General features: G+C 61.6%; 111 protein-coding genes (1 of these 111 cut by a window edge). 30 read left to right on the top strand and 81 right to left on the bottom strand.

The window, feature by feature from the left end; genetic code table 11:
• The 13 genes from ACTJKM_RS11145 to ACTJKM_RS11205 form a co-directional block, all read right to left on the bottom strand.
• Positions 1–884: the 5' portion of an LpxI family protein gene (locus ACTJKM_RS11145; protein WP_058326630.1), read on the bottom strand. Its footprint begins 4 nt before the window's first position; 884 of the gene's 888 nt are visible here — the first part of the coding sequence; its start codon is at positions 882–884; its stop codon lies off the left edge, out of view.
• Positions 885–889: 5 nt separating this feature from the next.
• Entirely contained in the window at positions 890–1699 is an 810-nt protein-coding gene (lpxA, locus tag ACTJKM_RS11150; RefSeq protein WP_093232411.1) for an acyl-ACP--UDP-N-acetylglucosamine O-acyltransferase, read from the bottom strand.
• 2 nt (positions 1700–1701) lie between these two features.
• Positions 1702–2166, bottom strand: coding sequence for a 3-hydroxyacyl-ACP dehydratase FabZ (fabZ, locus tag ACTJKM_RS11155; protein WP_057255771.1), 465 nt, complete (start codon positions 2164–2166; stop codon positions 1702–1704).
• Positions 2159–3226, bottom strand: coding sequence for a UDP-3-O-(3-hydroxymyristoyl)glucosamine N-acyltransferase (lpxD, locus tag ACTJKM_RS11160; RefSeq protein ID WP_058326631.1), 1068 nt, complete (start codon positions 3224–3226; stop codon positions 2159–2161). Before lpxD ends, fabZ begins: the two co-directional genes overlap by 8 nt.
• A gap of 47 nt (positions 3227–3273) precedes the next feature.
• On the bottom strand, positions 3274–5607 hold the full coding sequence (bamA, locus tag ACTJKM_RS11165; protein ID WP_058326632.1) for an outer membrane protein assembly factor BamA: 2334 nt from the start codon (positions 5605–5607) through the stop codon (positions 3274–3276).
• A gap of 249 nt (positions 5608–5856) precedes the next feature.
• Positions 5857–6990 carry an RIP metalloprotease RseP gene (gene rseP / locus ACTJKM_RS11170; protein WP_057255765.1) on the bottom strand — a complete coding sequence of 378 codons (1134 nt, stop codon included), beginning with the start codon at positions 6988–6990 and terminating at the stop codon, positions 5857–5859.
• A 29-nt stretch (positions 6991–7019) separates the two neighbouring features.
• On the bottom strand, positions 7020–7853 hold the full coding sequence (locus ACTJKM_RS11175) for a phosphatidate cytidylyltransferase (protein ID WP_058326633.1): 834 nt from the start codon (positions 7851–7853) through the stop codon (positions 7020–7022).
• Positions 7853–8596, bottom strand: a complete 744-nt coding sequence (locus tag ACTJKM_RS11180) for an isoprenyl transferase (RefSeq protein WP_057255761.1) — start codon at positions 8594–8596, stop codon at positions 7853–7855. The genes ACTJKM_RS11175 and ACTJKM_RS11180 overlap by 1 nt, the downstream gene beginning before the upstream one ends.
• A 37-nt stretch (positions 8597–8633) precedes the next feature.
• Positions 8634–9194 carry a ribosome recycling factor gene (frr, locus tag ACTJKM_RS11185; RefSeq protein WP_057255760.1) on the bottom strand — a complete coding sequence of 187 codons (561 nt, stop codon included), beginning with the start codon at positions 9192–9194 and terminating at the stop codon, positions 8634–8636.
• Positions 9195–9249: 55 nt separating this feature from the next.
• Positions 9250–9972: a UMP kinase gene (gene pyrH, locus ACTJKM_RS11190; protein ID WP_057256069.1), complete on the bottom strand. Its 723-nt coding sequence runs from the start codon at positions 9970–9972 to the stop codon at positions 9250–9252.
• Between the two features lie 192 nt (positions 9973–10164).
• Entirely contained in the window at positions 10165–11088 is a 924-nt protein-coding gene (tsf, locus tag ACTJKM_RS11195; protein ID WP_057255757.1) for a translation elongation factor Ts, read from the bottom strand.
• A 252-nt stretch (positions 11089–11340) separates the two neighbouring features.
• A complete protein-coding gene (gene rpsB, locus ACTJKM_RS11200; RefSeq protein ID WP_057255755.1) occupies positions 11341–12108 on the bottom strand; it encodes a 30S ribosomal protein S2 in 768 nt (255 codons plus the stop codon).
• A 183-nt stretch (positions 12109–12291) separates the two neighbouring features.
• Positions 12292–13119: a cell envelope integrity EipB family protein gene (locus ACTJKM_RS11205; RefSeq protein WP_057255753.1), complete on the bottom strand. Its 828-nt coding sequence runs from the start codon at positions 13117–13119 to the stop codon at positions 12292–12294.
• Between the two features lie 145 nt (positions 13120–13264).
• Here ACTJKM_RS11205 and ACTJKM_RS11210 point away from each other — a divergent pair, with 145 nt between their 5' ends.
• Genes ACTJKM_RS11210 through ACTJKM_RS11225 form a run of 4 tightly spaced genes read left to right on the top strand, consistent with a single transcriptional unit; the run spans position 13265 to position 16128 of the window.
• Positions 13265–13732, top strand: a complete 468-nt coding sequence (locus tag ACTJKM_RS11210; RefSeq protein WP_057256068.1) for a RidA family protein — start codon at positions 13265–13267, stop codon at positions 13730–13732.
• Between the two features lie 14 nt (positions 13733–13746).
• Positions 13747–14472, top strand: coding sequence for a glycerophosphodiester phosphodiesterase (locus ACTJKM_RS11215; RefSeq protein ID WP_057255752.1), 726 nt, complete (start codon positions 13747–13749; stop codon positions 14470–14472).
• A gap of 4 nt (positions 14473–14476) precedes the next feature.
• Positions 14477–15664 carry a GNAT family N-acetyltransferase gene (locus ACTJKM_RS11220; protein ID WP_058320603.1) on the top strand — a complete coding sequence of 396 codons (1188 nt, stop codon included), beginning with the start codon at positions 14477–14479 and terminating at the stop codon, positions 15662–15664.
• 47 nt (positions 15665–15711) lie between these two features.
• Positions 15712–16128 carry an HIT family protein gene (locus tag ACTJKM_RS11225; RefSeq protein WP_058320602.1) on the top strand — a complete coding sequence of 139 codons (417 nt, stop codon included), beginning with the start codon at positions 15712–15714 and terminating at the stop codon, positions 16126–16128.
• 97 nt (positions 16129–16225) lie between these two features.
• Here ACTJKM_RS11225 and ACTJKM_RS11230 read toward each other — a convergent pair whose 3' ends face one another.
• The 8 genes from ACTJKM_RS11230 to ACTJKM_RS11265 form a co-directional block, all read right to left on the bottom strand.
• On the bottom strand, positions 16226–16570 hold the full coding sequence (locus ACTJKM_RS11230; RefSeq protein ID WP_058326634.1) for an AzlD domain-containing protein: 345 nt from the start codon (positions 16568–16570) through the stop codon (positions 16226–16228).
• Positions 16567–17304, bottom strand: coding sequence for an AzlC family ABC transporter permease (locus tag ACTJKM_RS11235; RefSeq protein ID WP_058326635.1), 738 nt, complete (start codon positions 17302–17304; stop codon positions 16567–16569). The genes ACTJKM_RS11230 and ACTJKM_RS11235 overlap by 4 nt, the downstream gene beginning before the upstream one ends.
• Before the next feature lie 195 nt (positions 17305–17499).
• Positions 17500–20016 carry an ATP-dependent Clp protease ATP-binding subunit ClpA gene (gene clpA / locus ACTJKM_RS11240; protein ID WP_058326636.1) on the bottom strand — a complete coding sequence of 839 codons (2517 nt, stop codon included), beginning with the start codon at positions 20014–20016 and terminating at the stop codon, positions 17500–17502.
• A 9-nt stretch (positions 20017–20025) separates the two neighbouring features.
• Complete coding sequence (gene clpS / locus ACTJKM_RS11245; protein WP_043622145.1) at positions 20026–20379, bottom strand: ATP-dependent Clp protease adapter ClpS; 354 nt, start codon at positions 20377–20379, stop codon at positions 20026–20028.
• A gap of 242 nt (positions 20380–20621) precedes the next feature.
• A complete protein-coding gene (locus ACTJKM_RS11250; protein WP_057255742.1) occupies positions 20622–20978 on the bottom strand; it encodes a phasin family protein in 357 nt (118 codons plus the stop codon).
• A gap of 278 nt (positions 20979–21256) precedes the next feature.
• Positions 21257–21460, bottom strand: coding sequence for a DUF3126 family protein (locus ACTJKM_RS11255; RefSeq protein ID WP_034796738.1), 204 nt, complete (start codon positions 21458–21460; stop codon positions 21257–21259).
• Between the two features lie 100 nt (positions 21461–21560).
• Entirely contained in the window at positions 21561–22388 is an 828-nt protein-coding gene (gene cysE, locus ACTJKM_RS11260; RefSeq protein ID WP_058320598.1) for a serine O-acetyltransferase, read from the bottom strand.
• Positions 22389–22535: 147 nt separating this feature from the next.
• A complete protein-coding gene (locus ACTJKM_RS11265; protein WP_058326637.1) occupies positions 22536–23321 on the bottom strand; it encodes an alpha/beta fold hydrolase in 786 nt (261 codons plus the stop codon).
• A 170-nt stretch (positions 23322–23491) separates the two neighbouring features.
• On the opposite strand from ACTJKM_RS11265, the gene ACTJKM_RS11270 reads away from it, so the two are divergent.
• Both ACTJKM_RS11270 and ACTJKM_RS11275 read left to right on the top strand, forming a co-directional pair.
• A complete protein-coding gene (locus ACTJKM_RS11270; protein WP_057255736.1) occupies positions 23492–23737 on the top strand; it encodes a zinc-finger domain-containing protein in 246 nt (81 codons plus the stop codon).
• A 9-nt stretch (positions 23738–23746) separates the two neighbouring features.
• Positions 23747–24910, top strand: coding sequence for an FAD-dependent monooxygenase (locus ACTJKM_RS11275; RefSeq protein WP_058326638.1), 1164 nt, complete (start codon positions 23747–23749; stop codon positions 24908–24910).
• An 83-nt stretch (positions 24911–24993) separates the two neighbouring features.
• Here ACTJKM_RS11275 and ACTJKM_RS11280 read toward each other — a convergent pair whose 3' ends face one another.
• A complete protein-coding gene (locus tag ACTJKM_RS11280; RefSeq protein WP_058326639.1) occupies positions 24994–26184 on the bottom strand; it encodes a cystathionine beta-lyase in 1191 nt (396 codons plus the stop codon).
• A 339-nt stretch (positions 26185–26523) separates the two neighbouring features.
• On the opposite strand from ACTJKM_RS11280, the gene ACTJKM_RS11285 reads away from it, so the two are divergent.
• The 4 genes from ACTJKM_RS11285 to ACTJKM_RS11300 all read left to right on the top strand — a co-directional run bounded on the left by ACTJKM_RS11285 (position 26524) and on the right by ACTJKM_RS11300 (position 30789).
• Positions 26524–27549: an amino acid ABC transporter substrate-binding protein gene (locus ACTJKM_RS11285; protein ID WP_057255724.1), complete on the top strand. Its 1026-nt coding sequence runs from the start codon at positions 26524–26526 to the stop codon at positions 27547–27549.
• Between the two features lie 90 nt (positions 27550–27639).
• The gene (locus tag ACTJKM_RS11290) at positions 27640–28833 is read left to right on the top strand and encodes an amino acid ABC transporter permease (protein WP_057255722.1); all 1194 of its coding nucleotides are present in this window, start codon (positions 27640–27642) and stop codon (positions 28831–28833) included.
• A 4-nt stretch (positions 28834–28837) separates the two neighbouring features.
• Complete coding sequence (locus ACTJKM_RS11295; RefSeq protein ID WP_058326640.1) at positions 28838–29995, top strand: amino acid ABC transporter permease; 1158 nt, start codon at positions 28838–28840, stop codon at positions 29993–29995.
• 17 nt (positions 29996–30012) lie between these two features.
• Complete coding sequence (locus ACTJKM_RS11300; protein ID WP_057255718.1) at positions 30013–30789, top strand: amino acid ABC transporter ATP-binding protein; 777 nt, start codon at positions 30013–30015, stop codon at positions 30787–30789.
• 70 nt (positions 30790–30859) lie between these two features.
• Here the strand turns inward: ACTJKM_RS11300 and ACTJKM_RS11305 are convergent, their stop codons facing one another.
• From ACTJKM_RS11305 to ACTJKM_RS11325, 5 genes are read right to left on the bottom strand one after another with little or no spacing between them, the layout of a single operon-like run.
• Positions 30860–32392 (bottom strand): caspase family protein, encoded by a 1533-nt coding sequence (locus tag ACTJKM_RS11305; protein ID WP_058326641.1) that lies wholly within the window; start codon positions 32390–32392, stop codon positions 30860–30862.
• A complete protein-coding gene (locus ACTJKM_RS11310; RefSeq protein WP_112995905.1) occupies positions 32389–33933 on the bottom strand; it encodes a caspase family protein in 1545 nt (514 codons plus the stop codon). The genes ACTJKM_RS11305 and ACTJKM_RS11310 overlap by 4 nt, the downstream gene beginning before the upstream one ends.
• 2 nt (positions 33934–33935) lie before the next feature.
• The gene (locus ACTJKM_RS11315) at positions 33936–34838 is read right to left on the bottom strand and encodes an OmpA family protein (RefSeq protein ID WP_058326643.1); all 903 of its coding nucleotides are present in this window, start codon (positions 34836–34838) and stop codon (positions 33936–33938) included.
• A gap of 10 nt (positions 34839–34848) precedes the next feature.
• Positions 34849–38079, bottom strand: a complete 3231-nt coding sequence (locus ACTJKM_RS11320) for a c-type cytochrome (protein ID WP_058326644.1) — start codon at positions 38077–38079, stop codon at positions 34849–34851.
• A gap of 46 nt (positions 38080–38125) precedes the next feature.
• Entirely contained in the window at positions 38126–39385 is a 1260-nt protein-coding gene (locus ACTJKM_RS11325) for a ferric reductase-like transmembrane domain-containing protein (RefSeq protein ID WP_113131799.1), read from the bottom strand.
• A gap of 272 nt (positions 39386–39657) precedes the next feature.
• Here ACTJKM_RS11325 and ACTJKM_RS11330 point away from each other — a divergent pair, with 272 nt between their 5' ends.
• The gene (locus ACTJKM_RS11330) at positions 39658–40275 is read left to right on the top strand and encodes a GntR family transcriptional regulator (protein ID WP_058326669.1); all 618 of its coding nucleotides are present in this window, start codon (positions 39658–39660) and stop codon (positions 40273–40275) included.
• A gap of 44 nt (positions 40276–40319) precedes the next feature.
• Here ACTJKM_RS11330 and ACTJKM_RS11335 read toward each other — a convergent pair whose 3' ends face one another.
• The 6 genes from ACTJKM_RS11335 to cysG form a co-directional block, all read right to left on the bottom strand.
• Positions 40320–41873 (bottom strand): acetyl-CoA hydrolase/transferase family protein, encoded by a 1554-nt coding sequence (locus tag ACTJKM_RS11335; protein ID WP_058326647.1) that lies wholly within the window; start codon positions 41871–41873, stop codon positions 40320–40322.
• Positions 41874–42129: 256 nt separating this feature from the next.
• A complete protein-coding gene (locus ACTJKM_RS11340) occupies positions 42130–42942 on the bottom strand; it encodes a ferredoxin--NADP reductase (protein WP_057255702.1) in 813 nt (270 codons plus the stop codon).
• A 144-nt stretch (positions 42943–43086) separates the two neighbouring features.
• Positions 43087–43587: a DUF934 domain-containing protein gene (locus ACTJKM_RS11345; RefSeq protein WP_057255700.1), complete on the bottom strand. Its 501-nt coding sequence runs from the start codon at positions 43585–43587 to the stop codon at positions 43087–43089.
• A gap of 16 nt (positions 43588–43603) precedes the next feature.
• Positions 43604–45274, bottom strand: a complete 1671-nt coding sequence (locus ACTJKM_RS11350; RefSeq protein ID WP_058326648.1) for a nitrite/sulfite reductase — start codon at positions 45272–45274, stop codon at positions 43604–43606.
• Positions 45275–45288: 14 nt separating this feature from the next.
• On the bottom strand, positions 45289–45603 hold the full coding sequence (locus ACTJKM_RS11355; RefSeq protein ID WP_058326649.1) for a DUF2849 domain-containing protein: 315 nt from the start codon (positions 45601–45603) through the stop codon (positions 45289–45291).
• Between the two features lie 10 nt (positions 45604–45613).
• Positions 45614–47074 (bottom strand): siroheme synthase CysG, encoded by a 1461-nt coding sequence (gene cysG / locus ACTJKM_RS11360; RefSeq protein ID WP_058326650.1) that lies wholly within the window; start codon positions 47072–47074, stop codon positions 45614–45616.
• Positions 47075–47305: 231 nt separating this feature from the next.
• On the opposite strand from cysG, the gene ACTJKM_RS11365 reads away from it, so the two are divergent.
• Together ACTJKM_RS11365 and mazG are read left to right on the top strand one after the other, a co-directional pair.
• Positions 47306–47893 (top strand): deaminase, encoded by a 588-nt coding sequence (locus ACTJKM_RS11365; protein ID WP_058326651.1) that lies wholly within the window; start codon positions 47306–47308, stop codon positions 47891–47893.
• A gap of 5 nt (positions 47894–47898) precedes the next feature.
• Positions 47899–48732 (top strand): nucleoside triphosphate pyrophosphohydrolase, encoded by an 834-nt coding sequence (mazG, locus tag ACTJKM_RS11370; protein WP_058326652.1) that lies wholly within the window; start codon positions 47899–47901, stop codon positions 48730–48732.
• Between the two features lie 84 nt (positions 48733–48816).
• Here mazG and hflX read toward each other — a convergent pair whose 3' ends face one another.
• The 9 genes from hflX to dusB form a co-directional block, all read right to left on the bottom strand.
• The gene (gene hflX / locus ACTJKM_RS11375; RefSeq protein WP_058326653.1) at positions 48817–50142 is read right to left on the bottom strand and encodes a GTPase HflX; all 1326 of its coding nucleotides are present in this window, start codon (positions 50140–50142) and stop codon (positions 48817–48819) included.
• Between the two features lie 78 nt (positions 50143–50220).
• Positions 50221–50463: an RNA chaperone Hfq gene (hfq, locus tag ACTJKM_RS11380; RefSeq protein WP_003535434.1), complete on the bottom strand. Its 243-nt coding sequence runs from the start codon at positions 50461–50463 to the stop codon at positions 50221–50223.
• Between the two features lie 109 nt (positions 50464–50572).
• A complete protein-coding gene (locus ACTJKM_RS11385; protein WP_058326654.1) occupies positions 50573–51436 on the bottom strand; it encodes a D-amino-acid transaminase in 864 nt (287 codons plus the stop codon).
• Between the two features lie 11 nt (positions 51437–51447).
• Complete coding sequence (gene trkA / locus ACTJKM_RS11390) at positions 51448–52824, bottom strand: Trk system potassium transporter TrkA (RefSeq protein ID WP_058326655.1); 1377 nt, start codon at positions 52822–52824, stop codon at positions 51448–51450.
• A 46-nt stretch (positions 52825–52870) separates the two neighbouring features.
• Positions 52871–54235: a two-component system response regulator NtrX gene (ntrX, locus tag ACTJKM_RS11395; protein WP_057255682.1), complete on the bottom strand. Its 1365-nt coding sequence runs from the start codon at positions 54233–54235 to the stop codon at positions 52871–52873.
• A complete protein-coding gene (locus tag ACTJKM_RS11400) occupies positions 54225–56495 on the bottom strand; it encodes a sensor histidine kinase NtrY-like (protein WP_058326656.1) in 2271 nt (756 codons plus the stop codon). The genes ntrX and ACTJKM_RS11400 overlap by 11 nt, the downstream gene beginning before the upstream one ends.
• A 221-nt stretch (positions 56496–56716) precedes the next feature.
• On the bottom strand, positions 56717–58171 hold the full coding sequence (gene ntrC, locus ACTJKM_RS11405) for a nitrogen regulation protein NR(I) (RefSeq protein ID WP_057255678.1): 1455 nt from the start codon (positions 58169–58171) through the stop codon (positions 56717–56719).
• Positions 58168–59319 carry a two-component system sensor histidine kinase NtrB gene (locus ACTJKM_RS11410; RefSeq protein WP_058326657.1) on the bottom strand — a complete coding sequence of 384 codons (1152 nt, stop codon included), beginning with the start codon at positions 59317–59319 and terminating at the stop codon, positions 58168–58170. The genes ntrC and ACTJKM_RS11410 overlap by 4 nt, the downstream gene beginning before the upstream one ends.
• Complete coding sequence (dusB, locus tag ACTJKM_RS11415) at positions 59316–60359, bottom strand: tRNA dihydrouridine synthase DusB (RefSeq protein WP_058326658.1); 1044 nt, start codon at positions 60357–60359, stop codon at positions 59316–59318. The genes ACTJKM_RS11410 and dusB overlap by 4 nt, the downstream gene beginning before the upstream one ends.
• 251 nt (positions 60360–60610) lie before the next feature.
• On the opposite strand from dusB, the gene ACTJKM_RS11420 reads away from it, so the two are divergent.
• A complete protein-coding gene (locus tag ACTJKM_RS11420; RefSeq protein ID WP_348627339.1) occupies positions 60611–61816 on the top strand; it encodes a bifunctional 2-C-methyl-D-erythritol 4-phosphate cytidylyltransferase/2-C-methyl-D-erythritol 2,4-cyclodiphosphate synthase in 1206 nt (401 codons plus the stop codon).
• On the top strand, positions 61816–62313 hold the full coding sequence (locus tag ACTJKM_RS11425) for a CinA family protein (protein WP_057255671.1): 498 nt from the start codon (positions 61816–61818) through the stop codon (positions 62311–62313). The genes ACTJKM_RS11420 and ACTJKM_RS11425 overlap by 1 nt, the downstream gene beginning before the upstream one ends.
• Here the strand turns inward: ACTJKM_RS11425 and ACTJKM_RS11430 are convergent.
• The 16 genes from ACTJKM_RS11430 to ACTJKM_RS11505 form a co-directional block, all read right to left on the bottom strand.
• Positions 62301–62750, bottom strand: a complete 450-nt coding sequence (locus tag ACTJKM_RS11430; protein WP_057255670.1) for a type II toxin-antitoxin system RatA family toxin — start codon at positions 62748–62750, stop codon at positions 62301–62303. The two genes, ACTJKM_RS11425 and ACTJKM_RS11430, sit on opposite strands and share 13 nt — an antisense overlap.
• Before the next feature lie 9 nt (positions 62751–62759).
• On the bottom strand, positions 62760–63293 hold the full coding sequence (locus tag ACTJKM_RS11435; RefSeq protein ID WP_245296052.1) for an AAA family ATPase: 534 nt from the start codon (positions 63291–63293) through the stop codon (positions 62760–62762).
• Positions 63294–63468: 175 nt separating this feature from the next.
• Positions 63469–64437: a lipoyl synthase gene (gene lipA / locus ACTJKM_RS11440; RefSeq protein ID WP_112995918.1), complete on the bottom strand. Its 969-nt coding sequence runs from the start codon at positions 64435–64437 to the stop codon at positions 63469–63471.
• Positions 64438–64559: 122 nt separating this feature from the next.
• Positions 64560–64811 carry a GlsB/YeaQ/YmgE family stress response membrane protein gene (locus ACTJKM_RS11445; protein WP_057255666.1) on the bottom strand — a complete coding sequence of 84 codons (252 nt, stop codon included), beginning with the start codon at positions 64809–64811 and terminating at the stop codon, positions 64560–64562.
• Positions 64812–64985: 174 nt separating this feature from the next.
• Entirely contained in the window at positions 64986–66431 is a 1446-nt protein-coding gene (lpdA, locus tag ACTJKM_RS11450) for a dihydrolipoyl dehydrogenase (protein WP_058326661.1), read from the bottom strand.
• 18 nt (positions 66432–66449) lie between these two features.
• Positions 66450–67031: a GNAT family N-acetyltransferase gene (locus ACTJKM_RS11455; protein ID WP_058326662.1), complete on the bottom strand. Its 582-nt coding sequence runs from the start codon at positions 67029–67031 to the stop codon at positions 66450–66452.
• Between the two features lie 2 nt (positions 67032–67033).
• A complete protein-coding gene (locus tag ACTJKM_RS11460) occupies positions 67034–67675 on the bottom strand; it encodes an SGNH/GDSL hydrolase family protein (protein ID WP_057255660.1) in 642 nt (213 codons plus the stop codon).
• A gap of 65 nt (positions 67676–67740) precedes the next feature.
• Positions 67741–69081, bottom strand: a complete 1341-nt coding sequence (locus ACTJKM_RS11465; RefSeq protein ID WP_058320576.1) for a pyruvate dehydrogenase complex dihydrolipoamide acetyltransferase — start codon at positions 69079–69081, stop codon at positions 67741–67743.
• 15 nt (positions 69082–69096) lie between these two features.
• Positions 69097–70467 (bottom strand): pyruvate dehydrogenase complex E1 component subunit beta, encoded by a 1371-nt coding sequence (locus tag ACTJKM_RS11470; RefSeq protein ID WP_057255658.1) that lies wholly within the window; start codon positions 70465–70467, stop codon positions 69097–69099.
• 17 nt (positions 70468–70484) lie between these two features.
• On the bottom strand, positions 70485–71531 hold the full coding sequence (gene pdhA / locus ACTJKM_RS11475) for a pyruvate dehydrogenase (acetyl-transferring) E1 component subunit alpha (protein WP_058326663.1): 1047 nt from the start codon (positions 71529–71531) through the stop codon (positions 70485–70487).
• Between the two features lie 136 nt (positions 71532–71667).
• Entirely contained in the window at positions 71668–71988 is a 321-nt protein-coding gene (locus ACTJKM_RS11480) for an FtsB family cell division protein (protein WP_057255656.1), read from the bottom strand.
• A gap of 173 nt (positions 71989–72161) precedes the next feature.
• Entirely contained in the window at positions 72162–73436 is a 1275-nt protein-coding gene (eno, locus tag ACTJKM_RS11485) for a phosphopyruvate hydratase (RefSeq protein WP_057255655.1), read from the bottom strand.
• Positions 73437–73575: 139 nt separating this feature from the next.
• The gene (gene kdsA, locus ACTJKM_RS11490) at positions 73576–74418 is read right to left on the bottom strand and encodes a 3-deoxy-8-phosphooctulonate synthase (RefSeq protein ID WP_440660346.1); all 843 of its coding nucleotides are present in this window, start codon (positions 74416–74418) and stop codon (positions 73576–73578) included.
• Entirely contained in the window at positions 74418–75308 is an 891-nt protein-coding gene (locus ACTJKM_RS11495) for a VOC family protein (RefSeq protein WP_058328569.1), read from the bottom strand. Before ACTJKM_RS11495 ends, kdsA begins: the two co-directional genes overlap by 1 nt.
• 547 nt (positions 75309–75855) lie before the next feature.
• Complete coding sequence (locus ACTJKM_RS11500) at positions 75856–76056, bottom strand: hypothetical protein (protein WP_197423498.1); 201 nt, start codon at positions 76054–76056, stop codon at positions 75856–75858.
• On the bottom strand, positions 76050–76661 hold the full coding sequence (locus tag ACTJKM_RS11505) for a class I SAM-dependent methyltransferase (protein ID WP_440660349.1): 612 nt from the start codon (positions 76659–76661) through the stop codon (positions 76050–76052). The genes ACTJKM_RS11500 and ACTJKM_RS11505 overlap by 7 nt, the downstream gene beginning before the upstream one ends.
• A 541-nt stretch (positions 76662–77202) precedes the next feature.
• On the opposite strand from ACTJKM_RS11505, the gene ACTJKM_RS11510 reads away from it, so the two are divergent.
• From ACTJKM_RS11510 to ACTJKM_RS11530, 5 genes are all read left to right on the top strand, one after another.
• Positions 77203–77850 carry a lysophospholipid acyltransferase family protein gene (locus ACTJKM_RS11510; protein ID WP_373419809.1) on the top strand — a complete coding sequence of 216 codons (648 nt, stop codon included), beginning with the start codon at positions 77203–77205 and terminating at the stop codon, positions 77848–77850.
• Entirely contained in the window at positions 77847–78797 is a 951-nt protein-coding gene (locus tag ACTJKM_RS11515) for a phosphatidate cytidylyltransferase (RefSeq protein ID WP_058320572.1), read from the top strand. Before ACTJKM_RS11510 ends, ACTJKM_RS11515 begins: the two co-directional genes overlap by 4 nt.
• Positions 78794–79192 (top strand): hypothetical protein, encoded by a 399-nt coding sequence (locus tag ACTJKM_RS11520; protein ID WP_057255650.1) that lies wholly within the window; start codon positions 78794–78796, stop codon positions 79190–79192. Before ACTJKM_RS11515 ends, ACTJKM_RS11520 begins: the two co-directional genes overlap by 4 nt.
• Positions 79182–79832, top strand: a complete 651-nt coding sequence (locus ACTJKM_RS11525) for a CDP-alcohol phosphatidyltransferase family protein (protein WP_058328568.1) — start codon at positions 79182–79184, stop codon at positions 79830–79832. Before ACTJKM_RS11520 ends, ACTJKM_RS11525 begins: the two co-directional genes overlap by 11 nt.
• A gap of 236 nt (positions 79833–80068) precedes the next feature.
• A complete protein-coding gene (locus ACTJKM_RS11530; protein ID WP_058328567.1) occupies positions 80069–81256 on the top strand; it encodes a DUF418 domain-containing protein in 1188 nt (395 codons plus the stop codon).
• A gap of 98 nt (positions 81257–81354) precedes the next feature.
• Here ACTJKM_RS11530 and ACTJKM_RS11535 read toward each other — a convergent pair whose 3' ends face one another.
• The 6 genes from ACTJKM_RS11535 to ACTJKM_RS11560 form a co-directional block, all read right to left on the bottom strand.
• The gene (locus ACTJKM_RS11535; RefSeq protein ID WP_082663638.1) at positions 81355–82992 is read right to left on the bottom strand and encodes a CTP synthase; all 1638 of its coding nucleotides are present in this window, start codon (positions 82990–82992) and stop codon (positions 81355–81357) included.
• 138 nt (positions 82993–83130) lie between these two features.
• On the bottom strand, positions 83131–83625 hold the full coding sequence (secG, locus tag ACTJKM_RS11540) for a preprotein translocase subunit SecG (protein WP_057255646.1): 495 nt from the start codon (positions 83623–83625) through the stop codon (positions 83131–83133).
• A 130-nt stretch (positions 83626–83755) separates the two neighbouring features.
• Positions 83756–84526 (bottom strand): triose-phosphate isomerase, encoded by a 771-nt coding sequence (tpiA, locus tag ACTJKM_RS11545; RefSeq protein ID WP_057255645.1) that lies wholly within the window; start codon positions 84524–84526, stop codon positions 83756–83758.
• A 121-nt stretch (positions 84527–84647) separates the two neighbouring features.
• Positions 84648–85982 carry a bifunctional class I SAM-dependent methyltransferase/GNAT family N-acetyltransferase gene (locus ACTJKM_RS11550; RefSeq protein WP_063893394.1) on the bottom strand — a complete coding sequence of 445 codons (1335 nt, stop codon included), beginning with the start codon at positions 85980–85982 and terminating at the stop codon, positions 84648–84650.
• Positions 85983–86041: 59 nt separating this feature from the next.
• A complete protein-coding gene (locus tag ACTJKM_RS11555) occupies positions 86042–86512 on the bottom strand; it encodes a GNAT family N-acetyltransferase (RefSeq protein WP_058328565.1) in 471 nt (156 codons plus the stop codon).
• 207 nt (positions 86513–86719) lie between these two features.
• Positions 86720–87175, bottom strand: coding sequence for a hypothetical protein (locus ACTJKM_RS11560; protein ID WP_058328564.1), 456 nt, complete (start codon positions 87173–87175; stop codon positions 86720–86722).
• Positions 87176–87409: 234 nt separating this feature from the next.
• Between ACTJKM_RS11560 and ACTJKM_RS11565 the strand changes: the two genes are divergently transcribed.
• Both ACTJKM_RS11565 and ACTJKM_RS11570 read left to right on the top strand, forming a co-directional pair.
• Positions 87410–88030, top strand: a complete 621-nt coding sequence (locus ACTJKM_RS11565; RefSeq protein ID WP_058328563.1) for a cytochrome b — start codon at positions 87410–87412, stop codon at positions 88028–88030.
• A complete protein-coding gene (locus ACTJKM_RS11570; protein WP_058328562.1) occupies positions 88027–88626 on the top strand; it encodes a YceI family protein in 600 nt (199 codons plus the stop codon). Before ACTJKM_RS11565 ends, ACTJKM_RS11570 begins: the two co-directional genes overlap by 4 nt.
• 35 nt (positions 88627–88661) lie before the next feature.
• On the opposite strand, the gene ACTJKM_RS11575 is transcribed toward ACTJKM_RS11570, so the two are convergent.
• The 6 genes from ACTJKM_RS11575 to ACTJKM_RS11600 all read right to left on the bottom strand — a co-directional run bounded on the left by ACTJKM_RS11575 (position 88662) and on the right by ACTJKM_RS11600 (position 95439).
• The gene (locus ACTJKM_RS11575; protein WP_058328561.1) at positions 88662–90113 is read right to left on the bottom strand and encodes an aspartate aminotransferase family protein; all 1452 of its coding nucleotides are present in this window, start codon (positions 90111–90113) and stop codon (positions 88662–88664) included.
• A gap of 11 nt (positions 90114–90124) precedes the next feature.
• Entirely contained in the window at positions 90125–91135 is a 1011-nt protein-coding gene (locus ACTJKM_RS11580) for an NAD-dependent epimerase/dehydratase family protein (RefSeq protein ID WP_058320564.1), read from the bottom strand.
• Positions 91132–91572 carry an EamA family transporter gene (locus tag ACTJKM_RS11585; protein WP_058320563.1) on the bottom strand — a complete coding sequence of 147 codons (441 nt, stop codon included), beginning with the start codon at positions 91570–91572 and terminating at the stop codon, positions 91132–91134. Before ACTJKM_RS11585 ends, ACTJKM_RS11580 begins: the two co-directional genes overlap by 4 nt.
• A 93-nt stretch (positions 91573–91665) precedes the next feature.
• Complete coding sequence (locus ACTJKM_RS11590; protein WP_058328560.1) at positions 91666–92988, bottom strand: FAD-binding oxidoreductase; 1323 nt, start codon at positions 92986–92988, stop codon at positions 91666–91668.
• On the bottom strand, positions 92985–94427 hold the full coding sequence (locus ACTJKM_RS11595; RefSeq protein WP_058328571.1) for a UbiA family prenyltransferase: 1443 nt from the start codon (positions 94425–94427) through the stop codon (positions 92985–92987). The genes ACTJKM_RS11590 and ACTJKM_RS11595 overlap by 4 nt, the downstream gene beginning before the upstream one ends.
• 127 nt (positions 94428–94554) lie before the next feature.
• Positions 94555–95439 carry an alpha/beta hydrolase gene (locus tag ACTJKM_RS11600; protein WP_112995923.1) on the bottom strand — a complete coding sequence of 295 codons (885 nt, stop codon included), beginning with the start codon at positions 95437–95439 and terminating at the stop codon, positions 94555–94557.
• A gap of 241 nt (positions 95440–95680) precedes the next feature.
• Between ACTJKM_RS11600 and parE the strand changes: the two genes are divergently transcribed.
• Positions 95681–97741, top strand: coding sequence for a DNA topoisomerase IV subunit B (gene parE / locus ACTJKM_RS11605; RefSeq protein WP_058328558.1), 2061 nt, complete (start codon positions 95681–95683; stop codon positions 97739–97741).
• Positions 97742–97870: 129 nt separating this feature from the next.
• On the opposite strand, the gene ACTJKM_RS11610 is transcribed toward parE, so the two are convergent.
• Complete coding sequence (locus ACTJKM_RS11610; RefSeq protein WP_058328557.1) at positions 97871–98341, bottom strand: GNAT family N-acetyltransferase; 471 nt, start codon at positions 98339–98341, stop codon at positions 97871–97873.
• A gap of 227 nt (positions 98342–98568) precedes the next feature.
• On the opposite strand from ACTJKM_RS11610, the gene ACTJKM_RS11615 reads away from it, so the two are divergent.
• Positions 98569–98982, top strand: coding sequence for a hypothetical protein (locus ACTJKM_RS11615; RefSeq protein ID WP_057255632.1), 414 nt, complete (start codon positions 98569–98571; stop codon positions 98980–98982).
• A gap of 9 nt (positions 98983–98991) precedes the next feature.
• Here ACTJKM_RS11615 and ACTJKM_RS11620 read toward each other — a convergent pair whose 3' ends face one another.
• Positions 98992–99933: an NAD-dependent epimerase/dehydratase family protein gene (locus tag ACTJKM_RS11620; protein ID WP_245296193.1), complete on the bottom strand. Its 942-nt coding sequence runs from the start codon at positions 99931–99933 to the stop codon at positions 98992–98994.
• 15 nt (positions 99934–99948) lie between these two features.
• Between ACTJKM_RS11620 and ACTJKM_RS11625 the strand changes: the two genes are divergently transcribed.
• Positions 99949–100095: a hypothetical protein gene (locus ACTJKM_RS11625; protein WP_156436953.1), complete on the top strand. Its 147-nt coding sequence runs from the start codon at positions 99949–99951 to the stop codon at positions 100093–100095.
• A gap of 2 nt (positions 100096–100097) precedes the next feature.
• Here the strand turns inward: ACTJKM_RS11625 and ACTJKM_RS11630 are convergent, their stop codons facing one another.
• Positions 100098–101231 (bottom strand): DUF2336 domain-containing protein, encoded by a 1134-nt coding sequence (locus ACTJKM_RS11630; protein WP_440660353.1) that lies wholly within the window; start codon positions 101229–101231, stop codon positions 100098–100100.
• A 137-nt stretch (positions 101232–101368) separates the two neighbouring features.
• Here ACTJKM_RS11630 and ACTJKM_RS11635 point away from each other — a divergent pair, with 137 nt between their 5' ends.
• Positions 101369–102007 (top strand): hypothetical protein, encoded by a 639-nt coding sequence (locus ACTJKM_RS11635; protein ID WP_058328555.1) that lies wholly within the window; start codon positions 101369–101371, stop codon positions 102005–102007.
• A gap of 27 nt (positions 102008–102034) precedes the next feature.
• Here the strand turns inward: ACTJKM_RS11635 and ACTJKM_RS11640 are convergent, their stop codons facing one another.
• A complete protein-coding gene (locus tag ACTJKM_RS11640) occupies positions 102035–102637 on the bottom strand; it encodes a flavin reductase family protein (protein ID WP_057255629.1) in 603 nt (200 codons plus the stop codon).
• Positions 102637–103221 carry a nitroreductase family protein gene (locus ACTJKM_RS11645; RefSeq protein ID WP_057255628.1) on the bottom strand — a complete coding sequence of 195 codons (585 nt, stop codon included), beginning with the start codon at positions 103219–103221 and terminating at the stop codon, positions 102637–102639. The genes ACTJKM_RS11640 and ACTJKM_RS11645 overlap by 1 nt, the downstream gene beginning before the upstream one ends.
• A gap of 100 nt (positions 103222–103321) precedes the next feature.
• Between ACTJKM_RS11645 and ACTJKM_RS11650 the strand changes: the two genes are divergently transcribed.
• Positions 103322–104332, top strand: a complete 1011-nt coding sequence (locus ACTJKM_RS11650) for a hypothetical protein (protein WP_058328554.1) — start codon at positions 103322–103324, stop codon at positions 104330–104332.
• Between the two features lie 34 nt (positions 104333–104366).
• Here ACTJKM_RS11650 and ACTJKM_RS11655 read toward each other — a convergent pair whose 3' ends face one another.
• From ACTJKM_RS11655 to ACTJKM_RS11680, 6 genes are all read right to left on the bottom strand, one after another.
• A complete protein-coding gene (locus ACTJKM_RS11655) occupies positions 104367–105206 on the bottom strand; it encodes a lysophospholipid acyltransferase family protein (RefSeq protein WP_058328570.1) in 840 nt (279 codons plus the stop codon).
• Between the two features lie 79 nt (positions 105207–105285).
• Entirely contained in the window at positions 105286–107268 is a 1983-nt protein-coding gene (thrS, locus tag ACTJKM_RS11660; protein WP_057255626.1) for a threonine--tRNA ligase, read from the bottom strand.
• Positions 107269–107491: 223 nt separating this feature from the next.
• Positions 107492–108031 (bottom strand): DUF1697 domain-containing protein, encoded by a 540-nt coding sequence (locus tag ACTJKM_RS11665; protein ID WP_057255625.1) that lies wholly within the window; start codon positions 108029–108031, stop codon positions 107492–107494.
• A gap of 11 nt (positions 108032–108042) precedes the next feature.
• On the bottom strand, positions 108043–108471 hold the full coding sequence (locus tag ACTJKM_RS11670; RefSeq protein WP_058328553.1) for a DUF2267 domain-containing protein: 429 nt from the start codon (positions 108469–108471) through the stop codon (positions 108043–108045).
• Positions 108468–108842 carry a membrane protein insertion efficiency factor YidD gene (gene yidD, locus ACTJKM_RS11675; RefSeq protein WP_440660356.1) on the bottom strand — a complete coding sequence of 125 codons (375 nt, stop codon included), beginning with the start codon at positions 108840–108842 and terminating at the stop codon, positions 108468–108470. Before yidD ends, ACTJKM_RS11670 begins: the two co-directional genes overlap by 4 nt.
• A gap of 1 nt (position 108843) precedes the next feature.
• Positions 108844–109290 (bottom strand): iron-sulfur cluster assembly scaffold protein, encoded by a 447-nt coding sequence (locus tag ACTJKM_RS11680; protein WP_057255622.1) that lies wholly within the window; start codon positions 109288–109290, stop codon positions 108844–108846.
• A gap of 340 nt (positions 109291–109630) precedes the next feature.
• Here ACTJKM_RS11680 and folE point away from each other — a divergent pair, with 340 nt between their 5' ends.
• From folE to ACTJKM_RS11695, 3 genes are all read left to right on the top strand, one after another.
• A complete protein-coding gene (gene folE / locus ACTJKM_RS11685; RefSeq protein WP_057255621.1) occupies positions 109631–110248 on the top strand; it encodes a GTP cyclohydrolase I FolE in 618 nt (205 codons plus the stop codon).
• Positions 110249–110272: 24 nt separating this feature from the next.
• Positions 110273–110725, top strand: a complete 453-nt coding sequence (hisI, locus tag ACTJKM_RS11690) for a phosphoribosyl-AMP cyclohydrolase (RefSeq protein ID WP_058320553.1) — start codon at positions 110273–110275, stop codon at positions 110723–110725.
• Positions 110726–111123: 398 nt separating this feature from the next.
• On the top strand, positions 111124–112089 hold the full coding sequence (locus ACTJKM_RS11695) for a patatin-like phospholipase family protein (protein ID WP_057255619.1): 966 nt from the start codon (positions 111124–111126) through the stop codon (positions 112087–112089).
• The last annotated feature ends 226 nt before the right edge of the window (positions 112090–112315 follow it).

Raw genomic sequence — 112315 nt, forward strand, 5'->3', positions numbered from 1 at the left:
CGCTCGGCTCCCTTGGCCGATCGTTCGACACCGGCGACAAACAGACCAGCGCGATTGGCGACATCAATCACGTTGCCGCGCTCCAGGACCAGAGCCCTGCCTGCTTCGACCGCAATGCCGGCGAGACCGGCCTTTTCTGCAAGTGCAACGGTCGACGGTCCGATCGACGGGAGGTCGGCGCGCAAATCTTGCCCGGGCTTGCAAAGCTTGACGAGGACCCCTCGCCGGCGCGAAGAGACACGGCCCTCGGCCTTCAAGGCGACGACACGCTCCAGCATAGAATCGGTACCCTCAGCGCCCTCCAGCGCCACGACGCGCCCACCGACGGCCACAGCACCCTGCCCCACATCGAGCGTGCCGAGCGCGTTGGCGGCAGCGATGCCCGCCTCGATGTCGCGGCGATCGTCGGCATCAGGTGTAACCGCCCCGATCGGCCCCGGTTCTGCCAGGAGATTGGGCACCACTTCATGAACGCCGATGACATGGGCGCCGCTTGCTTCGATCAGTGCCATCGCCATGCGCAGGACGGCGTCGTCTCCACCGGACACCAGCGTCTTCAAGACGGCCGGGATCTTTGCCAGCGTTCTCAGCGTCGGGCGAATGTCACGCCATTCCGGCCGGCGGCGAACCCAACCCGACAGGACGACCCGATCGATCCCCTCTTCCTTGAAGGTTCGGCTGATATTGGCGAAGTCGCCGATCCCCAGCACGGAATGATCGAAGCCGACCCAATCGGCTTCTTCCGCCTCTCGCGACAATGCGATGATGAATGGATCTTCGCCGCGCGCGCGCACAGCTTCGGCTACGTGGTGCGGTAGCGCGCCACCGCCGGCGATGATTGCGAGCCGACCGCCGGTCGCTGCGTGGCTCGCAGCAGCCGACATCACGCTCACGCCTTGCCGCGAGACGGCGACGATAGTGCCCGGTCGCTCTCGGCCGCGATGAAATCGAGGATTTCGACGACCGGTGCGCAGTCGGCATATTCTTCGCGAATGGCCGCAGCATTGGCGCGGATCGACTCCGGGCCTTCAAAGATCTGCTTGTAGGCGCGGCGAACGACGTGGATCGTCGCGCGGTCGATCCCGGCCCTCGTCATACCTACGACGTTCAGCCCGCTCAGTATGCCCGGATTGCCGTTGAGCATACCGTAGGGAATGACGTCGTAGCTGACGGCGGAGAGGCCCCCGACAAATGCCTGACGGCCGACACGGGTAAACTGATGCACGGCGCAGCCGCCGCCAAGAATGGCGCGGTCTTCGACCGTGACATGGCCCGCCAGCATCACGTTGTTCGACAGGATGATATGGTTGCCGAGCCGGCAATCATGCGCCACGTGCGAATAGGCCAGGAAGAGATTGTTGTCGCCAATGACCGTCTGTCCGCCATGTTCGACGGTGCCCGTATTCATCGTCACGCCTTCGCGGATCGTGCAATTCGCGCCGATCAACAGTTCCGTATCGACGGCGCTATGATGAACGCTCTGCGAATCGGCGCCGATCACGGCCTGCGGAAAGATTTTGGTTCCCGTGCCGATCGTCGTACGGCCGGTGACCACGACATGACTGTGAAGCTCGACATCGTCGCCAAGAACGACTTTCGGCCCCACGTGGCAAAAAGGGCCGATCTTGACGTTCTCGCCGATCGCAGCGCCGTCTTCGATAATCGAGGACGGGTGGATCTTCGCTGTTGCTGCAATCATGTTCAGGCGTCTTCCTTGCTGACGATCATCGCGCCGATATCAGCTTCTGCGACCAGTTGCCCGTCAACTTTTGCGTCACAGTGAAATTTCCAGATATTGCCGCGTTGCTTCTGCTTCACGACATGGAATTCGACACGATCGCCGGGAACGACCGGCTTGCGGAAGCGCGCATTGTCGATGGTCATGAAATAGACGAGGTTCGTTCCGCTACCCACCTTGCGGGCACAGATCGCACCGGCCGTCTGGGCCATGCCCTCGACAAGCAAAACGCCAGGCATGATCGGCTGTTCGGGGAAGTGACCGGTGAAATGCGGTTCGTTCGCCGAGACGTTCTTGATGCCGATCGCCGAATTGTCGCCGTCGATCTCGATGATCCGATCGACGAGCAGAAATGGGTAGCGATGCGGGAGCAGTTTCAGAATTTCCTGAATGTCCGCCGTACCGAGAACCGTTGCTGCCTCACTCATTCGCGCCGCCCTTCTTCTTTTTCTGTCTGTCGCTTGCCCGCATCGCCATCTCCGCGACATCGCGCAGGAAATCGCGCATCGGGCGCGCCGGAATACCGCCATAACGTTCGCCGGCGGGAACATCGCTTGCCACGCCGCTCATCGCAGCGATCTGTACGCCATCACCGATCGTGATATGGCCATTGACGCCACTGCCGCCACCAATCATCACGCCGTCGCCGATCTTCGTGCTGCCTGCAATGCCCACTTGGGCGACGATGCCACAATAGCGGCCAATGCGCACGTTGTGGCCAACCTGGACGAGATTGTCGATCTTCGTCCCCTCGCCGATCACCGTGTCATCCATCGTGCCGCGGTCGATCGTCGTGTTGGCGCCGATCTCGACATGATCCTGAATGATCACGCGACCGACCTGAACGATCTTGATCATTCCGCCTTTCGGCCCGGGCGCATAACCGAAGCCGTCCTGACCGATACGAGCACCGGGATGAATGATCACGCTGTTGCCGACGAGAGCACAGAGCACGCTTGCGCCAGAGGCAATCGTACAGTCACGGCCGATACGCACGCCCGGCCCGATGACGGCGCCGGCAGCGATGCGGGTGCCGCGGCCGATTTCGGCGCCAGCCCCAACGACCGCCATCGGCTCGACCTCGACATCGTCTTCCAGACGCGCGGTCGGATCCACGAAAGCACCGGGTGCCACGCCCTTGAGGCTGGTGTTGCGCGCAGGACGCATCGCGGCCTCGTGCAGCAACGTGCCGGCAAGAGCGAAGGCCGTATGCGGGCGAGCCGTCAAGAGGACTGGGATATGGGCAGGCACAAGGCTGAAGATCGTCTTGTCGCAGATGATCGCGGATGCCTGACAGGTATCAAGCTCGGCTCGGCTCTTGCGAGACAACATGTAGCAGACGTCGCCGGGCTTGGCCCGATAGACTGGCGCTACAGAATGAATGGTGCAGTCGGCGACCGCACCATTGCTCAACTCCGCCCCAATTTGATTCGCCAGGTCACCCAGACGAATCCCTTTATGGGGCGGAAAAAACCAGTTCTGTTCCATGGACACTCCAGAACGATCTTTTTCCGGCAGTTCTGGACTGCTTTTTATCAGAACGACGAGGAAATACCGAACTTCAGGTTCTGTACCCGGTCGAAGTCTTCCTTGGCAACCGGCCAAGCATAGTCAACACGCAGCGGACCGAACGGCGAAGCCCAGATCAGGCCGATACCGACCGATGCACGCAGCGACGCGTCGTTGCCCTGCACCGTTTCAGAGGGAAGGGTCGCGACCTTGTTGCTGTAGAGCGTACCGGCATCGGCGAAGACCGCACCGCGGAAGCCGCTGTCACGCGGGATGCCCGGAAGCGGGAACGACGCTTCGGCCGAAGCCGTAAAGTAGGTCGTGCCGCCGAGCGCATCGCCCGTCGCCTGATCGCGCGGACCGATACCGTTGCGCTCGAAGCCACGAATATCGTTGGAGCCGAGCTGGAATTGGTCGAAGACCTGCAGATCGCTGCCGGTTTCGAAGACATGACCGGCGCTACCAGCAAGCGACGCGATGATATCCGCCTCGTCGTTGACCGTGTAGTACCACTTGGCCTTACCAGTCATCTTGTAGAAGTCGGAGTCGCCACCAAGACCTGCAAACTCGTGCGTGAAGGTCGCCAGGATGCCGTCATGCGGCAGCTGGGGATCGTCGAGCGTGTTGTAGGTGATCGACTGCGATACCGACGAACGGACCCAGTTTCCACCCTCAACTGCACGAACGTAGGGCGACGACAGCTTCGCGACGTTACCGCTATAGTCGAACTGCGTGAAGTTGTAGCGCAGCGTGGTCGACAGATTTTCGGTGATCGGCGCCGTTACGCGCAGGCTGAAGCCCTGATCTTCGTAGCTGTAGTCCTCGTCGTCGAAGTCGTTCTCGTTCTTGAAGACGTCAAAGCCGGCAGCCAGACGATAGCCAAGGAAGTACGGCTCGGTGAACGAAACGTTGTAGGTCCGGCTCTCGTCACCGCGACCGGCGGCGACGCGGATGTACTGACCACGACCAAGGAAGTTCTTTTCTTCGATCGACGCTTCGACGAGGAAGCCGCCGCCGCTACCCGCAGAGTAACCAGCACCGATACCGAACGAACCGGTCGACTGATCCTGCACGTCGACGATCACGACGACGCGGTCGGCAGCGCTGCCCGGCGCGGTCGAGATGTTGACGGTCGAGAAGTAGCCGAGTGCCTCCAGCCGACGCTTGGCGCGGGCAACCATTTCCTGATTGAAGGCGTCGCCTTCACCCATGTCGAATTCGCGACGGATAACGTAGTCACGTGTACGGGTGTTGCCGCGGATCTCGATGCGCTCGACGTAAGCACGCTCGCCCTGATCGACGAGGTAGTCGACGGCGATCGTGTGATTGGCGAGGTCGCGGTTGCCGCGCGGCGTGACGCGCGCAAAAGGATATCCGGCCGAAGCGACACGCTGCGAAATCTCGCTCATCGTCGCCTGAACGTCCTTGGCCTTGTAGACCGAGCCCTCGCGGCTGAGGATAAGCCCCTTCAGCTCTTCGGCATTGACGCCCTCGACGGTCGATTCGACATTGACGGCGCCGAAATCATAACGCGGACCTTCTTCGACGGTGATCGTCACCGTGTACTCGTTCGTCGCTTCATTGAGCGCCGCGTCCGAGGAAACGACCTGGAAGTCCGCGTAGCCGCGGTTGAAATAAAACTGGCGCAGCAGCTCTTCGTCGGCGCGAAGCTTGTCCGGATTGTAGACATCCTTGCGTGTGATGAACGAGAAGATGCCCGATTCCTTCGTCGCGATGATCGATTGAAGACGACCGTCGCTATAGGCTTCGTTGCCGACGAAATTGATCTGGGAGATCTTGGTGCGCTCACCTTCATTGATCACGAAGGCAAGGTTGACGCGCCCTTCGGCAACCGGAACGACCTGCGTCGTTACCGTGATGTCGCTGCGGCCGATGGCAGCATAGGCGTCCTTGATGGACTGGATATCCGTTTCGACTGTCGCTTCGCTGTACGGGCCGAGCGGCTGCGTGCGCACGACGCCCTGCAGCTTGTCGTCCTTGATCTTGCGGTTGCCGTTGAAGACGACCTGATTGACCAGCTGATTCTCGCTCACGCTGACGACCAGCGTACCGCCGGCGACGTTGATGCTGACGTCGGAGAAGTAGCCCGTGGAGTACAGGCGCTTCACGGAAGCGTCGATATCCGCGTTGCTGAAGGCCTTGCCGGGAACGATCGTGATGTTCGCTCGGACCGTCTCAGCGCTGACGCGCGTTGCCCCGCGTACTTCGACACGATTGATGACCGCAGCTTCTGCGACGGACGTGCCTGCGAGCAACCCAACACCAGCGCCAGAAACAACAATGCTTGTTGACAGCGCAGCCGCCGACACCGCGTTCAAAAACCTTGAACCAGCTTTCATGTTCAAATCTTACCTTTTCCAAACGTCGCGCGGCAGTTTCGTGCCGACTCCGGTCACGGTTGCCGTTTTAACCGCTTTTCCCATACAAGCAAGCCAGCTCGTTAATTTCTGTTTACTTCAATTCGAACCGTGGCTTAACGGCCACTACAGCCTCGAGTTATCGTAAACAAAACCTTTCTTCGCAAGCCGTTGAAAACCAATCGTTCACAGTATCCGCCGAATTCCCCTCGCCGTTTCCCCGACCGAACGCTAGCCGAAGAACATCGATATGTCGTTCCAGGTGGCAAAGACCATGAGCATCAGCACCATGGCAAAGCCGATCCGATAGGCGACATCCTGCGCGGCGGGACCGACAGGCTTCCCGCGCAACGCCTCAACCGCATAGAACATCAGATGGCCGCCATCAAGCACCGGTACGGGCATGAGGTTAAGCAATCCTATGGAAACTGACAGGATCGCGGCGATATTCAGCAAGAATGGAATGCCGAGCGTCGCCATCTGCCCGGAAACCTTGGCGACGCGGATCGGGCCACCGATCTGGTCCGCCTTCATCCGCCCGGTCAGCACATTGCCGAGGTAGTCGAAGGTGCCCGTAATGACGTGCCAGCTTTGCAGGACGCCCTGCCCTACGGCCTCGATCGGGCCATAGGTGACGGTGCGGAAGTTGCCGGCTTCCTGATCGGTCAGGATACCGATGACGCCGATCTCCATCTTGTTGCCGAACTGGTCGGTGAGCTCCGTCCGCTGGGGCACCATCGGCAAATCGAGTGTCGCGCCGTTGCGTTCGATTCGGATGGTGATCTTCAGCTCGGGGCGCACGCTGACGTAGCGACGAACGTCGTCGAAGGTCGTCACCGGCGAGCCATCGATCGAGATCAGGCGGTCGCCCGGAACAACGCCTGCCTGTGCGGCTGCGCTATTTTCGTTCACACGCGCAACCACGGGATCTGCGACCTGGCGTCCGTAGACGGAGAACAGAACGGCGAAGATGGCAATCGCGAGGATGAAGTTGGCGATCGGCCCTGCGGCAACCGTCGCTGCCCGCTTCCAGAGCCTGGCGCCGAGGAAGGTCTTGCCGCGCTCTTCCGGCGCGATTGCCTCCAGACGCTTGTAGTCCGGCACGCTCGCCGCGTCCTCGTCACCGTAGAACTTGACGTAGCCACCAAGCGGGATCGCCGACAGTTTCCAACGTGTTCCGTGCCGATCGGTCCAACCGAAAAGTTCGGGACCGAAACCGATCGAGAAGGCGAGGATACGGATTCCCGACCAGCGGCCTACGAGATAGTGCCCCATCTCGTGCACGAAGACCAAAAGGGTCAGCACGAGGAGGAAGGGAATGATGTAGCCGGTCAGAAGCTGAAAGGCATCAAGCAGATATGTCATGAACGTTCCTCAAGTCCCTGCGGTCGGCATCAAGGGCCAAGCAGGACCGAACCGAAGGCGATCTGGCGCCCATCGCTGACGAAATACTGAACCATGACCAGAATCAACGCCGCCACGCAGGCGAATATCAAACCGTCGACCCGATCCATGACCCCGCCGTGCCCCGGAATGAGACGGCTCGAATCCTTCACGCCAAAGCGCCGCTTGATGAAGGACTCGAACAAGTCCCCAACCTGGCTGGCAACCGAGAGCACCAGGGCGATGATCGGGATCCGAAGATCTTGCAGCGAAAAATAAGCCATAAAGACGGCGACGCCAGCAAGAATGCCACAAATCGTGCCACCGATGGCGCCGGACCAGGTCTTGCCGGGCGATATGCGCGGCGCAAGCTTGGGGCCCCCGATCGCACGGCCGGTGAAATAGGCGAAAATGTCGGTTGCCCAGACCACTGCGAAGACGAACAGCGTTGCGATCAGGCCGAGATCGTCGGCGCCACGAAGTGCTGCGAGCGATATGCCGGTGAGGCCTGCATAGGCGATGCCGCCCGGCAGCCACCAGCTTGTCTTTTGAGTAAGGACCCAAAGCAAGGCCGCTCCGAGGCCGAACGCCAGGAAAGGAAGGCTGTAGCCAATGTAACCGGTGACAACGAGGCCTGCGATCACGACTATCGAGAGCCAACCGAAGGCGTTGCCCTGGAAATCTCGCTCGACAAGGCCGGTGATCGTCGACCATTCGTAGTAGACGAGAAGCGCGATCAGGACCGAAAGTAGCTGGAAAGCGAGACCGCCAAACCAGGTCGCAGCGAGAGCGACCGCCGCGAGCACCACTCCCGAAGCGATGCGAAGCTTGAGTTCAGTTTGCATCAGGAACCAACCGCCCGCGTCGGCTCGACCAGTCCGCCGAAACGGCGCTCCCGGCATGCATACTTCTCCAGCGCCGACAGGAAAATCTCACGCGTGAAATCCGGCCACAGTTCGGGAACGAAGATCAGTTCGGAATAGGCGCCCTGCCAGAGCAGGAAATTCGACAGTCGCTCTTCGCCGCTCGTGCGGATGATCAGGTCCGGATCGGGTATGTCGGCGGTGTCCAGCGAGGCTGCAATGCGTTCCTGATTGATGTCCTCAGGGCGCAAACGCCCTTCGGCGACGTCCACCGCGAGGCGACGCATCGCCCGGGTCAACTCGTCACGCGCGCCGTAGTTGAAGGCAATGACCAGGGTAACTCCCGTGTTCGCCCGCGTCGTTTCCTCGGCCTCTATCAATAGCGGCAGGATGTCGCCACGCAGGTTCGAGCGGTCGCCAATGACACGGATGCGGACATTCTCGCGGTGCAGATCGGCGAGATCCCGGCGGATGAAGGTCTTGAGCAACCCCATGAGGTCGCTTACCTCCGACTCCGGCCGGCTCCAATTTTCCGAAGAGAATGCAAAAAGCGTGAGATAGCGGATACCCACCTGGGCCGCCGTCTTGACGGCATCGCGAACGGTCTCGACGCCTTTGCGATGCCCCATGGTACGCGGTAGCCCACGTGCATTCGCCCAACGCCCGTTGCCATCCATGATGATGGCAACATGTTCCGGAACGGTCGTGGAGATGAGGTTTTGCATAAGGCGTCCGCGAAAGGAGACTCAGATCACGAGCAGATCAGACCTGCATGATTTCCTTTTCCTTCTCGGCGAGCAAGCGGTCGATCTCGGAAATCGTTTCATCGGTCATCTTTTGCACGCGCTCGGACTGAGAACGGCTGATATCCTGACCGATGTCGCCATCCTTTTCGGCTTTTTTCAGGTCATCCATGCCGTCGCGGCGCACGTGGCGCACGGCGACCTTGGCTTTTTCAGCGTAATCGTGGGCCACCTTGACCAACGACTTGCGGCGCTCTTCGTTGAGCTCGGGCAGCGGAATGCGCAGGTTCTGGCCGTCGATGATCGGGTTCAGGCCGAGGTTCGATTCGCGAATGCCACGATCGACGGCGCCAACCATCTGCTTGTCCCAGACCGAAACGGACAGCATGCGCGGCTCCGGAACGGTGATGTTGGCGACCTGGTTGAGGGGCACGCGCGAGCCGTAGGCTTCAACGGTCACCGGATCGAGAACGTTCGCCGACGCCCGGCCGGTACGAAGCGATGCGATATCGCTCTTGAATGCGGAAATGGCGCCATCCATGCGACGCTTCAGTTCCTTCAGTTCAACACCTTCACTCATGGTCAAAACTCCCGTTCTAACATTCGCCGGCCGCAGGGGGCCGCTTTGCAGCTCTTTAGTTGTCTGTGACGATGGTCGCGCGACCGCCGCCGGTCAAGATTTCCGCGAAGCCACCCTTTTCGTGGATCGAAAAGACAACGATCGGAATGGTATTTTCGCGTGCAAGCGCAACGGCGGCAACATCCATGACGGCCAGGCCCCTTTCAAGCACCTCGCTGTGGGTCAGGCGGTCGAAACGGGTCGCGGTCGGATCCTTCTTCGGATCGGCAGAATAGATACCATCGACCTGCGTGCCCTTGAAAATGGCCTGCGCACCCATTTCCGCCGCGCGGAGCGCTGCGGCCGAGTCCGTCGTAAAGAAGGGGTTGCCGGTGCCACCGGCGAAGATCACGACGCGGCCAAGCGAGAGATGATGAAGCGTTGCGCGCTGCGAGAAGCTTTCGCAGATTTCCGGCATCGCAATTGCCGAAAGCACGACCGTGTCGATGTCGAGCTTGCGCAGCGAGGTTGCGAGCGCCAGCGCGTTGATGACCGTTGCCAGCATGCCCATGTGGTCGCCGGTCACCCGGTCTCCGCCCTTGGAGGCCACCGCGACACCGCGGAAGATGTTGCCGCCGCCGACGACGACACCGACTTCGACGCCCATCGCGCGTGCTTCGGCGATGTCGGCGGCGATGCGGTCGGCGACCGCCACGTCGATACCGAAGCCCTGGCTACCCATCAGGGCTTCACCGGAGGCTTTAAGGAGAACACGTTTGTAGATTGGTTCGGCCGGCATCATCGCTCCTGATCAGATCGGTGCGCGTGCGCACGACGACGGCGCACAGCGCATAAGGACATATTGCGCTACCCGGTTTCAACCGCTGCGGAGTGATTTCCGGCGGGTCCGGCGCATTGACGAAGCCCGATACACGAAGGGCACCGCGTTGTCACGCGATGCCCCGAGGTTTTCCCAAGATGGGTGAAGAAATCAACCCTTGGCGACGGCTGCAACTTCTGCGGCGAAGTCGGACTCTTCCTTCTCGACGCCTTCGCCGAGCAGCAGGCGAGCCATGCCGGTCACTTCGATCGGTGCGCCAGCGAGCTTTTCAGCGTCCTTGACGGCCTGACCGACAGTGATTTCCGGGTTCATGACGAAGGCCTGCGACAGCAGTGCGACTTCTTCAAAGAACTTGCGCATACGGCCTTCAACCATCTTCTCGATGATGTTGTCCGGCTTGCCCGAGGCGCGCGACTGTTCGATGAAGACGTTGCGTTCGCGCTCAGCAACAGCGGCGTCGACTTCTTCAGCGCGGATCGCCAGCGGGTTGGTCGCAGCGATGTGCATGGCAACCTGACGGCCGACCGAGAACAGCACTTCCTTGTCGCCGATCGACTTCAGCGCGACGAGAACGCCGAGCTTGCCGATGCCGTCGCCAGCAGCGTTGTGGATGTAGGTGGCGACAACGCCATCTTCGACCTGCAGCAGAGCTGCGCGACGCAGCGTCATGTTTTCGCCGATCGTGGCAATCGCGTCCTTGATCGTCTCGTCGACCGACTTGCCGGTCGCCGGGTAGGTTGCAGCCGCGATCGCATCGACGGAGCCGTCGGTGGTGAGCGCTACGTTGGCAACGCCGCGGACGAGTTCCTGGAAGGCTTCGTTGCGGGCAACGAAGTCGGTTTCGGAGTTGATTTCGACGACGACGGCCTTGACGCCGCCGCTGACGATGCCGACGAGGCCTTCGGCAGCCGTACGACCCGACTTCTTGTCGGCCTTCGCGATACCCTTGGCGCGCAGCCAGTCAATCGCTGCTTCCATGTCGCCGTTGGTTTCAGCAAGTGCCTTCTTGCAATCCATCATGCCTGCGCCGCTCTTTTCGCGCAGTTCCTTCACCATTGCTGCAGTCACAGTCATCTTTTTTGCCTCTTTGTCTGTTTGGCGGGCGTTGCCCGCGCGTGGCGCGATGCCAGGAGGTTTGGCAGGGAATGGCTTTTCAATGTGACACCATGATGAACGCGTCATCGTGGCCGCTGCTCGGATCCAACGACCCGAACGGATCGCGCCATCCCCGGCTGAAAAGAACAAGGCCGTTTAGACTTTCATCACAAACGGCCTTGTCCCGACATTTCATTGGGGGCGGCAGGGTTGGCTGCCGCCTGGGGCCGATCAGGCGTCGGAGGCCTCGTCGAGCGCCGGCTCGACCGGAACTTCGGCAGAGGCGCCGAGGTCACGGCCAGATGCGCCCTGCTGGCGCGCAATGCCGTCGATGGCTGCGCGGGCGATCAGGTCGCAGTAGAGAGCGATGGCGCGCGAAGCGTCGTCGTTGCCCGGGATCGGATAGTCGATCTGGTCCGGATCGCAGTTCGAGTCGATCACGGCAACAACCGGGATGCCGAGGCGCTTGGCTTCGTCGATCGCGATCGATTCCTTGTTGGTGTCGATGATGAACATCAGGTCCGGGGTGCCGCCCATATCGCGGATACCGCCGAGTGCACGGTTCAGCTTTTCGCGTTCGCGCTCGAGGTTCAGGCGTTCCTTCTTGGTGAAGCCAGAAGCTTCCGAAGAAAGGATTTCGTCGAGCTTGCGCAGGCGCTGGATCGAGTTCGAAATCGTCTTCCAGTTCGTCATCATGCCGCCGAGCCAGCGAGCGTTGACGTAGTACTGGGCCGAACGCTTGGCTGCGTCAGCGATGATTTCCGAAGCCTGGCGCTTGGTGCCGACGAACAGAACGCGGCCGCCGTTGGCAACGGTGTCGCTGACGATCTGCAGGGCGCGCGACAGCATCGGTACGGTCTGAGCGAGGTCGATGATGTGGACGTTGTTACGATCGCCGAAAATGTACGGCTTCATCTTCGGGTTCCAGCGGTGCGTCTGGTGACCGAAGTGAACGCCAGCTTCCAGAAGCTGACGCATGCTAAAATCAGGCAATGCCATGCCTTTTTCTCCTTTTCCGGTTGAACCTCCGCGAAGCGTCGAGCATGGTCTTTCGAACAGCCCACCGGCGGAACGATCCGGATTTCTCCCGGAACATCCCTTGCTTCACGTGTGGAATGGCAGCCCCTTAACCGCAACTGCCCGAGAAATCAAGACGCGAGTGCCGATTTTCGTCGCGATCGGCTATTTGCAGTCCTCGGATTTGAAGACTTCGAGATCGGCAAGCTTACCGCTGAGGACAAAATCGCCGTAGTCCATCGTCAGGTCCCGGGTGATTCCGTTTTCGTAGAGCTTGAACGACATGCGGTAGATTGGCAGCGCATCGCCGCTCTTGTCGTCGTTGAAATAGGAAATCGTCACCGGCCAATAGGCTTCGCTGCCGAACTTGCCAGCCTTGCCGGCATCCGGCTCATCAGCGGTGGGCTTGCGCGATTTACCGACAAAGGTCGAGGTGATCAGCGTCTTGTCGCCCGAATCGGAGCCGTCGAAGATGCGCGCCTCGAACAAGCCTTCCCCCTTCTTCGCCCGCGAGATCACTTCCATCATATGGGCGGTCGGGAAACGGCTGGCCGCAAGTTCCACTTCGCGCTTGTCGGGCGCGGTCAGCTCCACCTTGACACCGCTCTTTTCCTCATGCGCCGTTCCGCGCACTTCCTTGTCCAGCTTCTCGTCGGTGAAAGAGCGCGTCAAGAAGCGGAAATTGCCCGTCTTCAGATCCTCATAGGTGGTCGTCTGCTGATCCGTGAGGCGAACTTCCTCGCCGGTGTCGACCTGGGTGACGAAGCGGAAGCTGACCGTGTAGCCCTCGCAAGACGAACCATTGAATTCATAGACCATGCGACCATACATTCCGGCAATGCCCGAACGATCCGACGCATCCTTGAGCTCAAGATCATAGACGGCGCGATGCGGCACGAGGACATTCGCACTCGCCGCCGTAGCACCTGACGCCGTCACGACGGCGAAACAAACGCTGCCCAGAGTGACGAGACCGAAGCCTTTATGAAACATCCGTTTCCTCCTATTGGACTCGCCGGCAATGCTATAAACAAGCGTTCGGCAGAAGCGAGGCGGTGTTTGCAGGAAAATGCCGGCGCCCGCCGCGATCCGGCCTGAATGCAGGATTTTAACACAAAAGACAACAATGGAGCTTTCCATGTCCGCAGAGATCGAAACGCGCCTCAAGGACCTCGGCGTCACCCTTCCCCAGGCTGCGACCCCGGTCGCGAACTATGTGCCGTACGTGATCAGCGGCTCGATGCTCTACATCTCCGGACAGCTTCCGATGGAAGACGGCAAGGTCGCCGTGACAGGCATTGTCGGCAAGGATGTCGACGTCGCCCGCGCGCAACGCGCCGCCGAACTCTGCTCGATCAACATCCTCGCACAGGCAAAATCCGCGCTCGGCGGCGACCTCGGACGCATCCGTCGTCTGGTGAAGATCAACGGCTTCGTCGCCTCGACGCCGGAATTTGTCGAGCAGCACCTCGTCATCAACGGCGCCTCCAATCTGCTCGCCACCGTGCTCGGTGAAGCGGGCAAACACGCCCGCGCCGCCGTCGGCATGGCTTCCCTGCCCTTCAATGCCGCCGTCGAGATCGACGCCGTCATCGAGATCGCCTGATTAGGATGCCCACCATGGCTGATATTTCCTGGCTGAAGGCCCAACCGATCGCCCATCGCGGCTATCACGACATGAACAGAGACGTGTGGGAGAACACGCTTTCGGCTTTCTCCCGTGCCGTCGATGCGGGTTTCGCCATCGAGTGCGACCTGCAATACACCGCCGACAGCATCCCGGTCGTCTTCCATGATGACGACACCCAGCGTCTCTGCGGCATCAAGGGCGACGTGCGCGCGCGCACCGCCGGCGAGCTCGGCCTGATGGCGATTGGCGGGACGAAGGACAAGGTGCCGACGCTGACGCAGATGCTGCGCCTGGTCGCAGGCAAAGTACCGCTGGTCATCGAACTCAAGGGCCGCAAGGGCGACGACGAGGGCTTTGCCGCCGCCGTGCTGGAGACGCTCGAAGGCTACAAGGGACACGTCGCCCTGATGAGCTTCGATCACTGGCTGCTCAAGGACCTGAAGGCGCTCGACGCGCCCTACCCGCTCGGCCTCACTGCGGAAGGCGCCAATCCCGAGACGTTTTTCGTGCACGAGGAAGCCATGCAGCTCGGCCTCGACTTCATCTCCTACCATTACGGCCACCTGCCGAACTCGTTCATCACCAAGGAGCGGACGCTCGGCAAGACGATCATCACCTGGACCGTGCGCGACCGCCAGGCCGAGACCTACACGTTCGCTCACGCGGATCAGATGACCTTCGAGGGCTTCGACCCGCGGGAGGCCCTGGTTTCCTGATCTGATGTCAGACGCCGTCACCATCCGCATAGCCCAATCCTTCGCCGATGTGCCGGCAGCACGCTGGAACGTGCTTTCCGGTGCATCGAAGGTGCATCCCGGCGGCGTCTACAATCCCTTCCTCTCGCATGCCTATCTTTCGGCTCTTGAGGAATCCGGGTCCGCAACTGCGAAAACAGGCTGGCTCGGCCAACACCTGCTTCTCGAAGGATCGGACGGCCATCTGCGCGGCGGTCTAGTCTGCTACTTGAAGAACCACAGCCAGGGCGAATATGTCTTCGACCATGGCTGGGCCGACGCTTTCGAGCGGGCCGGCGGGCGCTATTATCCGAAACTGCAAAGCTCCATTCCCTTCACGCCGGCCACCGGACCGAGACTGCTTACGGTGCCGGGTGAAAACCAGGGCGCAGTTCAGGATGCGCTTGCCGCAGGCATGAAGGAGCTCGCACGCAGACACGATGTCTCGTCGGCGCATGTCACCTTCGTGCCGGAAGCCGAGATGCCTGCCCTAGAGCGCGCCGGCTTCCTTCACCGCACCGATCAGCAGTTCCACTTCACCAATGAAGGCTACGGATCGCACGCCGATTTCCTGGAGACCTTGGCCTCCCGCAAGCGCAAGGCACTCAAGAAGGAACGCAGGGCCGCGGTCGAAAACGGCATCTCGATCGACTGGCTGACCGGCAGCGATCTGACGGAAGCGATCTGGGACCAGTTCTTTGCCTTCTACATGGACACCGGCGGTCGCAAGTGGGGTCGTCCCTATCTGACGCGCGCCTTCTATTCGCTGATCGGCGAGCGCATGGCCGACGATATCCTGCTGGTGATGGCGCGCCGCAACGGCCGCTACATCGCCGGCGCGATCAACTTCATCGGCGGCGACGCGCTCTACGGCCGTCACTGGGGCTGCATCGAGGACCATCCGTTCCTGCATTTCGAGGTCTGCTATCACCAGGCGATCGATTTCGCGATCGCCAAGGGACTGAAGAGGGTCGAGGCCGGCGCCCAGGGTGAACACAAGCTCGCGCGCGGCTACATGCCCGTCACCACCCACTCCGCGCATTTCTTCATGCATTCAGGGCTCGCCCGCGCTGTCGCCGATTATCTCCAGCGCGAGCGTAGGGATGTGGAGGAAACGGGCGAGATTCTTGCAGAACACGGGCCGTTCCGCAAAGGCGAGCGGCAAGACGACTGAACGGCTTTCGGCCAAGGTCGGCCCGCGACAATTCACGAGGAAGAACAATGACCTACGACGACAACAACATCTTCGCCAAGATCCTGCGCGGCGAAATTCCCTCGCACCGCGTCTACGAGGATGACGCGACGATCGCGTTCATGGATGTGATGCCGCAGGCCGAAGGCCACTTGCTCGTCGTACCGAAGGCACCCTCGCGCAACTTGCTCGATGCCGATGCAGCGACGCTGCCGGCGCTCATCGCTACCGTGCAGAAACTGGCGGTCGCGGCGAAAGAGGCCTTCGAGGCCGATGGCGTGACGGTGATGCAGTTCAACGAGACACCGGCCGGCCAATCGGTCTTCCACCTGCACTTCCATGTCATTCCGCGACGGGCCGGCGTGCCGCTGAAGCCGCATTCCGGTACGATGGAAGACGGCGCCGTGCTCGCGGCGAATGCCGAAAAGGTTCGGCAGGCGCTCTGATCGCGTCTTCAAACCACCTCTGAAATGTTGCTCCGCCGAGCCGGCTTCACGGCTCGCCGGATGGCTTTCTCGCGGGACCAGCTTGCAGAGTGCGCGATTAAAAGCCGAGGAGCCACAGCCCCAGGGCGAGCGCTGCGATGGCTGTCGCTATTCCGATCGCCGGCTTTCGTCCGAACAGAAAGAAAGCGACCGCCCCAAGTCCGACGGACCCCACCCGCAGCCAGAGCGGGGATTGTTCGAGCACGCCTGTCGGATAAAGGATGAGCTTCGCGATGACCGCCGCGACAAGAGCGGTCGCGACCGCCCTCACCCAGTTCAGCGCCTCGGAATCGTCCCGCAACTTGTTGCCGGCAACGACGCCGAGCCAGCGCCAGATGTCGGTCGCGAGCCAGCCGGCAATCGCGATGAAGGCATAGGCCCACCAACCATCCTGCCACGTCATACGCCCACCTCCTTGCGTTGGCGCCAGAGGCGCTCGACCAGCCAGGCGAGCGTGCCGCCGACTAGACCGGCGAGCAGGATGTCGAATTCCGGAAACAGCCAATAGAACAGCGGCCCGCCGACAAGTCCGAAGAGCAGCGCAACGTAGACGACGGGGTGGCGCGCCGAATGCCAGATCGATGCGAGGAAATAGACAGGCGTCAGAAAGAACAGGCAGCCCGCAACGATCGGCGGGAAGTCCGCGACGAAATGATAGACGACGGCAACCAGCAGCATGTTCGCCGCAACGAGCGTGATGCCGAAGCCGGCAAAGAAGGCGACGCGCCGTTCACGCGGCACCTGCGGCACCTTCTCCATTGCGAACACCCAGGCGGTGATCGCCACGAAATGCGAAAGGAAGAGGAGCAGCCAGGTCGGCGTTCGCGATGCGCGCAGTTCCGGGACGAGCGCCGCAACCATCGGCATCAGCCGGACGGAAGACAGCGAAACCGCCAGGAAAGCGGCCGCCAAGTTCGCGCCGCTCATCATCGAACTGACAAGAATGACTTTCGCCGGAAGCGCCCAGACCATGCCGACCATGAAGACGACCTGCTGCACTGGGATCCCAGCTTGCGCCGTCAGCGAACAGAAGCCGACGAAGGACAGCATCAGGATGAAGGCCGGCAGGCTGAAGATGCCCCGCATACCTCTCCCGAACCAGGCGAGCGATGATTGCTCGTCTTCTTCCCTATCCATTGGCAATTCCGGATTGTCTTTGATTTTCGATCACGATGATCTTGGGTCGAATCGACCCAAGATCATCGTGATCGAATATAAGTTATTGGAGCGGGATGCGGGCGAAAAACCGCGCACACTTTTCCTCATCCCGCTCTCAAGAAAACGGTGCCGGATGGTTTGCATCCGGCACCGTCGAACATTTCTTGCGAGGGTCTATTTCTTGCGCGGCACCTTCGGCACCGTGCGGCCCTTTCTCGGAGCCGCGTCGCCGGCCCCGGCTTCGCCATCGGAGGATGCCTTGGCGGCTGCCTTCTTCGGCTTGGACTTCGGCGCGGGCTCGGCGCCCACTTCTTCCTTGTCGTCGGCCTTCTTCGGCTTTGTCGCCTTCATCGCCGGGCGGGAAACCTCCGCCTTCGGCTTGATCGGCGTCGTTTCCGGAACCGCATCGAGCAGCAAGCCCTTGGTGCCATCGGCCTTGGTACCGATCGTCACCTTGACGACGCCGCCCTTCTTCAGCTTGCCGAAGAGGATTTCATCGGCGAGCGGCTTCTTGATGTTTTCCTGGATGACGCGGGCGAGCGGCCGCGCGCCCATCTTCTCGTCATAGCCCTTCTCGGCGAGCCAGGCGATTGCCTCCGGCGCGAGGTCGAAGGTGACGTTGCGCTCGGCGAGCTGCGTTTCCAGCTGCATGACGAACTTCTGTACGACCTGGTGGATGACCGGGGTCGGCAGCGAAGCGAAGGGAATGACCGCGTCCAGACGGTTGCGGAATTCCGGCGTGAACAGGCGGTTCAGCGCCTCTTCGTCTTCACCCGTACGCTTGGAAGAACCGAAGCCGATGGCGGCCCGGGCCATTTCCGATGCGCCGGCATTGGTGGTCATGATCAGGATGACGTTGCGGAAGTCGATCTTCTTGCCGTTGTGATCCGTCAGCGAGCCATGATCCATGACCTGCAACAGGATGTTGAACAGGTCCGGATGCGCCTTCTCGATCTCGTCGAGCAGCAGCACGCAATGCGGATGCTGGTCGACGCCATCGGTCAACAGGCCGCCCTGGTCGAAGCCGACATAGCCGGGAGGTGCACCGAGCAGACGCGAAACCGTGTGCCGCTCCATGTATTCCGACATGTCGAAGCGCAGAAGCTCGACGCCGAGCGACGTCGCAAGCTGCTTGGCGACTTCCGTCTTGCCGACGCCGGTCGGGCCGGAGAAGACATAGCAGCCGATCGGCTTGTTCGGTTCCCGCAGGCCGGCACGCGCCAGCTTGATCGAAGACGCGAGCGCTTCGATCGCCAGGTCCTGGCCATAGACGACCGAGCGCAGTTCCTTTTCGAGGTTGGCGAGAACGGCCTCATCATCCTTCGAAACGGTCTTGGGCGGGATGCGCGCCATCGTCGCGATCGTCGCCTCGATCTCCTTTTCGGTGATCAGCTTGCGGCGCTTGCTTGCCGGCAGCAGCATCTGCGCAGCACCGGATTCGTCGATCACGTCGATCGCCTTGTCAGGCAGCTTGCGGTCGTTGATGTAACGGGCGGAAAGTTCAACCGCGGCCTTGATCGCCTCGTTCGAGTATTTCAGGTGGTGATATTCCTCGAAGTAAGGCTTCAGACCCTTCATGATCTCGATCGCGTCGGCGATCGTCGGCTCGTTCACGTCGATCTTCTGGAAGCGGCGAACCAGCGCCCGGTCCTTCTCGAAGAACTGGCGGTATTCCTTGTAGGTGGTCGAACCGATGCAGCGGATCGCGCCGGAGGAGAGCGCCGGCTTCAGGAGATTGGACGCATCCATGGCGCCACCGGAGGTGGCCCCAGCGCCGATGACGGTGTGGATCTCGTCAATGAAGAGCACGGCACCCGGATAGTCCTCAAGCTCCTTGACGACCTGCTTCAGGCGCTCTTCGAAATCGCCGCGATAGCGCGTGCCGGCGAGCAAGGTGCCCATATCCAGCGAGAAGATCGTCGCATCCTGTAGCGCTTCCGGTACCTTCTTTTCAATGATGCGCTTGGCAAGGCCTTCGGCGATCGCCGTCTTGCCGACGCCGGGGTCGCCGACATAGAGCGGATTGTTCTTCGAGCGGCGGCACAGCACCTGGATGGTGCGGTTCACCTCGGCGTGACGCCCGATCAACGGGTCGATCTTGCCTGACTTCGCCTTTTCATTGAGGTTGACGCAATAGGCCGTAAGCGCGTCCTGCTGCTTCTTGGCGCCAGTTTCCTCGGTGTCGCGCGAAGGCTTCTGCTCGGATTCGTGATCGTCGGCGCCGCGCACCGGCCGGGATTCGGAGGTGCCAGGCCGCTTGCCGATGCCGTGTGAAATGAAGTTGACGGCGTCGTAACGCGTCATCTCCTGCTCCTGCAGGAAATAGGCGGCATGGCTTTCGCGCTCGGCGAAGATGGCAACCAGCACGTTGGCGCCGGTGACTTCTTCACGGCCGGACGATTGGACATGGATGACCGCGCGCTGGATGACACGCTGGAAACCCGCCGTCGGCTTGGAATCTTCGTCGTAGCCGGTCACGAGATTGGAAAGCTCGTTGTCGACATAATCCGTCACGGTCTTGCGCAGCGTCTCGAGATTGACGTTGCAGGCGCCCATCACGGCCGCCGCGTCGGCATCATCGATCAATGCCAGAAGCAGATGCTCGAGCGTGGCGTATTCATGGTGGCGCTCGTTGGCAAAAGTCAGTGCCTGGTGTAGCGCCTTTTCGAGACTGGGCGAAAATGTTGGCACGTTAGTTCCTCATTTCTTTTCCATGACGCATTGCAACGGATGCTGATGCTGCCGGGCAAAATCCATCACCTGCGTCACCTTGGTTTCGGCGACCTCATAGGTGAAGACGCCGCACTCTCCCACGCCATGATTGTGGACATGAAGCATGATGCGGGTCGCCTCTTCCGGGTTCTTCTGAAAGAAGCGCTCCAGGATATGGATGACAAATTCCATCGGCGTGTAATCGTCATTCAAAAGCAGAACACGATACAAACTCGGCTTTTTGGTCTTCGGCTTGGTACGCGTGATGACGGACGTGCTGCGGTTGTTGCCGTTTCCCTCGTCATCGCTACCTTGCTGCATCCGGACCGGCATGGCGATCATTCTTGTCAGTTCCTTGTACAGCAGCGACCCCACTGAACTTGGCCGCAGCGTGCTTGCCCTTTATCTAATGGTTCGTTTTCAGATTTTAAGACCGAACCAACGCACTGCAATCATAATCGCACGACCGCGCGTAAGATTGATCAACTTTCTTCGGGCTGCGCACAGCTAATGCGAGAAACAAAAAGGCCGGTCGCAAGCGCTGCGACCGGCCTTTTTTTGGAATGTGGTTCTTTGCCTGGCGATCAGGCGGCGGCAGCGGCGGCCTTGACTGCTGCCGTTGCCTTGGCAACCGGCGCTTCGTAGGGCTTGTAAGCGTCCTTGGCGAGATCAGCGTACATTTCGCCGATCTTCGTTGCCTCGGCGACGAAGCCTTCGTAGCTCGCCTTGATGAAATTGGTCTGCAGTTCGAAAACAGCTTCCACACTCTTGGTGCTCGACAGCTTCTCGACGTGCGCAACGCCATCTTCAAAGGACTTCTTGGAGTAGTCCGCAGCTTCAGTCGCGATAGCCTGGAGACCCTTGGTCCAAGCGGAATAGCTCTTTACAGCCACGTCAATGGCTTCTTTGCTCTTCTTGTTTGCATCGTCGAAGTTGAACATCGGGTGTCTCCTTAGTGACGGCCTGATCTGGAGGCTTCAGTTTATGTGCACTGCACAAAAAGTCAAGACGAGTGTGCGACGCAATAAAATACAACGGATGCAACAACTTGATGAAAAAATGCGCTCCCGCGAAAAAAAATCTTACGGCGCGATGAAGAACCAAGATGAGCGACGCGAGCAATTGCTCAGCGTGATGCATAAATCCCCATCAAAACAATAAACCCCGAAAATCTCAGGGGATTTTCGGGGTTTATTGTTTTCGGACGTCCTCGTCAGACTTAGAGGTCGATGTCGAGGATTGCCATGGAGAAATTGTAGGAAAGCTCGCCATCTTCCTCATCGCGGAAAACGACACCGAGGAACTCGTCACCGAGATAGACTTCAGCGGACTCGTCCTTCTTCGGGCGCGCCTTGACGACCATCTGCTGATTGAAGGTGCGCTTGAAATAGGCTTCAAGCTTGCGGATTTCTTCGGGCTTCAAAACACGTCTCCGTAGCCGTTTATCTGTGCGGCGCTTCTCGCACGCTGCATCGCCGGGTGTAAACCCCTCGAAAGAGGCTTACGCACCGGTTCCCGTATGTTCAGATATCGAAGCTGCTCAGGATCTGGTCCATCTGACGCGATGGCTCGGAGCAACCGGCCTCGCCCACCACCTTCGCCGGCACGCCTGCGACCGTCGTTTTCGGCGGCACCGGCTTCAACACGACCGAGCCGGCGGCGATGCGCGAGCAATGGCCGATATGGATATTGCCAAGGATCTTGGCGCCGGCGCCGATCAGGACGCCATCAGCGATCTTCGGATGACGGTCGCTGCCCTCCTTGCCCGTGCCACCGAGCGTCACGCCGTGCAGGATGGAGACATTGTCTCCGATCACCGCCGTCTCGCCGACGACAAGACCGGTGGCGTGATCAAGGAAGATGCCGCGCCCGATGCGGGCAGCGGGATTGATGTCCGTCTGGAAGACGCTCGACGCGCGGCTCTGCAGATAGAACGCGAAATCCTTGCGGCCGCGCTTCAGCAGCCAATGGGCCAGGCGGTGCGTCTGGATAGCATGGAAGCCCTTGAAATAGAGTACCGGCTCGATGAAACGGGTGCAGGCGGGATCGCGGTCATAGACGGCCTGGATGTCGACACGCAGAATGGTGCCCCATTCCGGCCAATCCTCCATCATCTCCGAGAAGGTCTGTCGCAAGAGGTTTGCCTGAAGATCGGGATGATCGAGCCTTTCGCAGATGCGATAGATCACGCTTTCTTCGAGCGAGTGCTGATTGACCACCGTCGAATAGAGGAAGGCCGCAAGCATCGGGTCCTGCTCGGCTGCCACGCGGGCTTCCTCACGCAGGCTGTTCCAGATCGGGTCCATCACCTTCAAAGCTTCCGTCTGGCGAAGTTCGGTCTTGGCGACCATCGTCGCTCTCCTTCCTGTCCGTCCTACAGTCACTATAGGGGAAATCCGGTATGACTTAAATGGCTCGGCCTCAGTTCCACCCTCGGTCGAGCAGCTCAGAAGCGGGCAAGCGTGCGGTGCTTCCCGCGTTCCGTCTTGTTCGGCAGTCTAGGCGCGTCCCACTTCCTCGAGGAATTCGAGCACGGCCTTCTTGAAAACCCGGTCACCCACGGCGAGCATATGATCCCTGCCCGGAATATCAAGCGCACGCGCGTTGGGCATCAACTCCGCCAGCTCCTGCGGTGAGCCGGCAATGTCGTCCTTGGTCCCGACACCGATCAGGGTCGGCACGTCGATGCGCCCCATGTCCTCAGCCGTCAGCAGATCGCGAGACGTCGAGATGCAGGCCGCAAGCGCCTGCCTGTCGCTTTTCGTCTGGTCGGCAAAGGCGCGGAACATGCGGCCGCGTGCATGGGTCACGACATCCAGAGACGGCGCCGACAAGGCATCGGCAATCGGGTCCCAATCCCCTACCCCCGTCACCATGCCGATGCCGAGCCCGCCAAAGACCAGCGAACGGACGCGGTGGGGATGGGCGAGTGCCAGGAAGGCCGAGATGCGTGCGCCCATCGAGTAGCCCATCACATGTGCTTCGGCGATGCCGAGATGAGCCAAAAGCGCTACGGCGTCGCCCGCCATCTGCTGCGGATGATAAAGCGCTGGATCGTAGGGTTTACTGCTCTTGCCATGCCCGCGGTTGTCGAGCGCGATCACACGGTAGCCGGCATCGCCCAGCGTCTTCAGCCAGCCCGGAAAAACCCAGTTGACGTTGGCGCTCGAGGCAAACCCATGAATGAGAAGAATGGGTGTGCCGGCTGGATCACCTTCGTCGAAGAAGGCAATCTCCAGGCCTTCATGGGCAAAGTGGGAAAACGGCGGCGGATTGAGATCCATCTTTATCATCCTGGGAGGTATCGATCCGGCGCAACCTAGTTCGTCGCTCTGGCGAGTGAAACCCCGCCCCGGCAAAAACCACAGCTGCGGCGTGTTTGCCGCTACACTTTTGCAGCAAAGCTCACTATGGTGCCGCCAACTTTAGAGACTTGCATTCATCGGAGCATGACATGGCCGGCCACAGCATCCCGCACTTCCAGAACGACGGCGGACATCAGGCAATCGAAATCGGCGTCAAGGAATTCATGTGCACCGGCGCGTCCATTCCGTACGATCACCCGCACATCTTCATCGATATGGGCGACGACAACGAAAAGGTCTGCTCCTACTGCTCCACGCTCTATCGCTACAATCCGAAGCTGAAGGCGACGGAAACCAACCCGCCCGGCTGCCTCTTCGCCCACAAAGCCGCCTGATAAGCCACGATGTCGCGCCCTGTCGCGATCATCGGCGCCGGTATCGGCGGACTCACGGCCGCCTTGTGCCTCGCCCGCCGAGGCTTCGAAGTCGACATCATCGAACGGGCAACGGCGCTGACCGAGGTCGGCGCCGGCCTGCAATTGTCGCCGAACGCCTCACGCATCCTCATAGAACTCGGCCTGCTTGCGGAACTCGAAGCCTACTGGAGCGAGCCCGAGCGCATCGGCCTGGTTGACGGCGTATCCTTGAGCCCTCTTGCCAGCGTATCGGCCGGCGCTTTCGCGCGTCGCCGCTGGCACGCGCCCTATGCCGTCATGCACCGCGCGAGCCTGCAGAAAGTCCTGCTTGCCGCCGTGGAGGCAGAACCGCGCTGCCGCCTGCAACTCGGCTGCCTTATCGACAACCCTGATGAGCAGACCATCATAACACTGACGGGGCGCCGCCCGGACATCATCGTCGGCGCCGACGGGATCTGGTCGCGGTTGCGCAACGGCGTCCCCGGTGCCGGTCGCGTACGGTTTTCAGGCAACGTCGCCTGGCGCATGACGCTTGCGCGCGACACGGCCGCCGGCCTTCTCAAGCCGAACCAGGTCACAGCGTTCCTCGGCCCTCGCGCCCATCTCGTCGCCTACCCGTTGCGGGAAGTTGACGGTTTCAATCTCGTCGCGATCATCGAGGGCAAGGAAACCGATGCCGTCTGGGTCGGCAAGGATTCGGACAAGCGGCGCCAGGATTGCCTGAATGCTTTCTCCGGCTGGAACGCGGGCATCCGCTCGCTACTCGAAAAGGCTGCCGCCCCCACCTACTGGCCATTGTGCACAGTCGACGACGGGGCCTGGCAAGACGGGCGAAAGACCGTACTGATCGGCGATGCGGCCCATGCGATGACGCCCTTTGCGGCGCAGGGCGCGGCCATGGCGATCGAGGACGCCTTCGAGCTTTCCGACTGCCTGGCCACCGGCATCGATATCCCGAAGGCGCTGGCTGTATTCGAAGCGAGGCGCCGACCACGCATCGCGCGGGTCCGGCGCCGTGCGGCGCTCAATCACTTCGCCTACCACGCCCGTGGGCCGCTACGCCTCGGCCGCGACATCGTCCTGAAACTCAAGGGACCGGATGCGCTCGCTGCCGACCTTGATTGGCTCTACGGCTACGGCGCCCAGCGCTGACTGCGGACAGGCGAGTGGGCAACACGCAGATTCCATAGTCGGTGGTGACGAGGCACCGCGAATGAATGCGGCGCCTCAAGCCGTCAAACGGCGTTGGCCGCGGCCAATCCCGCTTCGATGTCGCGGCGGATATCCGGCACATCCTCAAGCCCGATCTGCAGGCGGATGACCGGACCTTCTGTCGGCGCCAGCGCCACCTTGCGGTCCGACAGGCTGACATGGAGTGCCAAGCTCTCGAAGCCGCCCCAGGAATAGCCGAGCCCGAACAGTTTCAGCGCGTCGAGGAAGGCGTGCGCCTTGGCCTTGAACCGATCGGCGCTTTCCGCTTTTAGGACGAAGGAGAAGATGCCGCTTGCGCCGGCGAAATCGCGTTTCCAGAGTTCGTGTCCCGGGAAGCTCGGCAGTGCCGGATGCAGGACACGGGCGACCTCATCCCGCCCTTCCAGCCACTGGGCCAGGGCAAGTGCGCTCTCCTGGTGCCGCTCGAGGCGAATGCCCATCGTCCTCAGGCCACGCAGGATCTGGTAGCTGTCGTCGGGCGAAACGCAGACACCGAGGGTCACCATCGCCTCGGTCAAGGCCGGCCAGTGGGCGGCGTTCGCCGACACCGTACCCAGGAGAACATCCGAATGACCGGACGGATACTTGGTGGACGCATGGATCGACACATCGACGCCGTGATCGAGCGGCCTGAAGTAAACCGGCGTCGCCCAGGTGTTGTCCATGGTGACGACGCAGCCGTGGCGACGGGCAACGTCGGCGATGGCGCGAATGTCCTGCATTTCGAACGTATTCGAACCCGGCGCTTCGGTATGCACCAGGCGCGTGTTCGGTCGGATCAGGTTTTCGATTCCGGCACCGATCATCGGATCGTAGTATTCGACGGTGACGCCAAGACGCTTCAGCATGGTGTCGCAGAAGTGGCGCGTCGGGAAATAAACCGAATCGACGATCAGCGCGTGATCGCCCGCCGAGAGATAGGTAAGGAACGGCACCGTTACGGCAGCCAGGCCCGAGGGTACAAGAATCGTCCCGGCGGAACCTTCAAGTTCGTTGATCGCGTCGCAAAGCGCATCCGTGGTCGGCGTTCCGCGCGTCCCGTAGGTGTACTTCTGCGCGCGCGTTTCCATCGCCTTCGCATTCGGAAACAACACGGTGGACGCATGTACCACGGGCGGGTTGACGAAGCCGAAATAGTCGGAGGGATTGTTGCCGCTATGAGCGAGACGGGTGTTGATGCCCGCCTTGCCATTCACATTGCCGCTGTCTGCCATTGCATGTTCCGCTTCTGATTTCGAAAGAGAAACTCTTCGAATGAGCCACAACCGCGGTCAAGTGGCAAAAATCATGGAGCGTCGTTTTGGCCGTCATCGGCCGGTATTTGGCGATTTTTCGCCCAGGGCCCGCCCATTGCCCCCAAAAACTGCCTAACTTTCTGGCTTGTTTCGGGTTTTTCACATGCAAAACCAGAAAATCGGCGGCCTCTCTTGACCCTCATGGAATTTGAGCATGAGATAGCCTGTACTCGCGCCAGGAGGGTGGCGGAGGCTGCACGCGCCAGGAGAGGCGCTGGTGCAGACGGGAACTAACGACAACAGAAAAAGGTTCTAAAAATGGCAAAAAGAATTCTGACAGCTCTCGTTGGCGCCGCTGTCATGGGGATTGGCACACAGGCGGCTTCGGGCGCTACCCTTGATGACGTGAAGGCCAAGGGCTTTGTCCAGTGCGGCGTGAACACCGGTCTCGCCGGCTTCGCGGCACCGGATGCCTCGGGCAACTGGAGCGGTTTCGACGTCGACTACTGCAAGGCAATCGCCGCCGCGATCTTCGCGGATGCCAGCAAGGTGAAGTTCACGCCCACTTCGGCCAAGGAACGCTTCCCGGCGCTGCAGTCCGGCGAGGTCGATGTCCTCGCGCGTAACACCACCTGGACGATCAACCGCGACACCGCGCTCGGCTTCAACTTCCGCCCGGTCAACTACTATGACGGCCAGGGCTTCATGGTTCGCAAGAGCCTGAACGTCAAGTCGGCTCTCGAGCTTTCGGGCGCAGCCGTCTGCGTGCAGACCGGTACCACCACCGAACTCAACCTTGCCGACTACTTCAAGTCCAACAACCTGCAGTACAATCCGGTCGTCTTCGAAAAGCTCGAAGAAGTGAACGCCGCCTATGACGCCGGTCGTTGCGACGTCTACACCACCGACCAGTCGGGCCTCTATTCGCTGCGTCTGACGCTGTCGAAGCCCGACGATCACATGATCCTGCCGGAAATCATCTCGAAGGAACCCCTCGGCCCGGCCGTGCGCCAGGGTGACGACCAGTGGTTCGATATCGTCAGCTGGGTTCATTATGCGCTGATCCAGGCCGAAGATTTCGGCATCACCCAGGCCAACGTCGAAGAAATGAAGAAGTCCGCCAACCCGGACGTTCAGCGCTTCCTCGGCGTCGAAGCTGACAGCAAGATCGGCACCGACCTTGGCCTGACCAACGAATGGGCCGTGAACATCATCAAGGCCGTCGGCAACTACGGCGAAGTCTTTGACCGTAACATCGGCGCTGGCAGCCCGCTCAAGATCGAGCGCGGCCTCAACGCCCTGTGGAACAAGGGCGGCATCCAGTACGCCCCGCCGGTCCGCTAAGCGATTAGCCAAGACTGGGGAAGCGGGTCACCGCTTCCCCATCCAACGATAAAAACACCCAAAGGGTGACAAAGGGGAAAGAGGCATTGCATGGCGATTGGCGTCACAACTACGCCTGAAAAAAGCAAACCGTCGGGGTCGATCATCTACGACCCGCAAGTGCGCGGGATCTTCTATCAGGTACTCACCCTCGTCGTTCTCGCGGCCTTCGTCTATTGGATCGCCGACAATACGATCGAGAACCTCAAACGAGCGAATATTGCTTCCGGTTACGGCTTCCTGAATGGGCGCGCCGGTTTCGACGTTGGACAGTCGCTGATCGCCTTTACCAGCGATTCGACCTATCAGCGCGCGCTTGTCGTTGGTCTGCTCAACACGCTGCTGGTCGCTGTCTGCGGTATTTTCACCGCCACCATCATCGGCTTTGCGGTCGGCATCGGACGGCTGTCGCACAACTGGCTAATTGCCAAGCTGTCGCTCGCCTATGTCGAGATCTTCCGCAACATCCCGCCGCTGCTCGTCATCTTCTTCTGGTACAGCGGCGTTCTGGCGATCCTGCCGCAGCCACGTGAATCTGCGGCACTGCCGCTCAACATGTTCCTCAACAACCGCGGTCTCGCCTTTCCCAAACCGATCTTTGAAGACGGCTCGATGTACACGGTTCTTGCCTTCTTCATCGCGATCGTCGCCAGCTTCTTCGTGGCGCGGTATGCGCGCAAGAAGCAGGAAGCCACCGGACAGCGCTTCCCGGTTCTTTGGACGGCTCTCGGCCTGATCATCGGCTTGCCACTCTTGACGTTCCTCGCCACGGGATCGCCGATCACCTTCGACGTTCCCGTTGCCGGCAAGTTCAACCTCACCGGCGGCTCGGTCATCGGGCCGGAATTCTTGTCGCTGTTCCTGGCGCTCTCGTTCTATACCGCGGCCTTCATCGCCGAGATCGTGCGCGCCGGTATTCGCGGTGTTTCCAAGGGGCAGACGGAGGCCGCGCACGCGCTCGGCATTCGCCCGGGTCTGACGACGCGCCTCGTGGTTGTTCCGCAGGCGCTGAGGATCATCATTCCGCCGCTCACCAGCCAGTATCTGAACCTGACCAAGAACTCCTCGCTCGCCGTCGCCATCGGCTACGCCGATCTCGTGGCCGTCGGCGGCACGATCCTCAACCAGACGGGGCAGTCGATCGAGATCGTTACGATCTGGATCGTCGTATACCTGTCGCTGAGCCTCGCGACGTCGCTGTTCATGAACTGGTTCAATGCCCGAATGGCCCTGGTGGAGAGATAAGACCATGACCACACCCCAGGCAACTTTCGTCCGCGCCTCGATGATCGAGGCTTCCGCACCGCCGATCGCAGAAGGCGGCGTCGTCCACTGGCTGCGCGAGAACCTTTTCGCCACGCCGAAGGATACGGTGCTTACCATCATCGGCGCACTTGCGCTCGCGTGGTTCCTGCCGCCGGCAATCCAATGGCTGTTCCTTGACGCCGCCTGGACCGGTGGAGGCCGTGGCGTCTGCGCCACGGTTGCACAGGGCGGTAGCCAGCCGGAAGGCTGGAGCGGCGCGTGCTGGGCCTTCGTCAACGCGAAGCTCGACCAGTTCGTCTACGGCCGCTATCCGCTCGATGAACGCTGGAGACCGACGCTGGTCGGCATCCTCTTCATTCTTTTCCTCGTGCCGATGGCGATACCGAAGGTCCCTTACAAGGGCATCAACGCCATCCTGCTTTTCGCCGTTCTGCCGCTCATCTCCTTGATCCTGCTTCCGGGCGGTTGGTTTGGGCTGACTTTCGTCGAGACGCCGCTTTGGGGCGGCCTGATGGTGACGCTCATTCTCTCTTTCGTCGGCATCGCCGTGTCATTGCCGCTCGGCATCCTGCTAGCACTTGGCCGGCGATCACACATGCCCGTGATCAAGATGCTCTGCACCGCTTTCATCGAGCTGGTGCGCGGCATTCCGCTGATCACCGTGCTGTTCATGGCGAGCGTCATGCTGCCCCTGTTCCTGCCGCAGGGCGTCACCTTCGACAAATTCCTGCGCGCACTGATCGGCGTGTCGTTCTTTGCCTCGGCCTACATGGCCGAAGTGGTGCGCGGCGGTCTGCAGGCCATTCCGAAGGGGCAGTATGAAGGCGCAGATTCGCTCGGCCTCAGCTTCTGGCAGAAGATGAACCTCATCGTGCTGCCGCAGGCGCTGAAGCTTGTGATTCCCGGCATCGTCAACACCTTCATCGGTCTCTTCAAGGATACGTCGCTGGTGTCGATTATCGGCATGTTCGACCTGCTCGGCATCGTTCGCTTCAACTTCACCGACGCCAACTGGGCCTCTTCGGTCACGCCGATCTCGGGCCTTATTTTCGCTGGCTTCATATTCTGGCTTTTCTGCTTCAGTATGTCGCGCTATTCAGGCTTCATGGAACGCGTTCTCGACACGGCCCATAAACGATAAAATGAGGGGAGGATCGCATGGCAAACGCAGCCACTGCTTCCAAAATGACTGTTTCCGCAACGGATGTCGCGGTTGAAATCACTGGAATGAACAAGTGGTACGGGGACTTCCACGTCCTTCGTGACATCAACCTGAAGGTTATGAAAGGCGAGCGCATCGTCATTGCCGGCCCGTCGGGCTCCGGCAAGTCGACGATGATCCGCTGCATCAATCGCCTCGAAGAGCACCAGAAGGGCAAGATCGTCGTTGACGGCATCGAGCTGACCAACGACCTCAAGAAGATCGACGAAGTGCGCCGCGAAGTCGGCATGGTGTTCCAGCACTTCAACCTCTTCCCGCACCTGACGATCCTCGAAAACTGCACGCTTGCGCCGATCTGGGTGCGCAAGATGCCGAAGAAGCAGGCGGAAGAAATCGCGATGCACTTCCTGAAGCGCGTCAAGATTCCCGAACAGGCGAACAAATATCCGGGCCAGCTCTCTGGCGGTCAGCAGCAGCGCGTGGCGATCGCCCGCTCGCTGTGCATGAATCCGAAGATAATGCTGTTCGACGAGCCGACTTCGGCGCTCGACCCGGAAATGATCAAGGAAGTGCTCGACACGATGGTCGGCCTCGCCGAGGAAGGCATGACCATGCTCTGCGTGACCCACGAAATGGGCTTTGCCCGCCAGGTCGCCAACCGCGTGATTTTCATGGACCAGGGCCAGATCGTCGAGCAGAACTCGCCGGCCGAGTTCTTCGACAATCCGCAGCACGAGCGCACCAAGCTCTTCCTCAGCCAGATCCTGCACTAGGATCGGCAGACGCCTTCACAAGGAAGCCCGTCTCATCGAGGCGGGCTTTTTCTATTCGGATTGCTCGGTCCTATTCAACGCGATAGCGCAAAGTGCCGACGGACCAGTGAATAACGCGGCGGTCGAGGTCGCCAGTCCAGGTCTTCTGCAATCGTGCAACGACTTCGCTTAAGGTTTCCCGCGCGTCCAGCTCGATCTTCAACCCGCGCGCTTTCGGAGCGACGTCAGCCAGATCGATGGCATCGCTGACCACGAGTGCAACGAAGGCACTCTCGCCCTCGCCTGACGCTTCGAAATCGAAGCCATAATAGTCGTCAGGTAATGTCAGAGGCACGTCTGGCGCAAGCGCCGTGATCTTCTGCGCGAACTCGTTCGGGAAGAGCTGCGTCGCCTTGCCCTGGCTGTTCACGTCGAAGAGCAGCAGGTCGCCGCCGGTCCGGCTGGTGACTGTCAGCTTAAAAACGTCGCCGGCCTTCATGGTCGTGGGTCGGTCTATGACGAGTTTCACTTCGCCGGTCTCGGTCTTGCCGAGGATGTCACCGACCGCGTTGACCGCATCGGAGTCCTGATAGGTCGTCGGCGTCCCACTTGGAGCGCTGGATTGCTGGTAAGTCCCCTGCCCGTTGCCACCCGCACCGAGCTTTTCGGGTGCGCTTGCACTCTCGCCAAGCGTCTGCGCCTTGCTTTCCAATTGCGGGTCGAGATTGCCGCATTTTTCCTGCGAGGAGCAGTAAGCGGTCGACTGCACCTTTACTAATTCGAGCAGTTCGGCATTGCTCGTCAAGCCGTTGCCGTTGGCGTCCGCCGCATTGCCGGTCTGGCCAGCGACGAAAGCCGCGGTGAACACGCCGTGCCGATCTTCGACGGGAAGCCGCACATCGTCCCAGGCCACCTGGTATGGAGCGGCCGCGCTCCAGGCGGTCACGCCCGATTCCACCAGCTTCGGCTTATCGACGACGGCAAGATCGATCCTGAGGCCGCGGGTCAATGCCTGCTCAACCGGCTTGGCATGCGGGCGCGGCAGGAAACGAGCGCCCTCGATGCCCGACGAGACGTCGGCGGAAAGCGAACGAGAGATCGTGCCTGAATGGCAGGCATCAATCACCATCGTCACCGCCCGCCCCTGCAGCCGTTCCAGGATCCGGTCGATCTCATCGTCGAGGATCGCGCCTTGCCAGTCCGTTTCACCGGAGACGATATCGACGGGCGCCAGCGCCTCGTCCAGTCCATCCTGCTCGTCGCCATCTGCATCCGTCACCTGAAGGCCGTGACCGGAAAAGTAGATGTAGACGCGATCGCCGGGTCCGGTTGCTTCGACCAGCCACGTGTTCATGGCCGAGAGTATCCCTGATCGCGTCGCCTGCTCCTCCTTCAAAATGCGGATCGAGGACGGGTCGAAACCAAGTTTTCCCGTCAGCAGGCCCTGCATTGCCACGAGATCGTTCTTCGGACCTTTGAGTGCGAATTTTGGCGACAGGCTCGGGTAGCTGCCGACACCGATGAGCAAGGCCCGGTCGCCGGCCACGGCCGGAGCCGCAAGCAAGGCGAGCCATGCCACCACAGAAAGCGCCGCGGTACACCACGACTTGCCACGCGCGCTCATTGGCCCCGGTCCCTCGTGTAAAGCGGTTGGATGGCGATGGTGCTTTCGCTGCCTTCCAACCGTGTTTCAAGGAGGCGCAGAAGCGCTGCGGCATCGAGCTTCGAGTTGGAGAAGGCCGCCGCAATGGCGTCGATCGGCGCATTCGTCGAGATGGCGACCAGGTGATCGGCGCCGAAGGGTTTCACCACCTCCAGGCCCTGAAGCTGAAACGCGTGGCTGCCGGTACCGGCAATCTGCGCATCGAGAAGCTGTGCTTCGCCGGTATTCGCCAGATTGAAAACCAGCATGTTGGCGTAGTCGCCCTGCGCCGCCTTGAAATTCAGCCTGTCGCCTGCCGCGTAGATGTCTTTCAACGGCGTGAGCGAAACGCTGCCGGGGCTCTGCGTCGCCAGGACCTTCAGGAAATCGAGCAGGATAAACTTGTCGACGGCGCCCTGGAGCAGGTCCGACGCGATATGTTCTCCGGCGACATCGCCGTTCGGCGTGTAGAACACCCCGGTGGCAGCATCCCAGCGGTAGGGCACACCATTGCCGCCGAGATTGTTGAGCGGCGGCGCCGTACCGGTGACGCTGAGCGCCAGTTTCCCCGTCCAGCCCATTTCACGCGGCGACTTCAATTTCGCTCCGGCGTCGCCTGTCGCGCCCGCGCCGATGGTCGCGCTTCGCGGCAGGGACAGGACAATCTCCTTGTCGGAGCGCGGCACTTGCGGCGTGAAGTTCGGCATCTGCAGCGCTTCCGACTGAAGTTTGACGTTGGAGAAGACATAGTCCTCGAGCTCGATGCGCGAGATCCGGCCATCGCCGTCGCGATCCGCAGCCCCCTCTATGGCGCGGGCAAAGCTCCAGCTCAGGGCCCCGCGCGGCTCTCCACCGATCACCACTTCCGGCGTCGGCTGGCTTTCGAGCGACGCGGCCAGGATCGTCACGCGAGACAGTTCCGCTTCCTTCACCTTCGCACCCTTGAGCGCCTCTTCGGACGGCGGCGGCACCTTCGCACGCACGATCGGCGCAAGCCGCGTTTTACCGGAAATGGAACGGTTCATGCCGCCGGAAAAGCAACTGTCGGAAAGGAACAGAACCTGAATACCTTTGGCCTCCGCTTCCGCGAACCAGGCGTTCAGCTCGTTGTCGACAATGATCTCCTTGCTGGTTTCTTCCTCGCGGCTCCTGTCGAAGCCGGGCAGTTCCAGGAACTCGTCCAGACCGTCTTCTTCGCTGCCCGCAATCAACTCCGGCATCTGCGCGCCGTGCCCGGCATAGGTGAAGACGATCGTATCGCCGCGGGCTGCACCGGCGACCAGTTCGGTCCAGGCGGAGCGGATGGCGTCCTTCGTCGCCTGCTCATTGATGAACTGCCGTATCGTGTCGACCTTGGCCGCCTTTAGCGCCTGCGCGACATCGCGTGCATCCTTCACTGCGCCGTCGAGGCTCACTTCATGCGGATAGGCATCCACCCCGACGACCAGCGCCGACGTCGCCGCGAGGACGGGGGGCACGGGCAGGACGAACAGCACCGTCGAAAGCAGGATTCTGTGCAACACAACTAGTTCCCCACGTCCACTTCCACCCGCCGGTCGAGCTGGTGCAGCATCGCCTCGTCGTAGGCGCTCGGGTCATCCGGCTTGAACGGCTCTTCCTCGCCCTTGCCGACGGCTGTCCAGGTACCCGGATATCCGGCATCCACAAGGTAATGCGCCAAGGCCTCGGCGCGGGCGATCGACAATGCCTTGTTCGCCTCGGTCGTGCCAACCGGATCGGTATGACCAATCAGCGTGATTGCCGGCGGTTTCGCCGACTTCAGGCATTCGAAAAGATCCTTTGCCGACTGCAATCCCTCGGGCGTGAACTCGGCTGTTCCGAAGACGTAGCGCACCGGGGTGGCCTTCTTCTTGATCGAGACGCCGCGATAGGAGAACTTGCAGGCGCCGCGCGCGGCGAGCTTGACGGGCTTGGTTGCCGCGAGCCGCATCTCCGAGGCCAGCCTGTCCAGCCGCAGGATGTAGTCCTTGTCCGGGGCCATCCAATCGGGCGTCAGTTCTTCGTTCGCGGTATCCTCGAGCGCCTGTTGATAATAGGTCGCCGCCGCCTCATAGTCCCGGCGCTCCCGGCTGATGTCGCCGAGCGCATCGAGGATCTGCCACGGGCCGCCGGCGTCTCTGCTCGCTGTCGTCAGATCGCCTTCGAAGCTTTCGAGCTTGGCGCCCTGCCCCACGGCAGCCGCGACACGGTTGAAGGTTACCAGCGCCACGACGCGACGCGTCAGCGCGATCTCGGTTGGCGAGCATCCCGCCGCTCTCTCCGGAGCAGCGGCAGCGCGTGCGGCGGCCTCAGCGCCGCTGTTCAGCGCTTCGGACGCCTGGCGAAGACCATCGCAGGCCATCGCGGGCGCGGCGACTGGCAGCACCATTGCCGACGCGAGAATAAGAGACCGGATCACCTTTGCCATTGTTCGCTCGTCAGTTCCTGATCTCGAAGGTCACCATCTGAACACTGCTGGCCCCAGCATCGCCCTGGGCCTGTTTGGCCAGGTTGATTGCCAGCCCCCTTGTCGGTGGCAACCTCGACCTCGCGACGTAGTCCCGCGCCTTCTCCACGGTGAGCCTCTGATCGCCAAGCCCGCCGACACGGCAGAAGGCCAACATCGACTCGGATGGCGCGGGGGTGTCGAACGTCAGCGTGCCCGTCCCCGGCTGCGGGATAAGGCGCCGTTCGCCCGGCTGCAGGGTGATGTTGCCGATCATCACATCCGGGACGACCTCGACATTGCCATTCTCCTCGACATAGAGGATCTGCAGCTCGCAGGCTTGGTTGGCGCTAAGCTCGAAAGAAAGCTGATCGCCGACTTTCGCCGTCGTCGACTTCACGTTGAGCGCGAGCGCGAGCTTGTTGCCAGCCGCCGCATCCTCCTTGCGATAGGCAGGCACGGCAGCCACGATCGATTGCGGCTTGGCGTCCACCGGTTGCTCGGAACCGGCAACGACGATCGCTGCGGTATCCAGCGGACGACGCTGCAGCAACGGCTCCAGCAGCAAGGCATATTGCTGCTCGACCTCGTTGCGCGGGATCGTTCCGCCTGCTTCAAGCGTCGTCACCCAATCGAGCCCCAGGCGCAAAACATCCGTATTCGTCACGCGCTTGATCGCATCGGAGAATTGCTTCGGCGTCATGTCGAACTCGGCCGCCAAACCGTCAAAATCGAGCTCGTCTTCGTATTTGTCCGCGAAGTAGGTGATGATCTCTGCATCGCCTGGCGCGTGCTTGCTCTGGAGACCGCCATCCGGCGTCGGCTCGGTGACACCCAGCGCCTTCAGCGCATTGACGAAACGCTCGCGGTCGTTCCGATAGGCCTCGTCCAATTCCTCCTGCTTCACATACATGGCGAGCAGCACGTCCTGCTGGTCCTTGCTGAACAGCGTCGACGTCTCGATATGTTCACGCAACTGATCGCGCTTCGACAGAATGCCGTCGGCGTGGCAATCGACGCAGGATCGTGCATTGATGATCTCGACGCCCTTGCCGATCGGCCGCTTGCGGAACGATACGATCGTCGTCGGTCCGACATCGAGTTGCTTGCCCGCCGCATTCGAAAGGTAATAGCCCTGCAGTCCGTTCGGAAGCGAGAAGATCATCTCACCACCGTCGTGCTCAAAAGGCAGCAGCCCCGCGTCGAGGGGAGCGAGTTCCTTCGGCCCGTGCGGGAAGCGCTTCAGCACCTGCTTGCCCAGGTCGCCACCGAAGTCATAGGATTTCCAGTAGTAACCACCAAAGGGCATGTCGTGCCGTTCCAGCATGCGATTGTGGTCGGACACTCCGGATGAGCCGTCGGCGAAACCGGCGCGCAGGACGTTGCGCTGGCGAATGTTGTCGGCCACGTCGATCTTGAAGCGCTTTTCGAGTTCGCTGATCTCGGTCGGTAGCCGCATCAGCCGGTTGTAGATCTCCGGCCGGGCGCCATTGCTCATGAACCAGTCGATCCTCATGATCGGCAATTGCGTCGCCGTCTCCTTGGAAAGTGCGGCCAGCGACGCATCGCTCTCAGGGTCGACACCGTAGAAATAGCGCTTGATCAGGAAGTCGTAGTCCGCGGTTTCCCATTGCAGCTCGCGCAAATCGACACGCACGAGCAACCCGTTGGTGCCATCGACTTCGGTCGGCAGGACCAGTTTCGGACCGTAGGAGAGTGAATTCAGCAGTTTCTTGAAGCCGCCGGCGAGCACGTCCATGCGCTTCATGAAGGTCTCGTCGTCCTCGCAGCCCATCATGCCGTTATATTGGTCGCGGTAGGAGAAATAGCGCATGAACGGACGGTCGAGTTCGTTGACCTTGTCGATGTCCTTCAGCGCCGCCTCGACGAACTGGCCATAGCTCTGCATCGGGCGGGAACGGTCGGGCTTGGCCGCCGCCGTTTGCGGCAGGCTCTTCTCACTGAGAGAATTGATCCAGTCCTCCAGCACCTTGATCTCTTCGGCCGAGGGCCGCTTGCCGAGGGGCATGCGGCCGCTAACGACGGTCGTATAGAGGCGTGACTTCGCCGCGTCGCCCGGCGCCACGAAATTGGCATCCGCGCCGATCGAAGCGAGGTCGCCGGCGGGGTAGCTCCCCTGCGAACTTTCGCCCGGCCCGTGGCAGTTGCGGCAGTATTTGCCGATGAAGGCATCCGCCTGCTGTGCCAGAGCCGCATTGTCGCCACCGAGCGCTTCCGCTGCCGTGTTTTCTTTGCAGACGGCGGTCACAGATTGCGCCACCGGCGCCGGCGCCTTCACCTCGCGGTCGGAGAGGAAGGCGTAGATCGCCCGGCGGTCTTCCTCCGTCAGAACGCTCAGGCCCTTGGCGATGCGCCGCATCACGGGACCGCTGACCGGCGCGCCCGAGAGTTTCTTGCCTTCGTCGATCAGGCCCCTGGTGAACACATCGGGCGAAGCAAGCCCCGCCATCTTCGCCTTGCTGATATCCGGGGCGACCGCACCCGTCAGATCCTTTTCACCCTGGTAGGCGCGCTCCAGATCGAGCCCGTAGGTGGTGGTGCGCGGGGTGTGACAATCACCGCAGCCGCCGACGTTCTCGACAAGGTAGCGGCCGCGCTCGGCTTGCGTCTCCTCCCGCGGCTGATAGCCCGGCACCGTGAAGTGACTGCGCTTCCACAGCGTGATCGTCGTCTGACGACTGAAGGGGAAGGCGATCTCGTGTTCCTTCGAGGCGGCGTCAGACCGCGGCAGTGTCTCGATATAGGCCTTGATATCGAGCGCATCCTCCGGCTTCATCCCGCCATAGGATGTATAGGGCATGACCGGATAGAGATTGTTGCCCTCCCGGTCGAGACCGACCAGCACCGCGTTCAGAAACTGGGCGTTGGTCCAGCCGCCGATGCCGTTGGCGTGGGGCGAAATGTTCGGCGCATAGAATGTGCCGATCGCCGTGTTCATCTCCATGCCGCCGGAAAGCAATTCGGTATTGTCGCCGGATCCGTGGCAGGCGCCGCAGCCCGCGGCATTGAACACGTATTTGCCATTGTCGACATTGGCCTTGTAGGTCGAAAACGCGTCGTCGGCGAAGGCGTCGCGCGCTTCGGCAAGGGCGGGACAGAGCAAGACGGCGGCGGCCAACGCCGCCAACGAGAATGCCAGTGGTCCCCGGCCGAGGCCGGCTCTTGGCGAAGCACTCTCTCCTTTTGCCTGCAGACCGCGCATGAAAGCCTCTCCCTAAAACAATAGAATCGCTACTGAAATCTGCTGTCTATCGAAACTGAAATTGCTCGAATTCGACCCGACGCGGCCTCTTGCCAAGATCTTTCAAGCCCTTGACGATTGCTTCCCTCAGTGGCGGCGGACCGCAGAACCAAAGGTCGGCCTCCGCCGGATCGATCGCGCTTCCGGTCGCCAGCTTGGCAGCGTCCAAGCGCCCGTCCACGGAAGAATCGTGCAGGACAAAACTGAAGTTTCCGAGCTTCTGCGCCTGCCCCTCGAAGGTCTCCAGGCCGATCGCTTCTCGCCTGTCGCGCACGCAGTAGACCATGTGAATCTCCTGCCCTTCATCGCCCTTCAAGTGCCGGGCCATTGCCAGAAACGGCGTGACGCCGATGCCGCCGGCGAGCCAGATCTGCTTCTTGCCGCCGCGGCGATGGTTGAAGCGACCATAGCCGCCTTCGAGCTTCAGCCGATCACCGACCGCGACACCATCGCGCAGCGCCTGCGTGTAGTCGCCGAGCGGCTTGATCGCGAAGCGGACGATACCGTCAGCCTCGATGCCGGCGATCGTAAACGGATGCGGCTCGCGCAGGCCCGGCTTCATGACACGCAGGAATCCGAACTGGCCCGGCTTCGCTCGCATGGGCCGTCCGACCGGTCGCGCCGTGATCATCGTCGCTCCGTCATGCTTCGCCACCTCGAAAACTTCGTAGCCGCGGGTTCTGAGCCACGGCAGAAGCTGGGTGTAGGCATAGCTCAGGATGCCGAGCGCGGCGAAGGCATTGAGATAAACCGCCAGAAGTGCCGTGCCGTCATAGGGACGTTTGATGAACATCTGATGGAAGGCGACGAGAACGAAGAGCAGGCCGATCAGACGGTGCGTGTAGCGCCAGAGATGGTAGGGAATCTCGATCTTCGTCCTCGGGATGATTTTGACAATGCTAAGAACAAGTAGGATGACAAAACCATAGAACGCGTATTTTCCGGCAGAAGCAGCCAGCTGGTTCAAACCGCTCGTCAGTGCCAGGCCCTTGAAGTCCGGTTTCAGGAAATAATGGATGAGGATAAGGCACAGCACCGAGATGCCGATCCTCCGGTGGAAGTGGTAGACGCGATCGAGCCCACCGAACAAGGCTTCGACGAAAGGCGGGCGGGTCGCCATGAACTGGGCGATCGCCATGCCGACGAAGGCAGCGGACGACGCCATCAGCGAGAATGTCGTCAATGCATTGGTGTGGCTGACCGCCGGTACGGCCAGCAGCCCTGCGAGCACCATCAGCGACCAGACCAGAAACGCGCCCACTTGCATCTTGCGCCCCTCAACGCCGACGTCAGACGGTTGTTGCCAAGGGGAAGACTGACAAGCCCCTTACCATTCGTCAACATCAATCCCCTTGGAAACGGCCGATGAGCTTCCTTTATTCATGCCTTTGAAATTTGTGATATTTGAGCGATCGCTTAATTATATTTCTCAAGGCTCGCATCAGCTTGAGGGGCGATACAGAGATGCGACGATCGCCTTGCTTGCCTCCTTCTGAAAAATTGTGCAAGCTCCTGATATATCAGAAGCAAAGGAACGGCATGTCACTGCAATCCCATGCTCACCTCGCCTACCTCGCGCTCGAACGCCTCATCGTTACACTGAAGCTCGAGCCCGGCGCGCTGGTCACCGAGAGGCAATTGATCGAGCTCGCGGGGCTTGGCCGAACGCCGGTTCGCGAGGCGATCCAGAAGCTTGCCTGGCAGGGCCTGATGGATGTGCGACCACGCGTCGGCCTGCAGATCACCACGATCCGTCCCGACGATCAGGTCCATGTCATGCAGGCCCGGCAGAAGCTGGAGCCGCTTGCGGCCGCTCTGGTAGCGACACACGCGAGCGCCGATGACAGAAGTGCGATGAAAGCCTGCGGCGCGGAGATGGCCGCCTGCCTCGACTCAGGCGACATGGAGGGGTTCCTCGTGGCCGATAAGACCTTCGACGAACTGATGGAGGAGGCCTGTCCCAACCGCTTCCTGACTGCGGCGCTGGCGCCTTTGCAGACGCATGCGCGCCGGATCTGGTTTGCATCGTCCTCACCGGAGAAGATGGTGGGATCCGTCCGCCGCCATGTCATCGTGATCGATGCGATCGAGAGGGCTGACGCTCCAGGTGCGTCTGCAGCCATGACGGAGTTGATGAACTATCTCTCAGACGCCTGAAGATGCTTGAATGAACTCGAAGAAATCATCGCAAATACTTGCTTTCACAGTGATTTCTTCGCTTCAAATCCTTCAAACCACGCAGTTGGCATCATGCTTCCGGTCTTCAGGCGTCGTACATGCCAAGCGAAAGCCTCCTCAAGGATGTGAGGCGTCTGGCCACCGCGGGTCGCGACCGCACGTTCGAAGTAGTCTAGGAGCAATTCGCGGTAGGCCGGGTGGCAACAGTTGCTGATAACGACGGGCGCACGCTCCCGTGGCGCCAGCCCGCGCAGATCGGCAAGTCCGTGCTCGGTCACAAGAATATCGACGTCATGCTCCGTGTGGTCGACATGGGACACCATCGGCACGACGGACGAGATGGCGCCGCCCTTGGCAACCGACTTGGCGACGAAGATGGACAGGAAGGCGTTGCGGGCGAAATCGCCAGAGCCGCCAATGCCGTTCATCATGTCGGTGCCGCCGACATGGGTCGAATTGACGTTGCCGTAGACATCGAATTCGAGCGCCGTGTTGATGCCGATGACACCCAGGCGGCGAATGATCTCCGGATGGTTGCTCACCTCCTGCGGCCTGAGGACCAGCTTGTCCTTGTACGCGTCGATGTTGCGGAACACCCGATCGGCCCAAGCGCTGCTCAGCGTCATCGACGATGCCGAGGCGAAACTCAGCTTACCTGCCTCGAAGAGCTCGAACGTGCTGTCCTGAAGCACCTCGCTGTACATGCGCAGATCATGGAACGGACTGTCGACGAGACCGCTCAGCACTGAATTGGCAATGACGCCGATGCCGGCCTGCAGCGGATTGAGCGTCATGTCGAGGCGGCCTTTGCGCACCTCTTCCTGCAGGAAGCCGATCAGGTGGCCGGCAATCGCCATGGTCTCGGCATCCGGCGGCGATATGCGCGCAGCGCTGTCCTCTTTCTCGGTGATAACGATGGCGACGATCTTTTCGGGATCGACCGGGATATAGCGCGAACCTGCGCGGCTGTCGCAAGCAACGACCGGGATCGGCGTGCGGCTCGGGCGCTTCGCTGGAATGTAGATGTCGTGCAGGCCTTCGAGCTCGGGGCTATGGCTGAGATTGAGCTCGACGATCACCTTCTTCGCCAGGATCGCGAAGCTTGCGGAGTTGCCGACCGATGTCGACGGCACGATGCCGCCATCCTCGGTAATCGCCACCGCCTCGACCACCGCATAGTCGATCGGGCTGATCTGTCCGGAGCGCAACTGCTCGACGGTTTCCGAGAGATGCTGGTCGATGAACATCACCTCGCCACGGTTGATCGCGGCCCTCAAAACGGGATCGGACTGAAACGGCAGGCGCCGGGCAAGGACACCGGCTTCCGTCAGCGTCCTGTCGATGTCGTGACCGAGCGAAGCGCCGGTCAGCAGCGTGATGCGAAACTTCTCGCGCGCCGCACGTTCGGCCATCGCGAGCGGAACCGCCTTGGCATCGCCCGCCTTGGTGAAGCCGCTCATGCCGATCGTCATGCCATCTTTGATGAGCGCGGCCGCCTCTTCCGCCGTGGCGATGCGATCACGCAGTGGCCTGCAGCGAATCCTGGTCTCAAGGCTTGTTCGAATATCGCCGCTCATCGGGCACTCCCTGCAGAGCCCGCGGGGCTCACATCAGGACGGCGCGGGCTTGGTTCTGGTGCGCTAAATCTGCATGGCTGCACGCACACGTTATGAAGTTTTACGGAGGCACGATAGCCCTTGGCGAAGCTGCGCGACACGCAGAATGGACAGGGCCGAGCTACCGCAAATGCATAGCTCCACCACGCATCGCCACAAACGACGAAGGGCGCACCCAAGGCGCGCCCTTCAAACGATAAGACTGCACAAAAAAGGATCAGCCGACGAAGGCCCGCTCGATCACGAATTCGGCCGGCTTGTTGTTGGCGCCTTCGGTCAAGCCCGCAGCTTCGAGGATTTCCTTGGTGTCCTTCAGCATCGCCGTCGAGCCGCAAATCATGCCGCGATCGATCGCCGGATCAAGCGGCGGCAGGCCGAGATCGGAGAAGAACTTGCCGTTGACCATCAGGTCAGTGACGCGGCCCTTGAACGGATAGTCCTCGCGCGTGACTGTCGCATAGTGGCGCAGCTTGTCGCCGACGATCTCGTTCAGGAACTCGTGGTTGCGGATCTCCTCGACGAGGTCGAAGCCGTATTTCAGCTCGGCTACGTCGCGGCAGGTATGGGTGAGGATCACTTCCTCGAATTTCTCATAGGTTTCCGGATCACGGATCAGGCTTGCGAAAGGCGCAATGCCGGTGCCGGTCGAGAACATGTAGAGCCTTCGGCCGGGAACCAGCGCATCGAGCACCAGCGTGCCGGTCGGCTTCTTGCGCATCAGCACCTTATCGCCGGGCTTGATCCCCTGCAGATGCGAGGTCAGCGGGCCATCCGGCACCTTGATCGAGAAGAACTCCAGCTCTTCGTCCCAGGCAGGGCTGGCGATCGAATAGGCGCGATAGACCGGCTTGTCGCCGACCATCAGGCCGATCATCGCGAATTCGCCCGAGCGGAAGCGGAATTCGGCAGGGCGGGTCATGCGGAAGCGGAAGAGCCGATCCGTATAGTGCTCAACGCTCGTCACCGTCTCGACGTAAACGCCTGCCGGTGCCTGGATCGCGAAATCTTCCGTTTTTGCCGGAGCATTCATCTGGCTAAAGTCCTGTAATGATGACCCTGTTTATCAACAATGATCGGATATTCCAAGCCACGCGCAATGGGAAGGAAATCCCTTCCAAATATAGTCGCTTTCGGGGATTTCCGCGTGCTTCACACTGTCGCGGCTGATCGAGACTTAAGAAACCCGCCGCCAGCTATAGGATTTCGCGTCGGCGGAAGGCTTTGCCGTCGGCTGGTAGTGCACGGCGATGCCCGGCAGGCGTCCCTCTGCTAGGCGCTTAAGAGCCGTCGCATTGCTGACCGCAAAGCTGTCGACACCACAGCGCAGCATCAGCGGAATCTGGTCGATCAACACGTCGCCAACCGCTCTCACCTCACCGCCGAAGCCGAGCCGCGAACGCAGCAGCGACGCATGGCTGAAGGCGCGGCCGTCGTTGAAGGCCGGGAACGCCACCGCCACCAGGGCGATGCGATCGAGATGCGGCGCGAGCTTCGTCACGTCGTCCGCCGGTGCTATCACCACGCCGAGGCCGGTTTCGTCGCTCGTCTCCACCTTGGCGAGGAATGCGTCGAGGCCGACGATCGCCTTCTCGTTCGAGCCTGCCTTTGTTTCCTCGGTCTCGATGATCCAGGGATCATCGCCCACGAAGCCGGTTTCCTTCCAGATTTTCGTCATGTTCGTTCCTTGCGCCTCAGGCAGCTTCCTGCGCACTGCCGTAGAGCGCGTCCTTGAAGGGTTGCGGGCCGACGCGGCGATAGGCTTCGAGGAAGGTCTCTTGCCTGTCGCGGCGCAGTCCCAGATAGGTGTCGACGATCGTCTCCACCGCGTCGGTCACCTTCTCCGGCTCAAAGCCGCGGCCGATGATCTCGCCGATGGACGTGTTCTCGTCGCCGGAGCCGCCGAGCGTGATCTGATAAAGTTCCGCACCCTTTTTCTCGACGCCGAGCAGGCCGATATGGCCGACATGGTGATGACCGCAGGCGTTGATGCAGCCGGAGATCTTGATCTTCAGCTCGCCGATCTCGGCCTGGCGCTCGGGCGAACCGAAGCGGGTCGAAATCTCCTGGGCCACCGGAATGGAGCGCGCATTGGCGAGGGCGCAATAGTCCAGCCCGGGACAGGCAATGATGTCCGTGATCAGGCCGGCATTGGCGGTGGCGAGCCCTGCGGCGACCAGCGCACGGTAGACCGGCTCAAGATCGGCCAGCGCCACATGCGGCAGGATGAGGTTCTGCTCATGGCTGACGCGGATTTCGTCGAAGGCATACTCCTCTGCGATATCGGCAACGGCATCCATCTGCGCGTCGCTGGCGTCACCCGGAATGCCGCCGATCGGCTTCAGCGAGATCGTCACCATGCCGTAGTCCGGGTGCTTGTGCGGCTGCACGTTCTGCTGCACCCAGCGGGCAAAGTCCGTATCGGTTTTGTTCCAGCGTGCAAGGCTTTCCCAGCCCTCGGCGCGGTTTTCGAGGGTGGGCGGCGCGAAATAGGTGGAGATCGCCTGAATGTCGGTTTCCGGCAACTTGAGCTCGGTGTCCTTCAACGCCGCGAACTCGACTTCGACCTGGCGCGACAGTTCCTCGGCACCGGTTTCGTGCACGAGGATCTTGATGCGCGCCTTGTACTTGTTATCGCGACGGCCATGCAGGTTGTACACGCGCATGATCGCCGTCGTATAGGACAGCAGGTCCTCTTCCGGCAGGAAGTCGCGGATCTTCTTGGCGATCATCGGCGTGCGGCCCTGGCCACCGCCGACATAGACGGCAAAGCCGATGCGGCCGTTCTCGTCCTTCTTCAGGTGGAGGCCGATATCGTGGACCTGGATCGCGGCGCGGTCGCGCTCGGCACCGGTCACGGCAATCTTGAACTTGCGCGGCAGGAACGAAAACTCCGGATGCACGCTCGACCATTGTCTGAGGATCTCGGCGTAAGGCCTTGGATCGGCAACTTCATCGGCAGCCGCACCCGCGAAGTGATCGGCGGTAACATTGCGGATGCAATTGCCGGAGGTCTGAAGCGCGTGCATCTCGACGCTTGCCAGTTCCTGCAGGATATCCGGCGTGTCCGACAGGCGCGGCCAGTTGTACTGGATGTTCTGGCGCGTGGTGAAGTGGCCGTAGCCGCGGTCATACTTGCGCGCGATATGGGCAAGCATGCGCATCTGGCGGCTCGACAGCGTGCCATAGGGAATGGCGACGCGCAGCATATAGGCATGAAGCTGCAGGTAGACACCGTTCATCAGGCGCAACGGCTTGAAGGCATCTTCGGCGAGCTCGCCGCTCAAGCGGCGCTCAACCTGGTCGCGAAACTGCTCGACGCGGGAGGAAACGAAGGAATGATCGAATTCATCGTAACGGTACATCGGTTATCGGTTCCTCAGGCAGCGTGTTTCGGGCCGGCCAGGCCGTTGTAGCCGGCAGCATAGGGGATCGACGGGCCTTCGGCGCGGATACGCTCGCGCATGCGCAGGGGCCGAAGCGTGCCGTTGACCTCTTCGACATCGACGACGTTGGCGTCGACGACCTTGTTATCCTCAAAAGCCTGTTTGCCCGTGGCTTCGAGCGCCGTCACGGCCTCGGCATGGCGGGCGATGAAGGCATCCTGCAGCGATTCGACCCAGTTGCCTGCGGCATCCAGCCAGACGGAAATGCCGTCCGAAAGTCGATTTGCCGTCAAAACCTTGCTCACCATGACCTCTTCCTCAGTTCAAAATCTGTTCGTTACGCCCCAGGGCGATTTCAACGATTCTCTTGGCATCGCGTGCCTTGCCGACGACCAGCGGCTCGGACCGCTCGAAGTTGGCGCCGGCGACGGCATCGCCGATGATGACCATCACGGGACCCGAAAGCTCAGTCCGGTTTTCCAGGTCCGGAAGGTCCTTGAGCGTGCCATGCAGCAGGCGGCGATCCGCGCGGCTGGCATTCTCGATGACTGCGACCGTGGTTTCCGCAGGCAGACCCGCCTGCATCAGACGCCCGGCGACGGAGGCAGCGACCGTGCGGCCCATATAGACAGCGATCGTCGCGCCAGAAACGGCAAGCCGCGCCCAATCGGGTAGGACCTCGCCAGTCAGATCGTGACCTGTCGTGAAGACCAGCGACGATGCGACACCCCGAAGCGTCAGCGGCAGTTCGAAATCAGCGGCAGCGGCAAAGGCGGACGTGATGCCCGGAACAATATCATAGCTGATACCGGCTTCGCGCAGGGCCGCCATCTCCTCACCGGCGCGGCCATAGACCAGGGGATCCCCGGATTTCAGCCGAACCACGCGCTTGCCTTCGGCGGCGAGCGTCACGAGCAATTGATTGATCTCACCTTGAGACTTCGTGTGGCAGCCCTTGCGCTTGCCGACCGAGAGACGCTCGGCATCGCGGCGGCCCATGTCGACGATCGCCTGCGGCACCAGCGCATCATAGACGATCGCGTCGGCTTCCATCATCACGCGCTGAGCGCGCAGCGTCAGCAGGTCTTCGGCACCCGGACCGGCGCCAACGAGCCAGACGTGGCCCGGAGCCTTCTCGGGCGCATCGAGCAGACGTGACGCCTCACGGCGGGCAGCCGCCAGATCGCCACCGGCGACCTTATCGGCGACCGGGCCCTGAAAGAACCGGCGCCAGAAGAGCCGACGCGCCACGCCACGCGGCACCAGGCGATCAACCGCCTCGCGGTAGCTTGCCGCGAGCGAGGCGACGACTCCGAGCGACGGCGAAAGAAGCTGGTCAATCTGGGCGCGGATCATCTGCGCGAGCACAGGGCCCGCACCTTCCGTACCGATGGCAACGGCGACCGGCGCGCGGTTGACGAGAGCGGGGGTGAAGAAATCGCAATAGTCGGGCTGGTCGACGGCGTTGGCCGGGATCTTGCGCTCGCGCGCGGAAGTGACAATACGGCGATCCTCCGCGCCGTCGCCGGTTGCAGCGAAAACGAGGATGGCGCCGTCAAGCTGCTCGGCTGCGAAGGCAGCCCGAACATGTTCAACGCCGCGGTCGCGCAGATACTGTGCAAAATCCGCTTCAGGCTCATCGGCAAAGACGACGAGAGACGCTTCCGTGTTCAAGAGCAGCCGCACTTTGGCAAGGGCCTCGTCGCCATTGCCGAACACCGCCACGCGCTTCTGCGCGACGCGAAAGAATGCTGGGAAAACGGCGAGCTGCTGCGTCATGGTCTGGCAAACGGTTCCTTCTACAGGCTGCGCCGAATATCCCGCATGGGGCACGACATTTGAAGGAACAGAAATTTCATTGCCTTTCCGGGCACGTATTGTTTTGCTCGGTGGTGCATCATTTTGAGCAAATATCTCCGAGGTCACCAAAACGCCTGCCCTTCCGCAGCCATTGCGCCGCGGGGGCAACCTCCGTTAAATGCGGTCACTGACCCGCCGGAGATGCAAGACATGACCAATTCGGACCTCGCCGAACGGCTTTTGACCGTAATCGAGCAAGATATCCTGCCGCTCACCGAAAAGGGTGTCGCCGCCGGAAACAAGGTGTTCGGCGCCGCGATCCTGCGCAAATCCGACCTGTCGCTGGTGCTGGCCGAAACCAATAACGAGACGGAAAATCCACTCTGGCATGGCGAGGTTCATACGCTGAAGCGCTTCTACGAGATGGCCGAGAAGCCCGATACGCGCGACCTCATCTTTCTTTCGACGCACGAGCCCTGCTCCATGTGCCTTTCGGCCATAACCTGGGCCGGCTTCGACAATTTCTATTACTTTTTCAGCCACGAAGATTCGCGTGACAGCTTTGCGATCCCGCATGACCTCAAGATCCTGAAGGAAGTCTTCCGGCTGGAGCCGGGCGGCTATGCGCAGGACAATGCCTTCTGGCATTCGGCCTCGATCGCCGCGCTCGTCAGGGATGCCGACCCTGTGACCAAGGCGCGGCTCGCCGAACAAGATTCGCGCATCCGCGCCCGCTACCAGAGCCTTTCCGACAACTACCAGTCGGGCAAGGATGACAACGCCATTCCGCTGAACTGAGATCCATGGAACCTTCACGCGATATAAAACGCCTGCTCGATATCATGGCCGCACTTCGGCAGCCGGAAACCGGTTGCCCCTGGGACATCGTCCAGACCTTCGAGACGATCAAACCCTACACGATTGAGGAAGCCTATGAGGTTGCCGACGCCATCGAGCGCGGCGACATGCACGACCTTTGCGACGAACTGGGGGACCTGCTGCTGCAGGTGGTGTTCCATGCCCGGATGGCGGAGGAAGCCGGCGACTTTGCCTTCGGCGACGTCGTCGAAGCGGTCACCCGCAAGATGATCCGCCGGCATCCGCATGTCTTTGCGCGTTCCGATGCCGATACGCCTGAAGCGGTCAAGTTGCAGTGGGACGAGATCAAGCAGGCCGAAAAGGCTGAGCGGCAGGAAAAGCGCGCCAAGCGCGGCCTTCTTCCGGACTCCGCCGCAAGCCATCTCGGCTCGGTCCAACGCTCGTTTCCGGCACTGGTCGAGGCCCTAAAGCTGCAGGAACGGGCCGCCAAGGTCGGCTTCGACTGGTCGGAGCCCGAGCCTATTCTCGATAAGATTGAGGAAGAGATCGGCGAATTGCGTCAGGCGCTGCGCGAAAAGGACCGCGCCAAGGTCAGCGATGAACTGGGCGACGTGATTTTTGCGGTGGTCAATATTGGCCGTCATGTCGGGACCGATCCGGAAATGGCCCTTCGCGGCACCAACACCAAGTTCCGCCGCCGCTTCGCCCATATCGAGCGCGAACTCGGCGACGCCGGCGAGACGCTGGATGGCGCGACGCTCGAGCGGATGGAAGAGCTTTGGCAAGCGGCGAAGGCGATCGAGCGGCAACTCGGCTAAGGCAATCGGGAACGCATATATCCTATGCGTTCCCTCGCGCGAAAGCTGAGGTCAACAGTGAGCGAATCGGAGGAAGGCGCAGGCTTACCAGTCTTCCTCAACGGGCTTTGGCCCGTTTCCGAGGCGGCGTTCCAGATCGGCGGCCTCGTTTTCGGTCAGCCTGAGTTCAAGGCTCACACGCCCGTCCTCCAGGTCCTCACGGCCGTCGACGATGGCGTGCTGATAGACCCAGGGCAGAAGCTGCAGCTGATCGATGCCGAGCACGACGGTGCATTCGGTCAGCACGCCTGACAGGCGGCGACCAATTTCGCCGAGCAGCTCATCGACGCCCTCGCCGGTGATGGCGGAAACGGCGACCGTGTTGCCCGAGGTTGCCGCCTTGCTCTGCAGCGCCTCACGCGATTCGGCGTCGAGCCGGTCGATCTTGTTCCAGACCTCGATGAGCCGTTCGGAGGCTTCCTTCTCGTCGATGCCGAGATCGGCGAGAATGCGAAGCACATCGCTTGCCTGCGCCTGGTTGTCCGGGTCGGAGAGATCGCGCACATGCAGGATCAGGTCCGCTTCCAGCACCTCTTCAAGCGTCGCGCGGAATGCGGCGACCAAGTGCGTCGGCAGATCGGAAATGAACCCGACCGTGTCGGAGAGGATGACCATGCGGCCATGGGGCAGCTTCAAGCGCCGAAGGGTCGGATCCAGCGTCGCAAACAGCATGTCCTCGGCCAGAACGCCCGCCCCAGTCATGCGATTGAAAAGCGTGGACTTGCCAGCGTTGGTGTAGCCGACGAGAGCGACGATCGGATGCGGCACCTTCTTGCGCTTTGAACGGTGCAACTGCCGGGTCCGGCGGACCTGCTCCAATTCGCGCTCGAGCTTGACGATGCGGTCCTGCAGCAGGCGGCGGTCCGCTTCGATCTGGGTTTCACCCGGACCGCCCATGAAGCCGCCACCACCGCGCTGACGCTCAAGGTGCGTCCAGCTTCGGACCAGGCGGCCTTTCTGGTAATTGAGATGGGCGAGATCGACCTGCAGCGTGCCTTCCTTGGTGGAAGCGCGGCGACCGAAAATCTCCAGAATGAGGCCGGTCCGGTCGATGACCTTGGCGTTCCATTCTTTTTCGAGGTTGCGTTGCTGCACCGGCGTCAAGGGATGGTCGACGATGACGAGGCCAGCATCGAGATCAACGAGAATATGGCCGATTTCCTCGATCTTGCCGCTGCCGAGCAGCGTGCCTGGCTTGGGCTGCGACACCGGAACGATGACGCCATGCACGACTTCCAGATCGATCGCCATCGCCAGACCGGTCGCCTCTTCAAGGCGACTTTCGTCAGTACGCGTCGTTGTCGTCGAGAGGATCTCTGCGGACTGCCTTCCGGTCTTTTTCAAGACCGGAACGATGACGACCGCGCGCATGTCGTCGCGGAGCTTCTCGAGCTCCGGAATGATCGACGACGACTTTGAATCTCGCTTGGTAATGTGCCTAACGTCCCGTCAGGATGCAGCTTCTTCGTTCTCGAACATCTGCAGCGGCTGGCCGGGCATGATGGTCGAAATTGCGTGCTTGTAGACCAATTGCGAATGGCCATCGCGACGCAACAGGACGCAGAAATTATCAAAAGACGTCACGACGCCGGTGAGCTTGACACCGTTGATAAGAAAAATTGTCAATGAAATCTTTTGCTTGCGGACCGTGTTGAGAAAGAGATCCTGCAAGTTTTGAGAACGTTCCGCCATCGCGCCGCTTCTTTCTTATTTGCCGGCGTTTCGCGCCGGTGCATTTTTGTCGATATCTGCAATCAGAGGCGCCACAAGTACCTTCCCCGACACCTCTTTAAGTTTGGTATCAAATCAATGTCTTTTCCGCAACGCCGAAAAAGGCTTCACGAATATTCTGTGCTATGCTTCCCGGATGCCCATTGCCGATCGGTCTGCCGTCCACCGAAATGACCGGAAAGCAGATGCTGGTGGCAGCGGTAATGAAGACCTCGCGCGCCGCGAGCATTTCCTCGACTGAGAACGCTCTCTCCTCGACCTTGAGCCCAAGTGGCCCCGCCACATCCATCAAGGTGGTGCGGGTGATTCCCTTCAAGATTCCGTGCTCGGCCGGACGGGTGCGCAGGGTTCCGTCGCCATCGACGATCCAGACATTGGTCGCGGCGCCCTCCTTCACCGTGCCATCGGCGTCGACGAAAATTGCCTCCTGAGCACCCTCCTCCTGCGCCTTCTGGCGGGCGAGCACGTTGGGAAGGAGCCCGACGGACTTGATGTCCACCCGGTCCCAGCGGTTTTCCGGTACGGTGATCGCCGCGATCCCTTGCGTCGCCTTTTCGGCGATGGCCTCGGCATCGGTGCGCTTCGCCGTCACCACGATCGTCGGCATCGTCTCCTTGGCCGGAAACACATGGTCACGGCGCGCCACGCCGCGCGTGACCTGGATATAGAACAGACCATTCCGGACCCGGTTGCGCCGAACCACCTCTCGGATCACATGCACGAGCGCCGCCCGGCTCATCGGCCGGTCGATGCGCAGTTCACGAAGCGAACGGTCGAGGCGATCGAGATGCCGGCTGAGATCGACGATGTAACCATGGCGTATCTCACAAACTTCGTAGACGCCGTCCGCAAATTGATAACCGCGATCCTCGATATGGATGCCGGCGTCGGCATGCGGCACGTAGGCACCGTTGACATAGGCAATTCTCGGCATGGATCTCGGCCCTAAAAGTACTGGATGCTGACGCGGAAAAGCTGTTCGACGTGCCGTACGGCATCGGCGGTGGCAAAGAGCACAACACGGTCCTTCGCCTTGATCTTTGTATTGCCGTCCGGGCGAATAAACGTCTTGTCGCGATAGAGTGCACCGATGCGGATGCCTTCGGGAAGATCGAGGTCACGCAGGGCTCTGCCAACGAGCGGCGAGGTTTCCAACGCTTCGGCCTCGATCACCTCGGCCATACCCTTCTGCACCGCATACACGGAGCGAATGCGCCCCTTGCGGACGTGCTGCAGCACGCGCGAGATGGTCACGGCACGTGGGTTCACATAGGCGTCGACGCCAGCCGTGCCGGCAAAATCCTGATAGGACGGCTCGTTGATCAGCACGAGCGTCGACTTGGCGCCCAGCCGCTTCGCCATCATGCTGCCGAGGATGTTGATCTGGTCGTTGTTGGTCAGCGCCACCACGAGATCGGCATCCTGAACGTCAGCTTGTGCCAAAATCCGCTGATCCATCGCCGAACCGTTGAGCACAACGGTGTTGCTCAGCTTATCCGCCATCACCACTGCCCGGTCGCGATCGCTTTCGATCAGTTTCACCCGGGTCCGCGGCTGATGCTCCTCGATGGCCTTGGCAACGAAGTAGCCGACATTGCCGCCACCGAAGATGATGATGCGCCGCGCTTCCTGCTCCTCATGGCCGAAGAGCGCCAAGGTCCGGCGGGCGTGGTCCCGGTCGCAAACGACATAGGCGATATCGCCGGCCTGCAGCTGGTCATCCGAATGCGGCACCATGACCTTGCCGTTGCGGAAGATGCCGGTGACTGTTGCAAGCAGATCGGGGAACAGTTCGCTCAGCTGCTGCAGTGGCGTGCCGACGACCGGGCAATCTTCCAGGCACTCGAAGGCGACCATGGCGATGCGATCTTCGGCGAAACGCACGACATCGATCGCCCCCGGAAAGGATATGCGCCGCAGCACCAGCCGCCCAACCTCGACTTCGGGCGAGATGGTGACGTCGATCGGCACGTTCTCACGCGAGAACAGGTTCGAATACTCGGGCGCGAGATAGCTTTGCGCCCGGATGCGCGCGACCTTCGTCGGCACGTTGAAGATCGCATGGGCGACTTCACAGGCGACGATGTTGACCTCGTCGGAGAGCGTGACGGCAATCAGCATGTCGGCCTGGTCGGCGCCGGCCTTGGCCAGCACATCCGGATGCGCGCCGTGGCCGACATAGCCGCGCACGTCGAGGCTCTCGGTGATGTTGGCAATCAGCGTCGCCGAGGTATCGATCACCGATACGTCGTTATCTTCCTGCGCCAGCCGCTCGGCAATGCCGTACCCCACCTGGCCCGCACCACAAATGACTACCTTCATGTCGTACTTTCACCTGGGAGCGCTGCCGCGATGGCCGGAAAATGCCTCAGACGCCCAGCGACTTCAGCTTGCGATGCAGCGCCGACCGCTCCATTCCGACAAATTCCGCCGTACGGGAAATATTGCCCCCGAATCGGTTGATCTGCGCGATCAGATAATCACGCTCGAACATTTCGCGAGCCTCGCGCAACGGCAACGTCATGATGTGCTGGTCGCCCTGCGCGGAGATCTTCGGCAGCGTATCGCCCACCTCCGTCGGCAGCATGTCTGCGGAAATCGGCGTGTCCGGACCGTCGCTGCGGGCAAGAATCATCAGGCGCTCGATGTTGTTGCGAAGCTGGCGGATGTTGCCGGGCCAGTCGTGGGCCTGGAGCACGGCCAGGGCATCGTCGCCGATCTTGCGCGGACGAATGCCGGCCTGCTCGCTGACCTGGCGCATGAACATGTCGACGAGGAACGGAATATCCTCGCGCCGCTCGGCGAGCGCCGGCACGCGCACCGGAATGACGGCAAGCCGGTGGAACAGGTCTTCGCGGAACAGGCCCTCGGAGATCATGTTTTCGAGATTGTAGGCGGTCGAGGAGATGATCCGGACATCGACCTTGACGCGCTTGGTACCGCCGACACGCTCGAACTGCTGGTCGACGAGCACCCGCAGAATCTTGTTCTGCGTCTCGCGCGGCATCTCGCCGATTTCGTCGAGATAGAGGATGCCGCCATGGGCTTCCTCGAGCGCACCAGTGCGGCGTGGCTGTCCCGGCGTTCCCTCGGTTCCGAACAGCGCAATTTCCATGCGGTCCGGCGTGATCGCCGCCGCGTTCAGCGCCACGAAGGGACCGGTCGACCGCGTCGACTTGCGGTGGATCATCCGCGCGACCAGTTCCTTGCCCGATCCGGACGGCCCCTGGATCATGATGCGGCTGTTGGTCGGCGCGACCTTCTCGATCGTCTGACGAAGCTGCGACACGGCAACCGACGTCCCGATCAGTTCGACCGGATCGCCGGACTTCTTCTTCAGCTCCGAGACTTCACGCTTGAGCTTCGAGTTTTCCAGCGCCCGCTCGGCAATCAGGATCAGCCGGTCGGCCTTGAAGGGCTTCTCGATGAAATCGTAGGCGCCACGCTTGATGGCGTTGACGGCGGTCTCGATATTGCCGTGACCGGAAATCATGACGACGGGGAGGTCCGGATAGCGCCCCTTGATCTCATCGAGCAGCGCCAGGCCGTCGAGCCGGCTTCCCTGCATCCAGATATCGAGGAAGACCAGGCGCGGCACGCGATCGCTGATCGCCGCCAGCGCACTGTCGCTGTCGAAGGCGGTGCGGGTTTCGTGCCCTTCGTCAGAGAGGATACCCGACACGATCTCGCGGATATCTTCCTCATCGTCCACAACCAGAATATCAGCGGCCATCGCTCGCACCCTTATCCTTCAAACTGTCTTCGCCCCCGGTTTCTCCGGCAGGCGGCAGGACCACGCGGATCATCGCCCCGACACCGCCGTCAAAATCGGCTGGCGCGTCGTGCAACTCTAATTGTCCGCCATGGTCCTCAATGATCTTCTTGACGATGGCGAGTCCCAGGCCCGTGCCCTTCTCGCGCATCGTCATGTATGGCTCCAGAATCCTGTGCCGGTTCTCCGTCGGCAGCCCCTTGCCGTTGTCGATGATATCGACAACGAAGCGGCCCGTTGCCACGTCGGTTCGTGCTCGCGCGACGATCCTCGGATGGCCGCGCGCCGCATCGGCCGGCACCGCCTCGATCGATTCGACCGCGTTCTTGACGATGTTGCCGAAGGCCTGACCGAGCATGCGCCCGTCGAACAGGCCCTCGAGCGGCTCTTCGCCGAGGTCCCGCACAAAATCGATGTGATTGTTGCCCATCTCGCGCAGGAACATCGCATCCTTCAGGATCGTGCGGAGATCCGCCTTTTCCTTGGTCGGCTTCGGCATGCGCGCGAAAGCCGAGAACTCGTCGACCATGCGACCGATGTCTTCTACCTGGCGCACGATCGTATCGGTGCACTGGTCGAAGATAGCCTTGTCTTCCTGGTTGATCTGCTTGCCATAACGGCGCTTCAGACGTTCGGCGGAGAGCTGGATCGGCGTCAGCGGGTTCTTGATCTCGTGCGCGATGCGGCGCGCGACATCGGCCCAGGCGGTCAAGCGCTGAGCGATGACGAGGTCGGTGATGTCATCGATGGTGATGACGTAGGATTCGTTCGCTTCGCCACCCTCTTCGCGCGTCACCTGAACGTTCAGCGTCCGCTCGGTTCCGCTGCGCATGATATTGATCTGCTTGCGGTAGTCGTTGCGATGGCGGCTTTCGGCCTCCACCAGAACCTCTTCGACCTCCGGCGCTACCGTGCGCAGGTCCGCGCCGAGGAGTTCAGGCGCCGCCTTCTTCAGGAACTCTTCGGAAAACGAGTTGACGATGGTGATCTGTCGATCGCGCCCGACACCGATCACCGCCGCAGTCACGCCTGAAAGAACAGCCTCGATGAAACGACGGCGATGATCGACTTCGTCCTTGGCCTCCAGGATCTGTTCCTGCTGGCTGCGGATTTCCGAGACCATCTTGTTGAAGGTGCGCGACAGGTTACCAACGTCGCCGTCGACGGCACGGACCGGCACGACAACATCGAGATTGCCGGAGGCGACACTGTCGGCAGCGCCGATCAACTGGCGAATGGGCCGGACGATGCGGTCGGCAACCGCGATCGCGGTCCAGATCGCAGCCAGGAGAACGATGAGCGCAAACCCGATATAGAGAACACCGAAGGCGATCTGCGTGAAGGTTCGACCGGCCTCAAGCATCTTGTACTCGGCCGTGTTCTCTTCCATCAGCCGCAGCGAGCGCATCACTTCCGGATCGACATTGCGAACCGTGTAGAGATAGGTGCCCGGAATGTCGTCGAGCGGAATAACGGCCCCGACAAGGTTGGTGACCCCTGGCGGAATCAGTGTCGGTTGACCGGATACCGAGCTTTTCAGTGCGTCCGGCGGAATGGAGGGCAGCGGACGGTCCGTGGAGATGTTGGCCTGAATTATAGCGCTGCCATCAGCACGAACCAGGAATGCCCCAAGCATGCCGCGGCCGCGCGCCTGGCGGGTCATGAGTTCCGTGAAACCGGTGCGGTCGAGGCTATAGAGCTGCCGGTTGCGTTCGAGGTCGTTGGCCATCGACACCGTCTGACCCTGCAGATAGCTGGCATTCTCGAGCACATAGGCCTGGGCGACGTTGATCGACGAGCGGACGATCGCCTGCGTCCGCAGCGAAAACCAGCGATCGAGGCCGACGTCGAGCGTGATGCTGGCAAAAATCGCGACAAGAACCGCAGGCGTGATCGCCACGATCGAAAACAGCGCAACGATGCGCACGTGAAGGCGCGCGGCGGCGCGGCCTTTGCGTCGGGCGCGTAGCAGCCGCAGGATTTCGCGGGCGATCAGATAGATCAGGCCAACGACGAACAGGCTGTTGATGGCAGCGCAGGCGATGACGACATTTCGCTCGAGCCGTATCGGCGTCAATCCGAGAAGAACGAGCAGCGAGACAGTGGCGCAGATCAAGGCGCCGGTCGCCAGCATCAGCCCCGGCAGGGCAAAGGACGCGCGCCGGTCCTGCGCCGCGAGTCCCTCATCTGTGCCCAGCGGCAAGGCCATTGCGTCCACCATGAAAAGCGTTCCCCCAACCGGCGCCAGCCGGCGACGGCATCACTTGCTAGCATTCTCTGGTCAAAGGTTGACCTCGCCGCCCAAAGGGCTGCCGCGTTGCACCCCCAGTCAATCAATTGGGTCAAATCGATTGAACGAGACGGCAACGACACGCGATTCGGCGATCGTCACACGTTCAAGCAACGCATTGTGGCGAAAATGCAACGGTGGCCGTGTCCAAGTCAAGCGCTGCGTGAGCTGCGATAGACCGAAACACCGAGTTCGCGGATTTTCTTGCGCAGCGTGTTACGGTTGAGGCCGAGCAAATCGGCCGCCTTGATCTGGTTACCACGGGTTGCGGTGAGCGCCGCAAGGATCAGCGGATACTCCATTTCGGCAAGCACGCGATCGTAAAGGCCGGCCGGAGGCAAAGCTTCGCCGAAGCTTGCGAAATACTGGCGCATGTTTTCTTCGACGGCCTGCGAAATGGTGAGCGATCCGGGCCGCGCCGCGGTCTTTTCGATCGGGCTGTCCGGTATCTCGGAACGCAACTCGTTTTCGATGATCTCGCGGGTGATCACGTCCTGTGGATAAAGTGCCGTCAGGCGCCGCACCAGGTTTTCCAACTCGCGCACGTTGCCCGGCCATGCATGCGCCTTCATCAGTTCCAGCGCTTCATGATCGAAGCGCTTGACGTCGAGCCCTTCCTTTTCGGCCTGCTGGACGAAGTGACGAACGAGATCCGGAATATCCTCCGCGCGGTCACGCAGCGGGGGCAGACGCAGCGGCACGACGTTGAGGCGATAATAGAGGTCTTCGCGGAACAGGCCCTGATTGATCGATTGCTTCAGGTCCTTGTTGGTCGCCGCCACGATGCGCACGTCCGAACGGATCGGCGTGCGGCCGCCAACGGTCGTGTATTCGCCCTGCTGCAGCACGCGCAGCAGGCGGGTCTGTGCGTCCATCGGCATGTCGCCGATTTCATCGAGGAAAAGCGTGCCGCCCTCGGCCTGTTCGAAACGACCAGTCGAGCGCACCTGGGCACCGGTGAAGGCGCCCTTCTCGTGGCCGAAAAGCTCCGATTCGATAAGATCGCGCGGGATCGCCGCCATGTTGATCGCAACGAACGGACCGTTGCGTCGCTTGCCATAATCGTGCAGCGCGCGGGCGACGAGTTCCTTGCCGGTGCCGGACTCGCCGGTGATCATCAGGGTGAGGTCCGTCTGCATCAGGCGCGCCAGCACCCGGTAGATTTCCTGCATCGCCGCCGAACGACCAACCAGCGGCATACCGTCCTGGGTGTCGTCGTCGAGCTTGGCCGGCCGGCGCTTGGGCTCCGACAGCGCCCGGCCGATGATGCCGATCAATTCGGTCAGGTCGAAGGGCTTGGGCAGATAGTCGTAGGCACCCTTCTCCGAAGCCTTGATCGCCGTCATGAAGGTGTTCTGGGCACTCATGACCAGCACCGGCAGATCGGGGCGCGCCTTCTTGATGCGCGGCAGGAGATCGAAGGCATTCTCGTCGGGCATGACAACGTCGGTCACGACGAGATCGCCGTCGCCCGCTGCGATCCAGCGCCAGAGCGTCGCCGCATTGGAGGTGATGCGGACATCGTAGCCGGCGCGGCTCAGCGCCTGGTTCAGCACGGTGCGAATGGCGGCATCATCATCCGCAACGAGGATCGTGGCACCCGTCATGCAAGGCTTCCTTTTGTCATCGGCATGTCGTCTTCATCCGCTGCCTGGCCTTTGGAGGCCGGCATCAGGACACGGAAAGTGGTGCGGTTCTGCTGGCTGTCGCATTCGACGATGCCGCCATGGGCACCGATGATCTTGGCGACCAGCGCCAGCCCCAGGCCGGAACCGTTGGTCTTGGTGGTAATGAAAGGATCGAAGAGCAGCGGCAGCAGGTCGGACGGCACGCCCGGTCCATTGTCGTGCACGCAGAATTCCAGCGGCAGCGAGATCTTCTCGCGCGTCCCGGCTACCGACAGGCGTATACCCGGCCTGTAGGCCGTCGTCAGCACGATCTCGCCATCGCTGCGGTCGCCGATCGCTTCGGCCGCATTCTTGATCAGGTTCAGGAACACCTGAACCAGTTGGTCGCGGTTGGCATAAACGGGCGGCAGAGACGGATCGTAGTTCTCCGCAAACTTGATGTGTCGGGCAAAACCGGCCTTGGCGATCGCCTTCACATGGTCGAGCACCGAATGGATGTTCAGCGGCACGCGATCCACCGGGCGCTCGTCGGAAAACACCTCCATGCGATCGACCAGCGAGACGATGCGGTCGGTCTCATCGCAGATCAGACGTGTCAGCGCCCTGTCTTCGTCATTGGCGGAGGTTTCCAGCAGTTGGGCGGCACCGCGGATGCCCGAAAGCGGGTTCTTGATTTCGTGCGCCAGCATCGAGGCAAGCCCCGTCACCGAACGGGCAGCACCACGATGGGTAAGCTGCCGGTCGATCTTGTCGGCCATCGAGCGCTCCTGGAAGACGACGACGACCGAGCCTGGCTCGGAAAGGACCGGGGCGACATAGAGATCGACGAGCTTGTCGGCGCCGAGACGCGGCGAACTCAGGTCGACGCGGTACTCGTTGACCGGCGCCTTGCGCTCGCGCACCTGTTCGATCAGGGTCAAGAGCGGGCTGCCGAAGGGGATGAAGGCGCTGATGTTGTGGCGCGCCAGATGATTGGCGCTCGCGCCGAAAAACGATTCGGCTTCCCAGTTGGCAAACGCGACCAAACCATTGGCATCGACCAGAATCACCGGGTTCTGAATGGCGTTCAGAACCGCCATCGACAGACCGTTGGCGGCCGCATCGGGAATGCTCGGCTTCTCGGTCATGCGGCCATTCCTTCCGCGACCGCCTCGCCTTCCAGCTTGGCCGGAGCCGCATCGAGTATCGCGGCGCGTGCCCTGTCGCAGACGAAACGGGTATCAGTCGATGTCAGGATCGCTGCCTTTTCCGTGCCTGCGATATCAGGGGCAAAGCGGTCAAGGTACCAGGCGACATGTTTGCGCGCGTGCCGCACGGCGACGTCGACACCATAGAATTCGAGCATCATTTCGTAGTGCTCCGCAAAGATATCGGCGATCGCCGCCTGCGACGGGTGCTCAACGGCACCGGCAAGAAAGCCGACGTGCCACGGGCGCCCCTGCGACGAACGCCCGGCCATGACGGCATCAGCGCCCGACCGGCGGAGAATCTCTTCCGCGTCGGCGATCGTCTCCACGTCGCCATTGGCGACCAGGGGGACGGTAATGACCTCGCGAACCGGGCGAATGGCATCCCAATCCGCCTTGCCGTTGTAGAACTGCATGCGTGTACGGCCGTGCACGGTAATCGCCTTCACCCCGGCGTCTTCGGCGCGCTTGGCAATCAGCGGCGCGTTGATCGAGTTTTCGTCCCAGCCGAGCCGCATCTTCAACGTCACCGGCACTTCGACGGCATCGACTGTCGCCTCAACCAGCGACAGCGCGTGATCGGGATCGCGCATGAGTGCCGAGCCGGAGTAGCCACCCGTCACCTTCTTGGCCGGGCATCCCATGTTGATGTCGATGATATCGGCACCATTGTCTGCAGCTATCTTGGCGGCTTCCGCCATCCAATGGGCCTCACGGCCGGCAAGCTGAACGATATGCGGTTTGATGCCGGAGTTCTTGAGCCGCGCCCAAGATTCAGACGCGTTGCCGACCAACTCGCGGCTCGCAACCATCTCGGTCACGACAAAGCCGGCGCCATAGCGCCATGCAAGCCGCCGGAACGGCAGATCGGTAACGCCGGACATGGGGGCGAGCGCAACGCGATTGCGGAGTTCGATAGTCCCGATCCGGAGCGGAGACGAAAGAGCCGGAATTGGCAAATGCATATCTTTCAGGCACATGTTGTTCCTGCACTATTTTTAGACATTGTTCTCAGGCTTGCCAAGCGATTTCGGCGCCTTGCGCAAAATTCCCGGCTTACAGCGCCGCGCGTCTCTCAAGACGCGCTAAGGTCGCTGTAAGATTTTAGACCTGCCGCATAATTTTGCCCGTAGATCGATTCCGATCTAAGCAATTATGCAGTGCTGGCAAAGCACGACCCTTCGCGGTACATCACGGCGAAGATCGGCGAATGCGGGACCTCATACAGAAGATGCAGCCTCAAGAACAGCTAAAGTGCGGCGTGGTAATCGTTGCAGCCGGACGCGGCGAACGTGCCGGGCAATCCGCCGAGGGCCCGAAGCAGTATCGAACCATCGGCGATCGCCCCGTTATCGCCCATACGCTTGACACTTTCGCGACATGGCCGGGCGCCGGCCCGATCGTCGTCGTCATCCATCCGGACGACGAGGCCCTGTTCGATGCCGCACGCAAACGCTCAGTCGTCGGCGATGTGATCATCGTCCATGGTGGCGCGACCCGGCAGATCTCCGTGCTCGCCGGCCTCGAAGCCCTGGCTGAAACCGGCGCCGGTCATGTGATGATCCACGATGCGGTCCGTCCCTTTGCCGATCACGCACTACTCTCGCGCTGCGCAGCGGCGCTTGGTGGCGAGGTCAAAGCCGTGTTGCCGGCGGTCGCCGTCGCGGACACGCTGAAGCGCGCGTGCAAGGATGGCGTCGTACTGGAGACTGTGCCGCGCGACGGTCTCTATGGCGCGCAAACACCGCAGACCTTCGATCTTCCGGCCATTCTTGCTGCCCACCGGGATGCAGCCAAGAGCGGCCGCGCTGATTTTACTGACGATGCCTCGATCGCCGAATGGGCCGGCCTCAAGGTCGTCCTCGTCGAGGGCACGGTAGACAACGTCAAGCTGACATTGAAAAGGGACATCGCCATGGCCGACGAGAAGCTCAACCGGACCGCCCTGCCCGACGTACGCACGGGCAACGGTTACGACGTGCACCAGTTGATCGAGGGCGACGGCGTGACGCTCTGCGGCGTCTTCATTCCGCACACGAAGAGGCTCTCCGGCCATTCCGATGCCGATGTGGCGCTGCACGCGCTCACCGACGCGCTGCTTGCCACCTGTGGCGCCGGCGACATCGGCGACCATTTCCCGCCGTCCGACCCGCAATGGAAGGGCGCGCCGTCGCGCATCTTCCTGGAGCATGCGGCTCGCATCGTGCGCGAGCGCGGCGGCATCATCACCAATGCGGACGTTTCCCTGATCGCGGAGGCACCGAAGGTCGGCCCGCATCGGCTGACGATGCGCGAGAACCTTGCAGACATGCTCGGCATCTCGCTCGACCGCTGCTCGGTCAAGGCAACGACGAACGAACGCCTCGGCTTCGTGGGCCGCGATGAAGGCATTGCCGCCATCGCCACGGCGACCGTCGTCTATGGGAGCCTTTCGTAATGTGGCCCGCCGATATCGAAGTCAAAGCCGGTGAGATCATCGCCAAGTTCACGGCGCGGGACCTCAAAGTCGCCACCGCCGAATCCTGCACCGGCGGCCTGATCGCCGGGGCGCTGACCGAGATTTCCGGTTCGTCCGCGGTCGTCGATCGCGGTTTCGTCACCTACTCCAACGAAGCGAAGGTAGCGATGCTTGGCGTCGAGACCGCAACACTTGCGGCCCATGGCGCCGTTTCGCGGGAGACAGCAATTGAGATGGCGCGTGGCGCCCTCTCGCATTCGGCAGCGGATTTCGCCGTTGCCGTCACCGGCATTGCCGGTCCCAGCGGCGGTTCGGCTGAAAAGCCGGTCGGGCTCGTGCACCTTGCGGCATCCGGGCGAAACGGCGCGATGCTGCACCGGGAGATGCGCTATGGTGATATCGGCCGCAGCGGCATCCGGCTTGCGACCGTCCGCACCGCGCTCGACATGCTCATGGAAATCGCTCAGGCCGTATAGATGCTGTCGGCGCGCTTTTCGAAGGCGTCGGAGAACATGCGGAAGGCGCGGTCGAACATCGATCCCATCAACGCGCCGAGAATGCGGCTCTTGAACTCGTAGTCGATGTAGAAATGCACGATCGACTGCCCCTCGCCCGCGGGTTCGAAGCGCCAGCGGTTGTCGAGATATTTGAACGGCCCGTCGATGTATTTGACTTCGATCGCGCGCTCGGCCTTGTTCAACAGCACCTGCGTCGTGAAAGTCTCGCGGATCGCCTTGTAGCCGACGGTCATGTCGGCCAGCAGCAACACCTTGCCGTCGCGCTCCTTGCGCGTGCGCACCGTCAGTGCCTCGCAGAGCGGCAGGAATGCGGGATAGTGCTCGACATCGGCAACCAGATCGAACATCTGGTCCGCGGTATGCTTGACGACATGGTTGGTTTCAAAATGCGGCATGATCGAGAGCTAGTCGCCCCGCCTTATCTTCGCAAGTAGTAACGCCGTTTCCGCGTGCGATTTCAACACGAGAACCGGCAGGTTGGCATGGCCGGCCAGCTGCGCCTCGATCTCAACCGCATCCCTGCGCTCGAAGTTCCAGATGTAGCGAAGGAAATCGAGATCGACCTTCTCCGGACAATCATCGGCCATATCCGGGCGGGTCTTTTTCCAATGGGCGAACCAGCGCCAGAGCACACCGCGCAGCGAAACCCAGCGCGGCGGCCGCATCCAGATCACCACGTGTGTGCGTGGCAAGCGGAGCGGCAGCGTCTTCGGACTGGTACCATCCATGATCCAGCGTTCGCCAGCCGCAGCCTTCGAGATCAGGGCAAGCATTTCCTGCCTCGGCCGCAGCTTCCACCCCGGCAACCAGAAGAATTCCCGATCCATCGCCAGATGCGGCAAACCGAACTGCTCGGACAGTTGCCGGGAAAGCGTGCTCTTGCCGCTGCCGGAACAGCCTATTACCAGAATGCGTTGCGCGCTTTCGAGATGCGACACCGCCTCGTCCGTATCGCGGCATCGGCTCGCGTCCTCCAGAGACGGCCGTTAGGTGATTGAACGGGAGGATGCAAGCTTTGCGCGAGCAGCCCGATGTCGCTCCGACGCCCTCCCCAAAACAAAAACTCCGGCGCAAGCGCCGGAGCCGATCGTTTTTTGAGAACCTGTTTCCGTCTTACTCGGCAGCCTGCAGCTTCTTCTCACGCGCTGCCCTGAGGCGGGCGAAGTCGTCGCCGGCATGGTGCGACGAGCGCGTCAGCGGGCTCGAGGAGACCATGAGGAAGCCCTTGGTGTAGGCGACGGTCTCGTAGGACTTGAACTCCTCGGGGGTCACGAACTTCTCGACCTTGTGGTGCTTGCGCGTCGGCTGCAGGTACTGGCCGATCGTCAGGAAGTCGACATCCGCGGTGCGCAGGTCGTCCATCAGCTGCAGCACTTCGTTGCGCTCTTCGCCGAGGCCGACCATGATGCCGGACTTGGTGAACATCGTCGGATCCAGCTCCTTCACGCGCTGCAACAGGCGGACGGAGTGGAAGTAGCGCGCACCCGGACGGACCGTCAGATAGTTGCCGGGCACGGTTTCCATATTGTGGTTGAAGACGTCGGGCTTGGCGGCGACGACGCGCTCCAGTGCACCCGGCTTCTTCAGGAAGTCCGGCGTCAGGATCTCGATGGTCGTCGCCGGCGACGCTTCGCGGATCGCCCAGATCACCTTCTCGAAGTGCTCGGCGCCGCCATCTTCCAGGTCGTCACGGTCGACGGAGGTGATGACGACGTGGCTGAGGCCCATCTGCTTGACGGCCTTGGCAATGTTCGCCGGCTCTTCGAGATCGAGCGCATTCGGCTTGCCGGTCGCGACGTTGCAGAAGGCGCAGGCGCGGGTACAGATCTCGCCCATGATCATGAAGGTGGCGTGCTTCTTGTCCCAGCATTCGCCGATGTTCGGGCAGCCCGCTTCTTCGCAAACAGTGACGAGCTTGTGGCTCTTCACGATCGAACGCGTCTCCTGATATCCCTTGGACATCGGCGCCTTGACGCGGATCCACTCCGGCTTGCGCATGACTTCGGTGTCGGGCTTGTGGGCCTTTTCCGGGTGGCGGACGCGTTGCGCCCGGTCAGAGACGACATCGAATACCGTTACCATACTGTCTTCCTCGTCGCGGCGGGCCGGCATCAGGCCGGATGACCCATTTTCGCTCTATATAGACGGCCCGACGGGAAATGTCAGGCCGTCTCGCCCGACGGAAGCGCAAATGGCCCGGCAGGCTATCGTTTGACGGCGCGACCAACGGCAATCAGCAGGCAGGCGCCGATAAAGCCGATGACCAGATAGGCGACCCAGCCGGCAAAAGCCATGCCGAAGGCCGCCAGGATGAAATTCAGCACCACCGCGCCGATGATGCCGAGCAGTATGTTCATGAACAGACCCATCTCGCTGCTCATGAACCTCTCCGCGAGCCACCCGGCCAAACCGCCGATGATGATCGCAGCCAGAATGCCGACGCCGTTCACGCTCATTTTGATCTCCGTGCATTGAAAACGAGGCCATTCTCAATGCCGAAGCCTATCAAAAGTTCCGGCGAGGATACAGCGCCGCGCGTCTCGAAGGACGCGCAAAGGTCGCTGTAACCCTTTGAATGCCGTATAATTTTGTCCTTAAATCGATGTCGATCTAAGGAATTATACGGGGCTCTAGGCGTTGAGCGCGCGGCCGTAGGCGTCGAGCACGCTTTCCTTGATCGTCTCCGAAATCGTCGGATGCGGGAAGATCGTGTGCATCAGGTCTTCTTCTGTCGTCTCGAGGTTCATCGCGACGACGAAGCCCTGGATGAGCTCGGTGACTTCGGCCCCGACCATATGGGCGCCGAGCAGCTCACCGGTCTTCTTATCGAAGATGGTCTTGACGAGACCCTGGTCCTCGCCGAGCGCGATTGCCTTGCCGTTGGCAACGAAGGGGAAGCGGCCGACGCGGATCTCGCGGCCCAATTCCTTGGCCTTGGCTTCGGTGAGGCCGACGGAGGCGACCTGCGGATGGCAATAGGTGCAGCCCGGGATCTTCAGCTTGTCCATCGGGTGCACATTCGGCAGGCCGGCGATCTTTTCGACGCAGATCACGGCCTCGTGCTCGGCCTTGTGGGCGAGCATCGGCGGGCCGGCGACGTCACCGATGGCGTAGATGCCCGGCACGTTGGTCTTGCCGTAACCATCGATGGCGATGAAGCCGCGATCGGTCTTCACGCCGAGGGCCTCAAGACCGATATTTTCGACATTGGCCTGCACGCCGACGGCGGAGATCATCCGGTCCGCGGTGATCTTTTCGACCTTGCCGTCCTTCATCTCCACATGGGCTGTGATCGAGTTCGCGCCCTTCTCGACCTTCGTCACCTTGGCTTCGAGATGGATCTTCATGCCCTGCTTTTCGAACTGCTTCTTGGCAACGCCGGATATTTCGGCGTCCTCGACCGGCATCACGGTCGACATGACTTCGACAACCGTTACGTCAACGCCCATGGTGCGGTAGAACGAGGCGAACTCGATGCCGATCGCGCCCGAGCCCATGACCAGCAGCGACTTCGGCATTTCCTCAGGCTTCATCGCCTCGAAATAGGTCCAGATCAGCTTGCCATCGGGCTCGATGCCCGGAAGCGCGCGCGGCCGGGCGCCGGTCGCGATGATGATGTGCTTGGCGGTGTAGGTGCCCTCGCCCTTGGTGTTCTTCGGCAGCGGCGCCTGCGGCTGGACAACCGGCTTCGTCGATTTACCGACGACGATCTCGCCGGGCCTCGTCAGCTTCGCCTCGCCCCAGATCACGTCGACCTTGTTTTTCTTCATCAGGAAGCCGACGCCGCCGTTCATGCGTTCGGCAATGCCGCGTGAGCGTGCGACGATCGCCTTCAGGTCCGGCGTCACCGTGCCTTCGATCTTGACGCCATAGGCGCCCGGATGCTGGGCGTAGTGCAGAACTTCGGCGGAGCGCAGCAGCGCCTTGGTCGGAATGCAGCCCCAGTTGGAGCAGATGCCGGCCAGATGCTCGCGCTCGACGATCGCGGTCTTGAGACCCAACTGCGCCGCACGAATGGCGGCGATATAGCCCCCTGGACCCGAACCGATGACGATGACGTCGTAATTCTCAGCCATATGTTTCCTGCCTTTGTCTCAAGCGACCTTGCGGGTGAACAGCACCCAGTCGTGTTTCTTGCTTTCCTCAAAGAGCGGAACCGCCCCGGCGCGCGCTGCCTCGCCGAAACCGTTTGCTCTGTATAGTGCCTGGGCCCTGTCGTTGTGGCTTTCGGTGATCAGGCTCACCGGCGCCGATCCGGCGCGTTCGAATTCCTTTGCCAGGAGCGCGCTGCCGATTCCGCGGCGGCGCTGATGGCGATAGACGCCGAGGCTCTCGATGAACCAGTGACCGACGATCTGCCTCTGCAGTGCCAGCAAGGGTTCCAGAACCGGGTGCTTGGGAACGATCTCCAGCACTTCCGGACCGATCGAATAGCCGACCGCCAGACCGACAACTTCATCATCAACTTCAGCAACGAGAGCGTCGCGCCAGTTTCCAGGCCCGGGCTCTTCGCGCAGCTTGTTGCGGCCACGCTCGAAGGCCGTATCCGTCACCCCATGAAGAACGGCGCCGTACCAGAGCCAGGAGGCAAAGCCATGCGCGGCGACATCGACGAGGATGGCGAGCTCGGCCGCCTCGCGCTTTTCCGCCGGACGAATGGTGACGCCCCCCACCATCTCTAGACCCCAAGCATCATCCGCACGACCGGTTCGAGACCCCGGCCGATCGCACGCGTATTCTCCGCATCGAGATGCACACCATCGAGCGGCGTGGTCTGAGCGACCGATCCGGCGTCGAAAAAGCCGCAATCGAGTTCGTCGGCGAGATCGCGATAAAGCGGTGCCAGCATCGCCGACTGCTCGACGCCGCCGGCGTACATCGCGCCGAAGGCGGCATTGGCCGTTTCGCAGAGCATCGGCGGCGAGACGATCAGGATTTCCGGCCCACCCTCGTCTTCGACCGGCCAGTCATGCCGGCGCACGAGCGTGACGAGACGCTGGATGCCCTTCACGGCGCCGAAAGCGGTTCCGTGGATCACCGGCTTCATATCGTTGGCGCCGAGAAGAAGAATGATCAGATCGAGCGGCGCATGGCTGTGCAGCACCGTCGGCAGCACTTTTGCGCCGTTGCGGTCGCAATCGGCGAGATGGTCGTCATAGGCGGTCGTACGACCGTTCAGTCCCTCGGCGATGACCTGAACGTCCGAACCCAGCGCCTTCTGCAAGACGCTCGGCCAGCGATCGGCAAACGCGTGACGACCGCCATCCGCGGCATCGTAGCCCCAGGTCAGACTGTCGCCATAGCAGAGAACTGTTTTCATCGTCCGGGCCGCCTTCGACTGCGCGAAAAGGAACGGACCGGCCCGAAGGCCGGTCCCTATCCAACTCAGACCAGCATGCCCATCGGGTTTTCGATGTAGCGCTTGAAGGCTCCGAGCAGTTCGGCGCCGAGCGCGCCATCGACGCAGCGATGGTCGGTCGAGAGCGTAACGGTCATGACATTGGCGATGACCATCTGTTTGTTTTTGACGACGACGCGCTCCTCGCCCGCACCGACCGCGAGGATCGTGGCATGCGGCGGGTTGACGACGGCGGCGAAGTTCTTGACGCCCATCATGCCCATGTTGGAGACCGCCGTGGTGCCGCCCTGGTACTCCTCGGGCTTCAGCTTGCGGTCCTTGGCGCGCTGGCCGAGGTCCTTCATCTCGTTGGAGATGGCAGACAGGCTCTTCAGCTCCGCCTGGCGCACGATCGGGGTGATCAGGCCGCCCGGGATCGACACGGCAACGCCGACGTCAGCGTGCTTGTGCTTGACCATGTTGCTCTCGGTCCAGGAGACGTTCGCATTCGGAACGTCGCGCAGCGCAAGCGCCAGGGCCTTGATGACCATGTCGTTTACGGAGAGCTTGTAGACCGGCTTGCCGCCCTGCTCCGGAGCAGCGGCATTGAGCTGGGCGCGCAGTGCAAGAAGCGCGTCGAGCTCGCAGTCGAGCGACACGTAGAAGTGCGGGATCGTCTGCTTGGATTCGACCAGGCGCTTGGCGATCGTCTTGCGCATGCCGTCATGCGGTATGAGCTCGTAAGAGCCCGGCTCGAAGAGCTTGAGAACGGCATCGTCCGACGGGCCCTTGGCAAGCGGTGCGGCCGCGGGAGCGGCAGTGCCGGCAACCGGTGCGGTTGCAGGCTTCGCGGTGCCACCGGCAACGGCAGTCTCAACGTCCTTCTTGACGACGCGACCATGCGGGCCTGTGCCGGCGATTGCCGACAGGTCGATGCCGGCGTCCTTGGCCAGACGACGGGCGAGCGGCGAGGAGAAGACGCGAGCGCCTTCGGACTTCGCCGGCTGGGCTGCAACCGGAGCCGGAGCAGCGGCAGGAGCCGCAGCCGGAGCGCTCGGCGCTACCGGTGCCGGCGCTTCCGCCTTGGCCGCGGGAGCCGGTGCGGCTGCGCCGTTGCCACCCTTTGCAGCGGCAGCAACATCCTCGCCATCTGCGGCGAGAACGGCGATCAGCGCATTGACCTTGACGCCATCGGTGCCGGCGGGAACGACGATCTTGGCGACGGTGCCTTCGTCGACGGCTTCGACTTCCATCGTCGCCTTGTCGGTCTCGATCTCGGCAATCACGTCACCGGACTTGACCTTGTCGCCTTCCTTGACCAGCCACTTGGCCAGATTGCCTTCTTCCATCGTCGGAGAGAGGGCCGGCATTGTGATGTTGATAGGCATCGAAGAACCCTCCCCTTATTTGTAGCAAACGGCTTTCACCGCATCGACGACTTCAGCAACGTTCGGAAGCGCGAGCTTCTCGAGGTTCGCGGCGTAAGGCATCGGCACATCCTTGCCGGCGATCGTCAGGATCGGAGCGTCAAGGTAATCGAATGCCTGCTGCATGACGCGGGTCGCGATCTCGGTACCGACGGACGACTGCGGGTAGCCTTCTTCGACGGTGACGAGGCGACCGGTCTTCTTGACCGATTCGATGACCGTCGGCAGGTCCATCGGACGGATGGTACGCAGGTCGATAAGCTCGACGTCGATGCCCTGGGCTTCGAGTTCAGCAACCGCCTTGACCGCATAGGTCATACCGATGCCGAAGGAGACGATAGTTGCGTCCTTGCCGACCTTGTGGATGCGGGCCTTGCCGATCGGCAGCACGAAATCGTCAAGCTTCGGCACTTCAAAGGAGTGACCGTAGAGGATTTCGTTTTCGAGGAAGATGACCGGGTTCGGGTCGCGGATCGCGGCCTTCAGCAGACCCTTGGCGTCGGCTGCCGTATAGGGCATGACGACCTTGAGGCCGGGGATATGGCTGTACCAGGCGGCATAGCACTGCGAGTGCTGGGCAGCCACGCGGGCCGCGGCACCGCTCGGGCCGCGGAAGACGATCGGCGCGCCCATCTGGCCACCGGACATGTAGAGCGTCTTGGCAGCGGAGTTGATGATCTGGTCGATCGCCTGCATGGCGAAGTTGAAGGTCATGAACTCGACGATCGGGCGAAGACCGGTCATGGCAGCGCCGACGCCGACACCGGCAAAGCCATGCTCGGTGATCGGGGTGTCAATGACGCGACGCGAACCGAATTCCTGCAACAGGCCTTGGGTGATCTTGTAGGCGCCCTGGTACTCGGCGACTTCTTCGCCCATGACGAAAACGTCGTCGCTCAAGCGCATTTCTTCGGCCATGGCGTCGCGAAGCGCTTCGCGAACGGTCATCGTCACCATTTCGGTGCCGGCCGGGATTGCCGGATCGGCGGCAACTTCAACCTTCGGCTGGGCTGCAACCGGAGCCGGCGCGGACGCAGCCGGAGCCTCAGTGGCTGCCGCCTTCGGCGCTTCGGCCTTTGGAGCGGCGATATCGCCTGCCGCTTCGCCGTCCTGCAGCAACACGGCGATCGGCGTGTTGACCTTGACGCCCTCGGTGCCGGCGGCAATCAAGAGCTTGCCGATCGTGCCTTCGTCGACGGCTTCGACTTCCATCGTCGCCTTGTCCGTCTCGATTTCAGCGATGACGTCGCCGGAAGACACCTTGTCTCCCTCGTTCTTCAGCCATTTCGAGAGCGTGCCTTCCTCCATCGTCGGGGAAAGGGCGGGCATAAGAATTTCTACTGGCATGTTTGTCCCTCCCCGGATCAAAGCAGGATGTCGGTGTAGAGCTCGGATGCATCCGGCTCCGGATCAGCCTGGGCGAAATCGGCGCTGTCGGCGACGATGTCGCGGACGTCCTTGTCGACCTGCTTCAGCTCGTCCTCGCTCGCCCAGCCCTTTTCGGTCAGACGGGCTTTCACCTGCTCGATCGGGTCGTGTTCCGACCGCATCTTCTGCACTTCGTCCTTCGAGCGGTATTTCGCCGGGTCGGACATGGAGTGGCCACGATAACGGTAGGTCTGCATTTCGAGGATGATCGGGCCCTTGCCGGAACGGCAATACTCGACGGCCTCGTCGGCGGCCGCCTTGACGGCGCGAACGTCCATGCCGTCGACCTGGAAGCCCGGAATGTTGAAGGAAACGCCGCGCTGCGAAAAGTCGGTCTGGGCCGAGGCACGCGATACTGCCGTACCCATGGCGTAGCGGTTGTTCTCGATCACGTAGATCACCGGCAGCTTCCACAGCTGCGCCATGTTGAAGCTTTCGTAGACCTGACCCTGGTTGGCAGCGCCGTCACCGAAATAGGCGACGCTGACATTGTCGTTGCCGCGATAGCGGTTTGCGAATGCAAGGCCGGTACCGAGCGACACCTGGGCGCCGACGATGCCGTGACCGCCGTAGAAGTGCTTTTCCTTGGAGAACATGTGCATCGAGCCGCCCTTCCCCTTGGAAAGACCGCTGCGACGACCGGTAAGTTCGGCCATGACGCCACGAGCGCTCATGCCGCAGGCCAGCATGTGGCCATGGTCACGATAGGCGGTGATAACCTGATCACCGTCTTTCAGTGCCATCTGCATGCCGACGACAACAGCCTCCTGGCCGATGTAGAGGTGACAGAAGCCGCCGATGAAACCCATGCCATAGAGCTGGCCGGCCTTTTCCTCGAAACGCCGGATGAGCAGCATTTCGCGGTAAGCCTTCAGGTCATCTTCTTTGGTGAAATCGGCGATGGTGCCGCCGTTGAAGTCCTTCTTGGCCGGCTTTGCGGCGGCCTTACGGCTGGAGACGGACGCGGTTTTTCGCGGAGCCATTCATTCCTCCCAATGGTTAGCCTTTGGCGGTTACCATAGGGAAAGAAAAGCGCCACAGCAATGCCATATTTGCATGGCTCGCATTCCACGCAAACAATTGAATTTGCTTCACAAATTTCAATTAACTGAATTCAGGTTAATTTTCGGGGCGGTGAAAAATAACGATCTCGTCACTTCGCGACATGTTCAGCGCGAGGCGAGCTTTTTCATCCAGCATGTCCCGTTCCAGCGACCCATCACTCATCAGTTGGACCTCTTTTTCAAGGATCATCCGCTGCTTCGTGAGCTTATCCAGCCGCGCCTGCCGCTCGACGATCTGGCGATCGAATTGCTCCGTCGCCTTCAAGCCATAGCCGCCGTGGATGGAATGATAGCCGAAGTAAGAGAGAAAGGCGACCGCGATCAACGGCATAACCAGCCGGCCCAGTTTCCGTTTCTTATGATGCCGTGTCCACATCCATTCACGCCCTGATACGCATTACGGAAATGAGACTAGCGTCGATTGATTAACCGACCGTTGACCATGAATGGCAGGAAAACAGAAACCCGCCCACGTGGGAACGTGGGCGGGTTTCGTTTGTCAGCTACAGCGACCTTTGCGCGTCTGAAAAGACGCGCGGCGCTACAGGATCAGCCGCGCAGGATCGAACGGCCGGCGTACGTGGCCTGCAGGCCGAGCTGCTCTTCGATGCGGATCAGCTGGTTGTACTTGGCGAGCCGGTCCGAACGGGCGAGCGAACCGGTCTTGATCTGGCCGCAGTTGGTGGCAACCGCGAGATCGGCGATCGTGGCGTCTTCGGTTTCGCCCGAGCGGTGCGACATGACGGCGGTGTAGCGCGCCTTGTGCGCGGTCTCGACGGCGTCGAGTGTCTCCGAAAGCGAGCCGATCTGGTTGACCTTGACGAGGATCGAGTTGGCGACGCCCATCTTGATGCCGTCGCGCAGGCGCGCCGAGTTGGTGACAAACAGGTCGTCGCCGACGAGCTGGCACTTGTTGCCGATGAGGTCGGTCACGGCCTTCCAGCCGTCCCAGTCGTCTTCCGCCATGCCGTCTTCGATCGAGAAGATCGGGTACTTGGCAGCGAGTTCCGCCAGGTATTCAGCCATTGCGCCCGGCTCCAGCGTGCGGCCTTCGCCTTCGAGCACGTACTTGCCGTCTTTGAAGAATTCGGTCGCAGCGCAATCAAGCGCGACGAACATGTCTTCGCCCGGCTTGTAGCCGGCCTTCTCGATCGACTTCATGATGAAGTCGAGCGCTGCCGGAGCGGAAGCGAGGCCCGGAGCGAAGCCGCCTTCGTCACCGACATTGGTGTTGTGGCCGTCGGCTGCAAGCTGCTTCTTCAGCGTGTGGAACACTTCCGAGCCCATGCGGACCGCATCGCGCATCGTATCGGCACCAACCGGAACGATCATGAATTCCTGGAAGTCGATCGGATTGTCGGCATGGGCGCCGCCGTTGATGATGTTCATCATCGGAACCGGAAGCACGTGAGCGTTCGGGCCGCCGACGTAACGGTAGAGCGGCAGGCCGGCCGCTTCGGCCGCAGCCTTGGCGACCGCAAGCGACACGCCGAGGATGGCGTTGGCGCCGAGGCGCGACTTGTTCGACGTGCCGTCGAGTTCGATCATGGTCTTGTCGATCTGGATCTGGTTCTCGGCATCGAGACCGCCGATCGCTTCGAAGATCTCGCCATTGACGGCTTCTACGGCGCGCTCGACGCCCTTGCCGAGGTAGCGCGTACCACCATCGCGCAGCTCGACAGCCTCATGCGCACCGGTCGAGGCGCCCGACGGGACCGCCGCACGGCCGAAGCTTCCGTCTTCCAGGTACACGTCGACCTCGACGGTCGGGTTGCCGCGGCTGTCCAGAATTTCTCGGCCGATGATGTCGATGATTGCAGTCATGATCTCTTCCCTGCTTGAGGACGGTGGAATGGTCGGGGCCTGTCATACGCCAAGGCCTCGAAATTTCAATGGCGCGCAAGATGCAAAACCGTTCGCGCCATTGCGGTTCATGAAAATTTCACGAAGCGCCGCTGATGGCTCAGCCCTTGGCGATCGCGTCGAAGGCGAGCAGCTTTTCGAGCAGCCGCGGCATGTCTTTCAGGTGCACCATGTTCGGACCGTCCGACGGCGCGTTGTCCGGATCTTCGTGCGTCTCGACGAACACACCGGCGACACCGACCGCGACGGCGGCGCGCGCCAAGGTCTCGACGAATTCACGCTGGCCGCCCGAAGAGCCGCCCTGCCCGCCCGGCTGCTGCACGGAATGGGTCGCATCGAAAACGACGGGTGCGCCGAGCGAAGCCATGATCGGCAGCGAGCGCATGTCGGACACGAGCGTGTTGTAGCCGAAGGAGGCGCCGCGCTCGCAGAGCATGACATTCGGGTTGCCGCTCTCGGTGAATTTCGCCAGTACGTTCTTCATGTCCCAGGGGGCGAGGAACTGGCCCTTCTTGACGTTGATTGCCCGGCCGGTCTTGGCGGCCGCGACCAGGAGGTCCGTCTGGCGCGACAGGAACGCGGGGATCTGCAGGATGTCGACCGTCTCGGCGACGAGAGCGCACTGCTCTTCGGTGTGCACGTCGGTCAGGACCGGAAAGCCGAACTCCTTCTTGAGGTCGGCAAAGATTTCCATCGCCTTATCCAGGCCGATGCCGCGCTTGCCGGAGAGCGACGTGCGGTTCGCCTTGTCGAAGGAGGACTTGTAGACGAGGCCGAGATCGAGCTTCTTGCAGAGTTCCGAGAGCGCGCCCGCCATCATGAAGGCGTGCTCGCGGCTCTCCATCTGGCAGGGGCCGGCGATCAGCGACAGCTTCTCGGTTTGCGCGAAGGCGACCTCATGGCCGCCGTTGCCGACTACTACTCTGGCATTGGTTTTCATCATCAAGCTCCAAAAGCAAAGATCACCCCTTGCCCCGGCATTTCGGGAACAATGAGGCGCCCGCCCATTTCTGCAAATTCGATGTCGTTCTCAGCAAACAGTGCACGCGTCGCCTCGAGGTCGGCGACACGGAAGACGATGGCGCGACCACGCAGGCCGCGCTCGGCACCGCGCACGGAACGGCCGAAGAAGGCTTCCATGCCGGCGGCGTTCAGCACCGAGATCTTGGCGTTGGTGGCCGACACATCCATGCCGAAGGAGTGGGCCGCGACCTCGCGCTCATCGATCGCTTCCTGCAGCAGGTACTGGAAATCGGTGGGGTTGGTTTCCGACAGAACCACCTCGGCGATGCCGATCACGCCGTTTTCATGCTGCTCCAGCGCAGCCCGATCGGTGGGCAGCGCCCGGACACGCTGACAGTTGAAGAGAAAGAGATCCGGCGAGCGCAGGTCTGCCGCGAAGGCAAGGCGGAAGGAACCCAATCCCTCACGGCCATCCGGCAGCTTCATCGGCCGCGAGAACTCCAGCATGTCGCCACCGGAAATGCCGCGCGCCCGAAAGCGGATGTGATCGCTCGCCGCATCTTCGGTGCCGAGGACCAGCGCCGAGAGACCTTCAGGACCCTGGCGGAAGCGGAAGGCCTGGTCGCGCGCGACAAAGGCATTACCTTCGAGTGCAGCGGCTTCGCATTCCTCGCGGGAAGCAACGGCGAGCGGCTCAAGATAGGTGCCATCGGAAAAGAACACGCAGGCGTTTTCGGTACCGAAGGGATGGCGGGCATCCTCAGCGACGGTGAAGCCGAGATTAGATAGGCGGCGCCGTGCCTGCGTAAGCGTATCCACCGGCAGCACGAGGTGATCGAGCAGGCGGGTGGTTCGCTTGGAGAGGCTCATGGCGTTTTCCCTGATGGTTCGCCGCTGTTTGCAACTTTTGGCCGGCGAATGCAAGCGGGCTGGCGGCCACAGAGCCGATTGGCCGCTTGAGCCCAAACAAAGGCCGCAAACAGGAACCCTCCGCGCCGGGCCGCGCCCGCCGCAGAGTCATGCTTGCCAGATGGTGTCGGGCTGCCAGGGTCTCAGTAGTAGCCCGGAGCCGCCGTGGCGTTGGCCGTATTTCCCGCCCCGAGACCGGGGGCGAAGATTTGGGGCTGCGCGTAGGTCGTATTGGTCGAGGACGTGGTGGCACAGCCCGCAAGCCCCAGCACGACCGCCAACGGTACGAACAACGAAGCGATGAAGCGCATATCTATTGACCCTTTCCAGTTTCGCTGACGAACAGAAAAGAATGAAACCGGTGATTTGGCGAGTACGTAACAGTAACGCGACGTAACAAGGCGGCAAAGGGGGCCGGTATCCGCAACCGCAGCGTCGTGTCGACCGCCGCGGTTGTTCTCGTTCCGCCTATGCTTTTGGCCTGAACAGCACGTTCGGGCCAATCCCATCAAAGATGCAGATCGCTCTTAATGGCGCAGGTGGCAACAAAGGTCGGCACGAACCTGTCGATCAGGAAGCGTGGTACAGGTTGCCAGTCTTCGTGGAAGCCCGCCAGCACGAATCCGGCCCATAATTGACCATCGATCTGTTCGGCTAGGCTATGCCCGAACACCAGCGCCTCGCCGCGTTCGATCTTGGATTTTACCACACCGCAGCGAGATGCTCAGCCTCGGCAAAGGGCAGCGCGTAGGCCGGGCGAATGAGGCCGTCTTCCGCATAGCTCGGATTCCGGTCGCCAACGAAAACCACCGGATTGAAGAAGCTGGCGAGCAGTCGTTCGCCGGCCTTGAGCACGCGATGGCATTCCTGCCAAACCGGCTGGATATCCGGAACGTAGAGATTCGATATCGGGTGAAAAACGATATCGAAGGTGTCATTCCGAAAAGCCGAGAGATCGCGCATGTCTCCCTGCACGGCCGTCAGCGACAGACCCTCGCGTGCGGCAACGAGCCGGTCCAGCGCGAGTTGCCCCTCGGAGATATCGAAGACGGTGACCTCGGCACCGGCGGCCGCCAGAATGGGCGCCTGCTGGCCGCCGGCCGAAGCCAGGCACAGGATCTTCTTGCCGCGAACGTCCGGCAGCCACCCCTTCGGCAGATCGCCGGGTGTCAGCCGCGCCTGCCAATGCCCCTCACGGGCCGCGGCGATCATTTCCGGCGTTACCGACCGCGACCACTCGCAGTGCTGACTTGCCTGCCTGTCCCAGGCCTGGCGGTTGTGATCGATGATATCGAGACTGGATTTATCTTGCACGTTCGGTCCCTGGAAACTTGTCCAAATGTGACCGCTCACGATGGAGAAGAGATCGCAGGCGAGGAATGCCTCGGCGTCTGTCCGTCAACGCGGGTCGAGCAATGCCATCGTCCATCCCCTTCGCAAGCGAAGTTGAGGCGAATTCGGTTTTCACCGGGCATTACTGGCGCATTGGACGACGCTGCTCCTGTTGCACCCGCAAGCTAGCGGCTGGGTTGCAGGCGGTCAATGTCGGCGACGACGACTTCGCAGTCGATGGCCGTGGCGTGGCGTCGCATCGGTTTGCGTTCGGTCGCCTCTCAGCGGGAGCGAATATCCAGGGCTCCTGGTCCGTTATCACGTTGCGTGTGATTTCAACCGCTTGAGAAGCGGGCGCAATCGCGTAAGGTTGGTCGATTGCAGCCTGGGGTTACGCCGGGCGCAGGCTGAGGGGGCAGCGCTTGATCTTATTGTTGCAAGGCATGGAACACATCTGGGCCCGACCGGTACGCTCTGCAAAGCGCGCTGGTACGACGGCCTGTTTATCTGGACATGAGCCCACATGATCCGCGATCTGACGGCCAAGCTGGCTTCCATCGCCATCATGATGTTTGCGCGCGCGCTGACTGCGGCGCGCGCCATCTGGCATGAGACCGGCCTCCCACCAAAGCAGAGTATCTATTTCGCCAATCACTCCAGCCATGGCGACTTCGTGCTGGTCTGGGCGGTGTTGCCACCCTGGCTTCGGGAACATGCGCGGCCGGTTGCCGGAGCGGAATACTGGCTGAAATCGAAGCTCTCGGCCTTCATCGGTCGCGACGTGTTCGACGCCGTATTGATCGAGCGCGACGCGACGGCCCGCACCCAGGATCCGGTCGAGCAGATGACAGCCATCCTCAATGACGGCTCGTCGCTGATTCTCTTTCCCGAGGGAACACGCAACCAGACCGAGGCGCGGCTCCTGCCTTTCAAGAGCGGGCTCTACCACCTCGCCTGCAAGCGGCCGGACGTGGCGCTCGTGCCCGTCTGGATCAACAATCTCAACCGCGTGATGCCGAAGGGGGAGTTCGTGCCGATCCCGCTGATTTGTACCGTAAGTTTCGGCGAACCGATGCGCCTCAAAGCGCAGGAGACCAAGGACGAGTTCATCGCCCGTGCCGAGGCCGCCCTGCTCTCGCTCGCCCCCTCTTCGACGGAAGACAATGCATGAGCGCGGCGAGCCTGGATATGCTCAAACTGCTTCTCGGCGTCGGCGGCATTCTCGTCCTGGCGTCGAGCATCGGCTACGTGCTCAAGCAGAAGCTTTCACCGGACGGATCGAACGGCGCGATCGAGAACCTCAACGCCCGCATCAAGGCGTGGTGGGCGATGGTGGTGTTGATTGCCATCGCCTTCGTTGCTGGTCGGGTCGGCGTGCTGCTGCTCTTTGCCTTTTGTTCTTTCGCGGCGCTGCGTGAATTCATCACGCTCATCAACACCCGCCGCGGTGACCACTGGGCGATCGCCGCGGCCTTCTTCGTCGTGCTGCCGATCAATTATTTCCTGCTTTGGGCCGAGCAGTACGGCATCTATTCGATCTTCGTGCCGGTCTATGCCTTTCTGCTGATGCCGATCATCGCGGTTCTGCACGGCGACACGCGCGACTTCCTGCTCAGGATCTCGGAGGTGCAATGGGCGCTGATGATCTGTGTCTTCTGCGCCTCGCATGTGCCGGCGCTGCTGACCCTGCAGATCCCGGGCTATGAGGGACGCAACGTTCTCTTGATCGCCTTCCTGGTCATCGTCGTCCAATCGAGCGACGTGCTGCAATATGTCTGGGGCAAGCTATTCGGCAGGACCAAGATCGCCCCAACGCTTTCGCCCTCGAAGACGGTCGAGGGTTTTGTCGGCGGGGTCGCAAGCGCCACCCTGATCGGCGCCTCGCTCTGGTGGATCACACCGTTCACGCCCGCCCAGGCGGCGTTGATGTCCTTAATCATCACCCTGATGGGCTTCTTCGGAGGGCTCGTCATGTCGGCGATCAAGCGGGACCGCGGCGTCAAGGACTGGGGCCATCTGATCGAGGGCCATGGCGGGTTGATCGACCGGCTGGATTCCGTCGTCTTCTCGGCGCCGATCTTCTTCCATCTGACGCGCTATTGGTGGTCGCTGACATGACCGCGAAGCTGAAGGGACTGGCGGGCAGCGGCGTCGTGCACGTGGCATTCGCTTTTTTCGCCATGGGCGGCTGGGCGCTTTTCGCCAACCGCCATCACCCGATGCCCAAGCCGCTTCTTGCCGCCGTCATCCAGGGTACGCTCTCGGCGCTTCTGACCCTTTACCTCAAGACAGCGGTCGACGCGCTTTCCCGGCGGTTCCGTGGAACCAAGCGATTGTTCCTGCCGCCGCTCCTCGCCTGTCTCGGCTCGTCGGCGGCGCTCGTGGCAATCCACACGATGAGCGGCACGCCGGAGGTCCTGAGGACGATCGCGTTGCCGCTCGCGGTGTCGACCACCTACGCCGCCATCTACAACTATTCCATCAACCGAGGAGAGCCCGGGCATGACCGGTGACCGCAGGCCGCTCGCAAGCCGCAACACCCGCTGGGCCCAGGCGATCGCCCGCCGCCTGGCATCGATGAATGTCACACCCAACCGGATCTCGCAGGCAAGCATGCTGGCCGCCGCCTTTGCCGGGCTGGCCTTCTGGCTGACGGGCGAAACCCAGGATGGCGTGAGGGTTACGCTGTTCATCGCTGCCGCCCTCTTCTGCCAGTTGCGCCTGCTCTGCAATCTCTTCGACGGCATGGTCGCCGTCGAGGGCGGCAAGGGCGAAGCCGACGGTCCGTTCTGGAATGAGTTTCCGGATCGGGTCGCGGATGTCTTCATCTTCGTCGGCGCCGGATACGGGATTGGCGCCCCCGCCCTCGGTTTTGCCGCAGCCGCCTTCGCCGTGCTGACCGCCTATGTACGCGAACTCGGCCGCGCCAATGGCGCCCCGAGCGACTTCTCCGGCCCCATGGCCAAACAGCACCGCATGGCGACAATCACGCTGGCTGCGGTCCTCTCGGCCTTTGAAGGTCTTTGGCTCGGCGACGGTGAAATCCTCTGGGCGGCGCTGCTGTTGATCTCGATCGGCGCGGCCTTAACCGCCCTCCTGCGTGCCCGCCGCCAGATCGCCTGGCTCCGGCACAACGCCACCCCGAAAGGCTGATCGTTCCTTACCGCTACAACTGAACGACGCCCGCGCGATAACCCGCAGGCGCCCCTTGACGTTTCGTTGCATTAATTATTAGATTGATTAGTCGATTTATTAAACTTGAACACTCGACGGGGCGGAGCGGCGTTGCCTGCACCCACTGGCGATCGAGAGGTTCATTTGTCGCAAAAGACTTCTGTTTCAATCGGCTACGGCGCGATCCTCCACGCCTTCCGCTACGGAGAACACGAATGACCAACCCCGACCGCATCGACGATGTCGACGCACTGCGCGGCTTTGCACTGCTCGGAATCCTTCTCGTCAACACCATGGCCTTCGCCTCCGCCTTCTACGGACTGGAACTCGCGGACCCCGCCTTCACCGGCATTGCCGATCGCACCGTGCATCTTGTGATCGCGCTGTTCTTCGAGATGAAGTTCTACCTGCTGTTCTCATTTCTATTCGGCTACAGCTTCACCCTGCAGATGCGCTCGGCGGAAAAATCCGGCGAGGCCTTCGTGCCGCGGCTCTTGCGTCGGCAGGCCGGCCTCTGGCTGATCGGTGTCGCCCATGCGGTTCTGCTCTTCCATGGCGATATTCTCACCACCTATGCCGTGCTCGGCATTGTCCTCCTGATGCTGCGCAACCGCAGCGACGGTGCCCTCTTCCGCCTGGCGAAATGGCTGGTGATTCTCGTCGCCGTCGCCTGGGGTGTAATCGGCATTCTCGCCACGTTGGCCCCCATACCGCTCGATCAGCCCGCGATCCTCGCCGCGGCGAAGGCAACCGAACTTGCCTTTCAGGGCCATTGGCAAACAATCATCGGCCAGCACCTGACGGAACTTTCGACCATCTGGGTGATCGTTGGACTGCTGCAGGCGCCCTCGGCACTCGCGATGTTCGTACTCGGGCTCATCGCCGGGCGTCACAAGACGCTGGCGCGGCCGGAAGAAAACAAGGCGTTGTTCCAACGCCTGCTGCGCGCCGGCCTGTGGATCGGCCTGCCCGGCGCCATCGTCTATGCCTATGCCAGCGTCGAGATGATCGATTCGCCTGTCGCCATCATCGGGCTCTCGATCGGGCTGATTACCGGGCCGTTCCTGACGGGTGCCTATGTCGGCGGCGTGATGCTGTTCCTCGGAACGAAGGCCGGGCAGCGGTTGCGCAACTTACTGGCGCCTGCCGGCCGCATGGCGCTCTCCAACTACCTCGCGCAATCATTGATCGCCGCTCTGATCTTCCATGGCTACGGCCTTGGCCTCATCGGCCAGGCCACACCACTGACAACCGTGCTGATCGCCCTTGGTATCTACACGGCGCAGCTTTTCATCAGCCGCTGGTGGATGGCCCGTTTCGCCTACGGCCCGCTCGAATGGGTCTTGCGCTTCATCACCATCTGGCGGGCGCCGCAATGGCGCAAACCGGTCGGGGCGCGCTGACAACACCTCCGACTGACCGCGGGAGCAGTTCCGCACACCAGCGCGCATGAAAAAGGCCGGTCGCGAGACCGGCCTTTCCTGATCGATGCAAGCCCGGCTTAGACGAGACGGGACTGTTCCAGCGCCGCTTCGACGAAGCTCGCAAACAGCGGATGCGGATCGAGCGGGCGCGACTTCAGTTCCGGATGGTACTGAACGCCGATGAACCACGGATGATCCGGATATTCGACCGTTTCCGGCAGCACGCCGTCCGGCGACATGCCGGAGAAGACTAGGCCGCAAGCCTCAAGGCGGTCCTTGTAGTCGACATTGACTTCGTAGCGGTGGCGGTGGCGCTCGGAAATATCGGTCGAACCATAGATCTCGGCGATCTTAGTGCTGCCCTTGAGCGACGCGCGATAGGCGCCGAGGCGCATGGTGCCGCCGAGATTGCCGGAGGCCGAACGCTTCTCGAGTTCGTTGCCCTTCACCCACTCGGTCATCAGGCCGACAACCGGCTCCTTCGTCGGACCGAATTCGGTCGAGGAGGCCTTCTCGATGCCTGCGAGATTGCGTGCCGCTTCCACGACCGCCATCTGCATGCCGAAGCAGATGCCGAAATAGGGCACCTTGCGCTCGCGGGCAAAACGCGCCGCATTGATCTTGCCCTCGGAGCCGCGTTCACCGAAGCCGCCGGGAACGAGGATGCCGTGTACCTTCTCGAGATAGGGTGCCGGGTCTTCCTTCTCGAAGACTTCCGATTCGATCCACTCAAGCTTGACCTTCACCCGGTTGGCGATACCACCGTGATACAGCGCTTCGATCAGCGACTTGTAGGCGTCCTTGAGGCCGGTGTACTTGCCGACGATCGCGATCGTGACTTCGCCTTCCGGCGTGCGGATACGATCGGCAACGCGCTCCCAGGCTTCCATGCGCGGCTTCGGCGCCGGCTCGATGCCGAAGGCGGCCAGCACTTCGTTGTCGAGGCCTTCCTTGTGGTAGGCGATCGGAACGTCGTAGATCGAGGCAACGTCGAGCGCCTGGATAACGGCCGACTGGCGGACGTTGCAGAACAGCGAGAGCTTGCGACGCTCGGCTTCCGGAATTTCACGGTCGGCACGAACGAGCAGGATATCGGGATGAATGCCGAGCGCCTGCAGTTCCTTGACCGAATGCTGCGTCGGCTTGGTCTTCAGCTCGCCGGCCGCCGGAATATACGGCATCAGCGTCAGATGGACGTAGACGGCGGTGCCACGCGGCAGATCGTTGCCGAGCTGGCGGATCGCCTCCATGAACGGCATCGCTTCGATGTCGCCGACCGTGCCGCCGATTTCGCAGAGCACGAAATCATAGTCGTCGTTGCCTTCGGTAACGAAGCTCTTGATCTCGTTGGTAACGTGCGGGATCACCTGAACGGTTGCGCCGAGATAGTCGCCGCGCCGTTCCTTGTCGATGATGTTCTTGTAGATCCGGCCGGTGGTGATGTTGTCGGTCTTCGTCGCCGAACGCCCTGTGAAGCGTTCATAGTGGCCGAGATCGAGATCGGTCTCCGCACCATCATCGGTTACGAAAACCTCACCGTGCTGGGTCGGGCTCATGGTGCCCGGATCAACGTTGAGGTAGGGGTCGAGCTTGCGCAGTCTCACCCGGTAGCCACGCGCCTGCAGCAGTGCTCCGAGAGCCGCTGCAGCGATGCCTTTTCCGAGGGAGGAAACCACGCCGCCTGTGATGAATACATATCGCGCCATGGGAGTCACCGGATACCTTTTAACAAATGATTCCGCCACCGAAAAATTCATGTTCCAGAACTTTTCGTCTTGGGATGGAGGCAGACTTCACACAAAACAAAACCGGCGGATGAAACATCCGCCGGCGGGTTCTTCTGAATTGCGGCCTTATTGGCCGCTGGGAACTTGCGATCCCGAATTGTTGTTGGCGGGCGTCTCAGTCGTTGTGCCGCCTGCCGGAGCTTCGCCCGATGTTGCCGGCGCCGTCGAAGGGACACCGTTGCCAGTCGCAGCGCCGTTACCGGTTGCCGGGGCCGTTCCCGGCTGCTGCTGCGTGGCGCCACCGGCCGGAGCCTGGGTGTTGCCGCCACCGAGCGAATCGAGAACGCCGCCGCCGTTCGAGCTGGTGCCCGGGATACGGTCGAGGATGTCGGTCGCCTGCGGCTGATAGCGAGCGAGGATGCCCATCGCGAGCGCCAGAACGAAGAAGAGCGCGGCGAGGATCGCCGTCGTGCGGGTCAGCGCGTTGGCCGTGCCGCGGGCGGACATGAAGCCCGAGCCGCCGCCGATGCCGAGACCACCGCCTTCGGAACGCTGAATGAGAACGACGCCGATCAGGGCGACGACCACCATGAGATAGATGACGAGTAGTACGGTCTGCATCAGCTTCCAGTCCTGCCCTTGGGGCACACGAATCAAACCATGCGCAAACTCGGCCTGGCCGGGCGCAATTTTTCGCCTCTTTATACCAAGCCGTACGCCATTCCAAGCCCCTGCCCGGCAACCCGGGCGATCAGGCCGTCAATTCTTCATAAGCCCGGTAGATGGCGAGGAAGTCTTCGGCTTTCAAGCTCGCGCCGCCGATCAGTGCGCCGTCGACATTGGCGACGCCCATCAACTCCTTCGCATTGGAAGGCTTGACCGAGCCACCATAGAGGATACGCATCTTGGCTCCCGCGTCGGCAAAGCGCGAAACGAGTTCCTTGCGCATGAAGGCGTGCGCTTCCTCGACATCGGCTGCGGTCGGGGTCAGGCCCGTGCCGATCGCCCAGACGGGTTCGTAGGCGATGACGGTGTCTTCGGCGGTCGCCGCATCCGGCAAGCTCTCGGCGAGCTGGCGCCTCAGGACATCAAGGGTCTTGCCGGACTTGCGCTCGTCACCGGTTTCGCCGATGCAGACGATCGCCACGAGTTCGGCGGCGTGTGCGGCTTCCGTCTTCGCACGCACCAGCGCATCGCTTTCGGCATGATCGGTGCGGCGCTCGGAATGACCGACAATGACGTGGGTGCCGAAACAATCGGCGATCATTTCGGCGGAAACGTCGCCGGTGTGGGCGCCCGACTGCTTCTGATGGCAATCCTGCGCGCCGATCAGCAACGGGCTATCGTCGCAAAGCGCCGTCGCCACGTAGAGCAGGGTCGCAGGCGGGCAGATCAGCGTTTCGACCTTGGCGGAGAGTTCGCCCTTGACCCCTTCGGCCATCGCCTTGATCTGATCGAGCGAGGCGCGGGTTCCGTTCATCTTCCAGTTGCCGGCGACGAGCGGGCGGATATCGGGCGTCATGCAGTTTCCTCCGGATGCTTTTCTCCCGAAGCGGCCTAGCAAATGCGGCCGGCAAATAAAAGCGCTGACGGCGATTATTCCCGACGGCGGGGCTGGTTGCCTGCCCCGCCGCAAAGACACCTCATGCGGCGCGCGTCATCTCGACCACGGCAAACGGCAGCCCTTCGTCGTCGGTCGCCTTGCGTGCGGTTTCGACGAAACCGAGGCGGAGATAGAACGCGACCGCCGCCTGGTTGTCGGCATACACGCTTACATCCAGTCGCCCGAGCCGGGCGGTAGCATCCTCGACAAGCGCGCGACCGATACCGGCACCGCGAATGTCCGGATCCACGAACAGCCCGCCGATGAAATTCCCGATCAGCCCGATGAAGCCCACGACCTTCCCTTCGATTTCGGCGACCCAGTTGTCGGCCATCGGCAGGTAGGTGTCGCGCACCACCTGCTGCTGCTCGACAAGGCGCGTCTCGCCGAGAAACGGATGACCGAAGCGCGACGCCGCGAGCCAGATTGCCAACAGCCGCTCGCCCTCCTCGGGGCGCCAGGGCCGGATGGTGATGGGCTTGGCGCCAGCGACCGCCCGGCCCCTGCCCCCCGCTCCCTGCTTCCCTTGCGGCTGCAATGCCGCAATCGCATACATAAGCGGCAGGCTTGGCATGGTTGCAGGCGGCGCCATACGCCGGCCACCAAGGTCGCGCATGCCTTCGAAACCGATCCAGCCGTTGGAATAGGGATATTCCGTCAGACGCTCGATCCGGAGCCCGGCATCGATGAGCGCCTGGATCACATCCGCGATGCCCCAGTTGAACTCGAAAGATGGGTGGGGATTGCTAAAGCCCACCACACCCTCCTGGTAGCCTCCGGCCGCAAGACCGGCACCGGAATCCGCAACATAGTCGCCGACGCCCGCTTCGGCGACCGGTTCCTTCGGCGCGTAGTCATAGTGCGGCTCCCAGCTTGGGTCGAAGACCATCGCGAAGGGATGGAACTCGATGAAGGCGAAGCGCCCGCCGGGCTTGAGTACATCGGCGATACCGCGCGCCCAGACCCCGAGGTCCGACAGCCAGCAGATGGTGCCGTAGGACGCAAAGACGCGATCGAACCGCCGTTCGTCTGCGCGGGCACGCTCGAACCATTCGAACAGGTCGGACCGTTCGAATCTGGCCGCGATCCTGCATTCTTCGGAAAGCCGCGTGGCGAAGGCGATCGCCTCATCCGAGATGTCGACGCCGGTCACATTCGCGCCGAGGCGCGCAAGGCTCAGGCTGTCCTGGCCGGAGTTGCATTGGAGATGGAGGAGGTCCAGCCCGGCGATATCACCGAGCAGTTCGATTTCCTCTGGATAGAGCGTGGAGCCCCCGGCACGGAAAAAGGCCGCCTGGTCGCCCTTATGGCTGTTGTGCGCGACTGTCGCCGCATTCCAGGAGAGGCGATTGGCCTCGTGTAGATCGTTACTCATAGTCTACTCATGAAAATCGTGCGGCAGACACGGAGCCAGGGCCCCATGCTGCGCTGTTTTTAGAATTTCAGCACGGCCTCGAGCTCGTCGTCATAGTGCTCGCCCGTCGGCTCAAAGCCGAGCTCTCGATAAAATCCTTCGGGACTGCCGGGACCCTGTCCGTAACTCGTGTAGAGTTCGCGAAGACCGCGCGCCTTCAGATCACGAACGACAAGGGCAATCGCCTGCTTGCCAAAGCCCCTGCCCTGGAACGGGCGGGCAATCATGAAGCGCCAGAGATAGACGCCGGGGCAATCGATACCGTCGTCCCAGTCGGATCCTTCATGCAGCATGATGAAGCCGACCAGCGTCTCTTCGGCATAAACAGCGCGGAACCAGGCATTCTCGGAAAAATGCGCCTCGGCAATCGAGGTGCCGTTGTCCGCCACCATGCTGCGCTGTTCGTCGCTTAGCGTTTCGCTGAGCTCGCAGACGTCGCAGACGGTCAGGGCTGAAATGCGCCGGAGGGTAATTTCGGCATCAGACGGCAATACGGTCCCACCATTGGAAACTCCTAAGAAAAATCAAAATGTTAAAAAAGAGCCGGAACCAGAACGGTCGACTTCGGATCACCCGCTAAAGAGGCAAACGGCACGTATGATGAAATCATGGCGAGAAAACGCCTGACCGTTCGCGATAGCGAACGGCGCTAGACTCCGGTTCGCAGATGGTCCTGGCCCTACCCTAGAAACCCAAAGTCACTTTGGTCGGCCTGCTGACGGATGTGTACCGCCGTTCTCCAGGCCGGCAATCGCCGCGTGAACGTCCGCCTCCACGTCTTCGTCGAACTGCTCGAAGATCGCATCGCCGATCAAGCCGTGAACCTCGCGCAGGTAAGGGGCAGCCGCCTCGCCTTCGCCAAGAGCGAGGTAGGAGCGTGCGATCGAAAGCGACGAAAGCGGCTGGCGCCGCTCCAAGGTCCACTCGCGGGACAGCAGCGAGACGGCGATGCTCTCGCGGTACCGCCCGGCATCGCAAAGTGCCGCGCCGTAACCACTCTTGATCCAGTAATACATGTCCGTGAAAGCGAGGTGGGCATCGGCTATGTCGGATGCCAGACGCCAGGCATCGATCGCCTCGCCATATTTGCCTTCGGTTCCAAGGCGGATGCCCGTGCGAGCCAGATCATAAGCCTCCCGCTCATGCGGACTCATTGGTGTCGTTTTTTTCTTCGGTGTCGTTTTTTTCTTCGTCATCTACGCCAGCCCAACTGCTTCCAGGAACAACCCCTCCGTGTCCCCTTCCACCGCAAGTGGACCACAGCTTGCTGACGTCAACAAGATCGCAGTGCAATTTTACGGTATTATCGGCGAATAAAAGCATGAGCTCATGGGTCTCACCGCCGTAACCGAGTTGTAGCGGCCGGGCTGGCGACCACGGAGACGAACATGTTGCGCAACGACAAGGCCGGGTTCGGCTGGGTCACCATCATCCTTCACTGGACGATTGCGGCGATCATCCTTGCCTTGCTCGCCCTCGGCTTCATCATGCGCCGGGTTCCGATCGACCCAGTGCTGCAGTTTTCGCTGTACCAGTGGCACAAGTCGCTGGGTTTCACCGCGCTTGGCCTGGCGGTGGTGCGCGCCCTCTGGCACGTGGTCGAGCTTCATCCGAAGCCGCCGGAAGGCCTCAGCCCCCTTGAGCAGCGCGCAGGCAGCGTCACTCATATCGTGCTCATGGGGCTTGCGCTCGCTGTCCCGCTTGCCGGTTGGGCCGTCGCATCCACCTCGACGCTGAACATCCCAAGCTTTTACTTCAACTGGGTCGTCATACCGCATCTGCCGATGGCGAAATCGGCACCGGCTGAGAACCTCTGGACGCTCGTCCATATGACGCTCGCCTATCTGCTCCTCGTCTTTGTGACGCTTCACGTATTGGCCGCCCTCTACCACCACTTTGCGCGGCGGGACGACGTCCTCGTCCGCATGCTGCCAACCGGATCGCGACGCCATAAACGCTCCCAAACGGCGGGCGCGGATCCGGTCATCGCTGGAAGGAAGAAACCATGACACTGCGCTTGCAACCATCACCCAAGGCAATTGCACTCGCCTTGCTGGCGGCCATGTCCGTTAGTCCCTCGCTCGCTGTCGGCGCCGCGCCAGACCTTGCCGATGCGGCCGGAAACTACGGCATCACGCCCGCTTCCCGTATCCATTTCACGGTAGCACAAGCAGGCGGCGGAGGAATCGTCGGCGACTTCGGCAAATTTTCCGGCAGCTTCCGCATCGACCGAAATGATGTCGACCACTCGACCGTCGAGTTCACGCTCTACCCGGAAAGTGTGAAAACGGGAGAGAAGCGGACCGAGGATTTCCTGAAGTCCAGCGCCGTTTTCGACACCGCGAACTACAGCACCGTCACCTTCCGTTCGACGAATGTGAAGCAGACCGGCCCCGCTACGGCGGCGGTCGAAGGAACGTTGACCGCCCGCGGCACCTCGCGAAAGGAACGCTTCTCGGTGACGCTGCTTGACTGGAACCGCGGCTCGATCGCCTTCAACATCCGCGGCAACATCCACCGTTCGCCCTATGGCATGGATGTCGGCACGCCGATCTATTCCAACGTCGTCGAGTTCGACATGAACATCAAAGGGCAGAGGCGGTGAACGCCCCTGCCCCTTTATGAACGCAAGTCCTCGGCTCAGCCGATCTGGCTGCCGACGAAATCCTTGACGATGCGCACGATACCGCGGCCGAGCAGGTCGTCGAGCGCCGCGATGAACTGGTCGACATGAGCGCGCTCGCAGATCAGCGGCGGCTCGAGCCGGATGACGTTGCGATTGTATTCGGTAAAGGCCACCAGCACATCGTAGTCGCGTAGGAGCAGCGCGCCGATGAAGCCGGACAACGAACCCTTGAGTTTGTCGTCAAGCATGGAGACGACTGGGCGCAGCACCATCGGCAGCGTCTGGCTGAAGTCCTGGAACTCCAGGCCGACCATCAGCCCCTGGCCGCGAACGTCCTTGATGATCTTCGGGTATTTCTCCTTCAGCGCCTGCAGGCGATCGATGAGATAGTTGCCGCTGTCGGCGGCCCGGTCGATCAGGTGCTCGTCATAGAGCACGTTGATGCCTTCGATCGCCGTGACGCAGGCCTCGCCCATGCCGCCAAAGGTCGCCATGGCATGGATCATTGCGGTCTTCGACGTGCCGTAGGCCTTCATATAGACTTCGCGACGGGCGATCATCGCGCCGACGGCTGCCTTGCCGGCGCCGAGCGACTTGGCGAGCGCTGTCACGTCAGGCACGACACCATAGTGCTCGAACGCATAGAAGCGGCCGGAGCGACCATAACCGCACTGTACCTCGTCGGCGACCCAGAGCACGCCGTACTTGTCGCAGAGCGCACGAAGCTTCTGCCAATACTCGGCCGGCGCCTGGATGATGCCGCCGCCTCCCTGGATGGTTTCGAGCACGATGACACCGATTTCCGGATCGGACTTGAAGGCGTTTTCCACCGCGTCGATATCGGCGAAGGGAACGCGCACCGTATTGTCGGTGAGCTTGAAGTCGGCGCGATAGAGTTGGCCGTCGGTGATGGCGAGCACACCCTTGGTCTTGCCGTGGAAGGAATTCTCGGCATAGACGACCTTAGGCCGCTTCGGACCGGCCGCACGCTCGGCAAGCTTGACGGCAGCCTCCATCGCTTCCGAGCCGGACGAGCCGAGGAAGACCATGTCGAGGTCACCCGGCGAGCAGGCGGCGATGTTCTTGGCCAGCGCCGCCGCATATTGCGACATGAAGGCGATGGCGATCTCGTGACGCTTCTCGTCCTGGAACTTCTGCCGCGCTTCAAGGATGCGCGGATGGTTATGGCCGAAGGCCAGCGAGCCGAAGCCACCGAAGAAATCGAGGATCTTGCGGCCGTTCTCGTCGGTGTAGAACATGCCCTCGGCGCTTTCGATCTTCACCTTGTGGAAGCCAAGAAGCTTCATAAAGTGAAGCTGTCCGGGATTCAGATGCTCCTTGAAAGCCGTGGTGATGTCGCCGATCGACATGGCCTTTGCCTGTTCCACGGTGATCAGTTCGGGCTTTGTCACACCACCATCGAGCGAAGGGGCGGCAACGGCGATACGGTTCGGTATGTCCAACATGGTGTCTCCCCTCATTCGGCCGGCACGGCGACGGCGGCGGTGGCCGCGGCACCCATTTTCTTTGCCCGATATTCGTCATAGGCGGCGACCAGCATGTCGCCATCATTGTATTCCGCACGCCATCCGAGCTCGCGCTTCAGCTTGCCGGTCTCACGCACGCACATCTCGTCTGCGATCAGATACTGCTCCGGATCCATGATCGGCTTGTTGATCAGATCGAAGAAGGCCAGCGTCTGCTTGACCGCGAAGGCGGGGGTCGGCAGCAGGAACGATTTGGAACCGGCGTGCTCGATGAGATTGCCGAGCAGGTCGCGCACCGAGGGCGGATTGTCGGAGCCGAGATTGTAAGCTTCATTCGGCACGCCACCCTTCCAGGCAAGGCGTGCAGCTTCGGCGCAATCGAAGACCGAGATGAACTGATAGGGCACCTTGCCCGAGCCGATCATCGGCACCGGCAGGTTCATGTCGATCAGCTTGAACAGCTTCTCGAGAATGCCGAGACGACCGGGGCCGATGATCAGGCGCGGGCGGAAGATCGAAATGTTCATGCCCTGCTTGCGCCATTGCACCGCAAGCTGCTCGGTCGCCCATTTCGACTTGCCGTATTCGCCGAGCGGCTTTGCCGGATGGGTTTCGGTCTGCGGCGATTGCACCGTGTGGCCGTAGATCATGTCGGTGGTGAACTGCACCAGGCGCGATGCGCCGGCGGCGTCCATGGCCTTCATGATGTTTTCGGCGCCGTAATAGTTGACGGGCCAGAAGAATTCCCAGCGCTTCGAGCGGATCTGCAGCGGCGACAGCATCTTGGCCGCCATATTGTAGACCATGTCATCGGGACCGATGCCGACCTTCTGTACAGCCTTCAGGTCAGTGACGTCGCAATGGACGAAGCGGGCGCGGCCGTAATGCGGCAGGTCGGACTTGACGATATCGGCGATCACCACGTCCTCGCCGTCCTTGACTAGACGTTCCGCCAGGTGACGGCCAACAAAGCCGTCGCCACCAAAGATGATGTGTTTCATGACTTGCTCCCGAATTCTGCAGTGCTCACCCCGGCTGCATCCGCCGACTTGTCATCGGCGTGGGATGAGATGCCCGACTGGGCGATAAGAAGGGTTCCTGCGCAGATCAGCGCGATGCCGGCGATGCGCCAGGCATTGAGGTCCTCGCGGAAAACGAAATAGGCGAAGACCGCGACTGCGACGTAGGCGAGGCTCAGGAACGGATAAGCAAAGGAAAGCTCGACCTTCGACAGCACATAGAGATGCGACGCCATCGAAATGACGAAGGTCGCGAGGCCGGCAAAGACCCAGGGGTTGAAGACGATCTGGAACAGCCGGACGATCGCCGTTTCAGCGGTCATAGAAATCGGCCCGAGCGTCAGCATGCCCTGTTTCAGCATGAGCTGAGCGGCAGCGTTGGTAAGCACCGTAAAGAGAATGAATGGAATATATTTCATTGTTTTACTCCCAGTCCCGAAAATGTACTTACGGGCAAGAGACGGATTTTCCGTGAAGTTTGAAAGTTTATTTGAATAAAATTATCTGCATTCTCATTCTGGCAAAGCCAGAGCCGTGCGCTTCCAGAAGTTGGAAACGAGCGCTGGATCGCGCAACGCCTCGAGCCTCCTCCAGGAAGGGAAAGACATTTCAAAGACTTGCGGGCTCATGCGAGCATCCTTGTACGGATTGACCGCACCGCCTGCCTCCACCACGATGCTATCGAGCGCATCCAGCAGCTTTACTGTCCGTTCACCTTGATTGGCGAAGTCCAATGTCAAAGTAAAACCGGGTCGCGGGAAGGACAGAACGCCGCGCGAGCCGATATCGCCAAAACGCTTGAGAACCGTCAGGAACGACGCATGGCCGGCCTTGCGAGCCGTTTCCATGAGTTGCGCGGTGATCGCCGGTGCCCGCTCTGCCGGGTAGACGCTCTGGTGCTGATAGAGACCGCGTGGGCCGTAAAGCCTGTTCCAGGCGCCGATGGCATCCAGCGGATAGAAATAGGAGGTCCAGGGAACCGTCGTCACGGTTTCGCCAGGCTTTTCCTTGCGGAAGTAATATTCGTTGAAGGCCTTGAGCGTTGTCCGGTTCAGAAGATTGAAGGGCGGCGCGAAGGGCACCGAAAGCTTCAATCCCTTCGGGATATCGGGCAGTTCACAGGAGCCGTCGGCATGGTCGCCGGCCAGCAGTACGCCCCTGCCCGCGCGGGCTCCTACAGCGAGTTGGTCGATCCAGGCAACGGAATATTCGTGCTCGTCGTCGACCCGATCGACGAGGGCGAAGTATTGGTCGAGATTATCGAAGCGGATCGCATGCTGTTGCACGTGCGGCGACGGCACCTTCATCAGCCGCAGATCCACGGTCAGGATCAACCCCGTCAGGCCCATGCCGCCGATGGTCGCAGCGTAGAGTTCAGCGTTCTCTCCGGGCGAACAGGTCAATCGATCCCCGTTCGAGCGCAGAAGCGTGAAACCTGTCACGTGATTGCCGAAGGTGCCGCGCGCATGGTGGTTCTTGCCGTGCACGTCGTTGGCAAGTGCGCCGCCGACGGTCACGAAAGCCGTGCCGGGGGTGACCGGCAGGAAGAAGCGATGTTCGATCGCGCGTTCGAGCACCTCGCGCAACGTCACGCCGGCCTCGCAGGTCATCATGCCGGTGCCGGGATCGAAGGCGATGATCCGGCCATGCCGGCGGCTTTCGATCAGCGTGCCTCGGTCATTGTGGCAACTGTCGCCGTAGCTGCGGCCATTGCCGAAGGGCAAGTAGCCTTCCGCCTCCAGGCTGCCGAGGCGATCCTCATAGTCGTCAGGCGAAATGGCCGGCCGCGCGCGATTGTCGAGGCGGCCCCAGCTTTCATGGTCTTGCAAACTCATTGCGGCCCGATGGCTCCAAACAGTATGAACAGCGCGCCGATCAGCATGGTCAATTGGCTGCGCCAGTCACGCATGATGAAGACAACAGGGTCCTCATGCAGCATGCCGCGACGCGCGAGCATCCAGATGCGCAACAACATATAGAGCACCAGCGGGCAAAGCGGCCACAGCGCCCACGGCGTGGTGTACATTTCCTGGAGTTCCTTGCTGTGCACGTAGAGCGCAAGGACCAGAGCCGAGGTGAAAGCGGAAGCAACGCCAGCCTGCCCCACCATCTCGAAATCGACAGCGAGATAGCCGCGCCCCGGAACGTTGCCGCCATCCTTGTCGTCGAATTCGTGCAACTCGACATAGCGCTTCACCAGCGCCAGGCTGAGGAAGAAGAAGATGGCGAAGGAGACCAGCCAGAAGGAGAGTTCCGTGCCCGTGGCCGCGGCACCGGCAACAATGCGCGTGGTGTAGAGGCCGGCGAGCGTGAAGACGTCGACCAACAGCTTGCGCTTCAGCACGAAGGTATAGGCAGTCGTCGCGCAGGCATAGAACGCCAGCACACCGGCAAATTTCCATGGCAGCAACAGCGTCAGCGACAGCGATGCCAGGACGAGGCAGCCGGCAAGAATGAGCGCTGTTGGCACCGACATCTGGCCGCTGGCGAGCGGCCTGTGACGCTTCTTTGCATGGCGGCGATCATTGGCGAGGTCCGAAAGATCGTTGATGACATAGACCGCCGAGGCGAGGAAGCTGAAGGCGAAGAAGGCGACGATGACGCTCATGATCGCGTCGAAATGCAGCACCTCATGATTGAGGATCATCGGCACGCCGATGAGTACGTTTTTCGCCCATTGATGCACGCGGATGGACTTCAACGGCGCAAGCGCGCTCACCTTGCCGGTCTCCAGCCGTTCCGCGTCATGATTGCGGCGCCACTTCTCCGCCGCAGCATCCGGGGCGACCACGATCGCACGCCGCGCTACCTCGAAAACGGCGATATCGTCACGGCTGTTGCCCATATAGTCGAAGGCACCGTCGCCGAAACGATCGACCAACGCCTGGCGCTTGCGGCTGCTCGTCAGATTGAGCGCATCGGTCGAATGCATGACCGAGGAAAAAAGTCCGACATGATCGGCAACGTCTCTGGCGACCGACGGTGCAGCGCCGGTGACGAGCACCAGTTCGCGGCCCGCCTTTCTCTCCTCGGCGAGCCGATCGATGACGGCCTGCCGGTAGGGCCAGTCCTGAGCCTTGCGGCCGGAACGCAAGGCCACCTCATGCTTCAGCCGCGCCTTGCCCTTCGCCAACCAGAACAGCATGGGAAAGAGCATCAGCGGATTGCGCAAGAGAATGATCGCCGCACCTTCCCACAGCGTATCGGCGGCCAACAAAGTACCGTCCAGATCCACACACAGCGGAATGTGCCGTGTCTCGGTGCGCGCGTCCATGAATTCCATCCCAGCCATAATTGCCGGGCATGATGACGTCTTCAACTTTCCAGAGTGGAAACGCGGGCCACAATCTCGCCCGGAAACTGTCGGGCTGGTTAACAAATGTCAGCGGCGCGGACAAAGGTCAGCGGCGACCGATCCAGTTCAATGCATCGCGCCAGTCGGTCATGCGCACCGGGGTGCCGTGCGAGCCGGTTTCGAAGAGGACGAAGCGTGTCGGGTAGCCTTGGCCCTTCAGCGTGCGATAGAGCGCTTTCTGGCTCTCGGCCGGATAGACGCTGTCGCGGCTGCCATGGCTGAAGAACATGGGCAGCTTCGCCTTGTAGGCGGCGCTCTTGGTGAAATCGGGGTCGCTTACGCCACCCATGACCATCATGCCGCTGAGAGCCGCGACCGCGGAGGCATCGCGCGAAACGCCCCAGCAGATGAAGCTTCCCATCGAGGCGCAGGCCAGCACCACGGGGCGACCGCCTGAGTGCTCGGAAACCTGTTTGACCAGGCCGGCAATATCCGCAGCGCCTGCCGTGTCGAAGGAGCGGACGCTCGGCGCGTAGTAGACTCCGCCATTGGCGACGGCGAGGTTCTTCAGCCGATTGAAGTTACCGCCGAAGGAAAAATCGTTGGTGCCGAGCCGGCGATCACCGCCGCGGCCGTGGATGAAGATCACCGTGAAGGCAGCGCCGCGATCCGGACCGACACGGGTCACGTCAAGCAAGCGACCGCCAATGTCGAGCTTCTCATTGACTTGCTCGCTTTTCACGCCCAGCGAAACATAGGCGCGCTTCACCCGGCGTTCCGGAATTTCGTCCCGTTCGTTGATGTCGCGCAGTTCCTGATATTCCACCGTCAGGTCGTCGCCGCCATCATTTTGTTGCAGCACCTTGGCATAGGAGAAAAGCTCGTCCTTGAAGGGTTTCAATGTCTGCGCTTGAGCCGCGGAAGCGCCTGCGGCGAAGGCCGCAGCCAGAAAAAGCCGGCGAAACGGAAAAACAGTTGTGGACACGGCCAATGACGGGCTCCCTCTTTGGCCGGAAGCCTTGCCATCGCACGGACGCCAAAGCAACACTTGCTCCGTAACAGGGCCGCAAAGGCGGCATTTCACCTGCAAGCGATGCCAGCATTCTCCTTTTGTTCGCTCTTTCGGCGGGAGTCTGGCAGAATTCAGGTGATTCGACCGCCGGGGGATGGCGGCAAAGTCGAGGTCTTGCTATGGCCTCTCCCCAAGTGACAGGAACGATCCGAACGGCCCCATGGACGACAACAGCGACCTCTTCTCAATGCCCGAGCAACCGAAGCCCGTACAGCCGAGCGCCAAACCGGCTGTGCCAGTGGCACCAGTCGCGCGCGAAGAGCCGCGCCCTGCCCCGAAGGGTAGCGACGGCAGCGACTACGATGCTTCGGCGATCGAGGTGCTCGAAGGGCTGGAGCCAGTTCGTCGTCGTCCGGGCATGTATATCGGCGGCACCGACGAGAAGGCGCTGCACCACCTCTTCGCCGAAGTCATCGACAACTCGATGGACGAAGCGGTCGCCGGTCATGCAAATTTCATCGAAGTCCACCTCGATGCCGACGGCTTCCTGACGGTCACGGACAACGGCCGTGGTATCCCGGTCGAGAACCATCCGAAATTCCCGGGCAAGTCGACGCTCGAAGTCGTCATGACCATCCTCCATGCCGGCGGCAAGTTCGACGGCAAGGCCTATGAGACGTCGGGCGGTCTTCACGGTGTGGGCGTTTCCGTCGTCAATGCGCTCTCCGATGCGCTCGAGGTCGAGGTCGCACGCAACCGCAAGCTCTACCGGCAGCGCTTCTCCCGCGGTATTCCGCAGGGTGGGCTCGAGGAACTCGGCGACGTGCACAACCGCCGCGGCACGCGCGTTCGTTTCCATCCGGACCCGGATATTTTCGGTCCGCACGCGCATTTCGAGCCCGGACGGCTTTTCCGCATGGCGCGCTCGAAGGCCTATCTCTTCGGCGGCGTCGAAATCCGCTGGTCCTGCGATCCGTCGCTGCTGCAGGAAGGCTCGGAGATCCCGGACAAGGCCGTCTTCCACTTCCCGGGCGGCCTGAAGGATTATCTTGCCGCCACACTCGGCAAGGAATTCACCGTCACCCGCGAGATCTTCGCCGGCAAGTCGGAGAAGGCCAACGGCCACGGCTCGCTCGAATGGGCCGTCACCTGGTACGGCGGCGACCAGCAGGTCCATTCCTACTGCAACACCATCCCGACGCCCGAGGGCGGCACGCACGAAGCGGGCTTCCGCATCGCGCTGACCAAAGGCCTGAAAAACTATGCCGAACTGACGCAGAACAAGCGCGCGTCGATCGTCACCACCGACGACGTGATGATCTCGGCGGCGGGCATGCTGTCGGTCTTCATCCGCGAACCGGAATTCGTCGGCCAGACGAAGGACAAGCTCGCGACGGTCGAGGCACAGCGCATCGTCGAAAACGCGCTCCGCGACCCCTTCGATCACTACCTTGCCGACAATCCCGGAGAAGCCGCCAAGCTGCTCGACTGGGTGGTCGAGCGCGCCGAAGAGCGCGTCCGCCGGCGCAAGGAAAAGGAAGTCAACCGCAAGACGGCAGTGCGCAAGCTGCGCTTGCCGGGCAAGCTTGCGGACTGCTCGCAGAACACGGCCGAAGGCGCTGAACTCTTCATCGTCGAAGGGGACTCGGCTGGCGGATCGGCAAAGCAGGCGCGCAACCGCGCCAACCAGGCGATCCTGCCGCTTCGCGGCAAGATCCTCAACGTCGCGAGCGCAGGCCGCGAAAAGCTCAGCGCCAACCAGCAGATCACCGACCTCATTCAGGCACTCGGCTGCGGCACGCGTAGCAAGTACCGCGAAGAGGATTTGCGCTACGAACGCATCGTCGTCATGACCGACGCCGACGTCGACGGCGCGCATATCGCCTCGCTGCTCATCACCTTCTTCTATCAGGAGATGCCAGAGCTCATTCGCGGCGGTCACCTCTATCTCGCCGTACCGCCGCTCTACCGCATCAGCCAGGGCTCGAAGACGCTCTATGCCCGCGACGATGCGCACCGCGAAGAACTGATGCGAACCGAATTCGCCGGTCGCGGCAAGGTCGAGATCGGCCGGTTCAAAGGTCTTGGCGAGATGCTGCCCGCGCAGCTCAAGGAAACGACGATGGACCCGAAGTTCCGCACGTTGCTCAAGGTGGAGATCGACGAGATTGATTTCGAGGGCACGCGCGAGGCGGTGGACAATCTGATGGGGACGAAGGCCGACGCCCGCTTCCGCTTCATCCAGGAGCGCGCCGTGTTCGCCGAAAACCTGGATATCTGATTGGGCGATGGATGCGAAGGCGCATGACGTTCTTGCGCGCCGCACTCCCTGAGCAATCAATTTTGAGAACGGCGGCCCTCGCGCCGCCGTTTTGATTTTCAGCTCACGGGACCACTCGGCGTGGCGAGATCATGCCGCTTGGCGAACAGGCTTTTCCATGAACAGGCTGAGCGGATCCGGCTGATAGTCACCAAAGGGCGGACGCTCGATATAGCCGGCCGCCTTGTAAAGTCCGATCGCTTCGGGCTGATAGATGCCGGTTTCGAGGCGAATTGCCGTGTAGCCGAGTTCACCTGCGCGCGCTTCCAGTGCCTGCAACAGCAGCTTGCCGAGCCTCAGCCCCCTCGCCTCCGGATCGACGAACATACGCTTGATCTCAGCCGTACCGTCGCCGGCCTCTACCAGGGCGCAGCAACCGACGATGTTGTCGTCACGCCGCGCCACAAAGAAGGAAACCCCCGGCTGCTCCAGGCTCGAAAGGTCGACCATGTGGTTGCTTTCGGCGGGATAGAGCGAAGCGGCATAGGCGTCGGAGAGTTCCAGCAGACGCACGACCTGCGCTTGGCGTGGCTGCTCCAGGGCTATGGTTACGGCAGGCAATTGTTTCGTCCTTGTCGATTTTAACTGTTTGCGGCCGGACGTTAGTGCCACCCGTACCGCCAGCCAATACGTCAAATGACGCAGGCGCGCCCGGTGCTACCCTATCAATCCGGCTAACGGGCTGAAACAATTTGTTCCCTATCACCTGCAACGCCGCCCTATTTCGGGGAGAATCGCACAGGCATAGGTTGATCGCATCACAACCTCCAGGGACCGACAGGATCACCATGCAAGCGGCGCTGATTGTCATGACCATTCTCGGCTGCGACCACGATGTCAGCCAATGCCAGTACATCTCGACGGTCAACGGCACATGGCCGTCGATCGCCCAATGCGACACGGACTCGCAGGCGCAACTACCGAAGTTCTCGAACGCCAACTATCCGGTCGTCGTCGCGGTTTGCGAAACCTCCGGCCCCGCCCTTGCCGACCTCACCCCACCACCGGCCGGCTCGCAACAGAGCCAGATGCCGCCCTCGCAGGTGACGGAACCGGAGCCGGAACAAAACCTGCCGAAACGGACGCTGGCTTTCCTGTCCGGCGCCATGCCGGACCGGGAGAAGCTCAAGACCATCGTCACAAAGCCGGTGCACTACATCGAAGACGGCTATTCCTGGGTCGCTCGCCGCTTCACCAACTAGCGGGCACGCTCACACCAGACCAGTGCCGATCAGGCTTTCGGCGCTGGCCATCACCGCCTCCTCTGCGGTTCGCGGCTGCCAGCCCAGAACGCGACGCGCCTTCTCGTTGGAAATGCGGGAGTCGCGTCCCAACTCCCGGATGATCAGGCGCAAGCCGGCGTCAAAGGGAGCTGCCAAGCCTGCCAGCCAGTTCGGCAGAATGAACGTAGGCAGCTTGGCGGCATGCGCCGGAAACGCACGGCGCAGGACGGACGCGATGTCGGCAAGAGACAACGTCTCTCCAGCGATCAGAAACCGCTCGCCCGCCTCATCGGCAACGGTCATTGCCCTTAGATGGGCATCGGCGACGTCACGAACATCGACGACGGGTACGCTGAACTTCGGCAGAGCGGGATACCTGCCTTTCAGGAGGTTTCGAACCACAGCAACAGAGGTGCCGATCTCGCGCCCGAGCAGCGGCCCGAGGACCATGCCTGGATTGATGACCACCAACTCAAGCCCTTTTCCAGCCGCATAGTCCCATGCCGCGTGTTCCGCAAAGGTCTTCGAGCGATAGTAGGGCGTCGCCAGCGGCGATTGCGGATCGGTCCAGTCGTCCTCGGTGTATGGCGCACGACCGGCCCCGTAGATGACGGCAATCGAAGAGGTTAGAACGACGCGGCGAACGCCAGCCGACCGGGCGGCTTTCAGAACGCGCAGCGTGCCGTCCCGCGCTGGTCCGATCAGATCGACCTCGTCGGCAGGCAGACGCGCCGGAAACGGCGATGCGGTGTGCATGACATAGGAAACGCCAGTGAAGGCATCGGCCCAGCCTTTTTCCCCCAGCAGGTGCGCTTCAGCAAAACTGAGTTTGGCCGCTTCCGTGCCGCCGGCGGCGCGGATCGATCGTTCGATCTCCTCTGCGCGCGCCAGGTCCCGAACGGTGCCGCGTACGTCGTAGCCCCGCCGCAACAGGAGGAGCGCGACGTGACGCCCGACAAAGCCGCCTATGCCGGTTACAGCACGTCGGCCCTCACGTTCATGCGTCAGTTCCTCATTGACCGCGAACCCGCAATCATCGGGCCGCCGGCAGAATTGGGTGGAGACGTCGCGGATACAATCCGCCGCAATTGAAGTCAGGCGGCCTGCCGCGCCGCAAGTTCCGCATAATTGCGAGCCGACTGCCGCTCCTCGGCAAATGACAGGCGTTCGAGCAGGTCGATCATCGCGGTGTTGATCGCTGACGGGCGCTCATTCCGCAGCCGCGCGAGCAACGCTGTGGAGACGGAAGCCGTGCTGTCGTTTCCAGCTGAAGTGTCCTGGCGCCAGAGAAGCACGGCCGCAGCAAAGGTTTCGCTGACATCGTGGCCGAGGCCGGCGCTCTCAAACAGAGCACGGATCGAATGAACGCGACCGCCGGACAGGATGGAGCGCACGCGCTTCTCGCAAACGCCGGAGAGATCGACGATCGCGGCCGAGAAAAACTCCGCACGGCCGGTCACCAGCACGTGCAGCAGGAAGGCTGGGGTCAACCGGCCGGTCTCACGCAGATGCACCACGAGGCCCGGCAACTCCTCCACCGCCAGCGTGCCGGCCATGCCGACGGCGGCGATATCGCAGGCTTCCCGCGTGATCCGCTGGACACGGGCTTCGCCGATCGCCATCTGCACGAGGCCGAAGGCGGCCAGTGCCGCACCGACCTCTTCAACGAGCGCGTGGCGGGCATCGCTTGGCAGGTCCGGCCGAGCAAGCAACAGGTCGCGCACGGCCGCGAAGCAGCCGAGACGCTCGGCAATGCGTTTCAACGATCGGCGCGACAGGTTGGCGCCGGCGTTTTCCAGGAGGATCAGAATTTCTTCCTCACCGCCGATTTCGGCGATTGCAGCGCACACGGCACGGGAGACGAAGCTCCGCGCCGCGATCAGCGCACGCGTCTCGAGCGTTCCCCTGGCAGCAAGATCGACCAGGTCCTCGTCGCTCAAGACAGGCGAACGGGATATGACGACATAAGCAATTTCCGGCTGGTCTTCGGCAAGGCCGAGAATGATGCCGCGCGGAACGGACGAGCAGCCACAAAGCGCATCAGCGAGTGCACGCCGAACCTTCGGCGACGGATCGTCGAGCAGGAAGGTCATCGCCATCTCAGCGGCGCGGCGATCGAGGCCATTCATCTGCGCATCGACATAGGCGCGACCGAGCGCACTGGCGGCGCGGGTGCGTTCACCCGTTCTCGCCGTTTCCACCCAGCGAAGAAATGCTTGTATGATCACCTACGCCCCACTAGACCACGCCAATGCCACCGATGTTCAAACCCTAGCCGGCAAAGGTTTAAGATTGGTTCACCATGTCTGTTAACCGCTCCCAAACCATGAGGCCGCTGCTGATCGTTAATGGTACGGCTCCGGCCATGGACGTCGCTGTGCTCAATGCGCTCGCCGGTGTCATCATGGATATCGGTTGTGACACAGAAATAGTGCGCAGCATGGCGCGTTTGGCAGGCCGCAGCTTCGCCCTTCTTGCGCGCATCGAACCGCTGGAACGCTTCAGCGAAGACGCGTTGAAACGGCTGCTCGATAGCGGTGTCGACGGTATCGTGCTTTCCGGATGCCGCGGGCGCGCCGACATACAACGGCTCGACGTGATGTTGCGGGTTGCGGAAGCCGCCAACGGTACCGCGCCCAACCGTATTCGGATCTATGCGGAATACGGCGGCTCGCCGGGAGGCCTGTTATCGCCCAATCCGCTGACAGGTTCGTCGTCCCGCCTGGAAGCGCTGATCTTCAACGGTGCAGCGTTGGCCAAGTCCCTTGGCTGTCTGGAGCCGACCAGCGCTCCCCATCAACGCGTCGCAGCGCCGATCCTTGCCGGACGAGCATATGTGGTCCTGAGGGCGTGCGAAGCTGGTGTGCCCGCCTATGAGGTGCTACCTGCTGCCACCCCCGACGAAGCCGCGACACGGTGGGCGCATTCACTGAGCCGGGACAACGGCTTTGCCTCGGTCGTTTGCAACTCGATCGAACAGGCAACGATCGTAAGCAACACGTGACCTATCAGGCGCGCAAAGTCGCTGATCTCAGAGGGTCGGGCGTGTCATCTGGAAGACGTCGCCGCCGTCGCAATAGTCCATGTAGCCGAGACGGGCGAGCGGCCTGACCGTCGCCATGTCGAAGCGGCCATCGCGGATTGCTTCCTCGCGGATATGAATGCCGACGACCTGGCCGATGACGACATAGTTGTCGGACACTTCGCCATCCAGGCCCTTCGGTTGAAACATCTCCGTCATCCGGCACTCGAGCGCAGCAAAGGCCTCACCGACGAACGGCGCCTTCACCAGAGTGCCGTCGACTGGCGTGAGCCCGGCGATCTCGAATTCACTCTCACCGTGCGGCGCGGGAATTGACGTCTTGTTCACAGCCTCGGCAAGACTGCGGCTGGCGAAGCTCGCCGTGAACTCACCGGTTGCTTCGATGTTGCGGACCGAATCCTTGTAGCCGCTCGATGAGAACATCACGAGCTTCGGCCGATCACTGATGGCATTGAAGAAAGAATAGGGCGCGAGGTTATGCGAACCGTCGCGCCCACGCGTGCCGATCCAACCGATCGGCCGCGGCGAGACGATGGCCTTGAAGGGGTCATGCGGCAAGCCGTGACGATTCGAGGCCGTATCGTAGAACATCAGGCGCCCTCGCCAACCCAGGTGACGATCTCTTCAAGCTCGGGCCTCGGCCGCTCCGTCGGCGGCACCATCGCAGTGCCGATATGAATGAAGCCGGCTGGCTTCTCACCCGGCTTGACGCCCAGCAAGGGATAGGCGCGCTCGTCGAAGGCAAACCATTCGGTCAGCCAGTTGGAGGCGTAGCCAAGTGCGTTTGCGGCCATCAGCAGGTTGAGGCACACGGCACCGGCAGACATCTGTTGCTCCCATTCCGGAATCTTGAAGTGCGGCGCAGCCGTGCTGACCACGGCGACCACGACCGGCGCCCGCGTCAGCCGCGTTTCCTCGACCTTGATCATTTCTTCCGAGAGATCGGGCTTCACTGCGAGCGCCATCGCCTTCAGCTCGGCGCTGATGCGCGCCCGCTCCTCACCGCGGTAGACGATAAAGCGCCAGGGTGCGAGCTTGCCGTGGTCCGGGACGCGGGAGGCGAGCTTCAACATCTCCTCGACCTCGGCCTTGCTGGGGCCGGGTTCGCCCATCTGGAATGCGGGGATCGAGCGACGGGACGCGAGATAATCAACAAGCTTAATTTCGGTTTTCATGTCGGATGAATTCCACTAATTTGCCGCAGCATCGGCAGCCACGAAAATGCCATATCGGCGTCCCAAGTGGAGTCACTCAGTCAGGAAGTCAACTGCTCTCATGCGTGCATGCTCTCGTATTTTCCTCAGAACCGGACTCGCGATCCTTGTCGCCGGCGCTGCTGCAGGAAGCGTGCTTGCTGAGGATGCAACGCAGGCCTTCGAGAGCTTTCCTTCGATCGCCGGCTCGCGCAAGATGCCGAAGCTTACGGGCTTCAGCCCAATGACGACGGATCCGATCGCCGACGGTACCTTGAGGGATGTCAAGCTCGAAGCGCTGCTCACTGAGAAAGGCGCCCCCGTCGAGGCCGGCCTGACCTGGCGCGTGTTCAGCCCGATCCCCGGAAGCGACGGCAAGCTGCCGCTTCTTGCAACGTCGGAAGGTGGATCGACGGCGTTCAACGTCGTGCCGGGCGATTATTTCGTCAACGTTTCCTTCGGACGTGCGTCCGCGACACGCAAGATCCGCGTTCCCCAGGAAGGCACGCTCGAAAAGCAGGTTCTGGTCCTGGATGCGGGCGGCATCAAGCTGAACGCCGTCTCCGGCAGCGATGTGCGCATACCACCGGCCGAACTCAGCTTCTCCGTCTATTCTGCCGATACCAAGAGCGACGGCGAACGGGCGCTCATCATGTCGGATGTGAAGCCGAATACGGTGATCCGACTCGGTGCCGGAACCTATCATGTGACCTCGAGTTACGGTGCCACCAACGCCTCGACGGCCGCCGACATCCAGGTTGAAGCCGGCAAGCTGACGGAAGCGACCATCCAGCATCGCGCCGCCAAGCTGACGCTCAAGCTCGTCTCCGAGCCCGGCGGCGAGGCGATTGCCAACACCGCATGGACGATCCTGACGTCCGCGGGCGACACGGTGGACGAAGAAAACGGCGCCTTCCCGACGCTGGTTCTGCTCGAAGGCAGCTACTCCGCCGTCGCACGCTACAAGGACAAGATCTACGAACGCGACTTCACCGTGAAGGCCGGCGTCAACACGGATGTGGAAGTGCTGCTCAGCAGCGGCGGCAACGACGCGAGTACCAATCCGGGCGCAATCTCCGACGCGGCCGACTAGGATCTTCTTCCAGCATCAACCAACTGACGCTACGTCAGCCTACCCGTCTCATGAACCGCCGGCGCGGCGGCGCCATGGAGAAGACCGCTTCATAGATGCGGGCCAGCAAATCCTTGCGATCGCCACAGGCACCGAGGTCCTCCGGCGTCAGCACACGGCCGATGCGCGCTGCGATCGTCGTGCCGGACAGACGGCGGAACTCGCGGATCAGCAGCGACAGCCTCAACGTCAGTGAAATCTTGCTCGCCAGGTGGAAAAAGGGACCGTTCTGTCCCTCGAAGTAGATCGGGATGACGCTCGCCCGCGCAGCCTGGATCAGCTTCGCCGGAAAGATCTTCCAGGGCAGGTCCTCGGCGCGGCCGAAACCCTTCGGCGCGGTCGCCACACCGCCGGCGGGAAAGATCACGATCGTCACACCTTCCTTCAGCAGGCGCAGCGCCTCATGGCGTGTCGCCATGTTGACCGCGAGCGCCTCCTTCGTCTCCTCGAACGACACCGGCAAGGAATAGGGCGCCATTTCTGGCACCTTCAGCAGTTCGTTGTTGATGAGCACACGGAACGGGCGGCCGAGCTGTTCGGCAAGCGCCAGCACAGCGATGCCGTCGCCGATGCCGAAGGGATGATTGGCGATGATGACGATCGGCGTGTCGGGCAAGTGCCGCGGCGGCCACTCACCCTGGGTTCGCAACTTCACATCGATGAGCTGCAGCATCTCGCCGAAGACCCGATCGCTCTTGCCGACGATGTCGGACCGCCAGCGCGTGTAAAGCTTTGCGTAGCGATTGCGACCCGACAGACCTTCGATGGAGCGAATGAACCAGCGCTTCAGGCGCCGGTCGTTTTCATTGGCGTAGGACAGCTCTTTGAACTGCACGGACATCTCCGATGGATATGATCTTATCCGGATATTCCGCTAATATGACAGTTTGCTGACAAAGCAAGTGCCCGGGGGTTCAACCCCGGGCTTTCTTTTCCGCCTTGCGCTTGAGATCCGGCGCCATCGCCTCGAAGGCGAGCGAGGAAATTGCCTCGTCGAGCGACATCGCGGTCTGGGCCTGGGAGCCGAGACGGCGGATGTTGACCGAACGCTCTTCGGCTTCGCGCTTGCCGCAAACGACGATGACCGGAACCTTGGTCACCGAATGTTCGCGGACCTTGTAGTTGATCTTCTCGTTGCGGAAGTCGGTCTCGACGGTGAGGCCGGCGTCACGCAGGAGCTCGGCAACCTCGCGACCATAGTCGTCGGCTTCCGAGGTGATCGTTGCGACCACCACTTGCAGCGGCGAAACCCAAAGCGGCATGTGGCCGGCGAAGTTCTCGATCAAGATCCCGAGGAAGCGCTCCATCGAACCGCAGATGGCGCGGTGGATCATCACCGGCTGGCGCTTTTCCGATTCCTTGTCGATATAGAAGGCACCGAACCGCTCTGGCAGGTTGAAGTCGACCTGGGTCGTGCCGCACTGCCATTCGCGGCCGATCGCGTCCTTCAGCGTGTATTCGAACTTCGGACCGTAGAAAGCGCCCTCGCCCGGCAGGATGCCAGTCTTGATGCGGCCTTCCGACTGCGCCTCGATCGTCTTCAACACGTCCATCATCACGCTTTCGGCGCGATCCCACAGCTCGTCGGAGCCGACGCGCTTGTCCGGACGGGTGGAGAGTTTGACCACCACTTCCTTGAAGCCGAAGTCCTCGTAGACCGAGAGGATGAGGTCGTTGATGCGCAGGCATTCAGCCGCCATCTGCTCGTCGGTGCAGAAGACGTGGGCATCGTCCTGGGTAAAGCCGCGCACGCGCATCAGGCCGTGTAGAGCACCGGAGGGCTCGTAGCGGTGAACGTTGCCGAATTCGGCCAGGCGAACCGGAAGCTCGCGGTAGGACTTCAGGCCATGCTTGAAGATCTGGATATGGCCCGGGCAGTTCATCGGCTTCAGCGCGAAGACGCGATCGTCGTCGGTTTCATCGCCGGCAACCGTCACCTTGAACATGTTGTCGCGGTACCAACCCCAGTGACCCGAGGTTTCCCACAGCGACTTGTCGAGCACCTGCGGCGCATTGACTTCCTGGTAGGTGTTCGCAAGCCGACGGCGCATATAGGCCGTCAGCGTCTGGAACATGCGCCAGCCCTTGCCGTGCCAGAAGACGACGCCCGGACCCTCTTCCTGGAAATGGAACAGGTCCATTTCGCGGCCAAGGCGGCGGTGATCGCGCTTCTCGGCCTCGGCGAGCACGTGGAGATACTGGTCCAGCTCTTCCTGGGTGTGCCAGGCGGTGCCGTAGATGCGGGTCAGCATCGCGTTGTTGCTGTCGCCACGCCAATAGGCGCCGGCCACCTTCATCAGCTTGAAGGCGGTGCCGATTTGACCGGTCGAGGCCATGTGCGGACCGCGGCAAAGATCGAACCAGTCGCCCTGGTAATAGATCTTGAGATCCTGTCCCTCGGGGATCGCATCGACGAGCTCGACCTTGTAGGCCTCGCCCTTGTCGGCAAAGACCTGCCGTGCCTTTTCGCGCGACCAGACTTCCTTGGTGAAAGGCTTGTTGCGGGCGATGATCTCCTTCATCCGCTTTTCGATGAGCGGCAGATCATCCGGCGTGAAGGGCTCGTTGCGGGCGAAGTCGTAGTAGAAGCCATTGTCGATGACCGGACCGATAGTCACCTGCGTTCCCGGCCACAGTTCCTGCACGGCCTCGGCCATCACGTGTGCGGCATCGTGACGGATAAGCTCAAGCGAACGCTTGTCGTCGCGCACGACGATCTCGAGCCGGCCATTGGTCACCGGATCGGACAGGTCGCGCAGCTCGTCGTCGAGCGCAATCGCGACCGCCTTCTTGGCGAGCGATTTCGAAATCGATTCTGCCACGTCGCGGCCGGTCGTGCCGAAAGGATATTCGCGCACCGAGCCATCTGGAAATGTAAGGGAAACAGGATTCGACATGATGATCTCCTATCCAGTCCCGCCAACGAATGCGGGTGGTATGGTTGACCGGAAACGACCGGTGAATTGACGATACAGCGTCGCATCCGTCAGACGCGCAAAGGTCGCTGTAGTGCTTTGGATTGCCGCATGTTTTGCCCTAGGCCGAGACGACCCAGGAAAACACGCCGTAGCCTGATAAAGGGTTTTCGAAAGTGAGTAAAGGCGAAGGCTGCGACAGAGCCTAGCCGCGCAGCATCTCGGCGAGCCCCTTGACGGTGTTCCAGTTGCGAAACGTCCCGATGCCCAAACGCTTGGTCGTCATTGCACCCAGCAGTTTCGATTTGCTGGCCTTGCCGGGAAAATGCACCCAGAGATCGCCGTCAACGATTGCCAGACGTTCCCCAGCGACGCAGTAACGCTGAAGTCCTTCGAGCGCGGGTTCGGTGAGCGGGTCGCGCATCACGCGGACATGCACGCGCGTGGCATCCTCTTCGCCTTCGTCGTGAAATGGATTGGATGCCGCGAGCTTCAGCCAACCGGCACCGGAACGAACAATGATGTCGACATGCCGACCGAATGTCTCGGAGAAGGCCTTCTCAAGCGGCGATTCTAAGTCGCCGATGGACGTTTGTCCGGTCTCGAACACGAGATTGCCTGTCGCAACCAGGGTTCGCGGCGAGCGATAGCCGAGGCCTTCGGCCATCTCTCTGAGATCGACCATCACGACACGTCGCCCGGCACCAAGAACAATGCTGTAAAGCAAGGCAACGTAGCTGTTCATCCACCCTCCCTTCAGGCTCGCCAGAAATCGGCAGCGCCTGCCGGAAGCCGGGCAAGAACCCGGTCGAGCTTCACCTCATCGAGGTTGCGACGCAAGGCGCCAGCCACGTCGGCAATGGCGCTGTCGGGGGAAATATTGTGATCCGGCCGCAGCGACTGCACCTCGCGGGTCATGGCGATGCGGCCCGAAAACGGGACCCTCGGCTCTTCGAGGTCCCATTCGGCCACGAAAATCGCGCGCAGCACCGGCGGCAAGACATCCGCGAACAGGATGGCATCCTCCAGCTCCAGCCGCCGCCGAAACGTCTGCAGCACGGCCTGCACCATCGTGTAGGCCTGGTTCGTCGTCTGCAGCCCGGCAAGGTCGCGCGCGTCGACGATGAAACGCTCGAAATCCTCGGAGGCCTGACGGTATTCCATCGGCATGGTCATGGTGGTCATCCAGCCTTCGGCCGCGGCCGCCAGTAGCGCCACGGCGTGTACCAGGTCAGGCGAGGTTCAAGCCATTCCGGAACCGGATCGAAGCCGTGCGTTCCGCCCGGACCGCAGCGCGCCACGCGAAACAGCGTCATCCACCCTCCGGCCCAGAAGCCATGGCGGGCGATTGCCTCATAGCCGTATTCCGAACAGGTCGGCAGGTGCCGGCACGAATTGCCGATGAAGCTCGAAAGCGTGAGCTGATAGATACGGATCAGCGCCATCCCGATCAGCCGCCCCGGCGTCTTGCGAAACGGACCATCCCAGTTTCGGCCACGCACTGCAGGCTTCGCACCGTTGTCCGGCGTATGCCGACAATTCGGTTCGCCGCACATGTCAGACGGCCGCGAGCAGTCGCTTGGCCTCGATCTGCTCGATGGCATCGACGACGGCATCAAAGGTCAGCATCGTCGACGCGTGACGCGCCTTGTAATCCTTCACCGGACGCAGGAAGCGCATATCCTCGAAGCGCCCGGATGGGCCCTCGCCGTCCGCCTTCAACATGGCCAGCATGTCCGCGCGCGCCTGTCGGATTTCTTCCGCGCCGGCGCCGACGACATGGCGCGCCATGATCGAGGACGAGGCTTGGCCAAGCGCGCAGGCCTTCACGTCATGGGCAAAATCGGTGACCACGTCGCCGTCCATCTTCAGCCAGATATGCACTTTCGAACCACAGAGCTTCGAGTGCGCGGTCGCGTCCGCGTCGGCGTCGGCAATCGTTCCGATGCGCGGAATATTGCCGGCAAATTCGAGAATTCGGCTGTTGTAGATGTCATCCATCATTTGACGCGATCCGGCTGATTTTTCGCGGTTTTGAGTGATCGACGCATGATTTTCTCCGGTAGGCAGGAAAAAAGCACGACGCGACACGCTCCGCCTCTTTCATCTCTGTGGCACCATACTATATGCTATGTCGTGTTGGGGCGACAGTTCCGCAAGAGGAACAATGTCGCCTGTTGTTTGGGAAACCGTGCCGGAAGGTCCAGTGCACTGCTAAGCCAGGACCGGAAAGCCCCGGAGCCCGCCAACGGAACCCAAGCCTGCAGGGTTAGGCGAATGGCCAGTGGCGAGTTGTCCGAAAGATAAAACGTCAAGCAATCCCGTATTGCTAAAAGAGGCCATTATGGACGCCATAGTGAAGAATTTTCCCGTGCTCGACGATGCGAGCGGCCGCCCGACCCAGAAGGAGGCCGAGGAAGCCGTGCGCGTTCTCCTGCGCTGGGCCGGTGAAGATCCGGAACGCGAAGGGCTGCTGGACACGCCGGCGCGCGTCGCCAAGTCCTACCGCGAGCTTTTCAGCGGCTATGATCTCGCTGCCGAAGACGTACTCGGACGGACCTTCGAGGAAGTCGCCGGTTACGACGACATGGTGCTCGTCAAGGACATCCCGTTCTATTCGCATTGCGAGCATCACATGGTGCCGATCATCGGCAAAGCGCATGTCGCCTATCTGCCGAATGGCCGCGTGCTCGGCCTTTCCAAGATCGCCCGGGTGGTCGATATCTATGGCCGCCGGCTGCAGACGCAGGAATCGATGACGGCGCAGATCGCCAAGGCGATCGACGAAACGCTTGCCCCGCGCGGCGTCGCGGTGATGATCGAAGCCGAACATATGTGCATGGCGATGCGTGGCGTGCAGAAGCAAGGCTCGACAACGCTCACCACCACATTTACGGGTACGTTCCAGACGGAACCGGCTGAACAGGCCCGGTTCATGACGATGCTCAGGGGCTTTAAGTAAGGCTCCGACAGACGGAGCCTTTCCATGACGCTCACCTTCGACGCTCCCTCCTCCAACAAGGCTGAACTGGAAACCGGTCCGGCCTTCACCCCGCGCTTCGATGAAAAGGGGCTGATCACGGCTGTCGTCACGGATGCGCGGGACGGTGAGCTTTTGATGGTCGCCCACATGAACGCCGAGGCCCTGGCTTTGACGATCGAGACGGGTGTCGCGCACTATTACAGCCGTTCGCGCAAGAGCCTCTGGAAGAAGGGCGAAAGCTCCGGCAACCTGCAGACGGTCAAGGAGATCCGCACCGATTGCGACCAGGATGCGATCTGGTTGAAAGTGTCCGTCGCCGGTCACGACGCCACCTGCCATACCGGCCGCCGGTCCTGCTTCTACCGCACGGTCGGCGCCGAAAACGGCAAGGCCATGGTCGAAATCACCGACGACCATAGGCACTTCGACCCCGCAGAAATCTATGATAAAAATTAAGCATCGCGCATCTTTTTGGTGCGGGCACATGCTATATTTATCTTTTGGAAACCAAGCGAGCGCCTAATCCTTTGGCAAGGATGCGGCGCTACGAAGGAACGGCAACGTTCCCGGCTGTATTGCAAACTGTATCCAATGTTTATCGATCCTGCCGCAATCGGCGACGGGATCGGTGATATACCTAAGAACGGTGCCAGTCTTTCAGCAATGGACAGGACGAGGCCGGCACCTGCGCCGGCTTGGCGGAGCCTCCCCAGGACGCGTGCAAGAAATTGCGTTCCTTCAGGATCGAATCCGATCCCTGAAAGTTAAGTCAGTCGTGAATTACCACAGCGACCTTCGCGCATCTTCATCGACGTGTCGCGCTGCGGAGTATTCGGCGGTGTTGGAGGTGCCGGATGTTGAATTGGACTTTTACGCGTAGCAACCAGATTGCAGATCTGTCCGGCCCGGACGGCACATCGATTTCAACAACACCACCAGAACCTGCGACACCTCCGCAGAGACCGAAGATCGCAATTGCCCTTGGGGGCGGCGCCGCGCGCGGCTGGGCCCATATCGGCGTGCTGCGAGCGCTCGACGAAGAAGGCATCGAAGTTGGCATGATTGCGGGCACCTCGATCGGCGCGCTCGTCGGCGGTTGCTATCTTGCCGGCAAGCTCGACGAACTCGAGACCTTCGCACGCTCCCTCACCGTCCGGCGGATTGCGGGACTGCTCGATTTCGCTATTGGCGGCGGCGGTCTCTTTGGCGGACTGAGGCTGACCAAGCGCATGCAGGAGCATCTGCAGGGACTTAGCATCGAAAGCCTCGACAGGCCATTCATTGCCGTTGCGACCGAAGTGCATAGTGGGCATGAGGTTTGGCTCGAAAAAGGATCGCTCATCACCGCGATCCGCGCTTCCTACGCCTTGCCCGGCATCTTCGAGCCGATCAAGGCGAACGGACGCACGCTCATCGACGGCGCGCTCGTCAACCCCGTCCCGGTCTCTGTCTGCCGCGCTCACGAGCAGCAGCTCGTCGTCGCCGTGAACCTCAACTACGAGCTCTATGGCCGCTCAGCCGTCGTCAAACACAGCGCCGGCATGGGGACGCCGGATGCCCCGGCGCAGGAAAAGGAAGCGACCCTTCACTCCCGCCTCGGCATGACCGGCGTGATGGTTCAGGCCTTCAACATCATCCAGGATCGTATTTCCCGTGCTCGTCTTGCCGGCGACCCTCCGGACCTGGCTTTGCACCCCAAGCTCAACGATATCGGCCTATCGGAGTTTCACCGTGCAGGTGAGGCGATCGACCGAGGCTACCACGAAGCGAAGGCCAAGCTCGTGGAGATCCGCCGGATGCAGGACGCCCTCGTGCGCTGACGAGCGATCTTCCGTCGATCTGTTGCGGGTTATCCGCGCAGCGATTGTGCGCGGGGTCGTTGTCCCATTACGGGGAATGCGTCGCGAACCGCAAGCAGGCCGCATCGCGCCATAAGACCTTGCCGCCCGATCGCTACAGCGCCGCGCGCCTTATCAGACACGCAAAGGTCGCTGCAGCACTTTGATTTTCTGCATGTCTTTGTCCTTAAATCGAGGTCGATTTAAG

This window comes from Ensifer sp. 22460, from assembly GCF_052044935.1.
Taxonomy (GTDB): domain Bacteria; phylum Pseudomonadota; class Alphaproteobacteria; order Rhizobiales; family Rhizobiaceae; genus Ensifer.

What these genes read in the sequence shown, in the direction of transcription:
- lpxA (WP_093232411.1), bottom strand. Translation starts at nt 1,699, where the DNA reads ATGATTGCAGCAACAGCGAAGATCCACCCGTCCTCGATTATCGAAGAC.
- fabZ (WP_057255771.1), bottom strand. Translation starts at nt 2,166, where the DNA reads ATGAGTGAGGCAGCAACGGTTCTCGGTACGGCGGACATTCAGGAAATT.
- lpxD (WP_058326631.1), bottom strand. Translation starts at nt 3,226, where the DNA reads ATGGAACAGAACTGGTTTTTTCCGCCCCATAAAGGGATTCGTCTGGGT.
- bamA (WP_058326632.1), bottom strand. Translation starts at nt 5,607, where the DNA reads ATGAAAGCTGGTTCAAGGTTTTTGAACGCGGTGTCGGCGGCTGCGCTG.
- rseP (WP_057255765.1), bottom strand. Translation starts at nt 6,990, where the DNA reads ATGACATATCTGCTTGATGCCTTTCAGCTTCTGACCGGCTACATCATT.
- ACTJKM_RS11175 (WP_058326633.1), bottom strand. Translation starts at nt 7,853, where the DNA reads ATGCAAACTGAACTCAAGCTTCGCATCGCTTCGGGAGTGGTGCTCGCG.
- ACTJKM_RS11180 (WP_057255761.1), bottom strand. Translation starts at nt 8,596, where the DNA reads ATGCAAAACCTCATCTCCACGACCGTTCCGGAACATGTTGCCATCATC.
- frr (WP_057255760.1), bottom strand. Translation starts at nt 9,194, where the DNA reads ATGAGTGAAGGTGTTGAACTGAAGGAACTGAAGCGTCGCATGGATGGC.
- pyrH (WP_057256069.1), bottom strand. Translation starts at nt 9,972, where the DNA reads ATGCCGGCCGAACCAATCTACAAACGTGTTCTCCTTAAAGCCTCCGGT.
- tsf (WP_057255757.1), bottom strand. Translation starts at nt 11,088, where the DNA reads ATGACTGTGACTGCAGCAATGGTGAAGGAACTGCGCGAAAAGAGCGGC.
- rpsB (WP_057255755.1), bottom strand. Translation starts at nt 12,108, where the DNA reads ATGGCATTGCCTGATTTTAGCATGCGTCAGCTTCTGGAAGCTGGCGTT.
- ACTJKM_RS11205 (WP_057255753.1), bottom strand. Translation starts at nt 13,119, where the DNA reads ATGTTTCATAAAGGCTTCGGTCTCGTCACTCTGGGCAGCGTTTGTTTC.
- ACTJKM_RS11210 (WP_057256068.1), top strand. Translation starts at nt 13,265, where the DNA reads ATGTCCGCAGAGATCGAAACGCGCCTCAAGGACCTCGGCGTCACCCTT.
- ACTJKM_RS11215 (WP_057255752.1), top strand. Translation starts at nt 13,747, where the DNA reads ATGGCTGATATTTCCTGGCTGAAGGCCCAACCGATCGCCCATCGCGGC.
- ACTJKM_RS11220 (WP_058320603.1), top strand. Translation starts at nt 14,477, where the DNA reads ATGTCAGACGCCGTCACCATCCGCATAGCCCAATCCTTCGCCGATGTG.
- ACTJKM_RS11225 (WP_058320602.1), top strand. Translation starts at nt 15,712, where the DNA reads ATGACCTACGACGACAACAACATCTTCGCCAAGATCCTGCGCGGCGAA.
- ACTJKM_RS11230 (WP_058326634.1), bottom strand. Translation starts at nt 16,570, where the DNA reads ATGACGTGGCAGGATGGTTGGTGGGCCTATGCCTTCATCGCGATTGCC.
- ACTJKM_RS11235 (WP_058326635.1), bottom strand. Translation starts at nt 17,304, where the DNA reads ATGGATAGGGAAGAAGACGAGCAATCATCGCTCGCCTGGTTCGGGAGA.
- clpS (WP_043622145.1), bottom strand. Translation starts at nt 20,379, where the DNA reads ATGATCGCCATGCCGGTCCGGATGCAGCAAGGTAGCGATGACGAGGGA.
- ACTJKM_RS11250 (WP_057255742.1), bottom strand. Translation starts at nt 20,978, where the DNA reads ATGTTCAACTTCGACGATGCAAACAAGAAGAGCAAAGAAGCCATTGAC.
- cysE (WP_058320598.1), bottom strand. Translation starts at nt 22,388, where the DNA reads ATGGTCGCCAAGACCGAACTTCGCCAGACGGAAGCTTTGAAGGTGATG.
- ACTJKM_RS11265 (WP_058326637.1), bottom strand. Translation starts at nt 23,321, where the DNA reads ATGGATCTCAATCCGCCGCCGTTTTCCCACTTTGCCCATGAAGGCCTG.
- ACTJKM_RS11270 (WP_057255736.1), top strand. Translation starts at nt 23,492, where the DNA reads ATGGCCGGCCACAGCATCCCGCACTTCCAGAACGACGGCGGACATCAG.
- ACTJKM_RS11275 (WP_058326638.1), top strand. Translation starts at nt 23,747, where the DNA reads ATGTCGCGCCCTGTCGCGATCATCGGCGCCGGTATCGGCGGACTCACG.
- ACTJKM_RS11280 (WP_058326639.1), bottom strand. Translation starts at nt 26,184, where the DNA reads ATGGCAGACAGCGGCAATGTGAATGGCAAGGCGGGCATCAACACCCGT.
- ACTJKM_RS11285 (WP_057255724.1), top strand. Translation starts at nt 26,524, where the DNA reads ATGGCAAAAAGAATTCTGACAGCTCTCGTTGGCGCCGCTGTCATGGGG.
- ACTJKM_RS11290 (WP_057255722.1), top strand. Translation starts at nt 27,640, where the DNA reads ATGGCGATTGGCGTCACAACTACGCCTGAAAAAAGCAAACCGTCGGGG.
- ACTJKM_RS11295 (WP_058326640.1), top strand. Translation starts at nt 28,838, where the DNA reads ATGACCACACCCCAGGCAACTTTCGTCCGCGCCTCGATGATCGAGGCT.
- ACTJKM_RS11300 (WP_057255718.1), top strand. Translation starts at nt 30,013, where the DNA reads ATGGCAAACGCAGCCACTGCTTCCAAAATGACTGTTTCCGCAACGGAT.
- ACTJKM_RS11305 (WP_058326641.1), bottom strand. Translation starts at nt 32,392, where the DNA reads ATGAGCGCGCGTGGCAAGTCGTGGTGTACCGCGGCGCTTTCTGTGGTG.
- ACTJKM_RS11315 (WP_058326643.1), bottom strand. Translation starts at nt 34,838, where the DNA reads ATGGCAAAGGTGATCCGGTCTCTTATTCTCGCGTCGGCAATGGTGCTG.
- ACTJKM_RS11320 (WP_058326644.1), bottom strand. Translation starts at nt 38,079, where the DNA reads ATGCGCGGTCTGCAGGCAAAAGGAGAGAGTGCTTCGCCAAGAGCCGGC.
- ACTJKM_RS11325 (WP_113131799.1), bottom strand. Translation starts at nt 39,385, where the DNA reads ATGCAAGTGGGCGCGTTTCTGGTCTGGTCGCTGATGGTGCTCGCAGGG.
- ACTJKM_RS11330 (WP_058326669.1), top strand. Translation starts at nt 39,658, where the DNA reads ATGTCACTGCAATCCCATGCTCACCTCGCCTACCTCGCGCTCGAACGC.
- ACTJKM_RS11335 (WP_058326647.1), bottom strand. Translation starts at nt 41,873, where the DNA reads ATGAGCGGCGATATTCGAACAAGCCTTGAGACCAGGATTCGCTGCAGG.
- ACTJKM_RS11340 (WP_057255702.1), bottom strand. Translation starts at nt 42,942, where the DNA reads ATGAATGCTCCGGCAAAAACGGAAGATTTCGCGATCCAGGCACCGGCA.
- ACTJKM_RS11345 (WP_057255700.1), bottom strand. Translation starts at nt 43,587, where the DNA reads ATGACGAAAATCTGGAAGGAAACCGGCTTCGTGGGCGATGATCCCTGG.
- ACTJKM_RS11350 (WP_058326648.1), bottom strand. Translation starts at nt 45,274, where the DNA reads ATGTACCGTTACGATGAATTCGATCATTCCTTCGTTTCCTCCCGCGTC.
- ACTJKM_RS11355 (WP_058326649.1), bottom strand. Translation starts at nt 45,603, where the DNA reads ATGGTGAGCAAGGTTTTGACGGCAAATCGACTTTCGGACGGCATTTCC.
- cysG (WP_058326650.1), bottom strand. Translation starts at nt 47,074, where the DNA reads ATGACGCAGCAGCTCGCCGTTTTCCCAGCATTCTTTCGCGTCGCGCAG.
- ACTJKM_RS11365 (WP_058326651.1), top strand. Translation starts at nt 47,306, where the DNA reads ATGACCAATTCGGACCTCGCCGAACGGCTTTTGACCGTAATCGAGCAA.
- mazG (WP_058326652.1), top strand. Translation starts at nt 47,899, where the DNA reads ATGGAACCTTCACGCGATATAAAACGCCTGCTCGATATCATGGCCGCA.
- hflX (WP_058326653.1), bottom strand. Translation starts at nt 50,142, where the DNA reads ATGCGCGCGGTCGTCATCGTTCCGGTCTTGAAAAAGACCGGAAGGCAG.
- hfq (WP_003535434.1), bottom strand. Translation starts at nt 50,463, where the DNA reads ATGGCGGAACGTTCTCAAAACTTGCAGGATCTCTTTCTCAACACGGTC.
- ACTJKM_RS11385 (WP_058326654.1), bottom strand. Translation starts at nt 51,436, where the DNA reads ATGCCGAGAATTGCCTATGTCAACGGTGCCTACGTGCCGCATGCCGAC.
- trkA (WP_058326655.1), bottom strand. Translation starts at nt 52,824, where the DNA reads ATGAAGGTAGTCATTTGTGGTGCGGGCCAGGTGGGGTACGGCATTGCC.
- ntrX (WP_057255682.1), bottom strand. Translation starts at nt 54,235, where the DNA reads ATGGCCGCTGATATTCTGGTTGTGGACGATGAGGAAGATATCCGCGAG.
- ACTJKM_RS11400 (WP_058326656.1), bottom strand. Translation starts at nt 56,495, where the DNA reads ATGGTGGACGCAATGGCCTTGCCGCTGGGCACAGATGAGGGACTCGCG.
- ntrC (WP_057255678.1), bottom strand. Translation starts at nt 58,171, where the DNA reads ATGACGGGTGCCACGATCCTCGTTGCGGATGATGATGCCGCCATTCGC.
- ACTJKM_RS11410 (WP_058326657.1), bottom strand. Translation starts at nt 59,319, where the DNA reads ATGACCGAGAAGCCGAGCATTCCCGATGCGGCCGCCAACGGTCTGTCG.
- dusB (WP_058326658.1), bottom strand. Translation starts at nt 60,359, where the DNA reads ATGTGCCTGAAAGATATGCATTTGCCAATTCCGGCTCTTTCGTCTCCG.
- ACTJKM_RS11420 (WP_348627339.1), top strand. Translation starts at nt 60,611, where the DNA reads ATGCAGCCTCAAGAACAGCTAAAGTGCGGCGTGGTAATCGTTGCAGCC.
- ACTJKM_RS11425 (WP_057255671.1), top strand. Translation starts at nt 61,816, where the DNA reads ATGTGGCCCGCCGATATCGAAGTCAAAGCCGGTGAGATCATCGCCAAG.
- ACTJKM_RS11430 (WP_057255670.1), bottom strand. Translation starts at nt 62,750, where the DNA reads ATGCCGCATTTTGAAACCAACCATGTCGTCAAGCATACCGCGGACCAG.
- lipA (WP_112995918.1), bottom strand. Translation starts at nt 64,437, where the DNA reads ATGGTAACGGTATTCGATGTCGTCTCTGACCGGGCGCAACGCGTCCGC.
- ACTJKM_RS11445 (WP_057255666.1), bottom strand. Translation starts at nt 64,811, where the DNA reads ATGAGCGTGAACGGCGTCGGCATTCTGGCTGCGATCATCATCGGCGGT.
- lpdA (WP_058326661.1), bottom strand. Translation starts at nt 66,431, where the DNA reads ATGGCTGAGAATTACGACGTCATCGTCATCGGTTCGGGTCCAGGGGGC.
- ACTJKM_RS11455 (WP_058326662.1), bottom strand. Translation starts at nt 67,031, where the DNA reads ATGGTGGGGGGCGTCACCATTCGTCCGGCGGAAAAGCGCGAGGCGGCC.
- ACTJKM_RS11460 (WP_057255660.1), bottom strand. Translation starts at nt 67,675, where the DNA reads ATGAAAACAGTTCTCTGCTATGGCGACAGTCTGACCTGGGGCTACGAT.
- ACTJKM_RS11465 (WP_058320576.1), bottom strand. Translation starts at nt 69,081, where the DNA reads ATGCCTATCAACATCACAATGCCGGCCCTCTCTCCGACGATGGAAGAA.
- ACTJKM_RS11470 (WP_057255658.1), bottom strand. Translation starts at nt 70,467, where the DNA reads ATGCCAGTAGAAATTCTTATGCCCGCCCTTTCCCCGACGATGGAGGAA.
- pdhA (WP_058326663.1), bottom strand. Translation starts at nt 71,531, where the DNA reads ATGGCTCCGCGAAAAACCGCGTCCGTCTCCAGCCGTAAGGCCGCCGCA.
- ACTJKM_RS11480 (WP_057255656.1), bottom strand. Translation starts at nt 71,988, where the DNA reads ATGTGGACACGGCATCATAAGAAACGGAAACTGGGCCGGCTGGTTATG.
- eno (WP_057255655.1), bottom strand. Translation starts at nt 73,436, where the DNA reads ATGACTGCAATCATCGACATCATCGGCCGAGAAATTCTGGACAGCCGC.
- kdsA (WP_440660346.1), bottom strand. Translation starts at nt 74,418, where the DNA reads ATGATGAAAACCAATGCCAGAGTAGTAGTCGGCAACGGCGGCCATGAG.
- ACTJKM_RS11495 (WP_058328569.1), bottom strand. Translation starts at nt 75,308, where the DNA reads ATGAGCCTCTCCAAGCGAACCACCCGCCTGCTCGATCACCTCGTGCTG.
- ACTJKM_RS11510 (WP_373419809.1), top strand. Translation starts at nt 77,203, where the DNA reads ATGATCCGCGATCTGACGGCCAAGCTGGCTTCCATCGCCATCATGATG.
- ACTJKM_RS11515 (WP_058320572.1), top strand. Translation starts at nt 77,847, where the DNA reads ATGAGCGCGGCGAGCCTGGATATGCTCAAACTGCTTCTCGGCGTCGGC.
- ACTJKM_RS11520 (WP_057255650.1), top strand. Translation starts at nt 78,794, where the DNA reads ATGACCGCGAAGCTGAAGGGACTGGCGGGCAGCGGCGTCGTGCACGTG.
- ACTJKM_RS11525 (WP_058328568.1), top strand. Translation starts at nt 79,182, where the DNA reads ATGACCGGTGACCGCAGGCCGCTCGCAAGCCGCAACACCCGCTGGGCC.
- ACTJKM_RS11530 (WP_058328567.1), top strand. Translation starts at nt 80,069, where the DNA reads ATGACCAACCCCGACCGCATCGACGATGTCGACGCACTGCGCGGCTTT.
- secG (WP_057255646.1), bottom strand. Translation starts at nt 83,625, where the DNA reads ATGCAGACCGTACTACTCGTCATCTATCTCATGGTGGTCGTCGCCCTG.
- tpiA (WP_057255645.1), bottom strand. Translation starts at nt 84,526, where the DNA reads ATGACGCCCGATATCCGCCCGCTCGTCGCCGGCAACTGGAAGATGAAC.
- ACTJKM_RS11550 (WP_063893394.1), bottom strand. Translation starts at nt 85,982, where the DNA reads ATGAGTAACGATCTACACGAGGCCAATCGCCTCTCCTGGAATGCGGCG.
- ACTJKM_RS11560 (WP_058328564.1), bottom strand. Translation starts at nt 87,175, where the DNA reads ATGAGTCCGCATGAGCGGGAGGCTTATGATCTGGCTCGCACGGGCATC.
- ACTJKM_RS11565 (WP_058328563.1), top strand. Translation starts at nt 87,410, where the DNA reads ATGTTGCGCAACGACAAGGCCGGGTTCGGCTGGGTCACCATCATCCTT.
- ACTJKM_RS11570 (WP_058328562.1), top strand. Translation starts at nt 88,027, where the DNA reads ATGACACTGCGCTTGCAACCATCACCCAAGGCAATTGCACTCGCCTTG.
- ACTJKM_RS11575 (WP_058328561.1), bottom strand. Translation starts at nt 90,113, where the DNA reads ATGTTGGACATACCGAACCGTATCGCCGTTGCCGCCCCTTCGCTCGAT.
- ACTJKM_RS11580 (WP_058320564.1), bottom strand. Translation starts at nt 91,135, where the DNA reads ATGAAACACATCATCTTTGGTGGCGACGGCTTTGTTGGCCGTCACCTG.
- ACTJKM_RS11585 (WP_058320563.1), bottom strand. Translation starts at nt 91,572, where the DNA reads ATGAAATATATTCCATTCATTCTCTTTACGGTGCTTACCAACGCTGCC.
- ACTJKM_RS11590 (WP_058328560.1), bottom strand. Translation starts at nt 92,988, where the DNA reads ATGAGTTTGCAAGACCATGAAAGCTGGGGCCGCCTCGACAATCGCGCG.
- ACTJKM_RS11595 (WP_058328571.1), bottom strand. Translation starts at nt 94,427, where the DNA reads ATGGACGCGCGCACCGAGACACGGCACATTCCGCTGTGTGTGGATCTG.
- parE (WP_058328558.1), top strand. Translation starts at nt 95,681, where the DNA reads ATGGACGACAACAGCGACCTCTTCTCAATGCCCGAGCAACCGAAGCCC.
- ACTJKM_RS11615 (WP_057255632.1), top strand. Translation starts at nt 98,569, where the DNA reads ATGCAAGCGGCGCTGATTGTCATGACCATTCTCGGCTGCGACCACGAT.
- ACTJKM_RS11635 (WP_058328555.1), top strand. Translation starts at nt 101,369, where the DNA reads ATGGACGTCGCTGTGCTCAATGCGCTCGCCGGTGTCATCATGGATATC.
- ACTJKM_RS11640 (WP_057255629.1), bottom strand. Translation starts at nt 102,637, where the DNA reads ATGTTCTACGATACGGCCTCGAATCGTCACGGCTTGCCGCATGACCCC.
- ACTJKM_RS11645 (WP_057255628.1), bottom strand. Translation starts at nt 103,221, where the DNA reads ATGAAAACCGAAATTAAGCTTGTTGATTATCTCGCGTCCCGTCGCTCG.
- ACTJKM_RS11650 (WP_058328554.1), top strand. Translation starts at nt 103,322, where the DNA reads ATGCGTGCATGCTCTCGTATTTTCCTCAGAACCGGACTCGCGATCCTT.
- thrS (WP_057255626.1), bottom strand. Translation starts at nt 107,268, where the DNA reads ATGTCGAATCCTGTTTCCCTTACATTTCCAGATGGCTCGGTGCGCGAA.
- ACTJKM_RS11665 (WP_057255625.1), bottom strand. Translation starts at nt 108,031, where the DNA reads ATGAACAGCTACGTTGCCTTGCTTTACAGCATTGTTCTTGGTGCCGGG.
- ACTJKM_RS11670 (WP_058328553.1), bottom strand. Translation starts at nt 108,471, where the DNA reads ATGACCACCATGACCATGCCGATGGAATACCGTCAGGCCTCCGAGGAT.
- yidD (WP_440660356.1), bottom strand. Translation starts at nt 108,842, where the DNA reads ATGTGCGGCGAACCGAATTGTCGGCATACGCCGGACAACGGTGCGAAG.
- ACTJKM_RS11680 (WP_057255622.1), bottom strand. Translation starts at nt 109,290, where the DNA reads ATGATGGATGACATCTACAACAGCCGAATTCTCGAATTTGCCGGCAAT.
- folE (WP_057255621.1), top strand. Translation starts at nt 109,631, where the DNA reads ATGGACGCCATAGTGAAGAATTTTCCCGTGCTCGACGATGCGAGCGGC.
- hisI (WP_058320553.1), top strand. Translation starts at nt 110,273, where the DNA reads ATGACGCTCACCTTCGACGCTCCCTCCTCCAACAAGGCTGAACTGGAA.
- ACTJKM_RS11695 (WP_057255619.1), top strand. Translation starts at nt 111,124, where the DNA reads ATGTTGAATTGGACTTTTACGCGTAGCAACCAGATTGCAGATCTGTCC.